This is a genomic window from Sulfurospirillum cavolei (genome assembly GCF_001548055.1).
Classification (GTDB): Bacteria; Campylobacterota; Campylobacteria; order Campylobacterales; family Sulfurospirillaceae; genus Sulfurospirillum.
In genome coordinates, this window is the sequence record NZ_AP014724.1 from 859,558 (window position 1) to 974,900 (window position 115,343).

115 protein-coding genes and 1 pseudogene (2 of these 116 only partly in view) are annotated in these 115,343 nt (G+C 44.7%); 73 read left to right on the forward strand and 43 right to left on the reverse strand.

What is annotated here, in order from left to right; translation table 11 throughout:
- Nucleotides 1-381 carry the 5' end (the start) of an agmatine deiminase family protein gene (locus UCH003_RS04395; protein WP_039673062.1) on the reverse strand. 615 nt of this gene lie to the left of the window's left edge, so only the first 381 of its 996 coding nucleotides appear in the window; the start codon lies at nt 379-381; the stop codon falls past the left edge of the window.
- Nucleotides 382-489: 108 nt separating this feature from the next.
- On the opposite strand from UCH003_RS04395, the gene UCH003_RS04400 reads away from it, so the two are divergent.
- From UCH003_RS04400 to UCH003_RS04425, 6 genes are all read left to right on the forward strand, one after another.
- The gene (locus UCH003_RS04400; protein ID WP_060825574.1) at nt 490-1,704 is read left to right on the forward strand and encodes a sensor histidine kinase; all 1,215 of its coding nucleotides are present in this window, start codon (nt 490-492) and stop codon (nt 1,702-1,704) included.
- A 2-nt stretch (nt 1,705-1,706) separates the two neighbouring features.
- Entirely contained in the window at nt 1,707-2,384 is a 678-nt protein-coding gene (locus UCH003_RS04405; protein ID WP_041963721.1) for a response regulator transcription factor, read from the forward strand.
- Nucleotides 2,385-2,515: 131 nt separating this feature from the next.
- Nucleotides 2,516-2,830 carry a DUF485 domain-containing protein gene (locus tag UCH003_RS04410; RefSeq protein ID WP_060825575.1) on the forward strand — a complete coding sequence of 105 codons (315 nt, stop codon included), beginning with the start codon at nt 2,516-2,518 and terminating at the stop codon, nt 2,828-2,830.
- Nucleotides 2,827-4,467: a cation acetate symporter gene (locus UCH003_RS04415; protein ID WP_060825576.1), complete on the forward strand. Its 1,641-nt coding sequence runs from the start codon at nt 2,827-2,829 to the stop codon at nt 4,465-4,467. Before UCH003_RS04410 ends, UCH003_RS04415 begins: the two co-directional genes overlap by 4 nt.
- Before the next feature lie 173 nt (nt 4,468-4,640).
- Nucleotides 4,641-6,590, forward strand: coding sequence for an acetate--CoA ligase (gene acs / locus UCH003_RS04420; RefSeq protein WP_039673053.1), 1,950 nt, complete (start codon nt 4,641-4,643; stop codon nt 6,588-6,590).
- Nucleotides 6,591-6,711: 121 nt separating this feature from the next.
- On the forward strand, nt 6,712-7,401 hold the full coding sequence (locus tag UCH003_RS04425) for a SapC family protein (protein WP_060825577.1): 690 nt from the start codon (nt 6,712-6,714) through the stop codon (nt 7,399-7,401).
- An 81-nt stretch (nt 7,402-7,482) separates the two neighbouring features.
- Here UCH003_RS04425 and UCH003_RS04430 read toward each other — a convergent pair whose 3' ends face one another.
- The 3 genes and pseudogenes from UCH003_RS04430 to rpoD form a co-directional block, all read right to left on the reverse strand.
- Entirely contained in the window at nt 7,483-7,962 is a 480-nt protein-coding gene (locus UCH003_RS04430) for a hypothetical protein (protein WP_060825578.1), read from the reverse strand.
- A 133-nt stretch (nt 7,963-8,095) separates the two neighbouring features.
- Complete coding sequence (locus tag UCH003_RS04435; RefSeq protein ID WP_060825579.1) at nt 8,096-8,779, reverse strand: hypothetical protein; 684 nt, start codon at nt 8,777-8,779, stop codon at nt 8,096-8,098.
- A 2-nt stretch (nt 8,780-8,781) separates the two neighbouring features.
- A pseudogene (gene rpoD / locus UCH003_RS04440) lies at nt 8,782-10,641 on the reverse strand (RNA polymerase sigma factor RpoD); the annotation flags it as partial.
- A 170-nt stretch (nt 10,642-10,811) separates the two neighbouring features.
- Between rpoD and UCH003_RS04445 the strand changes: the two are divergent.
- The 5 genes from UCH003_RS04445 to UCH003_RS04460 are packed head-to-tail and all read left to right on the forward strand — an operon-like array spanning nt 10,812 to nt 13,634.
- Nucleotides 10,812-11,615: a flagellar hook-basal body protein gene (locus UCH003_RS04445; protein WP_060825581.1), complete on the forward strand. Its 804-nt coding sequence runs from the start codon at nt 10,812-10,814 to the stop codon at nt 11,613-11,615.
- Nucleotides 11,616-11,631: 16 nt separating this feature from the next.
- Complete coding sequence (gene flgG / locus UCH003_RS04450; RefSeq protein WP_060825582.1) at nt 11,632-12,420, forward strand: flagellar basal-body rod protein FlgG; 789 nt, start codon at nt 11,632-11,634, stop codon at nt 12,418-12,420.
- 8 nt (nt 12,421-12,428) lie between these two features.
- A complete protein-coding gene (locus UCH003_RS13680) occupies nt 12,429-12,599 on the forward strand; it encodes a hypothetical protein (RefSeq protein ID WP_158509031.1) in 171 nt (56 codons plus the stop codon).
- A gap of 47 nt (nt 12,600-12,646) precedes the next feature.
- Nucleotides 12,647-13,321 carry an AzlC family ABC transporter permease gene (locus UCH003_RS04455; protein ID WP_060825583.1) on the forward strand — a complete coding sequence of 225 codons (675 nt, stop codon included), beginning with the start codon at nt 12,647-12,649 and terminating at the stop codon, nt 13,319-13,321.
- On the forward strand, nt 13,311-13,634 hold the full coding sequence (locus UCH003_RS04460; protein WP_039673037.1) for a branched-chain amino acid transporter permease: 324 nt from the start codon (nt 13,311-13,313) through the stop codon (nt 13,632-13,634). The genes UCH003_RS04455 and UCH003_RS04460 overlap by 11 nt, the downstream gene beginning before the upstream one ends.
- Nucleotides 13,635-13,689: 55 nt before the next feature.
- Here UCH003_RS04460 and UCH003_RS04465 read toward each other — a convergent pair whose 3' ends face one another.
- Both UCH003_RS04465 and UCH003_RS04470 read right to left on the reverse strand, forming a co-directional pair.
- Nucleotides 13,690-14,031 carry a zinc ribbon domain-containing protein YjdM gene (locus tag UCH003_RS04465; protein WP_060825584.1) on the reverse strand — a complete coding sequence of 114 codons (342 nt, stop codon included), beginning with the start codon at nt 14,029-14,031 and terminating at the stop codon, nt 13,690-13,692.
- 38 nt (nt 14,032-14,069) lie between these two features.
- Nucleotides 14,070-14,552 carry a hypothetical protein gene (locus UCH003_RS04470; RefSeq protein ID WP_060825585.1) on the reverse strand — a complete coding sequence of 161 codons (483 nt, stop codon included), beginning with the start codon at nt 14,550-14,552 and terminating at the stop codon, nt 14,070-14,072.
- Between the two features lie 96 nt (nt 14,553-14,648).
- Between UCH003_RS04470 and UCH003_RS04475 the strand changes: the two genes are divergently transcribed.
- From UCH003_RS04475 to UCH003_RS04500, 6 genes are read left to right on the forward strand one after another with little or no spacing between them, the layout of a single operon-like run.
- Nucleotides 14,649-15,065 carry a DUF1924 domain-containing protein gene (locus UCH003_RS04475; protein ID WP_060825586.1) on the forward strand — a complete coding sequence of 139 codons (417 nt, stop codon included), beginning with the start codon at nt 14,649-14,651 and terminating at the stop codon, nt 15,063-15,065.
- Nucleotides 15,066-15,074: 9 nt separating this feature from the next.
- Nucleotides 15,075-15,530, forward strand: coding sequence for a hypothetical protein (locus tag UCH003_RS04480; protein WP_060825587.1), 456 nt, complete (start codon nt 15,075-15,077; stop codon nt 15,528-15,530).
- A complete protein-coding gene (locus UCH003_RS04485; RefSeq protein WP_060825588.1) occupies nt 15,527-16,627 on the forward strand; it encodes a cytochrome b/b6 domain-containing protein in 1,101 nt (366 codons plus the stop codon). Before UCH003_RS04480 ends, UCH003_RS04485 begins: the two co-directional genes overlap by 4 nt.
- 4 nt (nt 16,628-16,631) lie before the next feature.
- A complete protein-coding gene (locus tag UCH003_RS04490) occupies nt 16,632-17,009 on the forward strand; it encodes a Spy/CpxP family protein refolding chaperone (RefSeq protein ID WP_060825589.1) in 378 nt (125 codons plus the stop codon).
- Nucleotides 17,006-17,680, forward strand: coding sequence for a response regulator transcription factor (locus tag UCH003_RS04495; protein WP_060825590.1), 675 nt, complete (start codon nt 17,006-17,008; stop codon nt 17,678-17,680). Before UCH003_RS04490 ends, UCH003_RS04495 begins: the two co-directional genes overlap by 4 nt.
- Complete coding sequence (locus tag UCH003_RS04500) at nt 17,680-18,900, forward strand: ArsS family sensor histidine kinase (RefSeq protein ID WP_060825591.1); 1,221 nt, start codon at nt 17,680-17,682, stop codon at nt 18,898-18,900. The genes UCH003_RS04495 and UCH003_RS04500 overlap by 1 nt, the downstream gene beginning before the upstream one ends.
- Here the strand turns inward: UCH003_RS04500 and UCH003_RS04505 are convergent.
- Entirely contained in the window at nt 18,887-20,821 is a 1,935-nt protein-coding gene (locus UCH003_RS04505) for a diguanylate cyclase domain-containing protein (RefSeq protein ID WP_060825592.1), read from the reverse strand. The genes UCH003_RS04500 and UCH003_RS04505 overlap by 14 nt on opposite strands.
- Nucleotides 20,821-21,651 (reverse strand): PhnD/SsuA/transferrin family substrate-binding protein, encoded by an 831-nt coding sequence (locus tag UCH003_RS04510; RefSeq protein WP_060825593.1) that lies wholly within the window; start codon nt 21,649-21,651, stop codon nt 20,821-20,823. The genes UCH003_RS04505 and UCH003_RS04510 overlap by 1 nt, the downstream gene beginning before the upstream one ends.
- A 179-nt stretch (nt 21,652-21,830) precedes the next feature.
- Between UCH003_RS04510 and UCH003_RS04515 the strand changes: the two genes are divergently transcribed.
- From UCH003_RS04515 to UCH003_RS04535, 5 genes are all read left to right on the forward strand, one after another.
- On the forward strand, nt 21,831-23,129 hold the full coding sequence (locus tag UCH003_RS04515; protein ID WP_060825594.1) for a DEAD/DEAH box helicase: 1,299 nt from the start codon (nt 21,831-21,833) through the stop codon (nt 23,127-23,129).
- Entirely contained in the window at nt 23,126-23,599 is a 474-nt protein-coding gene (locus tag UCH003_RS04520; protein WP_060825595.1) for a hypothetical protein, read from the forward strand. The genes UCH003_RS04515 and UCH003_RS04520 overlap by 4 nt, the downstream gene beginning before the upstream one ends.
- Complete coding sequence (locus UCH003_RS04525) at nt 23,596-24,099, forward strand: PaaI family thioesterase (protein WP_060825596.1); 504 nt, start codon at nt 23,596-23,598, stop codon at nt 24,097-24,099. The genes UCH003_RS04520 and UCH003_RS04525 overlap by 4 nt, the downstream gene beginning before the upstream one ends.
- Entirely contained in the window at nt 24,100-25,893 is a 1,794-nt protein-coding gene (gene recQ, locus UCH003_RS04530; RefSeq protein WP_060825597.1) for a DNA helicase RecQ, read from the forward strand. It begins immediately after the preceding gene.
- 133 nt (nt 25,894-26,026) lie between these two features.
- Nucleotides 26,027-26,224: a YwbE family protein gene (locus UCH003_RS04535; protein ID WP_060825598.1), complete on the forward strand. Its 198-nt coding sequence runs from the start codon at nt 26,027-26,029 to the stop codon at nt 26,222-26,224.
- Between the two features lie 17 nt (nt 26,225-26,241).
- Here the strand turns inward: UCH003_RS04535 and UCH003_RS04540 are convergent, their stop codons facing one another.
- The 7 genes from UCH003_RS04540 to UCH003_RS04570 form a co-directional block, all read right to left on the reverse strand.
- Nucleotides 26,242-27,057, reverse strand: coding sequence for a phosphate/phosphite/phosphonate ABC transporter substrate-binding protein (locus UCH003_RS04540; RefSeq protein ID WP_060825599.1), 816 nt, complete (start codon nt 27,055-27,057; stop codon nt 26,242-26,244).
- Entirely contained in the window at nt 27,047-28,519 is a 1,473-nt protein-coding gene (locus UCH003_RS04545; protein WP_060825600.1) for a diguanylate cyclase, read from the reverse strand. The genes UCH003_RS04540 and UCH003_RS04545 overlap by 11 nt, the downstream gene beginning before the upstream one ends.
- Nucleotides 28,503-29,363: a phosphate/phosphite/phosphonate ABC transporter substrate-binding protein gene (locus UCH003_RS04550; protein ID WP_060825601.1), complete on the reverse strand. Its 861-nt coding sequence runs from the start codon at nt 29,361-29,363 to the stop codon at nt 28,503-28,505. Before UCH003_RS04550 ends, UCH003_RS04545 begins: the two co-directional genes overlap by 17 nt.
- Nucleotides 29,364-29,578: 215 nt before the next feature.
- Nucleotides 29,579-30,793: an NrfD/PsrC family molybdoenzyme membrane anchor subunit gene (nrfD, locus tag UCH003_RS04555; protein ID WP_060825602.1), complete on the reverse strand. Its 1,215-nt coding sequence runs from the start codon at nt 30,791-30,793 to the stop codon at nt 29,579-29,581.
- A gap of 9 nt (nt 30,794-30,802) precedes the next feature.
- Nucleotides 30,803-31,366: a 4Fe-4S dicluster domain-containing protein gene (locus UCH003_RS04560; protein WP_039673008.1), complete on the reverse strand. Its 564-nt coding sequence runs from the start codon at nt 31,364-31,366 to the stop codon at nt 30,803-30,805.
- A 2-nt stretch (nt 31,367-31,368) separates the two neighbouring features.
- Nucleotides 31,369-33,762: a molybdopterin-dependent oxidoreductase gene (locus tag UCH003_RS04565; protein WP_060825603.1), complete on the reverse strand. Its 2,394-nt coding sequence runs from the start codon at nt 33,760-33,762 to the stop codon at nt 31,369-31,371.
- 591 nt (nt 33,763-34,353) lie between these two features.
- Nucleotides 34,354-35,540, reverse strand: a protein-coding gene (locus UCH003_RS04570; RefSeq protein ID WP_144440965.1) for an IS3 family transposase whose coding sequence is annotated in 2 segments (ribosomal slippage) — nt 34,354-35,249 and nt 35,249-35,540 — 1,188 coding nt in all. Because the reading frame shifts where the segments join, the coding sequence is not laid out codon by codon here.
- Nucleotides 35,541-35,722: 182 nt separating this feature from the next.
- Between UCH003_RS04570 and UCH003_RS04580 the strand changes: the two genes are divergently transcribed.
- Genes UCH003_RS04580 through UCH003_RS13905 form a run of 3 tightly spaced genes read left to right on the forward strand, consistent with a single transcriptional unit; the run spans nt 35,723 to nt 36,368 of the window.
- The gene (locus tag UCH003_RS04580) at nt 35,723-35,968 is read left to right on the forward strand and encodes a hypothetical protein (protein ID WP_039672992.1); all 246 of its coding nucleotides are present in this window, start codon (nt 35,723-35,725) and stop codon (nt 35,966-35,968) included.
- On the forward strand, nt 35,965-36,204 hold the full coding sequence (locus UCH003_RS04585; RefSeq protein ID WP_060825604.1) for a type II toxin-antitoxin system RelE family toxin: 240 nt from the start codon (nt 35,965-35,967) through the stop codon (nt 36,202-36,204). Before UCH003_RS04580 ends, UCH003_RS04585 begins: the two co-directional genes overlap by 4 nt.
- Nucleotides 36,205-36,239: 35 nt before the next feature.
- Entirely contained in the window at nt 36,240-36,368 is a 129-nt protein-coding gene (locus tag UCH003_RS13905; RefSeq protein ID WP_280937466.1) for a hypothetical protein, read from the forward strand.
- A gap of 46 nt (nt 36,369-36,414) precedes the next feature.
- On the opposite strand, the gene UCH003_RS04590 is transcribed toward UCH003_RS13905, so the two are convergent.
- A complete protein-coding gene (locus UCH003_RS04590; RefSeq protein ID WP_060825605.1) occupies nt 36,415-37,014 on the reverse strand; it encodes a LysE/ArgO family amino acid transporter in 600 nt (199 codons plus the stop codon).
- Between the two features lie 157 nt (nt 37,015-37,171).
- Between UCH003_RS04590 and UCH003_RS13910 the strand changes: the two genes are divergently transcribed.
- Nucleotides 37,172-38,785, forward strand: a complete 1,614-nt coding sequence (locus UCH003_RS13910) for a methyl-accepting chemotaxis protein (protein ID WP_060825606.1) — start codon at nt 37,172-37,174, stop codon at nt 38,783-38,785.
- Nucleotides 38,786-38,859: 74 nt separating this feature from the next.
- On the opposite strand, the gene UCH003_RS04600 is transcribed toward UCH003_RS13910, so the two are convergent.
- Nucleotides 38,860-39,198, reverse strand: a complete 339-nt coding sequence (locus tag UCH003_RS04600; protein WP_060826937.1) for a c-type cytochrome — start codon at nt 39,196-39,198, stop codon at nt 38,860-38,862.
- Between the two features lie 241 nt (nt 39,199-39,439).
- Between UCH003_RS04600 and UCH003_RS04605 the strand changes: the two genes are divergently transcribed.
- Nucleotides 39,440-41,449, forward strand: a complete 2,010-nt coding sequence (locus UCH003_RS04605) for a TonB-dependent receptor (RefSeq protein ID WP_060825607.1) — start codon at nt 39,440-39,442, stop codon at nt 41,447-41,449.
- A gap of 3 nt (nt 41,450-41,452) precedes the next feature.
- Here UCH003_RS04605 and UCH003_RS04610 read toward each other — a convergent pair whose 3' ends face one another.
- The 4 genes from UCH003_RS04610 to UCH003_RS04625 are packed head-to-tail and all read right to left on the reverse strand — an operon-like array spanning nt 41,453 to nt 45,089.
- Nucleotides 41,453-42,007: a ferric reductase-like transmembrane domain-containing protein gene (locus UCH003_RS04610; protein WP_060825608.1), complete on the reverse strand. Its 555-nt coding sequence runs from the start codon at nt 42,005-42,007 to the stop codon at nt 41,453-41,455.
- Entirely contained in the window at nt 42,004-42,930 is a 927-nt protein-coding gene (msrP, locus tag UCH003_RS04615) for a protein-methionine-sulfoxide reductase catalytic subunit MsrP (RefSeq protein WP_060825609.1), read from the reverse strand. Before msrP ends, UCH003_RS04610 begins: the two co-directional genes overlap by 4 nt.
- A gap of 21 nt (nt 42,931-42,951) precedes the next feature.
- Nucleotides 42,952-44,604, reverse strand: a complete 1,653-nt coding sequence (locus UCH003_RS04620) for a GMC family oxidoreductase (RefSeq protein ID WP_060825610.1) — start codon at nt 44,602-44,604, stop codon at nt 42,952-42,954.
- Nucleotides 44,601-45,089: a hypothetical protein gene (locus tag UCH003_RS04625; protein WP_158509032.1), complete on the reverse strand. Its 489-nt coding sequence runs from the start codon at nt 45,087-45,089 to the stop codon at nt 44,601-44,603. Before UCH003_RS04625 ends, UCH003_RS04620 begins: the two co-directional genes overlap by 4 nt.
- 111 nt (nt 45,090-45,200) lie before the next feature.
- On the opposite strand from UCH003_RS04625, the gene UCH003_RS04630 reads away from it, so the two are divergent.
- The 3 genes from UCH003_RS04630 (at nt 45,201) to UCH003_RS04640 (ending at nt 47,295) form a co-directional block, all read left to right on the forward strand.
- Nucleotides 45,201-45,416, forward strand: coding sequence for a hypothetical protein (locus UCH003_RS04630; protein WP_039672977.1), 216 nt, complete (start codon nt 45,201-45,203; stop codon nt 45,414-45,416).
- 69 nt (nt 45,417-45,485) lie between these two features.
- The gene (locus tag UCH003_RS04635) at nt 45,486-46,142 is read left to right on the forward strand and encodes a response regulator transcription factor (RefSeq protein WP_060825612.1); all 657 of its coding nucleotides are present in this window, start codon (nt 45,486-45,488) and stop codon (nt 46,140-46,142) included.
- Complete coding sequence (locus UCH003_RS04640) at nt 46,135-47,295, forward strand: sensor histidine kinase (protein WP_158509033.1); 1,161 nt, start codon at nt 46,135-46,137, stop codon at nt 47,293-47,295. The genes UCH003_RS04635 and UCH003_RS04640 overlap by 8 nt, the downstream gene beginning before the upstream one ends.
- 19 nt (nt 47,296-47,314) lie before the next feature.
- On the opposite strand, the gene nudC is transcribed toward UCH003_RS04640, so the two are convergent.
- From nudC to UCH003_RS04660, 4 genes are all read right to left on the reverse strand, one after another.
- On the reverse strand, nt 47,315-48,118 hold the full coding sequence (gene nudC, locus UCH003_RS04645) for an NAD(+) diphosphatase (protein WP_158509034.1): 804 nt from the start codon (nt 48,116-48,118) through the stop codon (nt 47,315-47,317).
- A gap of 397 nt (nt 48,119-48,515) precedes the next feature.
- The gene (locus tag UCH003_RS04650; protein ID WP_060825615.1) at nt 48,516-49,772 is read right to left on the reverse strand and encodes an arsenic transporter; all 1,257 of its coding nucleotides are present in this window, start codon (nt 49,770-49,772) and stop codon (nt 48,516-48,518) included.
- Nucleotides 49,769-50,083 carry an ArsR/SmtB family transcription factor gene (locus UCH003_RS04655; protein WP_060825616.1) on the reverse strand — a complete coding sequence of 105 codons (315 nt, stop codon included), beginning with the start codon at nt 50,081-50,083 and terminating at the stop codon, nt 49,769-49,771. The genes UCH003_RS04650 and UCH003_RS04655 overlap by 4 nt, the downstream gene beginning before the upstream one ends.
- Nucleotides 50,084-50,191: 108 nt before the next feature.
- Nucleotides 50,192-53,299, reverse strand: a complete 3,108-nt coding sequence (locus UCH003_RS04660; RefSeq protein ID WP_060825617.1) for an efflux RND transporter permease subunit — start codon at nt 53,297-53,299, stop codon at nt 50,192-50,194.
- A gap of 109 nt (nt 53,300-53,408) precedes the next feature.
- Here UCH003_RS04660 and UCH003_RS04665 point away from each other — a divergent pair, with 109 nt between their 5' ends.
- From UCH003_RS04665 to UCH003_RS04715, 11 genes are all read left to right on the forward strand, one after another.
- Nucleotides 53,409-54,200, forward strand: coding sequence for an ABC transporter ATP-binding protein (locus UCH003_RS04665; protein WP_060825618.1), 792 nt, complete (start codon nt 53,409-53,411; stop codon nt 54,198-54,200).
- A gap of 63 nt (nt 54,201-54,263) precedes the next feature.
- Complete coding sequence (locus UCH003_RS04670) at nt 54,264-54,752, forward strand: 3-isopropylmalate dehydratase small subunit (protein WP_060825619.1); 489 nt, start codon at nt 54,264-54,266, stop codon at nt 54,750-54,752.
- Nucleotides 54,749-55,822 (forward strand): 3-isopropylmalate dehydrogenase, encoded by a 1,074-nt coding sequence (gene leuB, locus UCH003_RS04675; protein WP_060825620.1) that lies wholly within the window; start codon nt 54,749-54,751, stop codon nt 55,820-55,822. Before UCH003_RS04670 ends, leuB begins: the two co-directional genes overlap by 4 nt.
- Nucleotides 55,819-56,067, forward strand: coding sequence for a tetratricopeptide repeat protein (locus tag UCH003_RS04680; protein ID WP_025345259.1), 249 nt, complete (start codon nt 55,819-55,821; stop codon nt 56,065-56,067). The genes leuB and UCH003_RS04680 overlap by 4 nt, the downstream gene beginning before the upstream one ends.
- Before the next feature lie 4 nt (nt 56,068-56,071).
- The gene (locus UCH003_RS04685; protein ID WP_060825621.1) at nt 56,072-56,446 is read left to right on the forward strand and encodes a CiaD-like domain-containing protein; all 375 of its coding nucleotides are present in this window, start codon (nt 56,072-56,074) and stop codon (nt 56,444-56,446) included.
- Nucleotides 56,443-57,567, forward strand: a complete 1,125-nt coding sequence (locus tag UCH003_RS04690; RefSeq protein WP_060825622.1) for a CCA tRNA nucleotidyltransferase — start codon at nt 56,443-56,445, stop codon at nt 57,565-57,567. The genes UCH003_RS04685 and UCH003_RS04690 overlap by 4 nt, the downstream gene beginning before the upstream one ends.
- Nucleotides 57,568-57,570: 3 nt before the next feature.
- Nucleotides 57,571-58,413, forward strand: coding sequence for a formyltetrahydrofolate deformylase (gene purU / locus UCH003_RS04695; protein ID WP_039672955.1), 843 nt, complete (start codon nt 57,571-57,573; stop codon nt 58,411-58,413).
- 117 nt (nt 58,414-58,530) lie between these two features.
- A complete protein-coding gene (locus UCH003_RS04700) occupies nt 58,531-59,010 on the forward strand; it encodes a tRNA (cytidine(34)-2'-O)-methyltransferase (protein WP_060825623.1) in 480 nt (159 codons plus the stop codon).
- An 11-nt stretch (nt 59,011-59,021) separates the two neighbouring features.
- Entirely contained in the window at nt 59,022-59,717 is a 696-nt protein-coding gene (locus UCH003_RS04705) for an SIMPL domain-containing protein (protein ID WP_060825624.1), read from the forward strand.
- Between the two features lie 21 nt (nt 59,718-59,738).
- Nucleotides 59,739-60,878, forward strand: coding sequence for an NAD(P)/FAD-dependent oxidoreductase (locus tag UCH003_RS04710; RefSeq protein WP_060825625.1), 1,140 nt, complete (start codon nt 59,739-59,741; stop codon nt 60,876-60,878).
- 28 nt (nt 60,879-60,906) lie between these two features.
- Nucleotides 60,907-63,525, forward strand: coding sequence for a bifunctional diguanylate cyclase/phosphodiesterase (locus tag UCH003_RS04715; protein ID WP_060825626.1), 2,619 nt, complete (start codon nt 60,907-60,909; stop codon nt 63,523-63,525).
- On the opposite strand, the gene UCH003_RS04720 is transcribed toward UCH003_RS04715, so the two are convergent.
- A complete protein-coding gene (locus UCH003_RS04720) occupies nt 63,485-63,796 on the reverse strand; it encodes a pyrimidine/purine nucleoside phosphorylase (RefSeq protein ID WP_060825627.1) in 312 nt (103 codons plus the stop codon). The two genes, UCH003_RS04715 and UCH003_RS04720, sit on opposite strands and share 41 nt — an antisense overlap.
- Nucleotides 63,797-64,021: 225 nt before the next feature.
- Here UCH003_RS04720 and UCH003_RS04725 point away from each other — a divergent pair, with 225 nt between their 5' ends.
- The 9 genes from UCH003_RS04725 (at nt 64,022) to UCH003_RS04765 (ending at nt 73,133) form a co-directional block, all read left to right on the forward strand.
- Nucleotides 64,022-64,666, forward strand: coding sequence for a carbonic anhydrase (locus UCH003_RS04725; RefSeq protein ID WP_039672945.1), 645 nt, complete (start codon nt 64,022-64,024; stop codon nt 64,664-64,666).
- Entirely contained in the window at nt 64,666-65,598 is a 933-nt protein-coding gene (locus UCH003_RS04730; RefSeq protein WP_060825628.1) for an endonuclease/exonuclease/phosphatase family protein, read from the forward strand. Before UCH003_RS04725 ends, UCH003_RS04730 begins: the two co-directional genes overlap by 1 nt.
- Before the next feature lie 74 nt (nt 65,599-65,672).
- Nucleotides 65,673-65,876 carry a phosphoribosylaminoimidazole synthetase gene (locus tag UCH003_RS04735; RefSeq protein WP_060825629.1) on the forward strand — a complete coding sequence of 68 codons (204 nt, stop codon included), beginning with the start codon at nt 65,673-65,675 and terminating at the stop codon, nt 65,874-65,876.
- An 88-nt stretch (nt 65,877-65,964) separates the two neighbouring features.
- Nucleotides 65,965-68,016: a glycine--tRNA ligase subunit beta gene (gene glyS, locus UCH003_RS04740; RefSeq protein ID WP_060825630.1), complete on the forward strand. Its 2,052-nt coding sequence runs from the start codon at nt 65,965-65,967 to the stop codon at nt 68,014-68,016.
- 129 nt (nt 68,017-68,145) lie between these two features.
- Nucleotides 68,146-69,834, forward strand: coding sequence for a bifunctional diguanylate cyclase/phosphohydrolase (locus UCH003_RS04745; protein WP_060825631.1), 1,689 nt, complete (start codon nt 68,146-68,148; stop codon nt 69,832-69,834).
- Between the two features lie 40 nt (nt 69,835-69,874).
- Nucleotides 69,875-71,623, forward strand: a complete 1,749-nt coding sequence (locus tag UCH003_RS04750; protein WP_060825632.1) for a molybdopterin-dependent oxidoreductase — start codon at nt 69,875-69,877, stop codon at nt 71,621-71,623.
- Complete coding sequence (locus UCH003_RS04755) at nt 71,575-72,345, forward strand: hypothetical protein (RefSeq protein ID WP_231964813.1); 771 nt, start codon at nt 71,575-71,577, stop codon at nt 72,343-72,345. Before UCH003_RS04750 ends, UCH003_RS04755 begins: the two co-directional genes overlap by 49 nt.
- Before the next feature lie 289 nt (nt 72,346-72,634).
- Nucleotides 72,635-72,919, forward strand: a complete 285-nt coding sequence (locus tag UCH003_RS04760; RefSeq protein ID WP_039672935.1) for a BrnT family toxin — start codon at nt 72,635-72,637, stop codon at nt 72,917-72,919.
- Nucleotides 72,906-73,133: a BrnA antitoxin family protein gene (locus UCH003_RS04765; protein WP_060825633.1), complete on the forward strand. Its 228-nt coding sequence runs from the start codon at nt 72,906-72,908 to the stop codon at nt 73,131-73,133. The genes UCH003_RS04760 and UCH003_RS04765 overlap by 14 nt, the downstream gene beginning before the upstream one ends.
- A gap of 75 nt (nt 73,134-73,208) precedes the next feature.
- Here UCH003_RS04765 and UCH003_RS04770 read toward each other — a convergent pair whose 3' ends face one another.
- Together UCH003_RS04770 and UCH003_RS04775 are read right to left on the reverse strand one after the other, a co-directional pair.
- On the reverse strand, nt 73,209-73,547 hold the full coding sequence (locus UCH003_RS04770; RefSeq protein ID WP_025345241.1) for a P-II family nitrogen regulator: 339 nt from the start codon (nt 73,545-73,547) through the stop codon (nt 73,209-73,211).
- A 12-nt stretch (nt 73,548-73,559) separates the two neighbouring features.
- Nucleotides 73,560-74,876 carry an ammonium transporter gene (locus tag UCH003_RS04775; protein WP_039672933.1) on the reverse strand — a complete coding sequence of 439 codons (1,317 nt, stop codon included), beginning with the start codon at nt 74,874-74,876 and terminating at the stop codon, nt 73,560-73,562.
- A 349-nt stretch (nt 74,877-75,225) separates the two neighbouring features.
- Here UCH003_RS04775 and UCH003_RS04780 point away from each other — a divergent pair, with 349 nt between their 5' ends.
- Nucleotides 75,226-77,160 (forward strand): sulfatase-like hydrolase/transferase, encoded by a 1,935-nt coding sequence (locus UCH003_RS04780; RefSeq protein WP_060825634.1) that lies wholly within the window; start codon nt 75,226-75,228, stop codon nt 77,158-77,160.
- Here UCH003_RS04780 and UCH003_RS04785 read toward each other — a convergent pair whose 3' ends face one another.
- Both UCH003_RS04785 and UCH003_RS04790 read right to left on the reverse strand, forming a co-directional pair.
- A complete protein-coding gene (locus UCH003_RS04785) occupies nt 77,161-78,042 on the reverse strand; it encodes an EamA family transporter (protein WP_060825635.1) in 882 nt (293 codons plus the stop codon). It lies immediately after the preceding gene.
- 11 nt (nt 78,043-78,053) lie between these two features.
- Entirely contained in the window at nt 78,054-78,674 is a 621-nt protein-coding gene (locus UCH003_RS04790; RefSeq protein WP_060825636.1) for a LysE family translocator, read from the reverse strand.
- A 165-nt stretch (nt 78,675-78,839) separates the two neighbouring features.
- Here UCH003_RS04790 and UCH003_RS04795 point away from each other — a divergent pair, with 165 nt between their 5' ends.
- A complete protein-coding gene (locus tag UCH003_RS04795) occupies nt 78,840-80,030 on the forward strand; it encodes a methyl-accepting chemotaxis protein (RefSeq protein WP_060825637.1) in 1,191 nt (396 codons plus the stop codon).
- Here the strand turns inward: UCH003_RS04795 and UCH003_RS04800 are convergent.
- Nucleotides 80,027-81,910 carry a methyl-accepting chemotaxis protein gene (locus UCH003_RS04800; RefSeq protein ID WP_060825638.1) on the reverse strand — a complete coding sequence of 628 codons (1,884 nt, stop codon included), beginning with the start codon at nt 81,908-81,910 and terminating at the stop codon, nt 80,027-80,029. The genes UCH003_RS04795 and UCH003_RS04800 overlap by 4 nt on opposite strands.
- A gap of 145 nt (nt 81,911-82,055) precedes the next feature.
- Here UCH003_RS04800 and metH point away from each other — a divergent pair, with 145 nt between their 5' ends.
- Complete coding sequence (gene metH / locus UCH003_RS04805; RefSeq protein WP_060825639.1) at nt 82,056-85,526, forward strand: methionine synthase; 3,471 nt, start codon at nt 82,056-82,058, stop codon at nt 85,524-85,526.
- 11 nt (nt 85,527-85,537) lie between these two features.
- Nucleotides 85,538-86,242 (forward strand): SIR2 family NAD-dependent protein deacylase, encoded by a 705-nt coding sequence (locus tag UCH003_RS04810; protein WP_060825640.1) that lies wholly within the window; start codon nt 85,538-85,540, stop codon nt 86,240-86,242.
- Between the two features lie 73 nt (nt 86,243-86,315).
- On the opposite strand, the gene UCH003_RS04815 is transcribed toward UCH003_RS04810, so the two are convergent.
- From UCH003_RS04815 to UCH003_RS04825, 3 genes are all read right to left on the reverse strand, one after another.
- Nucleotides 86,316-86,672 carry a hypothetical protein gene (locus UCH003_RS04815; RefSeq protein WP_060825641.1) on the reverse strand — a complete coding sequence of 119 codons (357 nt, stop codon included), beginning with the start codon at nt 86,670-86,672 and terminating at the stop codon, nt 86,316-86,318.
- 195 nt (nt 86,673-86,867) lie between these two features.
- On the reverse strand, nt 86,868-87,227 hold the full coding sequence (locus tag UCH003_RS04820) for a HepT-like ribonuclease domain-containing protein (RefSeq protein ID WP_060825642.1): 360 nt from the start codon (nt 87,225-87,227) through the stop codon (nt 86,868-86,870).
- Nucleotides 87,220-87,528, reverse strand: coding sequence for a nucleotidyltransferase family protein (locus tag UCH003_RS04825; RefSeq protein WP_060825643.1), 309 nt, complete (start codon nt 87,526-87,528; stop codon nt 87,220-87,222). The genes UCH003_RS04820 and UCH003_RS04825 overlap by 8 nt, the downstream gene beginning before the upstream one ends.
- A gap of 226 nt (nt 87,529-87,754) precedes the next feature.
- Here UCH003_RS04825 and UCH003_RS04830 point away from each other — a divergent pair, with 226 nt between their 5' ends.
- The 5 genes from UCH003_RS04830 (at nt 87,755) to UCH003_RS04850 (ending at nt 90,672) form a co-directional block, all read left to right on the forward strand.
- Entirely contained in the window at nt 87,755-88,042 is a 288-nt protein-coding gene (locus UCH003_RS04830; protein ID WP_039672910.1) for a nucleotidyltransferase family protein, read from the forward strand.
- Nucleotides 88,035-88,412 (forward strand): HepT-like ribonuclease domain-containing protein, encoded by a 378-nt coding sequence (locus UCH003_RS04835; RefSeq protein ID WP_060825644.1) that lies wholly within the window; start codon nt 88,035-88,037, stop codon nt 88,410-88,412. Before UCH003_RS04830 ends, UCH003_RS04835 begins: the two co-directional genes overlap by 8 nt.
- Before the next feature lie 126 nt (nt 88,413-88,538).
- A complete protein-coding gene (locus UCH003_RS04840) occupies nt 88,539-88,718 on the forward strand; it encodes a hypothetical protein (RefSeq protein ID WP_060825645.1) in 180 nt (59 codons plus the stop codon).
- 62 nt (nt 88,719-88,780) lie between these two features.
- The gene (locus UCH003_RS04845) at nt 88,781-89,053 is read left to right on the forward strand and encodes a hypothetical protein (protein WP_144440982.1); all 273 of its coding nucleotides are present in this window, start codon (nt 88,781-88,783) and stop codon (nt 89,051-89,053) included.
- A gap of 113 nt (nt 89,054-89,166) precedes the next feature.
- Nucleotides 89,167-90,672: a WG repeat-containing protein gene (locus UCH003_RS04850; RefSeq protein WP_060825647.1), complete on the forward strand. Its 1,506-nt coding sequence runs from the start codon at nt 89,167-89,169 to the stop codon at nt 90,670-90,672.
- Between the two features lie 130 nt (nt 90,673-90,802).
- Here the strand turns inward: UCH003_RS04850 and dmeF are convergent, their stop codons facing one another.
- Nucleotides 90,803-91,717: a CDF family Co(II)/Ni(II) efflux transporter DmeF gene (dmeF, locus tag UCH003_RS04855; RefSeq protein ID WP_060825648.1), complete on the reverse strand. Its 915-nt coding sequence runs from the start codon at nt 91,715-91,717 to the stop codon at nt 90,803-90,805.
- Between the two features lie 69 nt (nt 91,718-91,786).
- Here dmeF and UCH003_RS04860 point away from each other — a divergent pair, with 69 nt between their 5' ends.
- A complete protein-coding gene (locus tag UCH003_RS04860; protein ID WP_060825649.1) occupies nt 91,787-92,059 on the forward strand; it encodes a metal/formaldehyde-sensitive transcriptional repressor in 273 nt (90 codons plus the stop codon).
- A gap of 32 nt (nt 92,060-92,091) precedes the next feature.
- Here UCH003_RS04860 and UCH003_RS04865 read toward each other — a convergent pair whose 3' ends face one another.
- Nucleotides 92,092-92,760 carry a response regulator transcription factor gene (locus tag UCH003_RS04865; RefSeq protein ID WP_041963297.1) on the reverse strand — a complete coding sequence of 223 codons (669 nt, stop codon included), beginning with the start codon at nt 92,758-92,760 and terminating at the stop codon, nt 92,092-92,094.
- Nucleotides 92,757-94,643: an FIST N-terminal domain-containing protein gene (locus UCH003_RS04870; RefSeq protein ID WP_060825650.1), complete on the reverse strand. Its 1,887-nt coding sequence runs from the start codon at nt 94,641-94,643 to the stop codon at nt 92,757-92,759. The genes UCH003_RS04865 and UCH003_RS04870 overlap by 4 nt, the downstream gene beginning before the upstream one ends.
- Nucleotides 94,644-95,112: 469 nt before the next feature.
- Here UCH003_RS04870 and UCH003_RS04875 point away from each other — a divergent pair, with 469 nt between their 5' ends.
- From UCH003_RS04875 to UCH003_RS04920, 10 genes are all read left to right on the forward strand, one after another.
- Nucleotides 95,113-97,836 (forward strand): molybdopterin-dependent aldehyde oxidoreductase, encoded by a 2,724-nt coding sequence (locus tag UCH003_RS04875; RefSeq protein ID WP_060825651.1) that lies wholly within the window; start codon nt 95,113-95,115, stop codon nt 97,834-97,836.
- Nucleotides 97,837-97,917: 81 nt separating this feature from the next.
- Entirely contained in the window at nt 97,918-100,284 is a 2,367-nt protein-coding gene (locus tag UCH003_RS04880) for a pyridine nucleotide-disulfide oxidoreductase/dicluster-binding protein (RefSeq protein ID WP_060825652.1), read from the forward strand.
- Nucleotides 100,285-100,286: 2 nt separating this feature from the next.
- Nucleotides 100,287-100,493: a DVU_1557 family redox protein gene (locus UCH003_RS04885; protein ID WP_039672874.1), complete on the forward strand. Its 207-nt coding sequence runs from the start codon at nt 100,287-100,289 to the stop codon at nt 100,491-100,493.
- A complete protein-coding gene (gene trsM / locus UCH003_RS04890; protein WP_197653543.1) occupies nt 100,494-101,213 on the forward strand; it encodes a DVU_1556 family methyltransferase in 720 nt (239 codons plus the stop codon).
- A gap of 4 nt (nt 101,214-101,217) precedes the next feature.
- Nucleotides 101,218-101,673, forward strand: a complete 456-nt coding sequence (locus tag UCH003_RS04895; RefSeq protein ID WP_060825653.1) for a DVU_1555 family C-GCAxxG-C-C protein — start codon at nt 101,218-101,220, stop codon at nt 101,671-101,673.
- Nucleotides 101,670-103,013, forward strand: coding sequence for a radical SAM (seleno)protein TrsS (gene trsS, locus UCH003_RS04900; protein WP_060825654.1), 1,344 nt, complete (start codon nt 101,670-101,672; stop codon nt 103,011-103,013). The genes UCH003_RS04895 and trsS overlap by 4 nt, the downstream gene beginning before the upstream one ends.
- Nucleotides 103,010-104,311, forward strand: coding sequence for a DVU_1553 family AMP-dependent CoA ligase (locus UCH003_RS04905; protein ID WP_060825655.1), 1,302 nt, complete (start codon nt 103,010-103,012; stop codon nt 104,309-104,311). Before trsS ends, UCH003_RS04905 begins: the two co-directional genes overlap by 4 nt.
- Nucleotides 104,308-105,342 (forward strand): XdhC family aldehyde oxidoreductase maturation factor, encoded by a 1,035-nt coding sequence (locus tag UCH003_RS04910; RefSeq protein WP_060825656.1) that lies wholly within the window; start codon nt 104,308-104,310, stop codon nt 105,340-105,342. Before UCH003_RS04905 ends, UCH003_RS04910 begins: the two co-directional genes overlap by 4 nt.
- Before the next feature lie 2 nt (nt 105,343-105,344).
- Nucleotides 105,345-106,451 (forward strand): DVU_1551 family NTP transferase, encoded by a 1,107-nt coding sequence (locus tag UCH003_RS04915; protein ID WP_060825657.1) that lies wholly within the window; start codon nt 105,345-105,347, stop codon nt 106,449-106,451.
- Nucleotides 106,444-107,022 carry a histidine phosphatase family protein gene (locus UCH003_RS04920; RefSeq protein ID WP_060825658.1) on the forward strand — a complete coding sequence of 193 codons (579 nt, stop codon included), beginning with the start codon at nt 106,444-106,446 and terminating at the stop codon, nt 107,020-107,022. Before UCH003_RS04915 ends, UCH003_RS04920 begins: the two co-directional genes overlap by 8 nt.
- 13 nt (nt 107,023-107,035) lie before the next feature.
- On the opposite strand, the gene UCH003_RS04925 is transcribed toward UCH003_RS04920, so the two are convergent.
- From UCH003_RS04925 to UCH003_RS04950, 6 genes are all read right to left on the reverse strand, one after another.
- The gene (locus UCH003_RS04925) at nt 107,036-108,112 is read right to left on the reverse strand and encodes a CNNM domain-containing protein (RefSeq protein WP_041963307.1); all 1,077 of its coding nucleotides are present in this window, start codon (nt 108,110-108,112) and stop codon (nt 107,036-107,038) included.
- Between the two features lie 112 nt (nt 108,113-108,224).
- Nucleotides 108,225-108,590: a methionine-R-sulfoxide reductase gene (locus UCH003_RS04930; protein WP_060825659.1), complete on the reverse strand. Its 366-nt coding sequence runs from the start codon at nt 108,588-108,590 to the stop codon at nt 108,225-108,227.
- A gap of 89 nt (nt 108,591-108,679) precedes the next feature.
- Nucleotides 108,680-109,345: a potassium channel family protein gene (locus UCH003_RS04935; RefSeq protein WP_060825660.1), complete on the reverse strand. Its 666-nt coding sequence runs from the start codon at nt 109,343-109,345 to the stop codon at nt 108,680-108,682.
- Entirely contained in the window at nt 109,342-110,670 is a 1,329-nt protein-coding gene (locus tag UCH003_RS04940) for a TrkH family potassium uptake protein (RefSeq protein ID WP_060825661.1), read from the reverse strand. Before UCH003_RS04940 ends, UCH003_RS04935 begins: the two co-directional genes overlap by 4 nt.
- Nucleotides 110,667-111,368 (reverse strand): response regulator, encoded by a 702-nt coding sequence (locus tag UCH003_RS04945; protein WP_039672852.1) that lies wholly within the window; start codon nt 111,366-111,368, stop codon nt 110,667-110,669. The genes UCH003_RS04940 and UCH003_RS04945 overlap by 4 nt, the downstream gene beginning before the upstream one ends.
- Complete coding sequence (locus UCH003_RS04950; protein WP_039672850.1) at nt 111,368-112,387, reverse strand: sensor histidine kinase; 1,020 nt, start codon at nt 112,385-112,387, stop codon at nt 111,368-111,370. Before UCH003_RS04950 ends, UCH003_RS04945 begins: the two co-directional genes overlap by 1 nt.
- A gap of 300 nt (nt 112,388-112,687) precedes the next feature.
- On the opposite strand from UCH003_RS04950, the gene UCH003_RS04955 reads away from it, so the two are divergent.
- The 3 genes in view from UCH003_RS04955 to UCH003_RS04965 are tightly spaced (at most 59 nt apart) and all read left to right on the forward strand, a layout consistent with a single transcriptional unit that may run on beyond the window.
- Nucleotides 112,688-114,652, forward strand: a complete 1,965-nt coding sequence (locus tag UCH003_RS04955) for a TonB-dependent receptor domain-containing protein (RefSeq protein ID WP_060825662.1) — start codon at nt 112,688-112,690, stop codon at nt 114,650-114,652.
- Nucleotides 114,652-115,212, forward strand: a complete 561-nt coding sequence (locus UCH003_RS04960) for a hypothetical protein (protein ID WP_060825663.1) — start codon at nt 114,652-114,654, stop codon at nt 115,210-115,212. The genes UCH003_RS04955 and UCH003_RS04960 overlap by 1 nt, the downstream gene beginning before the upstream one ends.
- Before the next feature lie 59 nt (nt 115,213-115,271).
- On the forward strand, nt 115,272-115,343 hold the start of the coding sequence (locus tag UCH003_RS04965) for an AMP-dependent synthetase/ligase (RefSeq protein ID WP_060825664.1). It continues 1,821 nt past the right edge of the window; 72 of the gene's 1,893 nt are visible here — the first part of the coding sequence; it begins with the start codon at nt 115,272-115,274; its stop codon lies off the right edge, out of view.

Genomic DNA, 115,343 nt, shown 5'->3' on the forward strand with positions numbered 1-115,343 from the left:
AAAGCCCTCTTCAAAAAGGCGTTTGGTGATCGTGTTGTCGATACTTGCGTCAAATTTATTGCCCCATGCGTTGAAGATGAAGTCGTAAGTACGGCGTTGGTGGTTTTTGTAAACGTTGATGCCTCCAAAATCGCGTATCCACGTATCGTTCGTGAGCATTTCGACCAGCGTGATATTTTGAAGCGTGGGCAAAATGTTGGCAAGGTGTTGTTTATCTTCGCAAACGACGATGCACGGTTGAAAGCGTGCGACGGTCGAGATAAACGTGAGATACGTTTGATGAATTGCTTCGATGGAGTGCGCCCAGTCGCTCTTTTTGGGAGGGAAAACGACGATGAGAGCTTCTTGTTCTTCCCATTCGGCGGGTAATCTTAGTTTCATTTTGCGCTCCGTCTTTCGTGTATTTGGGCTAAATTATACCAAAATAGGTTTGAGCGAGGCTTTTATAAGGTAAAATAGGGACGAAATTGTTTTTCCAAAGGCTCTTACATGTTATGGCAAGATAAAACCAATAAAAGCATCCGCCAAATCAATTTTATGGCACTTTTGTTTGCGGGGTTGTTTGTTTTTATTTTTGCTTGTTTGATTATCGCGAACGAATATTTTGCTTACCAAAAAGAGATCGAACGCATCGAAGCATCGTACCCCTCGACATTGTTAACGCTTGGAAACAGCGTCGAAGCGGCACATTCGCTTGAGGTCGTTTTGGAGCATAAGCACAAAGAGTACAAAGATAAAATCATCGACTTTATGGTCAAAATTTATGCGTTGGCACTCGTGATGTATATGATCAGTACGATCGAGTACCGCTACGTCAATGAGTTGATGGCGCGCGAAGTGCGTTTGATCGTCGCGTCGTTTAAAGAAGCGGCGCAGAGTTACCGTTTTATCGATACGGAAAAGATGCGTTTTCGAGAATTTCGCGAGATTGCCAACCACGCCAACGCGATGATCGAGGAGATTCACGGTAAAAACGACGATCTAGCAAAGCTCAATACCAACTTGGAGGCGATCATCGAGCAAAAGACCGAAGAGCTCAAACGCTCGGTCGCCTATACGCAAGAGCTTTTGGAAACGCAAGACCGTTTTGTGAAAAATGCGATCCACGAGATCAATACGCCCCTTTCGATCATTTTAATGAACATCGATTTGTACAATCTCAAATTTGAAAAAAATCCTTACCTCGTCAAAATCGAAGCGGCGGTGAAGGTGCTTGACAATATTTACGAAGATTTGGCGTACGTGGCAAAAAAAGATCATGTTGTCTATGCCAAATCGATGGTCGATTTTTCATCGTTTTTACAAGAGAGGGTGCATTATTTTGAAGATGTTGCCGAAGGAAACAAGCTGACGCTTTGTACCGACATAAGCCCCGATCTTTTTATCGTTTTCAACGAGATCGAGTTGCAGCGTATTTGCGACAACAATATCTCCAATGCGATAAAATACAGTTACGAAAAACAAAACGTACATGTCAAGCTTTACGCGCAAGAGGCATTCGTTGTTTTTGAAGTACAAAACGTCGGCGATACGATTCAGTCTCTTGAAAATCTTTTCAGCCGATACTACCGTGAAAACGACGTTCGCGGCGGTTTTGGCTTGGGACTCAATATCGTCAAAGAGATTTGCGATCGTAACGACGTTGAGGTCAGCGTGGCTTCGGACACGTCGACGCGTTTTACGTACCGTTTTAGGAAAGGATAACGATGAAAATTTTGCTTTTGGAAGACGAATGGATGCTTCGCAGTTCGATTGAGGAGTATTTGGAAGCGTTAGGGCACAAAGTCGTGAGTTTCGGTAAAGGAGACGAAGCGTATGCCGCGATCCGCCAAGAGTCGTTCGATCTTTTAATTTTAGACATTAACATTCCGAAAATGACGGGTTTGGAACTCTTAAAATCGCTCAACGAGATCGAACAAAACTATCCGAGCATTTTTATTAGTGCCAACGTCGATATCGACGATATTACCCAAGCCTTTGAACTCGGAGCGTCGGATTACCTGAAAAAACCGTTTCATCTGAAAGAGTTGGGGCTTCGTATCGATAAAATTAAAAAAGAGTATGAGATCAAACGGATGCAACACATCATCTTAAGTCCCAAATACGTCTTCTCCAAACAAGAGCAAATGTTGTTTTACAATAATAATGTTCAAGTCTTGACCAAAAAACAGTTACAAATAGTGACACTATTGTGCGAGAACATCGGCATCGTGGTAGACTTCGAAAAATTTCGCAGTTACGCATGGAACGACGAACCGGTCGACAATGCCACAATTAGGGCTGAAATAAGCCGTTTTCGTAAGCTTCTTAAGGAAGATTTTATTGTCAATCTCAAAGGCGTCGGCTATAAAATTGAACGTTACTTACCGGAGCAAAAGCGTTAAAAGTTACAAAAATACACATTTATTTTAAATATCTTCACGGTTCTTCTGCTGTTTTGAAAATGCTACGATAATGCTATGTTACTTATTTACAATTTCTTCGTGATTCACACATTTACTATGAAGGAGCATTTATGAGCCAACATGTCTACGACAGAGTCAAGGCAAATCCAAAATTTGCCGAACTCGTACAAAAAAGAAGCCGCTTTGCATGGCAACTTTCGATTGTGATGCTTGTCGTGTATTACGCGTTTATTCTCGTAATTGCTTTTTCTCCCGCAACCTTTGCGCAAAAGATCGGAGAGGGCGTTACGACGGTCGGAATTCCGGTAGGATTGGCGGTCATCGTGATCGCGTTTGTGCTTACGGGTATCTACACTCAACGAGCCAACGGAGAATTTGACGATATGACGCATCAAATTAAAGAAGAAGTAAGGAGCGTCGAATGAAATGGGGCTTACTCCTTTTAAGCTTAAGCAGCTTTGTTTTTGCGGCAGACGCACAATTTAGCGGTAAACGCGACATCAACGTATCGGCGATCGTGATGTTTTTGATTTTCGTTTTAGCAACGCTGGGCATTACGTACTGGGCGGCTAAAAGAACCAAAACGGCGAAAGATTTTTACACTGCCGGCGGGGGAATTACGGGTTTTCAAAACGGTCTTGCGATCGCGGGAGATTATATGTCCGCGGCATCGTTTTTAGGCATTTCGGGCTTGGTTTACCTCAAAGGATTTGACGGATTGATCTACTCCATCGGATTTTTGGTCGGTTGGCCGATTATCTTATTTTTGGTGGCGGAGCAACTTCGAAATCTCGGAAAATATACGTTTAGCGACGTGGCATCGTACCGTTTACGACAAACACCGATCCGAACGTTGGCGGCTTTAGGCTCTTTAGCGACGGTGGCGTTGTATTTGATCGCGCAAATGGTCGGTGCGGGGCAATTGATTCAGATTTTGTTCGGGCTTGATTACGAATATGCGGTCGTGATGGTCGGTATTTTGATGATTCTTTACGTAACGTTCGGCGGTATGTTGGCGACGACGTGGGTGCAAATCATCAAAGCAGTTTTGTTACTTTCCGGCGCATCGTTTATGGCGATTATGATTATGTATCAAGTCGGATTTAGTTTTGAAACGCTCTTTTCGCAAGCGGTTGCAGCTAAGAAAAGTGCTGCGATCATGGCTCCGGGCGGGTTAGTCAGCGATCCAATTTCGGCGATTAGCTTAGGTATGGCGTTGATGTTCGGAACGGCGGGATTACCGCATATCTTGATGCGATTCTTTACCGTAAGCGATGCAAAAGAAGCGAGAAAGTCGGTCTTTTTTGCGACGGGATTTATCGGTTACTTTTATATTTTAACGTTTATTATCGGATTTGGTGCTATCGTTTTGTTAACCAATAATCCGGATTATCTCGATCCGATTAAAGGCGGCATTATCGGCGGGGGTAACATGTCGGCGATTCACACGGCCCATGCGATCGGCGGAAACCTTTTCTTAGGGTTTATCTCGGCGGTTGCGTTTGCGACGATCTTGGCGGTTGTTTCGGGATTGACGCTTGCGGGTGCAAGTGCGGTCAGCCACGATCTTTACGCGAACGTCTTTGCCAGAGGTCGCGTGGATGAGATGATGGAGATGAAGGTATCGAAATACTCGACGATCGCTTTAGGTATTGTTGCGATTTTCTTGGGAATTGCGTTTGAAAAACAAAACATCGCGTTCATGGTAGGACTTGCGTTTGCAATTGCGGCAAGTGCGAACTTCCCTATCTTGTTCTTATCGATGTTCTGGAAAAAGTTGACGACCAAAGGCGCCGTTTGGGGCGGATCGTTGGGACTTTTAACGGCGGTCGTGTTGGTCGTCTTGAGTAAAGCGGTTTGGGTGGACGTCTTAGGCAATAAAACCGCGATTTACGCCTACGGCAATCCGGCGATCTTCTCGATGGCGGTTGCCTTTATCGGAATTTGGCTCTTCTCTTTAATGGATCAAAGCGAAGATGCTAAAAAAGAGATCGAGGCCTACGAGCACCAATTTATCCGAAGTCAAACGGGTATCGGTGCGGAGGGCGCAAGCGCACATTAAGAGGCTTTGCCTTGACATGTAAAGAAATTCTGCTTCGTTAGAAGCAAGCTTTAGTAGGTGTTTGGGCTTTGCCTTGACATGTAAAGAAATTCTGCTTCGTTAGAAGCAAGCTTTAGTAGGTGTTTGGGCTTTGCCCAAACACCGTGTAAAAATGAACTTTAAGGATTAGAACAATGTCACACGTTTTTGAACCTAACAGAACACTCAGCAAAGAGGCAAGAATTAAAAATATGTGCGAATACAAAGAGCTTTGTATTCAAGCCGATGAAAATTTCGAGGGGTATTGGGATAAGCTTGCTCGCGAAAAAATCGAATGGTTTAAACCTTACGATCGCGTACTCAACGAAGATAACGCTCCGTTTTACAAATGGTTTGAAGGAGGAAAACTCAACGTTACGCATCAATGTTTAGGCAGGCATTTAAACAGTCGTAAAAATAAGGCGGCGATTATTTGGGAAGGTGAAGACGGCAAACGCCGCATCATTACCTACCTTCAACTTTTTTATCGCGTCAATCGTTTAGCGAATTTGATGCGCAATCGTTTCGGGATTAAAAAAGGCGACCGCGTCGTTTTGTACATGCCGATGATTCCCGAAGCGGCGTTTGCGATGTTGGCGTGCGCTAAAATCGGAGCGATCCATTCGGTCGTATTCGGCGGGTTTTCGGCAGATGCTTTAAGAGATCGTATTCAAGATGCACAGGCCAAACTCGTCATCACCGCCGACGGTGCGTTTCGACGCGGTAAACCTTACATGTTAAAACCCGTCGTCGATGAAGCACTGAAAGAAGGGTGTGAATGTTGCGACAAAGTGTTGATCGTTCAACGCAACTTTGAGGACATCGAGTACGTTCCGGGGCGCGATTACGTTTACAACGAAATTATCATGAACGAATCGCAATACTGCGAGGCTGAGTGGATGGATGCGGAAGATCCGCTTTTCTTACTTTATACCTCGGGAAGTACGGGTAAACCTAAAGGCGTTCAGCACAGTAGTGCCGGTTATATCCTTTGGGCGCAATACACGATGGAACACGTTTTCGACGTGAAAGAAAACGATACGTTTTGGTGTACGGCGGACGTGGGCTGGATAACGGGGCATACGTACATCGTTTACGGTCCGTTGGCAATGGGTGCAACGACCATTATGTACGAAGGCGTTCCGACGTTCCCCGATGTCGGTCGATGGTGGAGTATGATCGAAGAGCATCGCGTCAATCAGTTTTACACCGCACCGACGGCGATTCGATTGTTGCATAAAGAGGGAGCCGATGCACCCAAACGTTACGATTTGAGTTCGCTCAAAGTCTTAGGAACGGTCGGCGAACCGATCAATCCCGATGCGTGGATGTGGTACTATGAGGAGATCGGCGGCGGACGTTGTCCGATCGTGGATACGTGGTGGCAAACCGAAACGGGCGGTCATATGATTACGCCGCTTCCGGGTGCGACACCGATTAAACCTGGTTCGGCGACGTTTCCGCTTCCGGGCATTAAAGCAGAGATTTTAGATGAGCATGGACAACGCGTGAGCACGCCGCATGAAAAAGGCTTTTTATGCATTACGCGCCCGTGGCCGTCCATGATTCGCAATATCTGGGGTGATAGCGATCGCTTTGTGAAGTCGTATTTCGGCGATCATAAAAAAGACGGTGTTCCCGTGTACTTTTCGGGAGACGGTGCGATGTACGACGAAGACGGTTATATTATCATTACCGGACGTACGGATGATGTTATTAACGTTTCGGGTCACCGCATCGGAACGGCGGAAATCGAAGCCGTCCTCGGGCATCATGAGAACGTTGCCGAAGTGGCGGTCGTCGGACGTCCCGATCCGATCAAAGGAGAGGGTATTTTTGCGTATATCGTGATTAAAGGCGACGATACCATCGGCGAAGAAGTTTACATGATCCAAGAGCTCAACAAGCTGATCGTCAAAGAGATCGGCAATATCGCCAAACTCGATGCGATTCGTTTCGTTCCGGGACTTCCGAAAACCAGAAGCGGCAAGATCATGCGAAGAATTTTACGTTCGATCGCAAAGAAAGAGCCGATCACTCAAGATATCTCAACGTTGGAAGATCCAAGCATCGTTGAGAAGATCCAAAATCTCGTCCAGTTCTAATCTTTCCAAACGGCTACACCGTGACAGTGTAGCCGTCCTTTCTGATCGTTTCTACAGTGCAAATTGCACCTTAAAATGCTATGATATGTTTTATTTTACTATCCATAGAGGAACATTCATCATGGCATTACATGTAATCAACCAACCGCACGATCAAACCAAAGCCGTTAACGACGCAATGCGCTATCCCAATCTTGAAAAAATCATCAGCGTTCCTTTGGGGATCGGGGAGTTTTACGAAGCGTGTAAAGATTATCCGATTTTGTTTACGAAAAACCAAGAGGGCGATTGGCTGGCGATTGCATTACTCGGTTTTAACGACAAAAACGTCTCTTTGGACGAAAACGGACGTTTCAAACGAGGCAAATACGTTCCCGCATTTTTGAGACGCTACCCGTTTGCATTGGTTCAAAACGAGGCTCAAGAGGGATTTTCGTTGGCGATCGAAGAAGAGGGCTTGGAAGAGCTTAACGCGTCCAATCAAGCAAGAGCTTTGTTCAAAGAGGATAAAACGCCAAGCGATTTAACCAAAAATATTTTGGATTTTTTAGTGCGTTTTCAAGGCGAACTTCAATCGTGCAGTGCGTTCATCAAAGAGCTCTACAAAGGAGAGTTGTTGGTACAAAAAAGTGCGAACGTGATGGATGAAGAGGGTAAAACCCATACGATCAACGGCTTTTTTACGCTCGACGAAGAAAAATTCAACCGTTTGAACGATAAGAAAAAACTCGACATGTGCAAAAAAGGGGCAACCCCTTTAATCACGGCTCATTTGATCTCTCTTAGCAATATTCGACGTTTAGGTATGTAGGTTTTTTCACATTCTTCTTGTTCAAGGCGGTTACATGTAGCGTGTAACCGCTTGCTAGTTAGCATTGTAATGTAGTTTCTATTATTGAGAATTTATAACTTTATATGTTGCAATATCTGTCATGGTCAAAAGATTTTTATCATTTATAAATACAATAATCTGAGCGTTTTCGTTATCAGAATTTTTAATTGTCAGTGTTTCAATATTAGAATCTTTTTTTTTGATTTCTTTATATTTTTCAACCAACTTATGTTTCAATTTTTCATATTCATTTTTATTGGCACATATTAAACTAGCAGTTACAAATTTTGACTTTGTGTAACAATACCATGCTTCAACTTTTGTACCTTCCAATACAAATGATCTATTTTCTTCCCGTTTTGAAGTATAGCATTCAAGTTTATCGCCTATTTTAGAGTTAGTGTAAGAGTCGCTACCTTGTTTTCCTATCCATTTTGAATATGACGAGCCAAATTCGATTCCATTAATATCTTTAATCAGATTCTCTGATGCAAGGAGTATAGAAGATGTAAAAAACAATAATTTCAGTATATTATGCATTTATAATTCCTCAAAATAAAATTATCTTTTGCCTCAATGTCTTGAGTCAAAGGTATCCAGTAATTTCTTTTGCTGAAAAGAACGACACATAAATATCCATCGTTCTTTTTATAGTATGTACATGTAAAAAGTTTCACGAGACCAATGCGGCGTGAATGACGGTTTCGTCTTTCTCAAAATGAATCGTGCAGTTACTTTTTTGAGCAATCTCTTCGATGCTTTTTTCGTAACCTTTATCGCGATTTTCGCCTTTGATCGAGATGGAAAAAATTGGGTATTTTTTGGTATTGAAACGAATATACTCGCCCGTAATGAGGGCTAAACGCGTCGTAATCGTTGCCGAAGCGGCATGGGATTGATACACTTTCGTGAGCAGTTTCATAAAGTCCTCAACTTTCAGACGAACGTCGGGAAACGTCGGGTCGAACTCTTTGCGAAATTTAATGTTGGTATTGGTCGAAGAAGCGCTGATGCACAAATCTAAAAGCGCGTAAATATTGACACTCTCTCCGTATTCTTCAACATTGGCAAACTTTTTGGTGGCACTTTTATACAGCTTGATTCCGATGGACGTTTCATCGTCGTAGCCGACCGTAATCGCGTAAAATTTATACGATCCGAATGAAATATCGACGATCGTCGTTTTAAAGCCGTAGGTCATGCTAGCATACGTCCCGGCGATGTCGAAGATTTTTTTATGGTTGACCTCACCAAGAAGGTATTGCGCTTCTTGGTTAAGGGAGATAATTTTGCCGTTGGTATCGAATACGATAAAAGGATTGTAGTCGTGCTCAATCCACGCTTCAGCGAACGTCATTGTTAGCTCTCGATATAGTTTTTAAGTTTACGTCCCACTTTCGGGTGTTTGAGCTTTTTGATCGCCGAACTTTCGATCTGGCGAACGCGTTCACGTGTCACATTGAGCTCTTTCCCGATCTCTTCAAGCGTTCGATCGCTCTCGTCGTGCATCAAACCAAAACGCATACGAATGACCGCTTTTTCACGGTCGTTGAGTTGATCAAGGACTTCATCGATCTGATCTTTAAGATCGGATTTTAAGATATGATCGATCGGTGCGATGGAGTTTTTATCTTCCACGAAATCGCCGAATTTACCGTCGTCTTCATTACCGATAGGCGCTTCAAGCGAGATAGGCTCTTTGGTGATTTTAATGACGTTTTTGACTTTATCGGCACTCAAACCAACCTCTTGTGCGATCGTCTCGATGTCAGGCTCTTTTCCCTCTTCTTGAAGGTGCTTACGAATAATCTTGTTGATACGGTTGATCGTCTCGATCATGTGGATCGGAATACGAATCGTACGCGCTTGATCGGCGATGGCACGAGAGATCGCTTGTCTGATCCACCATGTCGCATAGGTTGAAAATTTGTAGCCTTTTTTGTACTCAAATTTATCAACCGCTTTCATCAAACCGATGTTTCCCTCTTGAATCAAATCCAAGAACGGTAAACCGCGGTTGGTGTAACGTTTGGCGATGGAAACAACCAGACGAAGGTTACTTTTTGCCATACGCGTTTTAGACTCGTCGGCGATGCGTTTACCGCGTTTGATTTGCTCTAAAATCTCTTTGAGGGTTTCCGGTTCCAAATCAAAACCTTGTTTGCTGGCTTCTTTGGTTTGGAACAGCTTCTTAATTTCCATATACGTCGAAACCATCGTCGCTTCGGGAACCATCGTCGTGATGTCTTCTTTGTTCAAATCGACGATGTTTTTAAGAAGCTTCATATGGTTTTCTTTGAGTGCGTCGTTAAAAAGCGGCAAACGGTACTCAAGGCGTTTGAGTTCTTTATCGAATTCAAAATCGCTTTTAAGCGCAGTTTCCATCGATTTTACCAGCTCGTTAATCAGCTTACTGGTCGGTCCTAAGTCCATCAACGCTTCTTTGAGCAATTTTTTCTTATACGCAAGCCCTAAATCGTAGTTCATACGCTCTTCGGCATCCAACTCTTCTTCGGGCGGCTTAGAGAAACTTTTCAACCAATCTTTTTTGGCTTTTTCCAAGGCTTTAAAGCTTTCGATTACTTTTTCGGTACGCGTGTTGTCTTTTTTAGAAAACGTACGTTTTTCTTCGCCGTCCTCGTCGTATTCTTCGCCTTCATCATCGCTATCGTCGTCGCTATCGTCGTCGTCTTCAAATGTTTTAAAAAGCTCTTTAACGCGTCGTTCGCGGTTGATAAGGGCTTCTTTATAGTCCAAAATAAAGTCGATGAGGTACGGAACGGAACAAAATGCGTCGATGATAATATCTTCGCCGAATTCGATTTTTTTGCTGATCTCAATCTCTTCGTCTTTGGTCAAAAGTGAAATTTGTCCCATTTCGCGAAGGTACATTCGAACGGGGCTATCGCTTCTTGACCATTCCAAAAGCTCTTTTTCGCTGGCAAGATCAAACTCTTCTTCAAGGGCTTCGTCTTGGAGTTTTTGACGCTCTTCTTCACGTTTTTTGGCTTCTTCTTTGTTTCGAAGTTTGGCAATTTCCGCGGATGAAATAAGCGAAACTTTGTACTTTTCGAGCAATGCCATTAATTTTTTTACGTTTGCCGGAGTCGGGGGTTTGGTAAAAAGTTCCATGACGTTTTCATACGTTACGTATGATTTTTCATGTTCGACAAAAAGTTCTTCCAACTCGGTGTAAAGTTCTTTTGAAGCCATAGGGTAACTCTCCTTAAGAGTGTGGGTGTAGGAGTTTGATTTTTCTTTAAAATTCTCATAAAAAGATGTGGATTATACCGAGTTTTTTTTTAAACGGCGTTAAAAAATAATTGGGACAAAGATGGAACGGGAGTTGCTTTAGTGTCTCAACGAATGAAAAAAGCGAGACATAAAGTATGCAAAACGGCTATTACAGCGTTACCGGAGCGATGGTTACCCAGTTTAACAAACTCGACGTCATCTCCAATAATCTTGCCAATCTGAATACGCCCGCATTTAAAAGAGACGATGTCGTTATCGGTGATTTTAAACGTATTTTTCAAGAATTTCAAGAAGAGATGCCCTTAAAAGACAATACGAAAGAGGCGAGTAAATTTATGAACGCAACGATCGATCGCGTGCCTCAAATTGTTGAAGGATACGTCAAGTACGAGCAAGGCGGCATCAAAAATACCGGCAATTCGCTTGATCTTGCGCTAAAACGCAATGACATTTTTTTCATGGTCGAAACGCCGCAGGGCATTCGCTTAACGCAAAACGGTGCATTTACGCTAAATAACGAAGGAACCTTGGTCACGAAAGAAGGCTTTCCCGTACTTCCGTCAACCTATTTTCAAAATCGTCAATACGTTACGCTTCCCGACGACGGTGAACTTCGCGTCGATAAAAGCGGCAATTTGTACAACCGAGAAGATGAGATCGGACGTCTTTATATCGTCCAAAGCGATGATGTTAAATCGCTTTTAAAAGAGGGTGCAAACCTTTTCAAGTTTAAAAGTACCGACGAATTGACCGAACTGGATACGGGCGAGCTTGTGGCGCAAGGTTTTTTGGAAACGAGCAATATTAACCCCGTATACGAGATGACGAATTTGATCGAAGCCAATCGTATGGTCGAGATGTATCAAAAAGTGATGAAATCGCATATGAACGACCTCAATTCCGAAGCCATTAGTAAATTGGCTTCGACTAAAGCTTAATTTTAAAGGATAGCCTATGATGCGCTCTTTGTATACCGCAGCAACCGGTATGATCGCACAACAAACACAAATCGACACGACGTCTAACAATATTTCAAACGTCAATACGATCGGATATAAAAAACAACGTGCCGAGTTTGCGGATTTGATGTATCAAACCATGACGTATGCGGGTACGTCCACCAGCGGAACGTCTGTTTCTCCTACCGGTATCGAAGTGGGTTTGGGAACGCGTCCGACGGCGATTGCGAAACAGTTTACGCAGGGCAATTTTAAGGAGACCGGCGGTTCTTTGGACTTAGCAATTACGGGTAACGGCTTTTTTCAAATTCAATTACCCGACGGCACGACGGCATATACGCGTAACGGCTCGTTTAAACTCGACGCAGACGGTAACGTTATCAATAGCGACGGTTATAAACTTTTGCCCGAATTGGTGATTCCAGAAGATGCAACCCAAATTACGATCGGTGTAGACGGTATGGTTTCCGTACTTCAGGCGGGACAAACGGCAACGACGCAAATCGGGCAATTGGAATTGGCAAACTTCATTAATCCCGCAGGTCTTCACTCCTTAGGCGATAATAACTACGTCAATACCACCGCTTCGGGCGATCCGATCGTGAGCACGCCCGGCCTCAACGGTCTTGGGCAGACACGACAGCAATTTGTCGAGATGAGTAACGTGCAGTTGGTTGACGAGATGACCGATTTGATTACGGGGCAACGTGCGTATGAGGCAAACTCCAAAGCGATTACAACGAGCGATCAAATGCTCAAAATCGTCAACGACCTTAAGGCATAAACGCTAATATGATTTTTTTGCTTCCGATTGTCATGATTATCGCTTTGATCGTCACGGTGGATTATCTTTATTTCAGCGACGTCAAACCTCACAACGTACCTCCTTCCAAAGAGGTACGTCAAACGTTGCACGATTCCAACGTCTCCAAAAACTATTTGGATCGATACATTCAAAAATAGCGTTTTACATAACGCCGATACTAATCTTTACATGTCAAAGGATTTGAGTGTCTTTTTTTACTATCGTTAAGTTGACGATTCCCGTAATGATGGGCTATATTCCGCTGGGTATGGCGTTTGGGCTTTTACTCGCGAAATTGTTGATTCCGTGGTATTACGCTTTTTTTATGAGCGTGTTTATTTTCGCGGGTTCGGGGCAATTTTTGGCCTTAACTTTGTTTGCTTCGCAAGCGACGATTTTGGAAATCGGCATCGCCACGTTTTTACTTAATCTGCGCCATACTTTTTACGGACTTTCGATGATCTCGGCGTTTAAAGATTTTTCATGGAAAAAACACTACTTGATATTCGGGTTAACCGACGAAACGTTTGCCCTTTTAAAAACGAGCGAAGTTGACAAAGACGAACGCGAGCGGGTCTATTTGTGGATTACGTTTTTAAATCAATGCTATTGGATTATCGGAAGCGTTGCGGGTGCGGTGCTCGGCAATATCGTACCGTTTAATTACCAAGGCATCGAGTTTTCGCTGACGGCTCTTTTTGTCGTGCTTTCCATCGAGCTGTATAAGAAAAACAGGCTTCATAAACCGTTTTTTGTGGCACTGATTATCGGGCTTTTCGGCATGGTTTTCTTTCCGCCGCAAAAAATGTTGATTTTGTCGCTCTGTTTAGCGGCGTTTGTTTTGATCGTTTTTAAGAGGAGTATGGAAAGTGGAAAGTAGCTATCTTATCGGAAGTATCGTTGTCGCGACGCTTGCGACGTATGCGACGCGCATCATTCCGTTTTTGGTGTTTCGCAACCGCGAACCTTCGCCGCTGATTAAGTATATCGAACTTACGATGCCCGTAATGATTATGGTCATTTTGGTTTTTTATGCCCTTAAAGACGTGAAGTGGGAAAGCTATCCTTACGGGTTGGCGGAGATCATCGGCGTAGGCATTGCGATTTTCTTACATGTCAGGTTTAAAAATGCGCTTCTAAGCATTTTTGTCGCAACGCTTGCGTATATGATTTTAATTCAAAACGTTTTTTAAACACGTCGAATTTGCGACATTGCGTATGACGCTCTCTCGCAAATTCTCTTTAGATTTAGGCTTTTTTTACAAACTCCGACTTTAATCCCATCGCTCCGATACCCTCGATTTTACAATCGATATTGTGATCGCTCTCAAAATTCAGTCGAATATTTTTGACTTTCGTACCGCCTTTAATGACTGCCGAAGAGCCTTTAAGTTTGAGGTCTTTGATGACCGTGACGGTATCGCCGTCGTGTAAGATCGTTCCGTGAGCATCTTTGACGACTTTGCTCGATGCTTCGTCGGAAGCGGCATTGTTAGACCACTCGTAGGCACATTCGGGACAAATGATCGTATCGGCGTCTTCGTACGTGTATTCACAGTTGCATTTTGGACACGGAGGCAGTTGACTCATTTCAAGACCTTTTTCTTTTTAGTATGGCATAGCTTCGCTTAGAGATCTTTAAGCGGCGGAACTCTGCGGTCTCGGTCGTAACGTTTCATCTTCTCTTCGTAGGCATTGATGGCATCGACCATATCGTGTGCGAATTTCGTATCGATGATAAACTCTTTTTGATTGATATGCAAGGGTTGCATACCTTTTTGTTCCGCGGCGTACATCAACGCATCTTTGATCGTTTCGGCATGATTATCCGTGAGGCGTCTTAAGTCGTGTCCCAATCCCGTCACCCACAAATCCATAAATAAAACGCGAAACGGCAACAATTTTCCCGAACTGTTTTCGATCAATTTTCCGTTTTCTTGCGTATACGTGTAAAACAAAATGGCATCTTTTTTCGTATCGTAAACGCTGATTTCACCCGCTTGCAACAGGTTCACGGAAGTGTTGAAGGACGCGGGATTGACTTCTTTGGAAGCACAGCCGCTTAAAAGAAACGCCAACGTAGTGACGCATAAAAGCAAAAGACGACGCATAGAAACTCCTTACATGTAAAGAAAGTGTCAAGAAAAAGTCAATACGAAATTGACACCGTTATTTTAACATTTCAATATAAAAACCGAGGAGTTGTAATGAAAAAAATATTTTTGATGCTATCGTGCAGTGCGGTTATACTGCTTGCGCAGGATTTTAATGCGCCGATGAAAGCTTATATGAATGAGCTTGAAAAAGAGGCCAAAGCCCAAGATGCTTCTTTTGAGAGGTTTGACGCCAAACGAGGCGAGAGCATTTTTACGAGTCAACATATCGGAAAAAAAGCTCAAGAGATGAGTTGTACGACGTGTCACAAGAGTGATTTGAAAGCGACGGGACTCAATGTCAATACCAATAAAACCATCGCTCCTTTAGCTCCTTCAGCCAATGCGCAAAGGCTCACCGACGTTGAAGAAGTGCAAAAATGGTTGCGTCGCAATTTTAACGACGTTTACAATCGTGAGGGAAGCGCGCTTGAAAAAGGCGACGTTTTAACCTATTTGATCAACCAATAAGGAAAAACGATGAAACGAATTATTTTAAGTTGTTTGGTTTTAGCCTCAATGTCGTGGGCAAAAAACGTTCCTGCGGCAACCGATGCGTTGTACCAAAAAGAGTGTGCGAGTTGTCATTTCGGGTATCAACCCGCACTTTTAAACGCGAGCGGTTGGCAAAAGGTGATGGGAAGTTTGAAAGACCACTTTGGAACCGATGCGTCGCTCTCCCAAAAAGAGCACGATGCTATTGTAACGTACGTGACACAAAACGCGGGAAATAGTAAACTAACGCAAGGCAATACGACGATGCGCATTTCGCAATCGCCGTATTTTATCAAAGAACACCGACGCATTCCAGAACGTCTTATCGACCAACCGGAAGTCAAATCGCTCAGTCAATGCGCGGCGTGTCATACCAAGGCCGAACAGGGCGATTATAGCGAGCGTACTATCGTGATACCCAATTACGGGAGATGGGAATGAAAAAAATACTTGTTTGGAGCCTCTACACAAGGGTGTTTCATCTTTTGGCAATGGTGTTGATGTTGGGCGTATACCTCAGTAGCGACGAAGATCGGCGGCTTTCCATTCATGCCTCTTTAGGCTATGCGATCGGCGTGCTTTTTTTGGGTCGTATCGTGTGGGGATTTTTGGATATTCCCTACTCGAAATTTAAAGATTTTAGTTTCAAAATCGCCGATTTAAAAACGTACATGTTAAGCGTTTTCGGCGCGAAAAAAAGCTATATCGGCCACAATCCGGCATCCAGTTATGCAATTGTCGGGATGATGGTGCTTCTATTTTTGAGTATTGTTACCGGTGCTTTGGCGTACGGCGCGCAAGAGGGGATGGGCATCGCCTCCTTTTTGAATCACACGTGGTTTGCGAAGATGAAACTCTTTAAAGAAGTGCATGAATTTTTTGCCAACGCGTTGATGTTTCTTATTTTCGCACACATTGCCGGAGCCTTATTGGATAGATTGCTTCATTCCAAACTGATTTTACGCTCTATGGTGGACGGCTATAAAGAGGGAGAGGGGCAAAGCGTTCAGCTCAGTCTCTTTCAAAAAGCGTTCGGAGTGTTGTGGTTGGGGGCGACTGTCGTTGCGCTGATTTATCTTTTAGCCTCGCCCAATGCTTTGCTTTTAGCCGATAACAACCCGAAGGTGGATTATGCCAAAGTCCACCCCGCTTTTGCGAAAGAGTGCGGCAGCTGTCATATGCTTTATCCGCCGTTTTTATTGCCTAAAACCTCGTGGGACGAGATGATGGCCTCTTTGGACAATCATTTCGGCGATGATGCCTCGCTAGAGACCGCAACGATGCAGTCAATTAAAGCCTTTTTAGACGATAACAGTGCCGAACACGCTACCAAAGAAGCCGCCGTGTATATGCTCTCGCGTCTCAAAAATGATACAATGCCCAAGAGCATTACGCAAACGTCGTTTTGGAAAAAACGCCACCACGGAATCGAAAAAGTAGCGTCAAGCGACCCTAAAATCGGTAAAATTTCCAACTGTAAGGCGTGTCATCCGATGATAGAACAAGGCTCGATTAACGACAGGGATATTAAAGGCTAAAACGATGAAACGAATCGTAGCGTTTTTACTGATTATGGTCACTTTAGGTGTTGCCGACGGGCATGAAAAACACCATTTGAGTAAAGATCTGTCTTCTTTGGAACTGAGTCTTGAACAACAAAACGACGTTAAAGAGATTGTTAAAGCGTATCGACACGAGCTTAAAGCCTTTCGCGACGAAAAAGAGAGCGTCGAAAAACACAAAGAGAGATTGTTTCGTGAAAAGCAACTTGACGAGCGCGCTTTAGTTGCTTTGCAAACCTCTTTATCCCAAAAAGCATCGCAAATCGAAACGCGTTTTTTACTGCAAATGCACGCTATCCTAACGCCCTCACAGCGTGAAAAATTCGCCCGTAATTTAGACGAGTGGGAGGTCGAATGAGCGAGAAAATTTTACTCATCGAAGACGATTTGGAGATGCAATCTCTTATCAAAGAATATTTAACAAACTACGACTTCGAGGTTGTCGCGATCGATAAGCCTAAAGAAGCACTTGCGTACGTCAAAGCACATTCTCAAGAGATTCAACTGATCGTACTGGATTTGATGCTTCCTCAAATGGACGGTTTTGACGTGTGCAAAGCGTTACGGGCGTTGAATGAAGAGGTGTACATCATCATCTCTTCCGCGCGCAATGAACTGAGCGATAAAATACTCGGATACGGACTCGGTGCGGATGATTATCTCGCCAAGCCGTATGAGCCTAGAGAGTTGGTGTTAAAAATCAATTCCGCCCTTCGAAGAACGCTCAAAAGTAAAAAGAAAATCGGCGATTTCGAGATTGATGAGGAAAAAATGCAAATCGCCTTAGAGGGTTACGCTTTGGATTTGACCAAAATCGAGTTTGATCTGTTGCACCTGCTTTTGTCTCACCCCGGAAAAGTTTTTTCGCGCGAAACGCTTTTCAACGCCATTAACGGCATCGGATATAGTTCCAAAGACCGAACGGTCGATATGCACGTGAGCAATCTTCGCGCAAAACTCGGCGATGATTCTAAAAATCCCAAGTACATCAAATCGGTGTGGGGCGTGGGTTACCAGTTGGTGCATTGATGTCGATTTTTACGAAACTTTTACTGCTTTTTCTAGCCAGCCTCGCGGTTATGTTTTTTGTCGGTAAAGAGACGCATTCTTTAGCCAAAACCAATATCGAAGCATTACTCAGGGAAAAATACCTTCAAGCGAGCAACGAACTCTTTAAAGATTTGGCAAACAACGATATGGTCGCTTTTCAAAAAAAGCTCGATGCTTGGGGTTTTGAAAGCGTTGCGTACGATATTTACGAACAAAAAGCACGTCGAATATACGAAGAACAAAGTAGTTTTGGCGAAATGAAAATCTATGAGGATGCCCAAGGTTACTATACGCTTTTGTTGCGCTATTTGGACGAACCTTTGCTCGTACGCGTTAAAAATCAAGAAGAGTATTTTGACCAACAAGCGCGCCTTGGCTATCTCATCGATGCGGACGTAGCACTGCTCGTCGTCATTTTCCTTCTGATCGCGAAGCTTTTACTGCCGTTAAAAACGATGACGCAAACCTTGAAGCGTTTTGGAGAAGGGGACTTACATGTCAGAATGTCGCAGCAAGGCTCCAACGAGCTTGGGCGGCTTGTGGAGAGTTTTAACGCAATGGCGTCCAATATCGAAAATCTGCTCAGTTCACGGGAACGCTTGCTCCGCGACATCGGGCACGAGCTACGAACACCCTTAGCCAAATCAAAATTGGCATTGGAAATGATGCCCTCAAATCCGCATCAAAAAATTCTCCAAAAAGCGATTTTTCAAATCGATCGACTTACGAACGAACTTTTGCAAATCGAGCGTTTGGGTGCAAATATGGCGGAATTTAAAACGGAGCGTTTTGAAGTCGAGACGCTTCTTTCCGAGGCACTGACCAAACTGATGATCGAGGATGAATCGCTTTTGGAAATTCGTATCGCAGACTCTTTTACGATCGAGGGCGATTTGAATTATCTCGCAATTGCGTTAAAAAACCTTATCGACAACGCGCTCAAATATGCCGTGCATCTGCCTGTCGTGATCGATGTGGAAAACCGTACGATTGCCGTCAAAAACCAAGGCGAGGCTTTGAGTCGTCCTTTAGCGTATTATTGCGAGCCGTTTGTGAGAGGCAATGATGCGCGAGACGGTACGGGATTTGGGCTTGGGCTTAGCATCGTTCAGAAAATTCTCCAAAAACACGGCTTTTCATTACGGCAGGATTACCGTGAAGGGTACTACACGTACGCAATCGTGTTTAAGCAATATTAATTTTGTTTTTACCGCTTCTTTTGACCGCATACATCGCAATATCCGCATCTTTGAGAATGTCGTTGATCGTTTTGGAATTATCCCAAAAGAGCGTTCCTCCGATACTGGCGGAACATTCGTAGTCGCAATCGATTAAAGAAAAAGGTTTAGAAAATTCTTTGAGAACTTTGTGCGCGATACGGCGTAGTTGTTCTTTGGATGGATGTTCGTTCAATCCGAGTTGCGTAATCAAAACGACAAATTCGTCGCCGCCGAAACGTGCGACCGTATCGCAATGACGCAGTGTTTTTTGAAGACGTTTGGCGACTTTTTGGAGCAAAACGTCGCCGTATTCGTGGCCTAAAGTATCGTTGAGGTTTTTAAAATTATCCAAATCGATAAACAATAAGCCGCAGTATTCATGCGAGCGTGCACACATCGCCACGGTATAATTCAAGCGATCCAACAAAAGCTTACGGTTGGGAAGTTCGGTTAGGGAGTCGTAATAGGCTAAATGCTCGATCGTCTCTTTGGCTTTTTTCTCTTCGGTAATATTTCGAAAAATCATCACCGAACCGACACTTCGGTTTTCCTGAATAAACGGCGTCAAATTGACATGTACGAAAATATGCTCTCCTTGCGCCGTTCGAAAGAGCTCTTCGCCGACATAGGAACGCTGATGCGCGATGCTCTCGATGATAGGGCAGGGTACTTGATCTAACGATTGGGGATGCACATGAATCAAACGGTGCGCGTTTTTCCCCAACATGTCGATTTCACGATACCCTAAGATCGTGAGTGTTGCGGCATTCACGAAGCGAATAGCTCCGTCGTTCGTGAGAAGAATAACGCCGTTGACGGTAGAGGTCACGATCGTTTCAAATTGAATTTTTTCAAGGACGATTCGTTTGCGCTGTACTAAAAGAAGATAAAGTCCAAACGTTAAAATCGTAAGCGTGATAAAGCCCAAAAGATAGATCGTAAGGTACTTGTTTTCAATGTCGACGAGTTCGGGTGCACAATCGTAAGTCGTGACGTATCCGCCGAGACGATTGTCGATCGCAAAAATAGGATAAAAATTGATGCTGTATCCTTGGTGCTCTAGCACTAGAGGAATCGAAAACGATTGATTGTGAGCAAGCAACTTTTGTACGCGCGGATTGTCGCGAAGCAGCGTATTGATGTGTATCAGTAAGGGCGATTTTAAGGCTTGATCGCTTAAAGACGAAATGGAAGGATTTTCGATCATAAAACGCTCGGAAATCATCGACGGTACAAAATGGTCTCGGTGCTTTTCAAATACGACGTCCGTCGTCGTCTCCTTATTGAGTAGCAAAAGATAGTGTTGTGCGTTGAGAAGTTTCGAAAGTTCGGCAACGATGCGCTCGTAGGAAAGCGAAAGTTCTACGGTTCCTAAAAACGTCCCTTGATCGACGATCGGATAGACGTAACGAAATCCGGGATAAATACGTCCGCCTTCAAAGCCGGAAACGAAGGTGCGCTCTTCATTGGCTTTTTTGATCGTCGCCCGAACGTCGATCAAGAGGTCGCCGTTTTCATTGGGTTGGTGAAACCGTAAAAAACTTTCGCCTTTTTCGGTGTGAAAGTGCAGTTGGCGAATACCGTGAGTGACGAGTTCTTGCTGATAAAGCGGGTACAAATAACGGTACAAATTTCCGCGTAAGAGTGCTTTTTCCTCTTCAGATGCATGTAAAGATCGGCGTAAAATTTCGATGACGCGCGGTTGCATAATGACGTATTTAAAATAATTTTCAATCGAGATGCGATACATCTGCGTGACCGCTTTATACGAAGACTCCAAACTTTGATTTTTACCGTCTAGAATAATCTGAATTTCCCGCTCTTTCACGGCGTAACTATTAAGAAAAAAGAGAAGATACAACGTGCATAAAAGAGCAAGGGCGGGTACTATCTGCTTCATCAAAAATTCCCTTCTTGAGGGATGCTTTCCATGTCGAAAAACAATTGCATATGACGGTACGTATCGGGGTGCACGGCTTGAACACCCCAAGAGATCTCTTTTCCCCACGAAGCATACTCTTTGGCGGGAGCATTTAAAAGGCGCGTGCGAATCGCTTCGATCTGTTCGGACGAGAGCGTTTTGGTATTTAAAATCAGCGCAAAGCTCGGAACGATAGGCGAATAAGCAATGATCTCCAAGCCAAGCGATCGGTACGACTCGGCGATACTCTCTTTCATCCCGCCCAAATGAAACTCGCCGCGAAGAACGGCAAGAGCGACTTCATCGTGCTTATGAATATAGCGATAGTGCATCGTAGAAAGCGGTGCGTTCGCGTATGTTTGCACCAACGGAGCGGTTGAAAAATAGCCGCAGGTTGAAAGCGGCTCGGTGAGGGCAACTTTAAGCGTTTGGGGGTGTTCAAGTTCTAACATGTCAGGCGTAAATTTGACTAAAACGCAACGATAGCCGTTTTTGCCCTTAGCGTCGTTAAAGGTTACGACGGGGAGGGCGGAAGCATCTTGTTTCATCAAAGCAAGCGTAGGCAAAGGTCCCATATACGCTATATCGATCTTATCGTCGATAAAATCCGCAATCAATTTTTGGTAAGAGGGTTCAAACCGAAACTCTACGGATCGATTGAGGTCGCGTTCGAGATAGCGAAACATCGGGGCAAAATCTTCTACGATACCGGTGTTGTTTTTATAGGGCAAAGAGGCAAAAATAAGTGATCTCGCTTCCAAAGGAAGAGCGCATATCGATATCAAACCGATGTAATAAATCCATCGCATGGATTCATCTTTTTCTAAAATCTCGACATACATCATACATAAGGAACAATAAAGAAAGTCTTAATAATTAGTAAAAAATCCAACTAATGATAGCTCTTAGGTACGATCAAAACGTAAAAGTAACTTTCAATAAAACTTAGGTACAATTAAAGATTATCTTAATTGTACAAAGGAAACAGATGGTCTTTGAAAAACTCGGTTTACTTTCCGTGATTCAAAAAGCGATCGACGAACTAGGCTATCTTAAACCGACCCCCGTTCAAGAAAAAGCCATTCCGATCGTTCTTGATGGAAAAGACGTTATGGTAACCGCCCAAACGGGTACGGGAAAAACGGCGGCGTATGCCCTGCCTCTTTTAGAAATTCTTACGAAAAAAAGCCAAAAAGCGACGCTTCCGAAGAGTACGCGTTCGTTGATTTTAGTTCCGACACGCGAATTGGCGTCGCAAGTCGGGCAAAACATTCAAGCGTACGGTAAATACACGTCGTTGCAGATTTGTACGGTGTACGGCGGCGTCAAGTTTACGCCTCAAACGAAAAAATTGGAAAAAGGTACGGATATTTTAATCGCGACGCCGGGACGATTGCTCGAACATGTCAAGCTCGGCAATATCGATCTTGCGCGCGTGGAAGTGCTTATTTTTGATGAAGCCGATCGTATTTTGGATATGGGTTTTTGGGATGAGGTCGAACTGCTTTTATCGTTGATAAGCAAAAAACGTCAAACGCTTTTATTTTCGGTCGGTATGACCAAATCGCTGAAACGTTTGAGCGAGATCAGTTTGAAAAAACCTCAAAAGATCGCTATCAACAATCAAGGCAATTTTGCCAAAAAAGTCGAGCAGACCGTCTATTTGGTCGATCAAGAGCGAAAAAGCGAACTGCTTGCGTATATGATCGGCTCAAAAAACTGGCAACAAGTCTTAGTCTTTACCAAAACGAAACAACGTGCGGACGAAGTGGGACGCTATTTGGAAGAGAGCGGTTTGAAAACCTTGGTGCTCCACGGCGATAAAGCCCATGCAAAGCGTTCGCAAGCGATTAAGGCGTTTAAGGAAAATGCGATTCGCGTTTTAGTCGCTACCGATATTGCTTCCCGCGGACTCGATATTGAAGATTTGGAGCATGTTATTAACTACGAATTGCCCGGCGACGCGGAAGATTACGTGCATCGCGCGGGACGTACGGGACGTGCCGGAAAAGAGGGATGTGCTATCTCTTTGGTTTCTCAAGAAGAAAAGCAAAAGCTCAAAGAGATCGAAAAGATTTTAAAATATGCCATTAACATCGAATTTTATGCCGGTTTCGAAACCAAAAAACAGTTGGAAAAAGAGGCGAAAAAAGGGACGGTTAAGGCAAAAATAGAGTATGAAAAAGCCAATAAACGCTCTGTCTCCATTCAGAAAAAACGTGAAGCGTACCACAAAACCAAAACGAAAAAGCAAGCGCAAGGCAAGGATAAAGGAAGTAAGAGATGACGGTTGAAATGCAAAAATTGCACTATTTTAAAGAGTTTATCGAGCAAGAAGAAAATCCCCTTGGGAAAAACCTCTATGTGATGGTTTTGGCGGTCGAAGCGTACTATGAGTTTGTCGCCGAAGTGTTGATCCCTGGAACGTCTCGCAGTATGACACAGTTTAAATTGCTAGAGGAGCTACGAGCGTTAAAGACGATTAGCGAGCAAGAGTTTGTCATCATGAACGAGACGCGAAAGCTGAAAAACGAACTAACGCACCGTTTGGATTATCAGATTGATCTGACCTATCTTTACGATTTTTGCAACAACTGTGGCGTGAAAGACAAGATCGTTCCTGAGAACAAAGACGATCAAAACGAACTCGACGCCGCATTGCTCGATGGCTTGCTCAAAAGTTATAAAATCGTTGATCTAAAACTCTACTCCAAAGTGCGCAAAGAACTTGAAAAGGTGCATGGAGCGGGGAAATGAAGTTTAAAGTAACGAACCAACAGCACATCTCAAAAAACTGTTTGGTCTGTGGAATTGAAAACCCTTTTGGTTTGAAAACGAAGTTTTACGAGCTGGAGAACAAAGAGGTTGTGGCGTATTTTACGCCGCATACCTACCTTCAAAGCTACCCCGGCATATTGCATGGCGGTATCTCGGCGACCATTTTGGACGAAACGATCGGTAGGGCGATTATGGCGCACTACGGACAAGATAAATTCGGTATGACGATCGAATTAAACGTCAAATACAAAAAACCCGTTCCTTTGGATGTCGAACTCAAAGTCGTCGGGCGCATTACGCTTGATAAAGGGCGCATTTTTGAAGGTACGGGAGAGTTGATCTTACCGGACGGTGAAGTTGCGGTCAGTGCAACGGGGCGCTACATGAAACGTAGTGTCACACAGATCGTTGAGAACGATTTTATCGAAGATGAATGGTTTGAAAGCGATGGAAAAGATCGAGACGAGATAGACGTTTAGGTGGAGAAAAAATACCGAATACTTCAAAGCGTCTTTGGACACCGTAGTTTTCGCACCAACCAAGAAGCGACGGTCGATGCGATCTTAGCGGGGCACGATGTGATGATGATCGTTCCCACGGGTGCTGGAAAATCGCTCTGTTATCAGCTTCCCTCTTTGGTGATGGACGGTCTTAGTGTAGTGATTTCACCGCTTTTAGCCTTGATGCACGACCAGATCACCGCACTCTCCGCCTTTGGCATTAAAGCGGCAATGATCTCGTCGATGCAATCAGCCGATGAAATCCATGAAAGCATGCAGGCGTGTCGTAAGGGTGAACTGAAACTCTTGTATGTGGCACCTGAGCGTTTAAAAGGCGAGTCATTTTTGCACTTTTTGCAAACGCTTTCCATCAACTTTTTTGTCATCGACGAAGCGCACTGCGTGAGCGAGTGGGGGCATGAGTTTAGGGAAGATTATAGGCAGCTCTTTCGCCTGAAACACTACTTCCCAAACACACCCATTGCCGCATTTACCGCGACGGCAACGAAGCTTGTCGAGCAGGACATCGTGCATCAGTTGAGACTATCAAATCCTCTGATCGTTCGTGCCAAAGTTGAGCGGGACAATCTGCACATCAGCGCTGCGTATCGAAACGGCAACGGGCGAGAGCAACTGCTTGATTTTTTAAAAGCATTTGCACATGAGAGCGGCATCGTCTATACGCTAAGCCGCAAAGAGACCGAGAGTCTTGCTTCGTTTCTAAACACCCGTGGCATTTCTGCCAAGCCGTACCATGCGGGACTTTCAAGTGAAGAAAAAAATGCGACCTATCAAGCGTTTTTAAACGATGAGATCGACGTGGTGGTGGCAACCGTGGCGTTTGGCATGGGGATCGATAAGAGTAATATCCGCTTTGTCGCGCACATGTCTTTGCCAAAAACCATCGAAAATTACTACCAAGAGATCGGGCGAGCGGGGCGTGACGGGCTTGCTTCTTCGACCCTGCTTCTCTTCTCGGCATCCGACATCGTAGAACACAAGCGTCGCATCGGCGAACAGCCCGCTTCCGCGTACCAAAAAGTAGCGTACGAAAAGTTAGACGCCATCGCCAAATTTGCGACCTCGCAAGTGTGTCGCCATCAACAGATCGCGCGTTATTTTGACGATGCGATTCTTACATGTAAAACGCGGTGTGATAACTGTGTCGAGGGCGAACGCCAAAGTGTGGACATCTCGCAAGAGGCGCTCAAGTTTTTATCGGCGGTGTACCGTACAGGTCAGCGTTTTGGGCTTGCGTATGTGGTCGATGTTTTACAGGGTTCCTCTAGTGAGAAAATCGCACACAATGGGCATGAGAGCTTGTCGGTTTTTGGTATCGGCAAGGAGCGAAGCAGGGCGCAGTGGTTGAGCATCGCTGAGCGGTTGCTGGAGCTTGAAGCGCTCAATGTAGGCGAATACCGCGTGGTGAGCCTCAGCGAATACGGTGCAAAAATCCTCAAAGAGCGTTTACATGTAAGCATTCATGCCAAACGGTTGGAAGAGAAAAAGAGGGCGTCTAAAAAAGTGGAAAAAAGACTCAGCGGTGCGTTTGAAGCTTCTGTGTTTGAACAGTTGCGCGCGTTACGTTTGGAGATCGCCAAAGAGAACAGCTTGCCGCCTTACGTCATCTTTAGCGACAAGACGCTTAAAGAGATGGCGGAGAAATTGCCTTTGGATAAAGAGGCGATGCTTCAGATCAGCGGTGTGGGCGAAGTGAAGTTTGAGCGCTACGGTGAGGCTTTTTTAGAGCGTTGTGCGACGCTGATTTCATAGATGTTTTGCATAATCCGCAAGAGAGACTTTGTTCCGATGGGTCAAAGCTTTAGCTTTGGGGTACCCATCGTGAACAACCGTCTCGAAATAGGGTTATGCAAAACATCTATTGCTTACATGTAAAGGATAAACGATGAATGAAGGGCAACAACGAAGTAACATCAAAAAAGGCGTGCGCGTACAGATCGTGCTCAAAGAAGATCAACGAAGCGGCAAGTTAACCGAAGGCGTGGTCAAAGACATCCTCACCAACTCTGCCAACCATCCGCATGGCATCAAAGTGCGGCTTGAAAGCGGCGAAGTCGGGCGGGTGAAAGAGATCATCCTCTAATTACATGTCAAAGCGTTTTACTCCAAATGCAGTAAACGGTCGTATAAAAACAGCGGCTTTTCTTCAAATCCCGCGATACTGCTTTGCGTGTTGGTGGAAGAGTGAAACGCTAAAAGAAGTGTTTTGATCTTCGCTACAAGGGCTGGGTCTAGATGCCCTGAGGCGATCATCGCATCGTAGGGGATCTCTTCGGACGTGCTTAAAATACGAATCTTACGTTGCGTCTCTTCGGGCAGCGCACGGTAAATACCATCATACACTGCTCCCGCGTCAATCGACTTTTCCAAAAGGGCATCGATGATCTTGGAGTGTTTTTTCAACATGTAGATTTTCCCTAACTCTTTACTCGGGTCAATGCCGTTTTGGCGCATCGTAAAACACGGGTAAAGATAGCCCGAAGTGGAGTCAACGTCGGTAAAGCCGAAGCTTTTTCCCTTAAGATCGGCAAGTGTTTTAACGCTACTCTCTTTTGGCGTGAGGATCAAGCTACGGTAGGTGCTGCGTTTGAGCGTTTGGGTGTCTGCAAACTGAATCGTTCCTAGATAATCGGCATTGACCTCTTTTTGACGCAACATCGCAAACAGTTTGGGTGAAATAGACGCCATGTCCACACTGCCTTGCTCAATCAGCGTGATAAGCTGGTTATAATCTTTGGAAACAACAAAAACGATCTCTTTATCGAGAGCTTTTTCAAGGTACGCGATCAATTCAGCGTGAATGGCTTGAAGTTCAGGCGTCGTTTTGTAAGGGTTAACGCCTAAGACGAGTTGGTCTTTAGCGCACAAACAGGTACAGCATAACAGCACGATGCTAATGAGGTTTTTAATCTTCATGTTCAACCCTATCCCTTCCGTTATTTTTAGCGCGGTACAGCGCAGTATCTGCACGTTTTAAGATCGCATTGGGTGTGTCGCCTGCGTGGTAGGTTGCAACCCCTAAACTCATGGAAACCGTACGGTCGTAGCGCTCAAAGACGTGCTCTTTGACGTTGGTACGCATTTGCTCAGCAATCACGCAAGCGCCCACAAGATCGGTTTGTGGCAGAATCAGTAAAAACTCTTCGCCACCCCAACGCCCTAGCATATCGCTGGTACGAACGCTTTGGCGCATCAGTTGCGCTGTGACTTCTAGGACATGATCGCCCACCTCGTGCCCGCACGTATCGTTGATCGTTTTAAAACGGTCTATGTCGATCATCAGCACAGAGAAAAAGCTTCCTCGCTCACTCTCTTTAATCTTCTGCTCCAGACACTCTTCGAGTTTGCGTCGGTTCCAAAGAGAAGTAAGCTGGTCGGTGGAGCTTAGATGTTCCAGCGCATCTTGTGTTTCGGCGACTTTTTGGCTCATATTGAAAAGTGCTTCAGCGATTTTTTTCACTTCAGGCGTCGAGCGCTCTTTGGTAGTATGTTTGATCGTCGTGCCGACTTCTTTGATGTCCAAGCGGTCTTCGTAAAAATCGATCAGCACTTGAGAGAGTGATTTGTACTCTTTGAGGTGTTTTAAGAGGGTAAAATGCAGCGCCAATACAAATAAAATCAACGCTATGCCAATGCTCACGAAAAAATTGGTACGCGCTTCTTTCAGGGCTTGAAGTTCATCTTCGGATGCCAGCCCAATGGTAAAGCTTGCCTCTTTGATACTGCCTGCTTGAAGCATGACATGTAAGGACGATGCATTGCTCAGCGTTTCATGTTTGATCGCAGAGAGCGTTTGGTTTTCGGAGTGGTAGGCGATGTTCATCGTTGTGCCTTGCACCAAGGAAGAGAGCAAATCATCATCGATGATGAGCGCAACGCTGATCAGACCAATGGGTCTTTCCCCATACTGTTTAATGCGTTTGGCGAAGATGAGGCACTCTTTGTCGTCGACTTTATCGATGCCTAAAAAGGTGTCATTTTGAAGTGCTTGTTGTACGTAAAAGCGTTTGGACGCATCGTCTCCAAATCGAAACTCGGACTCACCACGGCTGATGATCGTTCCATCCAGATCAATGAAATGGATTTTATGTGCCGAAGATGAGAGGAAGAGTTTGCTCCAGTTGTAGAGCATGTCGGTGTCGTTACTGATGATGCCTGTGATGACCTCTTGCGAGTTGATGAGAATTTGTGCCGTTTTTTGAAGCTGATCCAACTTTTCTTCAAAACGTTTTTGAATCATCTCCGATTGGATCAGGTTTTTTTGGTCAAACGCCGCTTTTTGCGTCACGTAAAGAGACTGGATTTGATAAATTCCGAAACTAAAGATAGCTCCCAACTGAACAAGGGTGAGAAAGAGGATTTTATTGTACAGTTTCATAGATGCGTGCTTTTAAAATGCGCTTAAACGGTTCGTAAAAGCGTTCATCTTTGCGGACAAATCCCGCGCTTTCCCAGCCTAAAAACTCTTCAAAGGCTTTGTTGATTGCAGAGTCGATGGGAATTTGCTCCAGTAAGATTGCGATGCGTTTGCTCTCATCTTGCGAGACATGGGCTGATGCGACGATGGCATCCAGTGGGATCGGCTCTGAGGCGGCTAGAATGGTGAATTGATCGCCGTACTTTTCTAGCGCATTGTAGTACGTTCCATCGGACATCGCTCCCACGTCGATGGAGTGGTTGACGAGCGCTTCGACCACTTTGTCATGTTTTTTGAGAAAAAAGACTTTTTGAAAAAAGGTGTAGGGGTTGATGTGGCGCTCTTCTAACATCAGCATCGGGTAGGCATACCCTGAGGTCGAATCTTTGTCGGTAAAAGCAAAATGCTTGCCTTTTGCCTCTTCGAGTGCGTTTACATGTAAGCTTTTCAGCGTGACGATAAAGGACTGATAATACGGCGTAATCTGCCCATTTTTGGAGTGTTCCAAATAGGTTACGAGGTAGCGCACCGAGGGATTTTTCTCTTTTAAAAGCACGAAGCTTTTGGTATTGACCCACGCAAAATCGACACTTTTTTCTTCGATGCGTGAAAAGAGCTCATCGTAATCTTTGGTCACGACGATTTTAAACGTGTCATGGGTGTTTGCGCTCAAATACTCCATCAACGGAGCAAAAGCGCGCATGATTTTTTCGGGGTTGTTAGAGGGATAGGTCGCAAAAGTATACTCTTTGGCTTGCAAAGAAGAGAAAAAAAGAAGACCGATAAAAATGCATTTAAAAAGCATAGGTTCCTGCTGCGTGATGAAAAAGTTTACTAAGTAGGTATTATTTTAGCATAATAGACTAGAAGAAAAATAAAACCCAAATGGATTTGTAACCTTTCTGAAATATACCTAAAAATGAAGTTTTAAAAGAAAGCGTTTAAGGCAAAACGACCTTAAACGCTTTACATGTCAAACGCTAAACGCACGCGATTTTACGATTGCGATCTCACGCGTGATTAAGCCTCTTCTTGATAGTTTTGAAAATACGCGTCGTCTTCATTCGGGTCTAGAAAGAAGAAATTCTCGCCGACGTAATACAACGCTAAACAGATGCCGATCCCTCCAAACGCAATCGCCCATTCCGTCATCGTCGGCATATACTCTACCCATGAAGGTGCGAGTTGATACTCTTTGAGCTTCATCGTTTGCATCGGATAGACAAGCGTGTCGTGTACAAGATCGTAGCGCATAAAAAAGATGCCTATCATGCCCGAAACAGATGCGTAGATCATCGCTTTAAGTGCTTTGGCTTTGCTGTATAAAATGATAACGAAAGGAATCGCCATACCCAAAAGCACTTCGCCGACCCAGAAGTTAAACGAGCCTAAGATGTGCAACGCCGTTTCGGCACGCTCGGGAAAGTTACCGTAAATCGCCGTTAAAAAACGCCAAAATTCAAAAAAGACGAGAATCGCGATGAGCAATCCCAAAAGCCGCCCTAAGTGCATTAAAAACTTTTGCATCTCGTCGTTAAAAACCATTTTATATTTGTAGCCGTACATGAGAAACAAAAGATAACACCCCGTAATCATCGCCGATAAAATAAAATAAACGGGATAAAAAACGCCGTTTGCCATAGGTCTTCCGATCAAAAAGCCAAAGACGGCCCCCAAGTTGGAGTGTGCCGCAATGCCGACCAACAAGCCCCCAAGACCGAAAATACGCGACCATTTGTGATCGTCGCGCGAAAGAAAGATAAACTCTAAAATAATCAAAAAGAGATACACGGAGTACAAGACGCCCATACCCCAAATCGCGGAAGAAAAACCGGGCGAGAGGGTATTGTAGATGACCATACGCACGGGATGACCGATCTCTAAGCCGATCACCGCAAAGCCCGAAACAATCGTAATGATCGCACCGAAAATGGCGCGTTTACCGATAAATTCAAAGCTTTTGATATGAAAAACATGCCCTAACGAGGAGATGATGCAAAGTCCCGTCGATGAAACGACGAAAAAGATATACATCGCGATCAGCAATCCCCAAGGATGCTCTCTCGTAACGCCGTAAGCGTGGTGTCCGTGCATCAAATAGTGCACGAATCCTCCCGCAAACGCCGCCAAAAGAAGCAGGGTCGTCAGTGCCATAACGAGATTAAACGGGGTTCTCTCAAAATCGAAAACGGATCGTAACGTAATGCTTTTATGCGGAATCAAATGATCTAACATGCGTGTTCCTTATTTGATGTAAAAGAGTCTCGGTTCCGTACCGATACCGGCTTTAAGCGTAAAGTGCTCTTTGGTGCGAAGAATGTGCGAAACTTCGCTGTTGGGATCTTCCATATCGCCGAAGATGCGTACTTTGGTCGGGCAAGTCGCTTGGCATGCCGTGGTTTTGAGCCCTCGCGCCAGACGCGTATCGCTGCAAAAATTGCACTTATCGACGCTCATCGTGCGCGTATCGACGTAGCGTGCGTCATACGGACATGCGACCATACAGTAACTACACAAAATACACTTTTGCGCGTCGATTTGAACGACGCCGTTTTTGTCGTAGTAGGTTGCATGCGTCGGGCAAACCTCTTCACACGGCGCATTGGCGCAATGTTGGCATTGGCTTGGGTAAAACGTGCTGGATGGAATGCTCAAAAACGGGTATTTTCCTTCGATCTCATACGTACCGACCCAAATGCGATGCGCTTTAGCTCCCAGTTCGATTCCGTTTTCTTCCTTACAGGCGACTTCGCACGCTTTACAGTTAATGCAGTTTTTATAGTTTAAGATCATTGCGTACTTTGCCATGATTACACCTTTTTAATTTCGACGTTGGTTTCGTGCATGATCGAAGAGCCGTATACCGGTTCGATAATATCTTCGATGAGGGCGTTATCGTTGGCACCTTGTCGGTAAGCAAGCGTTAAAGCTGAGCTTTCGCTTCCGAATCCGTGCACGAAAAAGACGACTTCGTGTCCGATTTTTTCCGTCGGATACGCTTTAAGGCGCGTTTTGCCGACTTTACCGGAGACTTCGACCGTATCGCCGAAACGAATTTTCATCTTTTTGGCGACGCTTGCATTGATCCAAAGATAGTTTTCGTCCATCAAGTCCCGCAACATGGCGTTATTGGCGGTTCCGCTTTGCGTAAATTGTGCGTGCCGTCCCGTAATCAGTCTAAATTTTCCCTCAGGTACGCTAAAGGCAAACGCTTCGTGCCATGTCGGCATTGCGTCTACGCCTTGTTCCGCCATCGTTGAGAGTTTGCATTCGATTTTTCCCGAAGCGGTTTTCGGTTTGCCGTTTTGAACGCTATAGGCTTTTTCGTTTTCGGGGTAGTATTGAAATTCATTGGCGTTGATGGCTTTAAAGCGACGTTCCATCTCGGGATAAAAAACCCCTTTCGTGCACAAGGTTTCATAGGCACCCGCGTATTTCGCGACCGCCGCTTGATTGGCTTCTTCTTGCGAATGTTCAAACGCTTTAGAGATGTCAAAATCCGCATAAACTTCTTCTTCCGAGCTCTCTTCGATAGCGGCTTGGACGTCTTCGTCGTATTTTTTCGTCACGTCAAACAGCGGCTTGCTTATCATGTGACTCAGATCGTTTAAAATTTCGCGGACCGGTTTGCTTTCAAACATCGGATCGACGACTTTGTTTCTTTGAGCGATCGAAGGTTCCGCTCCCGCGAAAGAGACCACGGGGTCGGTACGCTCCAAATAGGTACATTCGGGCAAAATCACGTCGGCATACATCGCCGTATCGCTCGGCATGGTATCAATGACGACGACCAAGTCCATTTTTTTAAGCATTTCGATGCTTTTAGCACTATTGGGCATATTTAAAACGGGATTGTGTTTGTAGACGAAGGCACCTCTAACGGGATAGGGCATTTTTCCTTCCAAAAAGCGGTTTCGCCACCCGATCCACGATCCGCCTCCGGAGATAATCGCGCAATCTTCATAACCGCTTTCGCCTTTTTTGACGTTCTTTTTACGCGCGATCGCACGCGATTTTGCTTGGGCGTAAATCGGGCTTGAGACTTCGTGTTCGGCTAAAGGAAGATTTTTTCCGAAAATCAGCCCGCCTTTCGTATCGATGCCGCCGCTTAAAGCCTGAAACAGAGCCATCGCACGTCTGAGCTGAAAATCGCTTTGCGAAAACGTACTGCGCCTTCCGGGATAATAGATCGCTTTGGGCGCATAGAGCATAAATTCGCGTGCGATTTCCCGAATCTGTTTGGCACTGATTCCCGTAATGTTTTCCGCCCATTCGGGGGTGTACTCATGGCTTAAAATATGCTCTTCATACGCTTCAAAGTCCGAAAAATAGGTTTCGACGTATGCAAGGTTGTACATTTTTTCCTGAATGACGACGTAGGTTAACGCCAAAACGAAAGCCAAGTCGGTTCCGGGTTTGATCGGTAGCCACATGTCGGCTTTGGCGGCGGTATTGGTAAAACGAGGGTCGATATAGACCAATTTAGCACCTCGGCCTTGCGTTTTTTTGAAAAGCTCCGTCGAGTCGGGCGTCACGATCGCCTCCGCACGATTGGCACCCGCCATAATCACGTACTGGGCGTTTTGCAAATCGGCAAACGGATAAGCACCTAAAGTAACACCGTAAGCCGAAACAACGGTTTGAAGGCATAAAGAAGCGTGGTTGAGCCAGTTGGAAGAGCCGAAAAGCTGGTAAAACGTTTTGAAGGTATGTTCCGCCATACCCTCTCCGGCACAAAATAAAAAGGAAGAGCGGTTATCTTTTTCTTCGTCTAAAATCGTGACGATCTTTTCTTGAAGATAGGTATTGACTTCAGCCCATGACGCACGTCTAAATTTGCCTGAGCCTTTTTCTCCGCTGCGAATCAAAGGATATTTGAGCCTGTCCGGATCGTACAGGGCTTGAATGCCGGCATTACCGCGCGGGCAGAGCATATTTTTCGACTTTGGAAACAAAGGGTTTGGGTCGAGTTTGGTCACAACGCCTTTTTCAACTCGTGCGAGGAGGGCACATTTGTTGACGCATACTTCGCATAAAGTCGGTATTTCGATACCGCCGGTGGAGGTTTTGGTAATGCCGTAAGCGTTAGCGGGCATGTGCGTATTGTCCTGCGGCTTTGTACCGCCAAAAGTGCTACTTGTCGCAACAATGCTCAAAGCAACGCTTCCTTGTAAAAACCGTCTACGAGATATTTCTACTTCCAATGGGACTCCTTCAAAGATTTATGTTACGATTTGAATCGATTGTAAGGCCATAGTTATTATTTTATAAAATAATTTTCATTAATTTATAAAATGATGCACCATAGTAACAGTTTGACTCAAAAAAATCCTTAACATAAGTCAATTAAAATTAAATTATTATAATAAGTAATTTTTTAGAGAGCGTATTTCAAGAGAAATGAAGCTATAAAAAAGAGAGGCTTACATGTTGTTTTGCTCAGAAAAAGTCTTATAAATAATAATATTGTAAGATTAGTGTGATAAAATTTCGTTATTATTTTTGCCTTCCTTCTTTTGCTTCCTCCAAAAATAGATAAAATCGTTGCTTTACAAAAGCGCGTTCATCGCTTTTAAGGAATAAAATGCTTTCTTTATTGAAAAGTAAATCTCTTACATGTAAACCTATGTTAAAGTTAAAAGTTAAAAGTTTAGCCCTGACCCCTTAATTCTGACCCCTTAATTTCAAATAGAGAAATCTAGGGGTCAGGTCTAAACTTTTAACTTTTATAATATTCGCCCGTACAGAAAACTATTGATCTGTCAACAGTTTATGATACACAGAAAAGAAAATGTCTAAGCACTGATGTTGTTTTGTAACAAGTATCTATTTTCAAAATCTACCGGAGATAAATAGCCATTACTTGAGTGTAACCTCTGTCTATTGTAAAACACTTCAATATATTCAAATATTGCTTGATTGGCTTGGCTCCTTGTTTCAAATTTCATGTGATGTGTCAGTTCGGTTTTTAGCGAGTGAAAAAAACTCTCAGCAACAGCATTATCGTAACAGTTTCCCTTAGCACTCATACTCTGAACGATGCCATATTCCTTAAGTAAGGCTTTGTGAGCATCAGAAGCATATTGACTGCCGCGATCGGTATGCCAGATAACACCATGAGGAGGATTACGCTTTTTAAGTGCCATAAATAAAGCATCATTGACAAGCATGGAACTCATATGTGTATCCATAGACCACCCGATGACTCTTCTCGAATATAAATCAATTACAACCGCTAAATACAGCCACCCTTCTTGTGTCGGAATATAGGTGATATCGCCCACATACATTTGATCGGGCGTTGATGTATAAAAGTCTTGTTGTATTCGATTAGGGGCAATGGCATACGTATGATTGGAATTGGTGGTAAGCACTCTAAAACGACGTTTATTGCGACAACTGAGTCCTAATTTTTTCATAATCCTTGCAATTCGTCTACGAGAAACGATCAAGCCATAGAGTTGCTCAAGTCTTTTTTTTAGACGACGCGTGCCATAGGTTTGATAGGTTCCAAGAAAAATATCCTTGATCATCGTATTTAAAAAAGTATCTTCTTGTTTTTCAATACGAAGCCATCGATAATAACAGTTCCTTGATACCTCTAATATATGACACATTGATGCAACATTGAATTCGTTGCAATGCTCTTTGATCCAGGCGTACTTCAATGAGCTTCGTTTGCGAAGAACGCCGCTGCCTTTTTTAAGATATCTCTTTCCATCTTTAAACGGGCATTCTCTTTACGCAAGCGCTTGTTCTCTTCTTCCACGCTCTCTTTGGCATGATGGTTGATTGAAGAACGTACAATCATTGGAGATTCCAAATGATGCTTCTGACGATATTGACGTAACCATGCATATAAAGTCTTCTCACTCATCCCCAACTCTTTGGCAATTACCATCGCAGATTTCTCACTGTTTAATGCCAACTGTATCGCTGAATCTTTAAATTCTTGGGTATATCTTTGTACTCTCCCTGACATACGTTTATCCTCTTTATGATTTACAGAAATTCTATCATCTCTGTGTATCATTTAGTGTAGCCAGATCAAACCAAGAAAGGATAAAGGGGACAGTTTCCACCTTTCACCATATGACTAATCATTAATTTATTATGTGTTATAATGATGTTTATACATCACTACATCATGAAAGGAGTATTAGGATGCATAGAATCAGTTTAACCATAGATAAAGAGCTTTACGAACAAGCAAGGGCATTTGGTTTTATAGAAAAAAAATCTATTTCTCAAATTTTACGTGAAAGCTTGGAAGTTTATTTTAAAACATCAAATTCCAAAGATAAAGCAGCTCTGATTTTAGATGCCAAAGACAAAGAAGATGTTTTGCACATCTTGAATTCAGATACGTTTACAGATCAAAATGATTTTGCTAAAAAGTATAATGTGTGAAAATATCATTCTCCAAGACATTTGAAAAAAGCTTTTCAAAATATGACCATACTTTACAAAAGCGCATTTATGATGCGATTGTAAAATTACCAGAAGGTGATGTCAAACGATTGGCGGGTGATGACATACCACCCATTTTTAGATTGAGGGTTTCTAAATATCGCATTCTCTTTTACATGGACGACATTGAAATCAAAATTTTAAAAGTCGATAGTCGAGGGGATATTTACAAATAAGATTTTCCACCTCCGATACCGATAGAATCGTCTCTATGGTAACCAATATTAACGCTCTAACGAGTGAAAATGCCAGAAGCGTCGAAGAGATCGCAAGCGCGGCAGATCACCTCTCAAAATTGGCGGAAAGCCTCAACGCTAAGTTAAATCAATTGAAATCTTAATCCTCTTTTGCACGGATATAACGTTTTCAGACGTTATATCCTTCGTTTACAATCCCAAAAGCATCCATGCTAAAGAAAGCATGATGATTCCGATGAGCACTTCTAAAATCTTCCATGAAAGCGGCTTTTGAAAAAGAGGGGTTAAAATCCTCGCTCCGTATCCTAACGAAAAGAAGAAAACAAACGACGCACTCATCGCCCCCAAGCCAAACATCGGAGCAAGCGAGCCAAATTTAGTCGAAACGGAGCCTAGTAAAATAACCGTATCAAGATACACATGCGGGTTGAGCCACGTAAAGGCAAGCACAATTAAGACGGTTTTCAAAAGCGATGCCGTCGGTTGGTCGAGAGGGTTTAGCTCATGCGTCATGCTCCATGCCGTGTAAAAACTCTTCAACCCATAGGTCACTAAAAACACAAAACCGCCGTACTTCGCGACCGTTTGCAGTGCGGGAAACTGCTCTACCAAATACCCAAAACCAAAAACGCCCGCAAAAATTAAAACAGCGTCGGAAAGCGCGCAAATCAAGCAAATGACAAACACATGCTCTTTTTTGATGCCTTGTTTGAGCACAAAAGCATTTTGCGCTCCGATGGCTAAGATCAGAGAAAAACCGAGACTAAAACCGGAAATAAATGCGTTCATAAAGGGCTCTTTTGGGAAAAATTGATGGATTATAACCAAACCTCTCTAAAAATTTTGACTCTTTAGTTTTAAGGTATTTCCTCATTTTCCTTTTATATTTACGTATAATTTACGCAGTTTTGCTATTGTACTTTTTGAATACAATTGAAAGGGTATTATGTTTTTAGCGACGATTAACCACAAGCTCGTCTTTTTACTGGCGATCATTTTTTTAGGATTTAGTGCCATCGGATATGAGATTATCAAGGAGGCGAACGATGCCAAAATGGCGGCGATTCGCTTAACGACGATTGCCGAGATCGAAAATGCAACATTGGAATTGCGCATTCAGCAACGCGATTATCAGATCTATTTTAAGCCGGTAAATCTCGAAAATTACGAAAAAACGTACCAAAAGCTCTTGGCTGATTTGGATGAGCTTAAGACGATTTTGATGAGTTCTTCTAACCATAAACGTATTGAAACGCTCAAAAGCCTGCTCGTCGAGTGGCATGAGATCAACGTGCCGCGTATGAAACTTTTCGGTACTTACGGCGTGAAAATTTATGACGAAGCGTTTGCGCAAACCTTCCCCGAAGATGCTAAAAAGCTCGATGAATACTACCAAAAAAGCAGCAAAATGTTTCACGTACTGGTCGAAAAACTAGACGATTTAGCTTCTTCGGTTAAAACCAACAACTTTGAGCGTTTAGATACCAACAAATTTGCCTCGCAGCTCTCTTTGGGGATTATTTCTCTTTTTGTAGTCGGTATCTTTTTTCTTGTCACCCGCTCTATCAAACGGTCCGTTTATCATGCCAAAAACGCCTGTGAGCAGATGCGAACGAGTAAAGATTTAAGTGTACGGATTAATACGGGAAGCAAAGACGAGATCAACGATATTATGAACGCCATTAACATGTTAATCGCCGACGTCGCTACCGCACTGAATCTTGCCAAAAGCAACGCTCTTGAAAACGCTTCCGTTGCGGAAGAACTCTCAAGCACGAGCTTGCAAATCGGTAAGCGTGCCGAAGAAGAAGCCAAAGTCGTTTTTGAAACCACCAACGACGCCCAAGAAGTTGCCAAAGCCATCGGTGATGCCAGCGAGCGGTCGCATAGCGTTCAAGAAATTACGTTTGGGGCACACAAAAGCTTGCTGAGTGCGCAAGCGTTGCTCGATGAAACGCTGACGCAACTGAGTCAAACGGCGGAAGCGGAAGCGACGATCAACGATCGACTGAACCATCTTGCCGGCGAAGCCGAACAAGTGAGGTCGGTCTTAGACGTTATCGGAGACATTGCCGATCAGACCAATCTTTTAGCCCTTAACGCCGCCATAGAAGCGGCACGTGCGGGAGATCACGGGCGTGGATTTGCCGTGGTTGCCGATGAGGTACGCAAACTTGCCGAACGCACGCAAAAAAGCCTTGTGGAGACCAACGCCACGGTCAATGTTATCGTCCAGTCTATCGGCGACATTAGCGGCGAAATGAACCAAAACGCTAAACGTATTCATGAGCTTAGCGAATTTTCAAACCAAGTCACGATCCAAACCAACGATGCGGTGGGAATGTTGGAGCAAAGTACGCAAGCAACGCAAGAGGTCGTACGCAATGCCAATGCCAACGTCACGCTCATTAAATCTGCCGTAATCGAAAAAATCGGTGAGATCAATACGCTCTCAAGCTCCAATGCCAGAAGCGTCGAAGAGATCGCAGGTGCGGCAGAACACCTCTCCAAACTCTCATCCAACCTCAGCGATACCCTCGCACAATTTAAAACCGCTTAAACTTTATCCCTTTTCGTTAACGCCGAAGCAACCGTGAGGGCGTTAACGATGGCGTTTGCGCTTTAAGAAACGCTTTAAAAAGAGCCGTCGTACAGAAATTCGGCGATCGCTTCAAGGCTCTCTTGGTCGACGCCTATGGTCGGCATAAGCTCAAATTTTTTGACCGCATCTTGTAAAATCGCACGCTTCGCATCAGGGGCGTTTAACCATCGTACCGTAAACGACACGAAAGCTTCTTTTGTGTGAAACACGTTTTTGTAACGTGCTTGTATCTCTTTTATCGCAGGTGCGGAGAGGGTTTTCGTATAGTCGTGACATGTCACGCAGTTGCCTTGAAACAATGTTTCGCCGCTAGGGGCGGCATACAAAGAGACGCTTAACAAAGAGATCAATCCCCAAGAAATGACATGCATCGCTGCTCCTTTTTGTCGGATTGTAGCCAAAAAAGGGCTTTTTTGTCGTTGCGTTACGTCAAGGAAAAGCGAAGAAAAACCTGACATGTAATGCCTTGGGAAGACTTAAGGTTTCAGTCATCATGACATGTAGGTTTTTAGCTGACGATAAAACATGTCAATATTTCTTGAAATAGGTTTCATTTAACACACTTTTAACACTAGGACTTTAAGATTAATGCACCATTTTAAGGGAGGATATATGAAAAGAATTATCGGAGTGTCTTTGGCGGTCTCGACGCTTTTAATTGCGGAGACAATCGATCTTGGAGCGATTAGCGTTGAGGGTGAGCGTTTTTCGACGGAAATCAAAAATATTAGCGGCGAAGAGCTCAAATCGGCGGATTTAGCCGATGCACTCTCTCGTAATAGCGCGTCCATTACGATGCTACGAGGAAGCGGCATTGCCAACGACATTATTTTACGCGGGCAAAAGAGGGATAACATCAACGTTTTGATCGACGATGCTAAACTTTACGGTGGATGCCCCAATCGTATGGACCCTGCCGTCACGCATATCAATGCCGATAATATCGAAAGCGTTAAGATCGTCGAAGGTCCTTACGACGTCGAAAATTTTGGAACGCTGAGCGGTTTGGTCGTAGCGGAAACCAAAACTCCGACCAAAGAGCCAAACGGCGACGTTAATTTGGGTATCGGCAGTTACGGTTATCGTAAAGCATCGGCGAGTGCGGGCGGCGGAAACGAGTATATTCGAGCTTTGCTCAGTGCGTCAACCGAACGAAGCGATCAGTACAAAGACGGTAACGGCGATACGTTTTACGATCAACTCAACAATGCCGTCGCTCAAGGAATGGGTATGAACGCCAATCGCTACAGTACGAGCGATTTACGCTCTTACGAAAAGAAAACGTTTATGGGCAAAGTCTTTATCAACCCCGCTGACAATCAAGAAATCCGTTTAGGCTATACGCTCAATCGTAGCGATAACGTGCTTTACCCTTCGCGTATGATGGATGCAGATCGCGACGATAGCGATATTTACACCTTCGGTTATAGCCTATACGATTTGGGCACGTTTTCCAAAGAGCTGGCGTTGGAGACGTATTATTCCAAAGTCGAACATCCTATGTCGAACAAATTTCGCATACGTCCTTCCTCTGCCACGTACAACACGGCCGATATGGATTCTTCGGTTGAGGGCGCTAAGGTAAAAAATAGTATGGACTTAGGCGGCGGAGAGCTCGTTTACGGTATCGATATGAGCAAACGTAATTGGGACGGAAAAAGTTACGTAACGAACGTAGCGACGGGAGTAATCTCAAGCGTTACCGATTTATCGACGATTCCCGACGTCGATACGACCAATAAGGCACTGTTTGCACACTACGAGAAAACGATCGATCGCGTGAACGTTCAAGTAGGTGCTCGTTACGATGATACGGACATAAAAGCCCATCGCAAAGGACAAACGTACGTCCAACGTTACGACAACGATTACGAAGCACTTTCGGCGAATGCGATTGTCACCTATAAAGCAACCGATAACGTGGACTATTTTATCGGTTTCGGAAAAGCATCGCGCGTACCGGATGCAAGAGAGTTGTACCACGCGGCTCGCTCGACGGGTATTTTGGATCAAGTGACCAATTACGAAACCGATCTTGGTTTTAAAGCTCACTACGACAATGCCGGCGTTAAAGGAAAAATTTTCTATTCGGATTTAAAAGATTATATCTATTATAACGCCGATGCGACGAAATACGTCAATGTCGATGCAACGATTTACGGTGCTGCCTTGGATGCGTATTACGATTTTTCCAAAGCATGGACGATCAATTACGGTATGAGCTATCTTAAAGGCGAAAAAGATAAACCGCTTGCGGGACAAAGCGATAAAGATTTAGCCGATATCGTACCGCTTCGCGCCGTAACGTCGCTGACCTATCATGAAGCGGCGCATACCTTGAAAACGGAAGTCGTTGCGGCAAAACGTTGGGATAACGTCGATAGCGATAACGGAGAGCAAATCCTCGGAGGATACGCCGTTTTAAACGTCAAATACAACTATAAAATCAGTAAAAACTTTGACGTCACGGTCGGTATCGACAATCTCTTCGACAAAACGTACGCCGTCTCCAATACGTATAAAGATTTAACGCTTATCAACTATTCCGGAAGCGACGATACCGTTATGCTCATTAACGAGCCGGGTCGTTACGGTTATATCAACTTGCACTATTCGTTCTAAATCTTAGTGCCGCTTTGACATGTTAAAGCGGCACTCCTTCCACACCCTTTCTCCGAGTAACACGATGCCGATCGCCATCATGCCGTACTCAAACGCTCCGGCGACCTTTTGCGCCCAAAAATCGTGAAGCAAAATCAGCACCAGTGCACCGTAAACGGCTTTATGATAGCGCGAAAAACGCGCAAAAAGTTTTTTGGTAGACGTCAACGCCATCAATAAAAGAATCAAAAAGGCGATAACACCGACGTAGATAAAGGGTTTTTTGAGGCTTTTTGCAAAGAGCGTCACGAAATCCAATTCGCTGTCTAAAACGATAAAAACGCTTACATGTAAAAGAGCGTAGACAAACGCCAAGAGTCCGAGCGTTTTGCGAAAACGAAGCAGATTGAGGGCGCAAAATCTTTGACATGTAGAAGGTGCTAAGGAAAGTAACAGAAGCAACAAGGCTCCCACGCCTGTCGTAGTGTAGAGCATTTTGATGGGGTCGATGGCACTTTCAAGCGCGTAGTACGTATAGCCTAGCGGTAAAAGGGCTAAAACAACGATGAGTGTTTTCAATACTGCTTCCTCAAATCCATACCGGCGTATAAATGCGAAACCTCTTTTTCGTAGCCGTTAAACATCAGCGTCTCTTGCTTGGTGAGTTTACCTAAAAGCCTTTCTTTGGCTTGGCTCCACCTTGGATGATCGACGTGAGGGTTGACATTGGCGTAAAAGCCGTACTCTTCCGGTGCCATCGCCTGCCATGTGTTGAGGGGTTGTTCTTCCACGCATTCGATGAGATCAAGCGATTTGATGGATTTAAAGCCGTATTTCCACGGAACGACAAGACGAATGGGCGCGCCGTTTTGTTTGGGCAAAGGCTTGCCGTACATACCGACCGCTAAAAAGGTAAGCGGATGCCTTGCTTCGTCCATACGAAGTCCTTCCACGTAGGGGTGTTTGATGGAGGCAAAAAGACCTTTGGCTTGGTCTGGGAAGATGTCCGGTTCGTGACGCGTGGTAAATTTGACGTATTTGGCTTTGGAGTTTGGTTGTAAATAATCAAGCAGCTTATAAAGCGGAAATCCGATCCACGGTACGACCATCGACCAACCTTCGACGCAACGAAAACGGTAAATCCGCTCTTCCAGCCCGAATTTCGCGATAAGATCGTCTACTTCGACCATCTCTTCGCGTGCAATTTCGCCGAAAAATCCTAAACTCCACGGTTTCAGTTTTATTACTTGCGCCATTTTCACGGGGGCGGTTTTATCGGTGGAAAACTCGTAGAAATTGACGTAGTTGCTGACTTGCTCGAACGTATTGGGTGTCAGTTTTAACGGGTTGGGGTCTTTCGTGAAAGAGAGTTGTATCTCTTCTGGCATAGAAGCTAAAAGTTGCGAGAGCGCGGTGGAGCTTACCAGTGCGCCCGCTCCGAGTTTGAGAAAATGACGGCGTGCCTCAAAGAGGATTTCCGGCGTGATAGAAGGTGTCGGCATGTTTATTCCTTTGTCCTGCGCTTATACGAGGAGATCAAAATGGTTTTTAATATAATCGGCGATACGAAAGGCGTTTGCATAAATCGTCCATGTGTAAGGAACACTGCCTCCTGTGGGCATAAAACTCCCGTCTGTTACGAAAAGATTGGGAATATCGTGGCTTTGGCAATAGCGATTGAGCACGTGTTTTTTAGGATCGTCACCAAAACGGCAGCCTCCCGCTTGGAGATTTTGAGACGGTAAAGGAGAAATTTCGTACGCTATATTTTTTGCTCCCATGTGTTGGAGTAATTGAGTCGCTTTGGTGGCTAAAAATTCTCCTACCCTTACATCTTCGGGATGCGCCCCTATGCGAATGTTTGCAACAGGAATGCCGTATTTATCTTTGTATTTTTCATCAACGGAGACGAAACAGTTATCATTGGGCATCCAATCGTTAAAGATTTCAAAATTAAGCACTCTGATTGTTGTAAATGTTTGAAAGATTTTATCTTGAAGCTTTTGCCCAAAGATGAGTTTGTCGTCTTCTCGTTTCAAAGCGTTGGCACGTCGAATCGGATTGGCATGCTCAAATAAAAAGTCAATCAATCCACCTTTAAACTTTGGTGTAAAATACCAATCTTTCAAGGCACGATTTACAAAAAGCCCCGGTTGCAAAAGAACTTCTTGACTAAAATGGCTTACATCAAACTCACCTGAACCCATACCCCCACCTGAAAAGAGAAGATTTTTTCCAACGGCTCCTGAAGAATTGGCTAACCCGTTCGGAAATGCCTCATTTTTGGAATTTAACAATAAACGTGAACTCTCAACTGCTTGCGCTGCAAGGATAAAAAGTTTCGCTTTTACCTGTTTTTGAGTGCCTTCTTTTGTAAGATAGCGTGCTTTTTGAACCTTGTGCGTACCATCGGTTTCCAATTTGACTACAAAAGCGTTTGCTATGATATGTAAATTACCGGTTGCTAAAGCAGGTTGAATTAAAGCAGCTCTTGAGCTTCCTTTTGCTCCGCTTGAACATGCGTAAGAACCGCAATAATGAGAATAGTAACACGGGTTTCGGTTCCCTTTAGGTTCGGAAAGAATGGCTCTTGGTGTCATGAAAGAGGTGAAGTTTAACTCTTTACATGCCGCATCAAATTTTTCAACAATGGGGTGTTCTGCTAAAGGGGGATACGGGTATGCGTTAGTGCTTCTTGGTTCTTGATGCGCATGTTCGCTAACACGTCCTGAAACACCAACGATTTTTTCAACCATATCATAGTAAGGCTCAAGCTCTTCATAGCGTATAGGCCAATCTTCAATATTGGCTCCCTCATACGCGCCGTAAACAGATTTTAGCTTAAAATCATTTGGTTTAAGGCGATGAAAAAAGCCGCTCATGAAATTGGAAGAGCCTCCCAGAAGACTTCCGTTCCAAAAATTCCAATGATTTTCATAGGTAGGCGTTTTGATCCATTTTCCCTCTTCCAAGGTTTCAATCGTATGGTACTCATCGCTTAGTTTAGGCGTAAAAACAGGGCGTTTGGTATAAGCGATTTCATCTTTGGAAAAATCTTGTTCACTGTAAATATCGCCTTTTTCGAGGATAACGACCTTTTTCCCAGCATGTGAAAGCTCATAAGCAAGCGGTCCTGCTCCCGCACCGCTACCGATAATGCAAACATCGTACTTCATGCTTTTCTTCCGTATTTTTGCATAGGGCGAGGATTTCCATTGACATGTAAGGTTGCGTTCCACCCTCGTTCATGGGTATTTCCACCGTAAATAGGATCGCTAAACATAGCTTCAAGCGTATAATAGATAAGTCTTGAAAGCCATTTTTCTAAGTCATCATCTTTTGTTGCAATCTCTAAGATTTTGTTTTTGGATACAGTATCTTGCTCCCAAAAATCCGGAAATTTTTGATGAAAAACAAAAGCTCCTTTGATAAGCAACTCTAAATCATTTGCATCAAAATATTCGGATGAACTGTTCGATACCAAATAAAAAAGTGCATTTACCTCCTGTGCTGATGGCATGTGTTGGGTTTTGGGAAATAAAACGTCTTGCACACTTGCTATGGTTTCCCATACGTCTTTAGGAATTTCTCGAGCGTGCGTATCCATTCTCAAAAACAAAGGTGATGTAGCACCGAGTGCTATAAAGGTTCGTCTCTTCATGGTAGCTATTTTAGCACACCGCATGTAAAGGATTTGTGTAATAAAACTACATAATGACTACACGTAAAATCATTATACTGCCACTATCCAAACCCCAAAAAAGGAGATTTTATGCAAGTTAAAGTTAAACCTCTTGTAGCGTTAGGTATGGCTGCAATGTTCGTAAGCGGTGCAATGGCGGCCGAGGGTAAATGCGGCGGAGAGATGAACGCTACCAAAGATACCAAAGAGATGAAAAAGCCTGCCGATGCAAAATGCGGCGGCGATAAAATGTCTCAGGATACCAAAAAACCCGCCGATGCAAAGTGCGGAGCGGAAAAGAAATAAGTAAGGCTCACAGTCATACCGTAGCCTTCGCAAAGGCTATGGTATAATGGATGAAAAAGGGAACGCTCGATGAAGATTTTAGTGTTGGAGGACGATCCTATTTTGTCCGACATTTTACTCTGTCATCTCAACGGACATAGGCATCAAACCGTGCATTTTTGCGATGGACAATCAGCTTTTGATGCACTGAACGATCAAAAATTTGACCTTTTAATTCTTGACATCAATGTCCCCAAATTAAGCGGTATCGACCTTCTTAAAGAAATTCGTACGTATCAAAACAATACTCCTACCATTATTATAACCGCCTTTCAAGATACGGCTCATTTAAAAAAAGGCTTTGAGAACGGCTGTGACGATTACATTAAAAAACCTTTTGATCTGGAAGAGCTGGATTTAAGAATTAAAAATATTCAAAAACGCTTTCACATCGTCAATGAAGAAGCCTTAAAATTAGACGACGATGTTTCGTTAATCGTTTCAAAAAATCGTTTGCTTGTCAATGGAATATCCTACACGCTTACTCGCAAAGAGTGTAAAATTTTACTGTATCTGTGCAATCAAAAAGGGAAAGTCGTTTCTTCGGAAGAGCTTATTCAAAATTTATGGGATTATCATGAAATGCCCAGTGAAGCGACGATTAGAGTTTATATTAAAAATTTACGCACTATTTTAGGAAAAGATAAAATTCAAACCGTTAGAGGAAATGGATACCTTTTTGAATAAAGAAGAACTTAAAACATTATGGGGATTTTTAATCGTCTATGTTGCCTCCGCTTTGATCCTTATGGTGATCATTGCTATTTTGTATTACCGCAACGAGACATATAAAATTAACGAAAAACGCTTAATGGAAATTAAAACCGTCATCATGGGTTATGAAAAAGAGCTGATGAGGGCGGAAATGGATAAAGTACCTTATGCGTTTCATCCACCGAAAGAGTTTTTTAGCGTGGCATTGTTAAACAGGGAAAAACAACCTCTTTTTTCGAACTTCAAAAATCAGATTGTTGATGTGAATGCAACACGTTACGCCGTTCGCGAATTAGCAACGCCTATCAATGAAGTCGCCTATATTGTTGTCGATGAAGCCAAGAGCGAACAAGAGATATTCACGTTAAAATTCATTATTTTCTTGAGTATTTTTATATCCGCTATTTTTGTCGGTATTGAAGGTTATTTTTTAAGTCGGTTTTTACTCAAGCCCGTTCATTCGCGCATTGAAAAACTCAATAAATTTATTAAAGACAGTTCGCATGAACTCAATACGCCCGTAGCGGCTTTGATGATGAGCGTTTCAAGCCTGAAACAAAGCTCTTTTAGCGATAGACGCATTATTAACCATATCTCTATTAGTACCAAACTCATTTCACAGATTTACAATAGCTTAAGCTACATCGCTTTTAACGATATCGATGAAGTCTTTGAAGAGACCTTTGATCTTGCTCTTTTAATCCAAGAGAGTGTTAGCTATTTCAATGAAATCGCCGCGACGAAAGAAAATACGATTACCGCGCAACTTCAAACAACCTTTATTCATATGGATAAGTCCCGTATTCAAAAAGTGATTCACAATCTTTTATCCAATGCCATCAAATACAGTTATCCCAAAACAACGATTTCCGTGAAACTTTCCGAGTACCTTTTGACGGTTACCGACAAGGGTATCGGTATTAGCGAAGAAAATAAAAAAACTATTTTTAAGCGATTTGAACGTAGAAGCACCACAGTCGGTGGTTTTGGCATAGGACTGGATATTGTGAATTCTGTTTGCAAAATGTACCGTATTAAAGTTTGGGTTGAGTCCGTAGCCATGAAGGAAACCACGTTTTACTTACAATTTCCTCCGCTTCGAAATGTTACAACCCTATCGGTTTGAAAAAGAGTTCAAACGCGATTTAGTGTTTTTGTAGCCACGTTTGGATCATTTGATAAGCGATACTTGTGGAATAGGGCAGGTCGGGAAGCGTCTCTTTGGTAAACCATTTGGCGTCTTCGAGCTCCTCTTCTTGAATGATGATTTCTCCGCTTTTGTATCGGGCGAAAAAGCCGATCATAAACGAATGGGGAAACGGCCACGGTTGCGTACCGAAATACTCCAAGCCTTCGATTTCGAGTCCGACTTCTTCTTTGACTTCCCGAACCACACACGCTTCGGCACTCTCTCCGGCTTCGACGAATCCGGCGATCAGGCTGTACATGCTATTGGCATAATGGTACGAACGCGCTAAGAGTATCTCATCGCCGCGCGTAATCAGGACGATGCATGCGGGGGAGAGTTTTGGAAACGAAAGTTGTCCGCAAGCGGTACATTTGAGCGATGACATGGTTGCAAAGTAGCTAAAAGGCGCACCGCATCTGCCGCAAAAACGGTTGTCTTGAAGCCAGTGGACGAGTTGTTTTGCGCGAATTAAAGGCTCCAAAAGATCATCGCCGACCAAAGGAAGGATGCTTCGAAGTTGTCTTTTTTCAAAAGGTGCATTCACTTCCAAAGCCGCGTCCCAAAGGTAGAGACTAAAGGTTTGTCGATCGTTTTTGGCGATGTCGAATCGGTGTGTCGGTTCTTGAAAGAGGGCTAAATCTTCTTCCGAGGGAAAGGTAAGATCGGGAAGCAGTAAGACTAAATCATCCGAAAATGCTAAAATAAATCGGTTTGGTTCGTGTTGCGTCGGTTTAAAAAACGGAACAATAGGGTTCGCCATCGCAAAATCCTCTTTTTTTGATCGAAGTATCATAGCACAAACCCCCTAAAGAGCCTTAAAAATGCATTTTTGAGGCAAAAAATAAAAAAATAAAAAAAAATCGTTATGTTTTTAAATATATTACGCTATACTATGCTTCTGATTTGAGAGTCAAGGCTTCATGCGCTTCCCCATGTTTGAAGCCTTGGTTTTATTACCTTGAAAGGAAGTGACGATGGAATCGTTAAACACAATCTTTTTTTCGTTATGTGAAATCAGTTGCATTTTGACGCTTTTTTGCTTAATGCTCATTGGTATTTACGGATTAACCTTCAAATGTTTTACCCTGTTTTTAAGGTTTGATAAAACCGTTTCTTCCCAAAACAAAAACCATCCGCCGTTTCAATCCTAAGCTTCTCTAAACGGCAATACTGAGCAATACGACCGCCAAAATCGGCGGTGTGACGAGAAGTCCAAATTTAGAGTAATCCCAAAAGCTGATTTTCACCCCTTTTTTTGCCATAGTGTGCAACCATAAAAGGGTGGCAAGCGAGCCAAAAGGGGTCATTTTAGGTCCTAGATTACAGCCGATGATATTGGCATACGCCAAAGCGGAGTTAGGAATGTCCTGCAAAGCGATGTCCATGATCATGACACTGGGCATATTGTTCATGAGTGCGCTCAAAATGGCGGCGATAAAACCCGTGCCGACAATCGCAATCGTATTGCCCTGTGCATTGAGTTCATTTAAAATATGTGTCAGATACGTTGTGAGTCCCGCATTTTTCAGTCCGTAAACAACGATGTACAGCCCGATGCTAAACCACACAACCTGCCACGGAGCGGTTTTGATGGTGAGCCACGGTTTGGCGGCTTTAAAGTAGGTGGCGATGGCAAGAAACACAAGTGCGCCGCCAAGAGCTATAAAGCTGATCGGCACGTGGTAAAGCTCGCCCACAAAATAGCTCCCCAAGAGCGCTGCGATAAAAAACCAACTGAGGTAAAAAAGTGGCTTACTTTTTAAAACGTCATCGGGATTTTTTAAGAGTTCCACATTTACATGTAAAGGGATGTCCTTGCGCAAAAAGAGCCACAAAACAGCGATGGAGACGAGAGTGCTTACGATGTAAGGCGTGAACATGACACTTAAGTATTTGGCAAAGCCGATGTGAAAATAGTTCGCTGTGACGATGTTGGTGAGGTTGGAGAAGATAAAAGGAAGCGACGCGGAGTCTGAGATAAAACCACCAGCGAGCAAAAACGCGACAATCGTTTTAGCTTCCAGTTTTAAAATGCGCATTTTTGCGAGTAAAATCGGCGTTAAGATCAGCACGGCGCCGTCATTCGCAAATAACGCGGAGATGATGGAGCCAAGAAGCAGCGAGTAGACGAACATCCAATGCCCATTGCCTTTGGAAAACTTCGTCATCTTGATCGCGCACCATTCAAAAAAGCCGATCTCATCGAGAACCAATGAGAGAATGATAATGCCGATAAACGCCAACGTCGCGTCCCAAACGATGTTCGTTACGACCAAAACATCGGCAAAACTGACCACGCCTAAAAGGAGGGCAAAAAGAGCGCCGATGATGGCAGACGTGCCGATCTGAAGCCCGCGCGGTTGAAGAATGACCAAAAGCAAGGTTGCAAGAAAAATGACAAAAGCTAAGATCATTTATCAGCCTTACATGTAACACTGCATGAAGGAACGGTAAGCTCCAAATAGCCGATCTCTTCTAAACACGCCAACCTAAAACGATCCAGAGGAGAGCGAATGGCATAATACGCCCATTTCCCACGTCGATCCACACGCAAAAAGCCCGCGTCTTTGAGGATTTTGAGATGACGTGAGACACGCGACTGGATCATACTGAACGCCGATTCGATCTCACAGACACAGACTTCGCCGTTTTGGTGAATGAAGTTTAAGATGTGTAAGCGCGTTTCGTCATTGAGCGCGCCAACGGTTTTTAAAAAAATGTCCATCGTTTTCTCTTTGGTTTGATTTGGCGTAGTATAGCACAAAAAAGTTTCACATCAAGATATATTGATATGAATTAAACGTAGCGACCTAAAGCGGTAAGGAGCAAACCTTTATCGCTTTAAAAAACGTTCTTTGATTTTCATCATTCCGTAAAAAAACAGCGGCGTAAAGAAAACGCCGATCAACGTTAACGTCAACATTCCACCCACCACGGTCGTTCCGATAATATGGCGACTGTTAGCACCCGCACCCGAACTTAACGCCAAAGGTATCGTTCCGGCGATAAATGCCAAAGAGGTCATAATAATGGGACGAAAGCGGATTTTTGCACCCTCGATCGTTGCGTCGATGAGGCTTAGGCCTTCCTCCATCTTTTGCAACGCAAACTCGACCATTAAGATCGCGTTTTTCGCCGAAAGACCGACGAGGGTAATCAATCCGATTTGAAAATAGATGTCGTTTTGGAGTCCGCGAAGCCAAACACCCGCATAAGCACCCAAAAGTGCGAACGGAACGGCAAGGACGATCGCCCAAGGGATCAGCCAACTCTCATACAATGCCACGAGAATTAAAAAGATAAACAAGACCGCGAAGACGAACGAGAGATTGCCTTTGCCTAAGAGCATTTTCTCTTGGAGTGACGCTCCGCCCCATGCAATTGCATAGTTTTCGGGCAGGACTTCTTGGGCGATCTCTTCCATGATACGCAAGGCGTCGCCTGAGGAGTATCCCATCGCCGTTTCGCCTAAAATTTGCGCCGAGGGGAACATGTTAAAACGTTTGGTAATGCTAGGATTGAGCGTGCGTTGAAGCGTCATCAGTTCGTTTAGCGCAATAAACGCCCCGCTTGAGGATTTGACGTAAACGTCGCCGTAATTTTGAATCGTTTCGCGAAATTCGTCTTTGGCTTGGACGTTGACTTTGTAGTTGCGCCCGAAAAGATTGACGTCGTTGACGTAAACGCTTCCGAACATCGCCTGAATCGTCGTGTACACGTCGGCGATGTTGACGCCGTAGGCTTTGACTTTAGCTTCGTCGACGTCGATGCGGTATTGGGGCGTACCGGCACTGAGCGTGGAGCGAACCGCTTGCAATTCTTCGCGTTTTGAAGCTCTTTGGACGATCTCTTTGGCATAGGTTTCCAATGCGGCGTAATTACCGCCCGTTTTATCTTGAATATACATTTCAAAACCGCCCGAAACGCCGAGTCCGATGATGGAAGAGGGCGCAACGGCGATAATACGCGCCTCTTTGTTTTTCGAAAACTCTTTAAGCATGGCTTTGGAAACGGCTTCTACGCTTTGGTTGGCATCCGTGCGTCGATCCCAGTCGTTTAGCCTGACGTAGCTATAACCCGCATCGGTCGTGTAGGCCTTGGAGCTAAAGTCCGATCCCGAAAACCCGCCGACTTTGGCTACGTCTGAAAAACGCATCGCCACCTCGCCTACGAAACGATTGACCTCATGGGTACGGCTCAGCGATGCACCCGAGGGAAGCGTGCTAACCGCGAAAAAGACGCCTTTGTCCTCTTTGGGAATCAAACCGGTGGGAATATGATGCGACAGTTGGTAAATCCCGAAAATCATTACGCCGAAGAGAAGCAGGTTAAAAGCTCCGTAGCGAATCGTTTTTGTGACGATTTGCCCGAAACGTTGCGTTAAAAGATCAAACAAGGCGTTAAATTTTCGAATCAACCATAAAGGCTCTTCTTCCTCTTGTTTCAAAATCAATGCACACAATGCAGGCGTAAGCGTTAAGGCAACCAATCCCGAGATCGTGACCGAAATGACGATCGTAACGGCAAACTGGCGTGACATCGTACCGCTTAATCCGCCCATAAACGCCGCAGGGATAAACACCGCACTGAGAACCAAAACGATGGCTAAAACGGGTGCCGTGATCTCTTGCATCGCTTTGATCGTCGCTTCTTTGACGCTTAACGCCTCTTTGCGCAAAATACGCTCGATATTTTCAATAACGATGATCGCGTCGTCAACGACCAACCCGATGGCAAGGGTCAATCCAAATAGCGTTAACAGGTTGATCGAAAAGCCGCTGGCGTAAAATCCCGCGAACGTTCCGACGATCGAAACGGGAATCGCCAAAACGGGAATCAGCGTTGCGCGAAGATTGCCCAAGAAGAGATACACGACGCCGATAACCAACACGATCGCTTCTAAAAGCGTGACGATCACTTCATGAATGGAAGCTCGCACAAACGTCGTCGGATCGTAGGTTGCGTCGATGCGAAGACCTTCGGGAAAATGGCGTGAAAGTTCTTCTATTTTTTGATCTAACAAGTCCGAAACTTCCAAGGCATTTGCCGAAGAGGTCAAATAAACGCGAATCGCCGCCATAGGTTGGTTGTTAAAAAGCCCTTTGAAAAAATACTTTTCCGCTCCAAGCTCCACCGAAGCGACGTTTTTCAGGAAAAGGGAAGAGCCGTCGTTTTGCGTTTTAATCAAAATATCGCCGAAAGCTTCGGGCGTTTTCAAACGTCCTTTAGAAGTGACGGTATAGGTATAAGCCAGCGGTTTTTCCATCGGCTCTTGCCCGAGTTGACCGACGGGAAACTGTTCGTTTTGCGCTTGAATCGCACCGATGACTTCGGAGGGCGTCACTTCGTAAAAGGCGAGTTTTTGCGGGTCGAGCCAAACGCGAATCGAATACTCTTGATTGCCCACGACGCTCGCTTCGGAGACGCCGGGGATACGTTTGAACTCTTCTAAGATATTGTTGATCGCGTAGTTTGCCATATAGGTTGTGTCGTAGCGGTTGTCTTTGGACGTTAACGCCAAAACGCGTAAAACGTCCGCGGATTTGTCGGCGACTTCCACGCCTTGGCGTTTGACCGCGTCGGGCAGTTTGCTCTCGGCAATACGAATCCGGTTGTTGACGTCGAGCTTGGCTTGCGCGATGTCGGTATCGACTTCAAAGTAGAGGTTCATCGTCAGCAAGCCGCTAGGAGACGTCGTCGACATCATATAGAGCATATGTTCCACGCCGTTGAGTTGTTGTTCCAACACCGAAGCGACGCTCTCTTCCAAGGTTTTGGCATCTGCACCCGAATAGGTCGTCGAAACGACGATTTGCGGCGGCACGACGTCGGGATACTCTTGAACGGGAAGCGTACGAATCGCGACGATACCCGCAATAACGATGAGCAGCGAAACGACGATGGCAAAATTAGGGCGGTTGATAAAAAATTTGGAAAACATCGAGACGACGACCTTTGGCATGGATTCGGAATGTCACATTTTAACTAAATTTTCTTAATAAGGAAATGCGCTATAATCGCCCTATTGTTTCGTATTGAGGGGTTTAGGGATGAAAATGATCGATTTTGAACATGTCAGCGTTGCGTATGATGGAGAAAACGTTCTTCACGACATCGCTTTAGGGATCGAAAAAGGGCAACATACGGCGATTTTGGGCGCGAACGGTTCGGGCAAATCGACGCTTTTGAAACTCTTTTCCAACGACATTTATCCGCGTTTTAATCCGAAAATGCGCAAAGAGATTTTCGGCAAGAGCATTTGGGATATTTGGGAGCTTAAAAAACATCTGGGCATCATCACGAACGATCTGCACTACCAATTTAGCGAACGCGCTCCCGATTTGAACGGCTTTGAAGTGACGCTTTCGGGATTTTACAGTAGCTTTCACATCTACGAGCATCAAGAGTTTTCACCCTTACATGTACAAAAAGTGAAAGAAGTTTTAGAGTTTTTGGAGATTGCGCATTTGCGCGACAAACGCATTTCCCAAATGTCCACGGGAGAGCTTCGTAAATGTATTATCGCAAGAGCATTGGTGCATGAACCCCAAGCGATGATTTTGGACGAGCCGACCGTGGGGCTTGACATCAAAGCGCAGATCAATTTCATTCAATTGGTGCGAAAAATCGCGCGCGAACGAACGATTATTTTGGTAACGCATCATCTCGAAGAGGTTTTCGAAGAGATCGCTCAGGTGGTGCTGATTCGCCAAGGGCGCATCTACGCGCAAGGCGATAAAACGGAGCTTTTAACCGACGCGCATTTGAAAAACGTCTTCGATCTGCCTTTACATGTCGGATGTGAAAACGGACGTTATTTTGTGCAAAGCGTCGGGGATTAAACTTTTTCACAAGCCTCTTTAGCTAAAATTTTATCATATCAAGAGACTACGAAGGACAATGTCATGAGTACCATTAGCGGAAAAGTGTGGTGTTTTGGCGATAATATCGACACCGATTTGATTATCGCGGCACGCTATCTCAATACTTCCGACCCTAAAGAATTGGCAAAACACGTGATGGAAGACGCCGATCCCGAGTTTGTTAAAAAAATGCAAGCGGGCGATATTATCGTTGCGGGCGAGAATTTTGGATGCGGCAGTAGTCGCGAGCATGCGCCTATCGCTTTAAAAGCGGCGGGTATTCGAGCCGTAGTGGCGAAGAGTTTTGCGCGTATTTTTTACCGCAACGCATTCAATACGGGACTGCCTATTTTCGAGCTTTCCAATACCGAAGCGATTCAAGAAGGCGATACTATCGCTATTTCGATGGAAAGCGGCGAGATTAAGCACGGCGCACAAACGTACCGATTTACGCCGATTCCTCCGTTTATGCAAGAGCTTTTGGCGTGCGGCGGTTTGATGAATTACGCAAAAAAAGAGATAACGAAATGAAAAAAATTTACAATATAGCAGTCATTCGAGGCGACGGTATCGGTCCTGAAATCGTCGATGAGGCGATTAAAGTTTTAGACAGCGTGTGTGCGAAAGAAAATTTCGAGTTGCGTTACGAAGACTATTTGATGGGCGGCGTGGCGTACGATTTTAAAGGAACGCCGCTTCCGGAGGAGACGATCGAGGGATGTTTAAAAAGCGACGCCGTCCTTTTCGGTGCGATCGGCGGCGAAAAGTGGGACACTTTAGCGCGTGAATTTCGCCCCGAGACGGGACTTTTAAAACTTCGCAAAGCGTTGGGGCTTTTTGCTAACCTCCGACCGACCAGCGTTTACGACGAATTGTTGGAAGCCAGTACCCTCAAACCCGAAGTGCTTCAGGGCGTAGACCTTTTGGTTGTGCGCGAACTTACCGGCGGTATCTATTTCGGCGAGCCCAGAGCCAACGACGGTTTTAAAGGCTACAACACGATGGTGTATACCAAACCCGAGATCGAACGTATCGCACGCGTCGCGTTTGAATCGGCGATGAAACGTCGTAAAATCGTCTGTTCGGTCGATAAAGCCAACGTTTTGGAAGTCTCTCAGCTTTGGCGCGACACGGTCATCGAAATTTCCAAAGAGTACCCCGAAGTAACACTTTCTCACATGTACGTCGATAATGCGGCGATGCAGTTGGTTCGAAATCCCAAACAATTCGACGTCATTTTAACGGGCAATATTTTCGGCGATATTTTAAGCGACGAAGCGAGTATGATCAGCGGTTCTATCGGCTTATTGCCCTCAGCTTCCATCGGCGGAACGGTCGGACTTTTCGAGCCGATTCACGGTTCGGCTCCGGACATCGCGGGACAAGGCATCGCCAATCCCTTAGCGACGATTTTGAGTGCGTCGATGATGCTTCGTTTCGCTTTGGGCGAAGTATCAGCCGCCGATCGCATCGAAACGGCAATCAAAAACGTCTTAAAAGAGGGCTATCGTACGAAAGACTTGGCGAATTACGGTGCGAAAGAGGTCTGTTCTACGACGCAAATCGGCTCGATTATCGCGGATTACGTTGCGAAACTATGAAAACTTTAACGCTGGCTTCGATTTACGAACTCCAAGGTCTCAAAAACGAGGCTTTGGAGATTTACAAAGAGCTTTTGCGTGAAAATCCCGACAATAAAGAGGCGAAAATCGCCATTAAACGGCTTTCGGGCATTCGTAAAAAATACTTGGGCGTCGATGAAGAGATGAAAAAGTTTTTTTTAACGATGAATTCGGAAGTGGAGTTTTTAGAGTTTGAGCGTTGGCTAGTAAAACTATGGAAGTGAGAGCATGGAACTAAAAGAGATGATTTTATCCACCCTCAAGGAGCTTGAACAAAGCGTTCCTCAAGAGGAAAAACAATCCCTACAGCCTCCAAGACGCCCTGAAGTACAAGACGTCGAATTTCAACCCGAACCGCTTTTAGAGTTTGCCGAAGAGCCGAATATGCTTAAAGTCTACGACGACGAGCTGATGCACGAAGACGACAAGCACAAGCAGTTTTATCTGAATTTGCGCGAGCGTATTTTGGTTCTCTTCGAGGGCTTTCAGTCGCCGAACAATAAAAACATCGAAGCCAAGATCGATTTGACGCTAAATTTTTTAGAGTATCTTTTAGCGACGATCGACGAGCAATTGGAGAAGATGGAACCTCGCGTCTCATGAAGCCGCTTTGTTCGATTCCACGGCACTTTTATACCCAAGTGTCGCGCGCGGTTGAACTGCTGAGCCCGTACACGAAACGTGCGTATCTGGTCGGCGGAAGCGTGCGCGATTTGCTGACAAACACGCCTTTGCACGATCTTGACATCGAAGTTTACGACATGACGCCCGAAACGTTTGAGAGCGTCATGCTCCAAGCCGGAGCGGTGGGTGTGGGAAAAAGTTTTTTCGTGTATAAACTGGGCGACATCGATTTTGCACTGCCGCGCGTCGAGCGTAAAAGCGGTGTCGGACATAGCGCATTTGAGATCGAAGTGTGCCAAGACGAACGCGAAGCGTCCAAGCGTCGCGATTTTAGTATGAACGCGATGATGCTCAATATTTTCGATGAAACGTTGCTTGATTTTTGGGGCGGACAAGCCGCCATTGCACGCAAAACGCTAGCGATGATCGATGAAGCACGTTTTAGGGAAGACAGTTTACGGGTGTTGCGCGCGGTGCAATTTAGCGCACGGTTGGGCTTTAAGATCGAGCCTCGAAGTTTGGACGTGATGCGAAGCATCGACCTTAGCGATCTAAGTCGTCCGCGCATTTTGTGGGAGTTTGAAAAGCTTTTTCGCGCCCCGTTTTTGCATTACGGGCTTTTTTACATGTACGCGCTTGGGTTGTTTGAAAAATGCTTTACATGTAACGTCGAAAACCGCTTTTTTGAGATCGCGCACGAATTGCTACGATGCAAGCAAAATTTTGAAGAAGCGTTGCTTCCTTACTATTTTGTTTACATCGTCGCCAATCGTTTAGGCGAAGACCCGCTTCGCTGGCTCAACGTGTTGGAAGCTCCCAAGCACTACCTTCACGCTTTGAGGCGGCAGCCGTTTTTTGAAGGAAAGATCGGCGATGAGGCACTCTTACATGTCAGTCTTGAAAGACCCCTTTCGCAATGGCTCGGCAATTACCGTCGCGGCGTTAAAGAACGCGCGATCGCTTTGGGGATTTGGGATCAGATCTTTACCGGCGGTGTGGACGTTCAAGAGGTAATATCAGACGGGTTTGAAAAAGAGGCGATCGGCATAGAATTGAAACGAAGACGAATCGAAAAAATACAACAACAGTGTGAGGCATAAGGTATGCAAGAGAATAGAAACTATATTTTAAAGATCGATTGTACCGACGAAAAAGGGTTGATTTACCGTATTTCGGACGTGGTGTTTAAGTACCAACTCAACATCATCAAAAACGATGAATACGTCGATCGGGAAAACGGCAAGTTTTTTATGCGTGCGGAAGTGAGCGGCGAAGTCGATATGAACGCGTTTAAAGGAACGCTTGAGGCGATGTTGCCCTCAGGTGCCGAGATTTACGTCGCCGAAGCGCGCAAAAAAGATATTATTTTAATGGGAACGAAAGAGACGCACTGCTTGGGCGATATTTTACTGAAGCACGACAGCGGCGATTTAAACGCAAACATCTTGGCACTGGTTTCCAACTACGACGATTTGAGGGATTTGAGCGAAAAATTTCACATTCCCTACCATTGCGTGAGCCATGAGGGACTCAACCGTGCGGAACACGAAGCCAAAGTTTTGGAAGTTTTGGCGGGCTATACGATCGACTATATCGTTTTAGCCAAGTACATGCGTATTTTATCGAGCGAGTTCGTGAGCCATTACGAAGAGCGAATGATCAATATTCACCACTCCTTTTTACCGGCGTTTATCGGCGCAAATCCGTATAAACAAGCCTATGAGCGAGGCGTAAAGATTATCGGCGCGACCGCGCATTTCGTGAACAATCATTTGGACGAAGGTCCCATCATTGCACAAGACGTGGTGAGAGTCAATCATGAAATGAGCTGGAAAGATATGCAACGAGCCGGTCGCAATGTCGAAAAAGTGGTGCTTTCCAATGCCCTTGATTTGGTCTTTGAAGAGCGCATTTTTGTGCACGATAACAAGACGATTATCTTTTAAGACCATTTTGACACGCTTTATGGGCGAAGCGCATAAAGTTACGTTGCACTAGGCACTAAAGCTTGCCACTGTGTGGCAGAAAAAAGCCAACCGTTTTTCTTCTGAGGAGATAAGTTTATGTTTAATATCGTTTTAGTTCACCCGCAAATTCCGCAAAATACAGGCAGTATTGGGCGCATGTGCGTTAATGCCGATTGTAAATTGCACATCATCAAACCTACGATGTTTGAGATCAGCGATAAGACCGTAAAGCGAGCAGGGTTGGATTATTGGCATCTTTTAGACGTCACGGTGTGGGAGAATCTGGACGCTTTTTTAGAGGCGCATCAAGACAAACTGGATCGTTTCTTTTTTGCGACCACAAAAACCACAAAAACGTATTTTGAAGCCTCGTTTCAGCCGGGGGATTTTCTCTTTTTCGGTGGCGAATCCACGGGACTTCCGATGGAACTCATGCAGATGAAATGGGATAATGCGATCACGATTCCGATGGGCAAACAAGGACGAAGCCTCAACCAAGCCACATCGGCAGGCATCATTCTCTACGATGCGATTCGTCAAAACTTTGACGCGTTTAAAGCGACATCACTCGCGTAAAAGGGGCATTTATGAAAAAATGGATTTTTATAGTCAGCCTTTTTCCGCTTCTAGCATGGGCAGACATGTCAATTTCAACAACCGAGCGCGTCTCACAGGTGCTAACGCCGGATATTTTGCGCGCACAGATCGGTTTTGAAGAGCAGGGCAAGAGTGCCGATGGCATCAAAGAGCATCTTAACGCACTGGTTGCTTCCATCAAGCAGTTTGACTCCAAAGGTGAAGTGTGCCATGGTGGTGGGTATTACCTCTCGCCTCGCTACAGTTATAAAGAGCAAAAACAGACATTTTTAGGCTACAGTGGCTCGCTCTCTTTGGGGTGCGAGTTTACAAGCATCGATCAGTACAATACGCTTCTTACCCAGCTAAATGCGATCAAAGCACCCAGCGTGCAAGTCAATCAAAGCGCACTTTCGTGGGATGTGAGCGTCAAAGCACGGGAAAAAGCGCGTCTTTTGATGCGAACATCACTGTTAAAGACGGCAACGGAGCAAGCGCTTTTTTTCTCCAAAGAGACGAAAATGCGCTGTACTGTAAGCTCCGTTTCGTTTGATGGAACACAGCCCTCTGAGCCTGTGATGATGAAAAGCATGCTTCGCGCCAGCGCACCGCTCAAAGAAGAATCTGTTTCCACGGAAGCGCCTATTTTACGTGATGAAACGCTCTTTTTAGATGCGAACGTTCATTATACTTGTATGAATGAATAGCCTTTTGATGAAGCGTTGCGTTTGAAAATCCACGATATTCTCTTCATCGGTGCGGGGGCGAGTGCGCTGATGGCGGCTTCGCAGTTGCAAGGACGCGACGTGGCGCTTGTGGACTCTAACCCCAAAATAGGTATGAAACTGCTGATCTCGGGTGGTGGAAAATGCAATCTCACGAATCGTTTTGCCACGGCTGAGAACTATCTGGGCGATGCAGGGTTTATCGCGCCTATTTTAAAAGCGTTTGATGCGAACTCGACGCTTTTGTTTGCCAAAGAGCATCGCCTTGCGTTAGAAGAGCGTGCGCACGGACAGATGTTTTGTGCGAACAGTGCGAAAGATCTGGTCTCCATTTTTGGGCGATTGACCGCGTTTTGCACCTTTTATTTGCAGACAAACGTTTTACATGTAAAGAAAGAGAAGCACTTTGTGGTGCAGACAAACAAGGGTGAAATTTACGCTCAAAAGCTTGTGGTCGCAAGCGGTGGGCTAAGCTATGCCAGCATCGGTGCGAGCGATATTGGCTACAAGGTCGCCGAACATTTTGGGCACACGCTCATCACACCTTCTCCTGCCCTTGTGGGTTTGACGCTTCAAAAAGAGCAATTTTGGATGAAAGAGCTCAGCGGTATTGCCATCCCCGTGGTGTTCCATGTCGAGGGAAAACGCTTTCGCGAGAACCTGCTGTTTGCCCACAAAGGTATCAGTGGACCTGCTGTTTTAAGCGGTTCGTTGTACTGGAAAAAAGGGGCGGTTTGCATCGACTTTTTACCCGATGTCAAAAGCATGGAATCTTTGTTTAAAGCACACCGTCAAAAGCAAATCAGCACGGCACTTCCTCTTCCCAAACGTTTTACCAAGGCTTTTTTAGAAGCACTGGGTCTGGAAGATAAAACCATCGCAAAACTAACCCCCAGTGAGCGTGAGAGCATTGCTTCCCTAAAAGCCTACACATTCGCACCTGCGGGCAATTTTGGCTACACCAAAGCTGAAGTCACCCGAGGTGGTGTTTCGACTTTCGAAATTGACGATTTAACGATGCAAAGTCGTTTGTGCGAGGGGCTTTATTTTTTAGGCGAGGTTGTTGACGTGACCGGAGAACTCGGCGGATTTAATTTCCAATGGGCATTTGCTTCCGCAATGCAGTTTGTAAAAAATTTTTGATACAATAGCGCAAATGCGAGGGGTAACCGTGATACATACGATCGTTCAACGACTCAATCAACCTAAAATCGTTTTGGTATCGGTTTTTATAAGTACGTTTGTTTTACTTTCTTTGGTCGTGTACCGCTTGCATACCTTTGAACTCGATACCGAACGAAAACAAGTTGAAGCCATTGCAACAAACTACGGATATGATATTCGGTCGATGTTGGAAAGAGCACTTTCATCGACGTATATGCTTCAAGCCCTGCTTAATGAAAACAACCATACCCGTATTGAAAATTTTGAGAGTGTCGCCAACGATATTTTGCCTTTTTATCCCGGCGTTATCGAGCTAGCGATCGCCCCTAAAGGTATCATTCAACAAGTCGCGCCCTTGAGGGGTAACGAAAAAGCGTTAGGGCTTAACCTCTTTGAAACGGCTTCACAGCAAACCGAAGCGCTCTTGGCCAAAGAGACGGGAAGTTTAACGCTGGCAGGTCCCTTTAATCTGGTTCAAGGCGGCGTCGGACTTGCCGGACGGTTGCCGATTTTTGAAACTCAAGACCAAAAAGAGACGTTTTGGGGGTTTGCCGTGGTGATTATTCGTATCTCGGAGATTTTCGAGACGGTTAAAGCGGCCTCGTTAGGCGGAGAAACGATGGCGTACGAAGTCTGGCGGATTGAGCCGCAAAGCCGCGAAAAACAAGTCATCTATGCTTCCGACGCTTCGAGCTTGACGCATCCGATCGAACACGGTTTCGACGTTCCTAACGGTCGATGGATGATTCACATGTCGCCGCATCGAGGCTGGGGCGACGCTTCGGCGTTGATGCTGCGTGAGTTGATCGTGTTGGCATTTTCACTTTTATCGGCGTATATGGCAAAGTTTTTCGTCGATTTGCGTATCGCCAAAAAAGCTTTGGAAACGAGAATTATTCAAACCCACAACGAAAAAGAGATTCTTGAACAGCGTTTATCGACGCTTTTAGATGCCGTTCCCGATTTGGTTTTTTTAAAAAATCCCGAGGGCGTTTACCTGTTTTGCAATCGAGCTTTCGAAAAATTGTACGGCGTTAAAGAAGCCGATATGATGGGAAAAACGGATTATGATTTTGTCGATAAACAAGCGGCGGATTTTTTTAGAACCAACGATTTGATCGCGATCGATGCTCAAACATCGGTGACTAACGAAGAAGAACTTTGCTTTAAAGAAGACGGCTACAACGGGTTGTTCGAGACGATCAAAACGCCGATGTACGATACCAAAGGCGAGCTTATCGGCGTTTTGGGAATCGCTCGGGACATTACGGCGCGTAGGGAAAACGAAGTCAAATTGGAGCGTTTAGAATACTTTGATCCTTTAACGTCCCTTCCCAATAAAGTGCAATTGCATTTACGCCTCGAACACGATCTTTTGATGATGGAAAAGAAACACGAGCAATTGGCGGTTTTATTTATCGACTTCGATCATTTTAAAAACATTAACGATACGTTAGGACATGCATTCGGCGACGAATTGCTCATCAAGGTCTCCAAGCGGCTTAAAAGCCTCATTCGTCCCGTCGATACGCTTTCAAGACAAGGCGGGGACGAGTTTGTGATGGTCTTGCCCAGCGTGCGCGTCGACGATGCGGTGCATACGGCAAAACGCGTGTTGCAGACGATTGAGCAGCCGATCGTTTTGCAAGAACACGAACTCGTGATTACCGCTTCGATCGGTATCGCGTTGTATCCTAACGACGGAAAAGACGTTGAGAGCTTGTTTAAAAGTGCCGATGCCGCGATGTATTTAGCAAAAAAAGACGGCAGGAACAATTACCGCTTTTTTACCTCCGAAATTCAAAGCCGTTCGGCACGCCTTTTAAGCCTTGAAAATGCCTTGCGTTACGCGCACACGCGAGGGGAATTAAGCCTTCATTATCAGCCGCAAATTTCGTTGCAAGAGGGGACGATCGTCGGCGTTGAAGCTCTGTTGCGATGGACGCATCCTGAACTTGGGACGATTTCTCCCGCCGAATTTATTCCGATTGCCGAAGAGAGCGGGCAAATTTTGTTGATCGGCGAGTGGGTGATGCGAAGTGCGGCAATGCGGATGAAACAGTGGATCGAGGCGGGATTTTCTCCGATTAGCGTGGCGGTAAACCTCTCGGCGGTACAGTTTCACCATACGCACCTGTCGCATTTGGTCGGAACGATTTTGGACGAGGTAAAGCTTCCGGCGGAGTATTTGGAGTTGGAACTGACCGAAAGCGTCGCGGCGCAAAACCCCGAACATGCCATTGCAACGATGAATGCGCTTGTCGCGCAAGGCATACGGCTTTCGATCGACGATTTCGGTACGGGATATTCGTCGTTAAGTTATTTGAAGCGTTTTAAAGTCTATAAACTCAAAATCGATCAATCGTTTATTCGCGATATTCACAGCGATCCTGAAGATAAAGAGATTGTTAAGACGATTATCGCCTTAGGAAAAAGCTTGGGGTTGAAGGTTATTGCCGAGGGCGTTGAAACGCAAGAGCAGCTTGATTTTCTCAAAGAACACGGGTGCGACGAAGCTCAAGGGTACTACTTTAGTAAACCCTTAAGCGTAGAAGATCTCGAAGCGTTACGCTTGCATCCCGAAATTATAGAACGTAAGAACAACAATAATCCGCAAACGTCGTGACATGTAACGTAAAAGAGGAATTGGCCGGAACGCGAAACGTCGCTTCTCCGCAAATACTAAGAGGCTCTTGACGATCGGGTAACTCGACGCTTAATTCACCGCTTAAGATTTCCATCACTTCGGCGACGCCGGTACGAAAGGTATAATCGCCTTTTTGCATAAAACCGAGCGTTTTGGTCGTTCCGTCTTCAAACTTAACGGTGCGGCTGACCACGTTTCCGTCGTAATAGACGTTGGCTTTTTTGACGACCGTAACATTGCTAAATTCCATCGTTTTCCTTTAAAGAGAGTTTTGGTATGTGAGCCTTTGAAACAAAGCTTCCAAACGAAGTTTGCGTAAAAAGCGACGCTAGGGTTAAAGGTACTTGCGCACCTGAATACTTTTTTTCTTACAAAACGTGTTTTGAAGAGCTCTATTATAATCGTTTCGAGCTTGTAATTTCTTTTTCATGCTCTTTGTATATAATGACGTCGTTGAAACTACCGAGGAGCGACGATGAAAATAGCGGATTTGATAAGCGGTTACGAGAAGTTTAAAGACACGAAGTTTAAAAAATACGAAAATAAGTTTATAGACTTGGTAAAAAACGGACAAAAGCCTAAAGTTCTTTTTATTGCGTGCAGCGATTCGCGCGTTGACCCGACTTTGATTACCGATGCGGCTCCGGGAGAGTTGTTTGTTTTACGCAATATCGGCAATTTCGTGCCGCCGTTTGCGCCGGACGATGATTATCACGCGACGGCGGCGGGAATCGAATATGCCGTTTCGGTTTTGGGCGTGAGCGATATTATCGTGTGCGGTCACTCGCATTGCGGGGCGATCGAGACGATGTATACGAAAATTACCGACATTAATTTAGTACATGTCAAAAAGTGGTTGCAATTAGGGCTCGATGCTAAAAACTACGTGGAGGCCAAGCTGGGTCAAAACATCGACCATGCCAAACGTTTGGAATTGACGGAAAAAATCTCGCTTTTATTTCAGTCCAAAAATTTGCTAACGTATCCGGACGTCGAACGACGCGTGAATGAAGGAGAGCTTTTTATTCGTTCGTGGTATTACCATTTGGAAACGGGCGAATTGGAGTATTTCAATACCGAAACGGGCGAGTTTGAGCCCATGCTCGGATGCGAGGGTTGATGCGTTTTTTGTGGCTTCTTTGTCCTTTAGTGCTAGGAGCACTCGAGTTTAAAGTCGCCAATTATAACGTCGAAAATTTGTTCGACGCCAGCGTTCAAGGCGGCGAATACCAAGAGTATATCCCCAATGCCAAACACGGTTGGAACGAAGCGATGCTTCGCATCAAAATCGCCAATCTTGCACGCGTCATACGCGATATCGACGCGGACGTGATCGCCTTGGAAGAGGTTGAAAACCAAGCGGTTTTGGAGCGTTTAAACGCCGCGCTCGGCGATAAAGCGTATGCGTTCGTGTTTTATCCCAAGAAAAAAGAGCGCGTAAGCGTCGAAACGGCACTGCTTTCGCGTTTTGCGATCGAAAAGACGCAAACGTTTTGGTTACCCGACCAAGCCCGAGGCATTCACAAACTTTCCCTACGCGTCGGTGCGTATCCGCTCACGCTTTACGTGAGCCACTGGCCGGCGTATAAAGAAAAAGAGGATGAACGGCTTGTCTATGCGAAAACCTTGCACAACCTCTTAGAACAGGACAAAAACGCCGAAGTCATCGTGATGGGCGATTTAAATTCGCCGTATCAGGAGCGCAAAGGGCATTGGGGCATGGGGCTCTCAACGTTTTTAAAAGCCGGCGATAAAAACGCTCCGTTGTATAACTTGTGGTACGATCTGCCTCAAAATGCGCGTTATTCGCATAGTTACGGCAAAGAAAAAGAGACTTTAGATCATATTATCGTCTCTAAAACGCTTTTCGACCGCCAAAAAATCGAGTACGTTCCGTTTTCGATGCGGGTCTTTATTGCGCCTTACATGTTAGACGAAAAAGGAAATCCCAATCGCTGGCAAATCAGCGACCGAGGACGAGGACAACACCTCGGTATCGGTTATTCCGATCACTTTCCGATAACTGCGATTTTCCATACGCCAAAAGAGTAATTTTAAAAAATAACACGTTTCTAAGTGCCTTCTTTTTATAGTTATACCTTATAAATGAGATAAAAGGATACGATATGAGATGTGCGGAAAAACTTCAACGTTTGATGATGGCAGCGGTACTTTTTATCGCATGTTGCTTGATGAGTGCCGGCTCGATTTACGGTACGATCCTCTTAGGCTTCGTGATCGCAATGATCGTCGTTTGGGCGATTACCGATTTTTGCCCTTCGATTTGGCTTTTAAGCAAGTGGGTCGGGCATTGTAAATCCAAAGCCTAAGGCGTTTGCGACCTTGACATGTAAAAGGACGATTTAACCAACTCTTGGTTACAATAAACCTAAATTATTTACATGTAAAGGTCGATCGATGATCAAACCCCTTTTAATTGAAATAGGCGTCGAAGAGCTTCCCGCCGTTCCCTTCTTAAAAGAACTTCCCAACATTGAAAAACTCTGGCTCGATATTTTAGAAAAAAACGCTTTGGCGTGCGAATTTCAATTTTACTATACGCCGCGTCGTCTCGTCTTGTGGCATCAAGCGTTTCCTACCGAACAAGAAGCGCGTGAAGAAGAGTTTTTCGGCGCACCTTTAAACGTTGCGTTTAAAGACGGCGAACCGACTCCTGCGGCACTCAGTTTTGCTAAAAAGTGCGGCGTCGATTTTAGTGAAATCGCCCAAGGCGAAAAAGACGGTAAAACGGTTCTTTACTACAAAAAAACCGTTGAAGGACAAGCGAGTCAACACTTGCTCAAGGGGATGATCGAGACGTTTCTCAAAGGGCTCAATTTCGGTAAATCGATGCGTTGGGGCTTTTTAGAGGAGCATTTTATTCGTCCGATTCGTTGGATCGGATGTATGCTCGGAGACGAACATGTGAGCTTTTCGCTCTTCGGTGTCGAGTCGACGCCGTTTTCGTATCCGCATCGAACGGTTTCGTACGAACCTTTTGCTTACATGTTTGCGGGTGATTATTTCGAGCGATTGGAAAAGCGCGGCGTCGTATTGTATCCGCACAAACGCGAAGCGATTATTTTGGATGACTTTAAAGCGATCGAAGCCAAAGAAGGCGTTCATATCGAAATTGATGCGGATCTTTTGGCGGAAGTCGTTGCGATCACGGAGTATCCCAAAGCATTGATCGGTTCGTTTGAAGAGCGTTTTTTACAATTGCCTCCCGAAGTCATTATTACGTCGATGAAAGAGAATCAACGCTATTTCCCCGTCTTTAAAGAGGGCAAACTGAGCAATCGTTTTATCGTCGTTTCCAACGCGATCAGCGACGATTACGATTTGATCGTTAAGGGCAACGAAAAAGTGCTTCGTGCTCGCCTTTCCGACGCGCTTTTCTTTTGGGAAAACGACCTCAAAAACGGTCTTCGTTACGAAGGATTGAGCGATATTACCTACCTTGAAGGCTTAGGATCGCTTTTGGATAAAGAGCTTCGCGAAAAAACGATTGCCGATTATTTGACGCACCGATACGCATCGACGCTTTTAGCCCAACATGCGCCGATCGACGAGGCGACTTTAAACGCTTTGATGCACAAAGCCGTGATGTACTCTAAAAGCGATTTGCTCTCGGAGATGGTGTACGAGTTTACGGAGCTTCAAGGTTTGATGGGCTACTACTATGCGACGGCGGCGGGCGAAGAGCCTCTTGTGGCGTTGGCGTTGAGGGAACAATACCTTCCCAATTCCGAAGAGAGTGCTCTTCCGAGCACGCTTTTTAGTGCTATTGTCGCGTTGGCGTATAAATTGGATTCGTTGATTGCGCTCTTTAGCATTCAAAAAATTCCGACGGGCAATAAAGACCCTTATGCGCTTCGACGTGCGGTCAACGGCATTATTAAAATCGTCTTGGATCAACGCATCGCGTTTGATATTAAAAACGATTTGCAGGCTTTGGCGCAAGGGTATCGTCCGTTTGATTTTGCCGTGTTGGAAAACTTCTTTTTGGAGCGTTTATACCAGTTCTTCGACGTCAATCCTTCGATTATCACGGCGGTTATCGATAGCGGAGAACGGGACGTCGTTCGTCTTGCCGACAAGATCAAAGCTTTATCTTCGATCGCGACGAGCGAAGGATTTAAAGAGATGTTCTCGACTTTCAAAAGGGTCGCGAACATCATCAAAAATATGCACCTAACGAACGAGCTTCGTATCGACGAAGCGTTATTTGACGACGCGCACGAAACAGCGCTTTTTCAGGCGTTTCAAGCCCTCAATGCACAACATTACGCTTCGTACGAAGAGCACCTCGACGCGCTTTTTGGACTCAAACCCGCTATCGACGCCTTTTTCGATAACGTCATGGTCAACACGGACGATCTTGCGCGAAGAACCAATCGTCAAAACCTGATCGCTTCTATTTATCTTGCGTTTAAATCTATCGCGGATATTAAAGAAATTAGCATTTAACCCTTGACGAGGAGATACGCTCTCCTCGTTTTTTCTTCCTCTTTTTCCTCTTAAATCGTTGCTTAAGCTTTGTTGGGGCATAATTGGTAAAATTATTTTTACTAAATTAAAAAAAGATGACAAAAAAAGATGTCCTTAAGCAAGAAAATTAAATATTTTAAACAAATCGCTATTTTGCTGACGATTTGCTGGACGTTTTTAACCTCTCTTTTTGTCGTATACCAATTTATCAACGAAGAGAAGCATATCGAGCAAAGCTCTCTGGAAAAAATAAAAGGCGTTGCCGAGCAGTCGATCGCTTTTGTGTATTGGGCGTATGAACAAAAAGCCAAAGCGTTAAGCGACGAGCAAAAGTACAGCATTCGCAATAATTTTTCCCTACGCGACCTTCTGGCCGTTTTGGCACGCCATAGCGATATGGATCTTTCCATTAACTCGATTTACAAAGATATTCATGCGATGAACGTTCCTGCTAGCGTTAAACAATCGCTTTTAAGCGTCAAAGAGACGAAACAAGATACGTACAATATTTTTTACAAAAACGAACGCAAATACCTTTTTTACGCCGTACCGATGTTGGCAAACCACTCGTGCATCTCCTGCCACGTTCACGACGACGAGAAGATCGGTGCGTTGTTGGGTTTTACGACGATTTCGATGCAAGTTCCCACGTTTCGGGAAGCTAATGCGCAAAGTTACTATTTTTTAATCGGTATGTATTTGGGAACGTGGTGCTTAGGACTCTTTGCGATTTGGTGGATTCACGCCAAAGGACGCAATTATTTGAACGAAAAAACGAAACTCTACGAAGAGAGCATGTACGCGCTTATCGATATGGTCGAGAAACGCGACAGTTATACCGCCGGTCACAGCCAAAGGGTTGCCGAGTATGCCAAGCTTCTCACGCTTGAGCTCGGCTACTCCCACGATGAAGCCGATTTTATCTATAAAGCGGGCATGTTGCACGACATCGGAAAGATCGAGATTCCAGACTCGATCCTCCTCAAACCCGATACGCTCTCTTCGATGGAATATTCACTGATTCAACGCCATTCGACCGCCAGCTACGAGTTGTTGTTGCGTGAACCTTTTAGCGCATTGGCAACCATCGTTTTGCACCATCACGAACGTTACGACGGACGAGGGTATCCGAGCGGATTGAAAGGGGAGCAAATTCCGATTTTCTCGCAAATCATTACCGTGGCGGATGCCTTTGACGCAATGACGACGAATCGAGCGTATCGTAAATGCTTACGTCGCGAAGAGGCACTTTTTCTTTTGGAAGAAGAGAGCGGCAAACAATTCAACCCTTCCATCGTTGCCGCTGCCAAAAAAGTGTTTAAAAACGTAAAATTGCCTGAAAATACGACGCAAATGCCTAAAGATTTATTGGAAGAGATGCGCTTTTCATACTACTTCCGCGATCAACTGACCGGTTTTTACAATATCAATTACCTCAAATTTCTCTTCGCGCACGCAGGGGACTGTTCCATGAAATTGTTATGCATCGACCATCTCAACTGTACGCATTTTGCCGAGTACAATAAACGTTACGGTTGGAAAAAAGGCGATCTTTTTTTAAGGCGTATCGCGCAGTGTATCCATGAAATTTATCCCGAAGCGATGATCGTTCGAGCCTACAGCGACAATTTTTTGGTAATCCATACGCAAGAGCATACGCATATGCGCTACGAAGCGTTAGACGCCATGTTGGAAGAGTACGCTTTAAGCATGGAATACCAACATCTGGATATTGACGTGAATGAGCCTTTAAGCTTGGAAATCTTGGAAGATAAACTTTTGCGTTTGGAGAATTAGGGTATAATTAACGCCATTTTTCATCGTTAAAGGGGATCAAATGCGTCTTACGACTTGTCCTTTGGATTGCTTCGACGGGTGTAGCATCGTCGTTAACGAGAACCGCGTGCTTAAGGGCAATAAAGCCCACCCGATTACGCAAGGCTATCTTTGCCACCATCTCAACCATTACCATCAATTCGACCGCATCGAAGAGGCTCGCTACTTGGGGCAGACCGTCTCATTAGAGCGGGCATGCGAAATTTTGGAAACACAGCTTCGAACGTATCTGCCTTCACGCACGCTTTATTTTAAAGGAAGCGGCAATTTAGGCGTGATGCAAAGCGTCTCGAAAATGTTTTTTGCCCGACACGGAGCCGTATTTGCCTCCGGTTCGTTGTGCGAAGAAGCGGGAGCGAGCGGAATCGTACAAGGAAGAGGGGCGGATCTTTCGCTTTCTCCCTTACATGTTAAAAAGTCCGAAGTTGTCATCGTATGGGGACGAAACCCGAGCGTGACCAATTCTCACATGTTACCCGCCTTAAAAGGGAAAACCCTTATCGTCATCAATCCCGTTAAAATAGATCTTGCCGAACGCGCGGATATGTTTATTCCGATTCGTCCGAAAAGCGATCTGTATTTGGCACTGCTTCTATGCCGTTTAATCGCAACGAAAGGCATGGAAGATCGCTCCTTTTTAGAGTCGCGTTGTTTACATTACACGGCTTTTTCAGCTCTGATCGAAAAATTCTCACTACCGTATCTTGTAGAAAAATCGGGAGTAAGTCTTGAAGAAGCAAGCGCGTTGCTCTCCTTGATTGCCGGGAAAAAAACTTCCGTTTTGGTCGGCATCGGCGTGCAAAAATACCGTTTCGGACACAGCGTTTTGCGCTCAATCGACGCTTTCGCGGCGATGTTGGGGCTTTTTGGAAAAGAAGGGTGCGGCGTAGGGTACATTAGCGACAGCGGTTTTGGGTTTAGCTCGCCTTTTAAAATTGATGCTACGAAAGTAACGCTACCGACCGTCAATTTCGGCGATTACGATTTGGTGTTTATTCAAGGCGGCAATCCGTTGAGCCAAATGCCCTGTTCTTCCAAAGTTCAAGAAGGACTCTCCAAGGCAAAGTGCGTCGTTTATTTCGGGCTTCACGAAAACGAGACGTCTGCGAAAGCGCATTTAGTGATTCCCGCCCAATCGTTTTTGGAAAAAAACGACCTCAAACTCAGCTACGGACACCCGTTTATCGGACGGATGCCCAAACTTGAAGACGCAACCTTTGCGATCAGCGAATATGCATTGACGCAACGGCTCTTAGAAACGTTTAAACACGCGCCTTTGGAAGAAGATACGGTCATATTAGAGCGTATGATCGCAACGAACAGTGTTGAAAAAGAGGGCTTTTTGATGTCGAAAACGTATGAAACGCTACCCTACGAAGAGCGTTTTTACACGCCTACCGGTCGTTTTGAATTTATGGACTCTTTTGATGAGGGAGAGGTATTGGAAGAGGGGGGATTTTTTCTGATCGCCGCGAAGCAAAACCGATCGCTCAATTCGCAATTTGTGACCGACGATTATTTGTACGTACCGCAAAGTTTGGGGCTTAAGCAAGAAGAACGCGTGAGGCTTTCGAGTCGTTACGGCTCTTGTATGTACTCCGTGATGCCCAGTTCCAAGCTTCGAGACGATTGTTTGTTGCTCTACAGCGGTGCGAAAAACGTGAACATGTTAACGCCTTACGCAACGAGTCAAGAGGGACAATGTGCGGTTTTTCAGGATATGAAAGTGCATTTGGAGCGACTCTCGTGAGCGATACGGACGTTTTGTTGGACGATGCTTTATTGCTTGTCGAGCAAAATTTTTATTTTTTACATATGGGCGAATTTCTCGGCAAATTGACCAAAACGGAAGATTTAAGCGATCGAAGTCTATTTGTCGTCAAAAAATACGACAACGATCAAGCGTACTATTTTAACGCCGAATTGATTCACGAACTTTTAGTCAATGCAAGAGAGACGCAAAACGAAGCGATTTCGTTGTTTGAATATTTTGTCGAGTTCAATGCGTTTCGAGGTATTTGTATGGCGATGGTCGAGAGTTTGCGGTTTGAAAGTCCGTTTAAAGTCTTTATGCAACGCCTGTGCGGCGAGCAATACGAGAATTTTGTCGATATTCTCTCTTTCGTGCGCAACGTACTTTCGCACAATATCCATTCGGAGATTCGCCTCAGCGAAAAAGATTACGACGGGACGCTAAAACGCATTCGACGTATGGGGCGCAATCCAAATATCGCCTTTGCGTTTCAATACGCTTTGCGCCTTCCCGAACTCGGTGCTCCCAACGACGCTTATACCTTTACATGTCAGATCGATTTTGAAAGCCTTGAAGAAGGAATGCCTTTTTTAGAGATTCTCTCTATGTGGGAACTTCTGATGCTCAGCGAATTGTGTTTTAACCTCGTGATGACCTACCGTAAAAAAGAAGAAAAAGAGTTACAAGAAGAAGCGATGGGAGACGACTCTCTACGATAATATCACGATTTGCTTGCGTAAAAATGTTTACATGTAAGGCAAATTCATCTAATGACCTGATGATTTACAAGGAGCCGTAATGCAGATAGTCCTTGAGTTAAAGAGGGCTATGCTACGTAATTCTTGAGCATTATGCAAGATAAAGAGTACCTTCAAATCTAGCTCAATTTCTACTACAATATATAAAGTATAGGGGTAAACTTTTAACTTCTTAGAGAAAAATTTTAAGTTTATTGACAATGTACATACAAAAGCGTTATACTTTTTACACTATTCATAAAGGAAACATGTGAAATTTGAATGGAGTCAAGAAAAAAGTGCTTCAAATCTTCAAAAGCACGGCGTGAGCTTTGAAGAAGCGAGAGAAGTGTTTGATGACCCGTTTCATATCTCAAAGTGTGACGCAAGGTTTGATTATTGTGAAGAGCGTTGGATAACCCTTGGTGCAACGACAAAAGAGAAAATTTTAGTCGTTGCCAATATGTTTTTTGATGAATTTGGCGAAGAGATAGTGCGCATCATTAGTGCAAGACATGCCAATAAAACCGAAAAGGAATTTTATGAAAACCATTAAAGAAAGAGAACACTACGATAGCTATGAGCTTGAAGAGTCGTATGATTTTGAAGGCGGTGTACGAGGGCGATTTTATGAGCCTAAAAAAATCCCAACGACACTCAGACTTGATAATGACATCATTTTATACTTTAAGAAAAAAGCGAGTGAGCAAAAGGTTTCGTATCAGTCATTGATTAATGCGTTTTTACGGAAAGAGATAGGCTCTTTATAGGTTTTGCTATAAACTTTTTGCATGGATCGGGGAGATATTCAGAAAAGAAGGTGGGGAAGCCCCACCTCATTAAGATTATACCGCTTCGTTATCGAGTTCGCCGGTTCTAATGCGAACGCTTTTTTCGACGTTGGAAACAAAAATCTTTCCGTCGCCGATTTTACCCGTACGGGCACTTTTTACGATGACGTCGATGACTTTATCGACCAGCTCGTCTACGACGACGACTTCAATCTTGATTTTCGGTAAAAAATCGACGACGTACTCGGCACCTCTGTAGAGTTCCGAGTGACCTTGTTGGCGTCCATAACCTTTGACTTCACTGACCGTCATACCCGTAATATCAAGTTCTGCTAGCGCATCTTTGACGTCTTCGAGTTTGAAAGGTTTAATAATAGATTCTATTTTTTTCATCTTCAGTCCTTCTTATCTTAAGTTAAAAGCTTTTTCGCCGTGTTCGACTTCATCTAAACCTTGAGATTCGGCTTCGGCACTGACTCTTGCACCGCCCGTGAGGATCGAAGCGATTTTAAAGACTACCGCCGTTACGATCGCCGTATAGATGATAGTGACGACAACGCCTTCGACTTGTACGAGCACTTGACCTGCATTACCGTAAAGTAAACCTGTTCCTAGTTCGTTGACTTCAGGGTTTGCAAAAATACCGGTCGCAATCGCACCCCAGATACCCGCAACACCGTGGATACCGAACGCATCGAGCGAATCGTCGTATTTAAGAGCTTTTTTAAGTCCGTTAACACCGTAAAACGCTACGATACCCGCAACAACGCCGATCACTAATGCACCCGCCGTATCGACAAAACCTGCTGCCGGCGTAATGGCGACAAGACCTGCTACGATACCCGAAGCGATACCCAAAAGTGTGAATTTTTTATACGTAACGTATTCAACAAGCATCCATGAAAATGCCGCAACCGCCGCCGCCGTGTTGGTGACCAAGAAAGCACTTGCCGCGATACCGTCTGCTCCAAGTTCGCTACCGGCGTTAAACCCGAACCAACCAAACCATAGCATACTTGCACCCAAAACCGTTAGCGTTACGGATGAAGGGAACATCGCTTTACCGTAGTCGCTTCGTTTGCCGAGCATTAAAGCCATGACAAGACCCGCAACACCGGCATTGATATGAACAACCGTACCGCCGGCAAAGTCTAAAACACCGTCAGCCGACAAGAAACCGCCGCCCCATACCCAGTGTGCAATCGGTGCGTAGCATGCGATGATCCAAAGTGCCGCAAAAACAATCCACGTCGAAAACTTAAGTCGCTCGATGACCGCACCGCTGGCAAGTGCTACGGTAATGCCTGCAAACGTCATTTGGAAGGCCGCAAAAAGAAGTACGGGGATATTTCCGGTTGCCCAAAGGTCCGTCACCTTAATACCGCTTAAAAAGAAGCTATCGAAACCGATAACGCCGCTGATGTCCGTACCGAAAGCTAAGGTATAACCGCAAACGACCCAAACGATAGAGGCGACGATATAGCCCATAACGCTCATTGCAATCGTGTTAAGCAAGTTTTTAGAGCGAGCCATACCGCCGTAAAAAAGTGCTAAACCCGCAGGGGTCATAAACATAACGAGCGCCGTCGCCGTTAAAACCCATGCCGTATTACCGACGTCTAAAGTCGGTGCCGCTTCAGCCGCTTCGGCTGCCGCTTCTTCTGCCGCCCACAATGTTGATAACGGCAACATAGTTGCAAGAGCAAGTAGTTTACTTCTCATTGATTCCTCCTAGTAGTGTTGAACTGATGAAATTGTATCACTTAGCGGTTTTTAATCTATGCATTAAAATGATTAAATTTTAACCAGTTAGCTAAAACGAGGCTGAGGTTTCGGTTCGCCATGATGCTATACGTTGCTAGACCTCTTAAAAAACGCAAACCATCCTCCGTCGCGAAAGAGTCTTCTTGTGAAAAAAACCCCGAGCATAGCTTTCCGCTTTGGCGACTGATCAATTTTCGCCGAAGTTTGTTGTTATTGTAACGCGAATACGAAGGTTTTGAAGTACGCTATTAAAACAAAACGGAAAAAGATATAATGCGCTTTTAAAAAAAGGGGCACATGTAACCGAATGAATACGCTATTGGGGCTATCGATCGTACTTTTTTTTCTTTCGTTGTTGACGGCAAGGCATAAGGTTTACAAACCGCTACATGCTTTTTTCTCGACGCTGATGATCTTTGTTTATTTAGTGTTGAGCACCTTTTATATCGTATCCAATTATTTTACGGGCGAGGGTATCAACGACGCCGTTTTATTTCATCTTCGCTACGGGCTAGACGGTTCAGGATATGCTGATTATTATTTAATCATGGGTGTCGGCGTCGTCTTGTTTATGAGCAGTTTGGTGTTGTGCATCGTTTATTACAAAGCGTTGCAAAAAGAGTCTTCGCAACGTTACGTCCGTTTCAAACGCATCGTATCGGCTTTCGCACTTTTCTTGGCATTTGCAATTCATCCGAGCAGTCGCTTCTTAGCCGAAACGTTTTTGAAAAGCGTCGGCGTGGAAAATCCTTTAAGTATGGTTTACCGTTTTAGCGATTATTATCGGGAGCCGAGTCTGATAGCTTCGAGCGAAGAGCATCTGAATTTGGTTTACATTTTTGCGGAGAGTTTCGAGGAGACCTATTTTGACGAAACGATTTTTCCCAATTTGGTCACGAAGCTTCGCTTGTTGCGCGAAAAAGGTTTAGTTTTCACTCAAATCGAGCAAGCGCACGGAACAAGTTGGACGATCGCCGGAATGACGTCCGTGCTGTGCGGTCTTCCTTTGGTCACGCCGAGCACGAATCTCTATTCGCCTCAGGGTAATTCCATGTCGAAAATGAGTTCGTTTTACTCGGGTGCGACGTGTTTAAGCGATATGTTGCATAAAGAAGGGTACAAACTGATCTATCGAAGCGGATCGCCCTTAGAATTTGCGGGCGTCGACAAACTGTATCGTACGCATCGTTTTGAAGACGTAAAAGGCGATAAAGAGCTCAAACCGCTCCTAAAAACGCCAAGTTACCAAACGCCTTGGGGTTTGTTTGACGATACGCTGTTGGACATTGCGTTTAACGATTTTAAAAAGTTTTCCAAATCCAAGCAAAAATTTGCGATGTTCCTTTCGACGATGGATACCCACCATCCCTACGGACACGTATCGAAAAGTTGTGAGGCGCAACGCTATAAAGACGGGAGCAATTCGATGCTCAATGCGGTGACGTGTTCGGATGAATTGCTGGCACGGTTTATTACGCGCATTCAAGAATCGCCGTACGGGAAAAATACGCTGATCGTCATCGGTTCGGATCATTTGGCGATGCACAATATGGCAATCGACGACTTGATGAAAGGGACGCGTCGCGATCAATTCGTTATTTTAGATCCTCGTATTACGGAGCCTAGAACCGTCGATAAAGTCGGATCGACGCTCGACATCGGTGCGACGATTTTACCGTTTTTGGGCTATGACGCGCAGTTGGGACTTTCGCGAAACCTTTTAAGCGACGAGCCCTCTTTGGAAGCTTCTTTCGAGAGTTTCGATGCCGTTTTAAGCGCATGGTCGCATGAGATCAGCCGCTTTTGGGAGTTTCCTAAAATTGAAGAAGACCTTGCACTCGGAAGTACGACGCGAGCCGTTAAGATCGGAAAAAGTACCTACAAATATCCCGTCTTGCTTCGTTTGAACGAAACCCTTGAAGTGAGCCCGTTCTTTGAAGTCAAAATCAAATTTTTCGAAACGATGAAGCTCTTTAAGTATCTGCAAGAGTTTCAAGACAACGATCTTTTTTTATGGATCGATCAATGCTCGCGTATCGGGGTTTTGAGCGATGCTAATCAAAGCGTCAAAGGTAAGTATTGTTACGCTCTTGGAAAACTCGGCGGCGAAATGCTCGTTGATGCGCTCAAAAACGATACGACGATACCTTTAGATACCTTACAAAAGATGCTCGAAACCCCATCCGGCGAACCCTTGGCAAAGCCTAGACGGGAACGATTGGAGCAAATTAAAGAGAAGTAATCAAACGCGCTTACGAGAAAAGAACCATCGATCCGCGTAAAGATTGACGACGAGCCCCGTAACGATTAAAGCGGCGGCAAAAAGTTTCCATAAGGGAAGGGCTTCTTGGAGTAAAAGTGCCGAAGAGGTAAATCCGACGACGGGAACCAAAAGCGTAAACGGCGCGACGGTCGTAGCGGGATAGCGACTCAGTAACCAACTCCAAATTCCAAAGCCGAAAAACGTAACCGGATAGGCAAGATAGGCAAGGGCGGCGATACTTTTAAACGAGAGGTGCGTAAACATCTCGGTATGCCACAGATGCGATTCGAAACAATAGGCTAGCACTCCTAAAAACGGAAGCGAGATAAAACTTCCCCAAACGACGAGTCCCAACATATCGACGTGACCGATGCGCTTGGAAACGAGATTGCCGATCGCCCACGAAAGTGCGGCGCATTCGACGAAGAAAAGCCCTAAAAGATTGACGTCGCCTCCGGTATGAAAGCCGACGAATACGATACCGAAAAAGGCAATAGCCGCTCCTAGCACTTTTGCGGGCGTCATTTTTTCTTTAAAGACAATAACCGCCAAAGCCGCAGTAAAAAAGACTTGTGTTTGTAAGGCCAGCGAGGCGATTCCCGAACTGACCCCGACATACATTCCTGAAAATAAAAAAGCAAAATCAAGCACAAACATACTTAATGCATATGCTAAAAGCAGTTTCCACGAAGTATTTTGAGGCTTTTTAAAGAAAAATATCCACGGAAAAGCGACGCACGAAAAGCGTAAAAAGGTCAGCAATAAAGGAGGAATTTCGCGAAGGGCGACTTGAATAACCACAAAATTCACACCCCAAATGACGACCACGCTTAGCGCTAAAAGGCTCTCTTTAATCGGCATCAATCAAACGCTTAACGGTTATTGACGGCAAGTTTGACGCCAAAGGCAATGAGCGCAAAACCGGCAAGTTTGGTCGCCAACGTTCGCGCAAAAGGAAAGGCTTTCAACCGAAGAGCCAACGCGTTACCCAAAAGTACCAAGAGCGTTTGATAGATCAAACTCATCATACTGACGTGAACCATCATCGCGATCAGCGTGACATGTGAAGCGTCTGCTTTGAGAAAAAGCGGGAAAAACGCAACGAAAAAGAGCATGACTTTTGGGTTGGTGATGCTGACGAAAAAGGCTTGCTTCAAATAGACCCAAGCAGATTTTTTCGGCTCTTGATGTGCTTTTTCCGGCGTTATTTTCGCACGAATCAGCCCCAAGCCGAGCCAACACAAATACAAAGCACCGAAGTATTGAAGGCATTCGAATAAGAACGGATTTTGTTGCATCACTGCCGCAAGTCCGGCTAAAGCGGCTACCATAAAAACAAAATCGCCGAGTAAGGTTCCAAAAACAGCACCGAGTCCAGCTGAAATGCCGTTGCGTGCCGTTGCGTTTAAGATAGCGATCGTTCCGGCTCCCGGAATCAATTGAAAGACGATGATAGCACCGATAAAACCGACGTAGTTTTGAATCTCGAACATACTCTAGCCTTTTCTTGGGATGATGGGTACGATTATACACTGATTTTCATCGATCGTTTGATGAATTTTCGTCCTATTTATATCCCATTGATTGATTTATAATCAAACGTTCTTGTATTTTTAGGGTAGGCGATACGGTAAATACTTTGTGTTAAAAGGACGGATATGAGCGTTAATCTTCTCTTAATCGGGGCAAATGAAGCAACGACGCAAGAGCTAGTGTCTTTGGTCGATGCCACCTTATCGACGACGGCGGTGTATCAAAAAGCTACATTAAGTAACTATCAAAATTTCGACGTTCAACAATTTGATTTGGTGGTCTGCTTTACCAATCGTTACGACGAAATGGTTAAAAAATACGGCAAAGAGATCGTCGTGGCGGTCGAATTTGTTCCTCCGACCGATTTTTTCGTTGCGGTGAGCCGTATCCAAGCGGGCGAAGAGGTCGTGATTTTCAATAACAGCACTTCCGGAGCGAACGTATTATTAAAATTTTTAAAATTCTACAAACTCGACCACGTCACGTATCGAATCGTTGCGTTTGAAGAGTGCACGGAGAGCGAAACGAAAGAGGCGTTAAGTCGGGCACGCTACATTATCGGAACGGACGGTTACGTCTCAAGCGGAAAAGCACTTTACAGTAAATACCAACACTACCTTCTTCCTGACGTCGTCGTGATTCCGAGTCCTCCGCGTTCGGCGACGGCGGAGAGCGTCAGTGCTTTAGCGCAAGTCGTTACGGCGATCAATAACGATAAAGCGCTTAAAGAGGCTCGGGATATTTCGCACAAATTGGCGGAGCAGACCAAGGAGATTTCGGGCATTATCCAAAGTGCGTCCCAATCAATCGAAGATACCGCCAATACGATCGTCGTCGTCAACGATAAATTGGCGGCCGAAGTCAAAAACGTGCAAGTCACGAACGGCATGGCAAAAGATTTGAGTTCGGCGGTCGAGCAAATCGGTACGATTACCACCGCAATCAAATACATCGCGAGCGAAACCAACCTTTTAGCCCTCAATGCCACCATCGAAGCCGCACGCGCGGGAGATCACGGACGCGGTTTTGCGGTGGTTGCGAGCGAAGTACGCAAGCTTTCCGATCAGAGCAACAAATCGACCGATAATATTCGCGTTTTTATTATGGACGTGCAAAAAGTGGTCGATCAGATCGTTCCGGCGTTGCAAAAAACCGTGGACGAGATTATTAAGACGCAAGCCGAAGTCGAGCGCATCAGCATCGCCGCGCAAGAAGAGAGCAAAGCGATGAATGAGATTATTCAAAAACTTCAAGTTATCGTCAACGTTTCGCAAGAGCTCAATACCGCGGAAAATAAAAGTTTTTCGAGAGCTTAACTTTGAAATTTCCCCAGTTCGTTTTTAAGGCTTTCGGTCATCCCGTGAAGGTGTTCGGAAGCCTGAGAGACGTTTTTGATACTTTGTACGTTTTCGTGTGAAAGCGTGTTGATCTTATCGATTTCTTCAACCATCTTCTTGACTTTTTGAGCATTGTCGATAAAGCGTCCGACCGATTCTTTAGTATGGTCGATCGTTTCAGCGATGATAGTATCGATATAGCCCATACCTCCTTGAAGCTTTTGGGAAACTTCGGCTAAACGGTGAACTTCTTGCGTGTTGGACGCGATATCGCCGTTGGCGTCCAAGATCGACTGAACGACGACGTTAATCGTCGCGTCGATTTCGACAAGGCTTTTTTGCGTACGCTCGGCTAGCTTTCGCACTTCATCGGCAACGACGGCAAAACCGCGTCCGTGCTCTCCCGCACGTGCGGCTTCGATGGCGGCATTGAGGGCTAAAAGATTGGTTTGATCGGCTATATCTTTGATGATAATCAGCACGTCTTTGATCTCATGGGTATTTTTACTGACGGCTTCAAGCTTTTGTGCCAAATAGTACTCTTTCTCAACGGTCGTTTTCATCGTCTCTTCGAGTTGTTCGACATGAAGCTTAACGTCTTGAATGTCGTGTTGCGTTTGCGTCAGCTTCTTTTTCGACTCTTGCGCTAAATCGACGGAATTTTCCAACGTTTTTGAAATGATTTCGCCGTCGTGTTTCGTTTGCGCGATAATCGACGATTCGGTGGCGACGTTGTGTAAGACGGCTTGTGCGGTGCGTGAGAGTTCCTGCGAAATCGAAGCATTTTCATGGCTGATGGATTTGGACGTCGTTACGATGTCGTGTAGCTTTTCGATAAACGTATTGATGTGTATCGTTACCTCCGCAAACTCGTCTTTTCCTTTCACTTCCAGTCGTTGGCGTAAATCCGCATCGTTGCTTGAAAGCGCGGACGCAATCGTTCCCAACCTGCTTAACGGGCGTAAAAGTGCTTGCGTCGTTATCACGATGATGACGAGGGAAACGCACAGCATAAGCGTTGCGATGATCAGAAGCTTTTGAACTTGCGCGTTTAAAAAGGTATAGGAGTTGGCTTTGTCGTAAGCGATGCCGATACGCCAGCCGCTTTTTTCAGACGTTGCGTAAGCGTACAATTTTTCTTTTCCTTCAAAAGAATAATCGGCGATACCCTCTTTTTGCTCTCCCAATTGTGCGCTTAACGAAGGTGCGATACTCTCAAGTGCGACGCCTAAATGCTTGGGATTCGGATGTGCCGCGATAATGCCTTTGGTATCTTGCAAAATGCCGTAACCGCCCTCAAAATCGATATGCGAAAGGGCATGCGTGAGGTTCTCGAGTAAAATATCCGTACCGATGACGCCGACGAATTTTTTCGTATCGTCAAAAATCGGGCTCATCACGGTGACCATCAAGCGCGTATCGGTTGCACCGCGGTAAACGTCGCTGATAGCGGTTTTTTGCGTCTGTTTGACGTGGAGATACCACGGGCGTTTTCGAGGGTCGTACCCTTGCGGACGTTGTTTTTCGCTTCCCCAAACCATATCGCCGTTCTCAAAGCCGACGTAGGTGTCAAGCGCACCGATGGTTTTAGTCGTTTCTTGAAGTTTTTGCACCATTTGATGGTAGCTAATGAGATCAATGTCGTGAAAAAAACGTGCGGCACTTTCGACGTCGTTTTGCTTCGTGGCGATCAGAAGATCGATATAGTCGGTAAACGAGCGAGCCGTAGAGTGCAGACTCGACGTGATCTGGCGAATACTGTTTTTTTTGGTGTCTTGGTAGCTAAAAAGCCCGAAAGAAAAGAGACATACGGCTATGAGTAGTGAGACGACAAGCATAATTTTCGTTTTAAATCGCACGGACAACCTATCCTTTGGAAAGCAAAATCGACGTTCATTGTAACTTCAAACGACTACGATTTTATTACATGTAACAATCTTTTTAGGCGGACGTTAGAGGAGATTTGCTATGATAGATTGATATTTACCACGAGGAAACAGAAGCGTGTTAGGACTCCAAGAACGCATAAAAGAAAAAATTTTAGTCATCGATGGTGCGATGGGCACACAGATACAAGCTTTACAGATTGCGCCTGAACTTTGGGAGGGCAAAGAGGGATGTAATGAGCTTTTGAACGTTACATGTAAAGATGCCATTTCAAAAATTCATCGCGGTTATTTGCTTGCAGGCGCGGACATCATCAAGACCAACACCTTTGGTGCATTGCCGTGGGTTTTGGAGGATTACGGCATCGGTGAGAGAGCCTATGAACTTGTCCGCGCGGGCGTTGCTATCGTTAAAGAGGCGTGTGCGGATTTTGAAACGCCCCAAAAACCCCGCTTTACCGCCGCGGCGTTTGGTCCGGGAACCAAGCTTCCCTCTTTAGGGCATATCGGTTACGATGAGATGTATCAGGGCTACAAAGAGGCGGCACGCGGAGCCGTGGACGGCGGGGCAGATCTTTTTCTTATCGAAACGGCACAAGATCCGCTTCAAATCAAAGCCGCCCTTCACGCCATTTTTGATGCTCAAAAATCTTTACATGTAAAGCTTCCCGTGATGGTTTCGGTCACTATTGAACTTAGCGGAACGATGCTTATTGGCACCGACGCAACCACGATAGCGGCGATCTTAGAACCCTTTGACATCTTAAGTCTGGGTTTTAACTGCGGTACAGGACCTGAGCAGGTTGAAAAGCATGTCAAAACGCTGAGTTCCGTTTGGAGCAAACCCATCAGTGTGCATGCCAACGCGGGACTTCCGCAAAACCGCGGAGGGTACACGTTTTATCCGATGGGACCTCGCGAATTTGCCGAGCTTCAAGAAAAGTTTACCGACATCGCGGGTGTGGCGATCTTGGGAGGGTGTTGCGGTACGACGCCACAACACATTTTAGAGCTCTCCAAACGCGTGGAGGGCAAAAAACCGCTTCCTCCTACAGGAAGCATGCCTCGCTCCATCGCATCGCTTTTTGAAACCAGAGCACTCAAACAAGACCCCGCACCCTTTTTGATCGGTGAGCGAAGCAATGCTACAGGGTCTAAAGCGTTTCGTGAGCTTTTATTGGCGGAAGATTACGATGGAACACTGAGTGTCGCGCAACAACAAGTACGCAGTGGCGCACATGGCATCGACGTCAGTGTCGGCTTTGCAGGACGTGACGAGATCAAAGATACGAAAGAGGTGATGGGGCGTTACGTGCAAAAGATTCTTTTGCCCCTCATGCCCGATACCACGCAACTCCCCTCACTGGAATGTGCGCTTAAGCTCATTGGTGGAAAGCCCATCATCAACTCAGTCAATCTTGAAGACGGCATCGAAAAGTTTGACAAAGTCTGCTCTCTAGCCAAACGTTTTGGTGCGGCGCTCGTGTGCCTGAGCATCGACGAGCAAGGTATGGCGAAAAGTAAAGCACAAAAGGTGGCGATCGCCGAGCGTATTTACGAGCTTGCGACCACACGATACGGCATTCACCCTGAAGACTTGGTATTTGACCTTCTTACCTTTACCGTGGGCAGTGGCGACGCGGAGTACCACACCGCGGCGATTGAGACCATCGAGGCGATTCGCGAGTTTCACGCGATGCATCCCGAAGTGGGCTTCGTACTCGGCGTTTCAAACATTTCGTTTGGTTTAGCCAAACACGCCCGTGAATACCTAAACTCCGTCTTTTTACACCACTGTGTCGAAGCCGGTCTTAGCATGGCGATCGTGAACGTTAAAAACACACTTCCGATGCACAAGATCAGCGACGTGGATAAAAAAGTGTGCGAAGACCTGCTCTTCAACTACCGTGAAGAGGGCGACCCACTTTTTAAATTTATCGCGCATTTTGAGGGCGTGGTGGAGAACAAAGACGAGAGTGACACGGCGTACCTTGCGATGAGCACGCACGAGAAGATTTCGACGCTTTTGATCGATGGCGATAAAGAGCGCATGTTAGCTCTTTTACCCACGGCTAAAGAGGAACTGCCAGCTGAGCTTATCGTCAATGAGATTTTGATCGATGCGATGAAAGTGGTCGGCGAGCTTTTTGGAAGCGGGAAAATGCAACTGCCTTTTGTTTTGCAATCGGCGGAAGTGATGAAGGCTTCGGTCGATTATCTGCAACCTTTTTTACCCAAAACTGAAAAAAACACAACCACAACGCTCATCATCGGAACGGTCAAAGGCGATGTGCATGACGTGGGTAAAAACTTGGTCGACATCATCTTAAGCAACAACGGTTTTAAAGTCGTCAACATCGGCATCAAAGCCGAGCTTGAACAGTTTTTGCAAGCGCTAAAAGAGCATAATGCCGATGCGATCGGTATGAGCGGGCTTTTGGTAAAGTCCACGAATGTCATGAAAGAAAACCTTGAAGCGATGCAAAAAATGGGCATCAAAATTCCCGTGATCTTAGGCGGCGCGGCACTGACGGACAATTTTGTGGAAGAGTTTTGCCGCCCGATTTACGATGGACCGATTTATTACTGTAAAGACGCATTTGAGGGCATAACGGCGATGAGCCGCATCGAAGCGAAAAACTACGACACCTCGTTTAGCCGTGTTGTCTTGGAAAACAGCGTCAATCGCGCCACCAAAGAAGCCAAACCTATGCCTCCGTTTCATGAGCTTAAAATGCCAAGTCGTGACATCAAAATCCCGACACCACCATTTTGGGGCAGACGGGTTTTAAAGACCGATGTCAAAGAGTTAGCCTATTCGTGGATCAACCATAAAATCCTTTTCGCACAGCGTTGGGGCTACAGCGGAAAAGGGCAAAGTAAAGAAGCGAAGCAAAAGCAGCTTGATGAGGTACTTTACCCGACTTATGAGCGTGTTAAAGCGGACATCGAGCGGCTTGGGCTGTTTGAGCCGACACTCATCTACGGCTATTTTCCTGCACGTTCACTGGAGAACAAGCTTTACTTGTTTAATGAGAGCGAGGGCTATTTTAGCGAGGAACAAGTGTGTCGTGAGAGCATCGAAGTAGCGAGCAAGCGTGCCATCAAAGTCTTTGACTTTCCGCGCCAAAATCGCACTCCGTACCGTGCTTTAAGCGACTTTATTTCTCCTTCTCGTCACGATGTTTTGGCGTTGACGTGCGTGAGTGCGGGAGCGAAATTTTCAGCGTATGAAAAAGAGCTTTACGATGCGGGCAATTTTACCGAATACTTTTTCGTACACGGGCTGGGCGTGGAACTCGCCGAAGCGTTGGCGGAGATCGTGCATAAACAGATACGACTTGATCTTGGCATCGCCGAGCATGAGGGGCATAGCTTGCGTGATGTGCAGATGAAACGCTACCACGGATGTCGCTACTCATTTGGCTACCCCGCGTGCCCTGCCTTGGAAGATACCAGAGTCATTTTCGATCTTTTAAAGCCTGAGGAATTTGGCATTGAATTAAGCGAGACGTACCAAATCCACCCCGAACAAAGTACGACGGCGATCGTGATGCACCATAAAGAAGCACTTTACTTCAACGTGTAAGAGGAGTTTTCATGGCAAAAGTGGTGATATTTTCAGGAGCAGGTATCAGCGCGGAGAGTGGACTCTCCACCTTTCGCGACGCGGATGGGCTGTGGGAAAAGTACCGCATCGAGGAGATCTGTACGGCCGGCTGTTTGAGCTGGAACCGTGAAAACACTCTGGCATTTTACGATGCAAGGCGCGAACAATTAAGCGCGGTTGAACCCAATGCCGCGCACCATGCCATCGCCAAACTACAAGAAAAATTCCCCAAAGACATCGCCATCATCACCCAAAATGTGGACGATCTGTTCGAGAGAGCAGGGTGCAAAGACGTTTTGCACTTGCACGGTTTTTTGCCCAGACTTCGCTGTGAAGCATGTGGAGCAACCCAGATTATCGGCTACACCAAGCAAGATCGAACTTTTACATGTAAAAACTGTGGAGGCTCCTTTCGCCCCGACATCGTCTTCTTCGGCGAAGCCGCTCCGATGTATGAACACCTTTATGATGCGATGCAAGATTGTGAGTTTTTAGCCATCATCGGCTCAAGCGGAAACGTCGTCGCGATGGATCATTTCGCTTTACATGTAAAGGTTTCCATTTTGAATAATCTTGAGCGAAGTGATGCGATCAATGAGCGGGTTTATAGCAAAGTGTTGTATAAAAAAGCGACTGAAGCGGTGGATGAGATTGTGGCGGATGTGGAGAGGTTTTTAAGGTATGATCAAAACTAAAGTTTTATGTGTAAAAGCATAACCGTAAAAAAGAAAAGGTATCGGATATTTGCGATACCTTGTTGTGAATTTATCATGAATTTTTTGAATGATAAAAGTATAAATAGCCTAATCCCAAAGGTGCAATAAAGATAGCCAGTGTCCAACAAATCATCATGGAAATAATTTTGAGCGTTAATAATAAAATCATGTTAACAAAGAAGACATTGTTGCCGAATATATAACCGACGACGCTTTCATAGACAAAACGGGCATAAGGGTATAAAAAGGTATTTAATACGGCAGAAAAAATAAATCCGAAAGAAAAATGTTTAAAACCGTTTGATAATGCAGAAACGAAAACAATTGCGATGACGATACCGAATATAAAATGCCTTACGTAATATGCCGTATTCAAGCCTTTAAATGTTTTGTTGATAAAATCTTGCATCCTTTTCTTCCTTGTGATAGTATTGGTAACGACAGTGTAATAAAAAATACCCAATAATAATCTTACATGTAACTCAAGAGAAAATGGAGTATGTACTCAACTTTTACTTTTTTACCAATATTTCCTAAAACTCATACACCTCTTCGAGGATAACAAAGGTGTCAGGCTACTTTAAATCATTATCTAGCTAAAGTTTTATAGTTTTGCCTCAATAATTTTCATACACTGCTCTTTAAACTTCGGCAAAATATGCCTGATAATCCACTCAATAATAGCAAGATTCACACCTTCGTAATCATGTGCGATGTAATTTCTCACATCGTAAATGCCTTTGAGATCATCGGTTTCAAAATATTCAAGAAAGGTATTGTTAGAAGATTTTTTGATTTTGTCGAATTGTTCGGCGATGGACGTAAGGTGCATCAAAATAGCGGGGCGATAAGTCGTTAAGTCGTGTAAAGCGTTGGTAATAGAACCAGTATTTGTGACAATTTCTTCAATGTATTCTATTTTTTCAAGAATGAGATAGATTTTGCTAATGCTCTCTTTAGACATAAATCGTTCTATCAATAATAAATTTTTGAGCAGTTTTTCCCATGCCTGTTTTATCAGCCAAATCAACGGAAACGCCAAAAATAGAACTCATCTCTTTTTTGATTTCTTCGATGCGCTCAATTGACTTGATACCGTAACGCTCGACAAAGGAAGGTTTGGCTTCGATGAGAATGTCGATGTCACTTGTCTCATCTGCTTCATCACGAGCGTATGAGCCAAATAAGCCCTCTATAACGAAGCCCTCAGGTAGATAATGGTTTTTCATGCTTTTAAGCTGTTGAAGAATGGTTTCTTTTTTCATAAAAAAATTATAGCGAAGATTGAGCGCTTTGTGAATTGTATATTAAGAAGTACGTGGGTATAGCTTGTTTTGGGATTAACTCTTCTAAAACGCATACACCTCTTCGAGTAGAGACATATACCAAAAGAGAGTGCTTCTTTTGAATCTAAGAGATTTTACATGTAAAAAGAAAATCATAAATAATTTGACTCTATGTTATAATCACATCAAAACCAAAGGAGGATGTATGACAAAGCAACACATACTTGATTATCTTTCCATGCATAAACCTGAGTTTCAAAAAAAATACGGTGTGGAAGAGATCGGTTTGTTTGGCTCGTATGCACGCGATGAAGCCAAAGACGATAGTGATGTCGATATTTTTGTGAGTATGCAAGCAAAATTTGACAACGTGATGGGTTTAAAATATGACCTTGAAACCTCCTTGCAAAAAAAAGTCGATTTGATGACGAAACATAAATACATGAAACCTTTTTTGCTTCAGATGATTACGAAAGATGTGATATATGTCTGATCGAACCTTAATGGTATTATCAACGCTTGAAGATATCGACATGTCTATCGATATGGTCATCGAGCGATTTAAAGCCATTAAAACGGTAGATGATTTTCTTTCCAGCGCCGAGAACATCGAAAAATTAGACAGTATCGCCATGCGTTTATTGGCGATTGGTGAAGGTTTAAAAAACATTGACAAATTGACCGATGGGCAACTACTACCACGTTATCCAAGCATTGAATGGAAAAATATCAAAGGACTTAGAGATGTGTTATCGCATCATTATTTTGATATTAACGCTGAAATATTGTTCGATGTATGCTCTTCCAAACTCGGTGAATTATCGAGAGTTATCAAACTAATGAGCAAAGATTTAAAGGTTTGAACTCTTTTAAAACACTCAATATCTTAAAATGCCTTGCCTCGTAAAAAGGGTCAAAGTTAAAAGTTTAACTCTATAAATGCTAGGAATAAATTTTGCTTTTTTTTACTAAAAAGCAGGAATCATAGCATGATTCGTTCTTCGACCAACGCCGTTACTGCTTCATATGCTACACCGTCTAAAAGTGTTAAGGTGACTGACCCTCAAACAGGCGTTGAGCATATTGCGTATTATGGATATGCTATCAAGCGAATCATTGAAACCGACATCAACGTATGGGTTTATGCAGGCATTAGCGCAAACGTATGATCCTAGCTCTATGAGTGAAGACGATTTATCAGCAATGGCGGACGCTAACTCAGGAAGGTTTTTTGCAAACTTCTGATGCTGAAAAAATGAAACTAAGCTACAACGATTTGTCTCAATCGCTTCATTTAACAGATACAAAAATAGAGAGTAATCAAACCGTTGATTTGTTGTCACTTTACAAAGATATGCAGTCAAAACTTAGTGACAATCAAACGACGCAAGCCAATATTTTGGCGACGAAGATTGACGCATTGCAAACATTGGAAAATATACAAGCGAATCGTCCAACTGATATTCATGCCGAAAAAGTCTCTTTAACTTCACTGTGGAGCTAAAAGAGCGTTTGTGCTTTTACATGTAAGGCAAAATCATCAATAATCTTATTTTACGTTATAATCGTGTGAAATAAAAAAGCAATTTTAAGTGCGTTACATGTAAAGGATAGAGAATGAAATTTCGAAAAATCATAGTAGCTTTTTTGGCAACACTGAGTGTCGTTTTTGCGTCGGAGGGTTGGAATCTGGACGATTTACACCCCAAAACAAATGAAACCGATCGAGCTTTTCGTAGTCGTCTTTTTCTTTTAGATAGAGCAATCATCGGCAGAGCCGTTGTTGAGAGTTATAATGAGGCGGAAGGTGTTTTAAATGTCAAAATCGACATTGAAAAGAATCTAGCACAAAACGTATTGGACAGTGATTCGATTGTGAAGAACGTATGGCATATCGAAACCTCAAAAGAAGAAGCCAATCGCTTATTAGCCGAAGCAAAGTCTTATGATATTACGGGAAGAGTGCAAGCGGATTCAAGCGGCAATGCGTTGATCTACAATATGATGTTACAACACTATCTTATTTACAGACTTTTTCCTTTTGAAAACGACATCAAGAACAGGTTTATTTTTGAAGACGGTATAACCTTAACGAAAAAAAATAAAGAAATAAAATACGTTAACAAAAACGGCGATCTTATAACGGAGTCTCAATTTGAAGACGGGCATGCTTTTTATAAGGGAACGGCTTTGGTCAAACAAAACGGCAAATGGGGATTGATCGATAAAAGCGGACATTTTGTTATTCCTGCAAAGTATGAGCAAGCGTATCGTTCGTTTCATGAAGATATAGTTGCTGTTAAGGAAGAGGGCAAGTGGGGTTTTATTGACCGATCGGCACGGTGGGTGATAGAGCCTAAATTTGAAAACGGCGGTTTTTTTGAATACGGTAGGGCGTTCATTGAAGAGAATAAAAAAGTCGGTATAATTGATAAACAAGGCAATTGGGTGGTAGAGCCTAAATTCGAGAGAGTTGCTTTTTTTATGGATTCGCCCATTACCAGCGCACGTGAAAATGGAAAAACCGGACTGATCAATACGGAGGGGCAATGGGTACTTGAGCCTCGTTTTGATGATCTTACGGCAGTTTGTTATGTGAATCATACTATTTCGCCGGCAAAAAAAGATGGAAAATACGGGCTGATCGATAAACAAGGCAATTGGGTAATGGAGCCTAAATTTCAATGGATAGGTTGTTTTAAAAGAGGTTTAGCCTTGGTAAGAGACAATTTAAAAGAGGGTATTATCGATGAAAGCGGTGCATACATTCTCAAACCTATTTTTGATAAGATCGATTTTATAACGGACACGACTCCTGAAATTATCGGTGTTGAGAAAGATAAAAAACATGGCTTCATCGATCGAAACGGTCAATGGATCATCGAGCCTAAATTTAAACGCTTACACTTTTTAACACCCGACGGAATAGCCGTCGCTTCGGAAGACGGAAAACGCTATGGGCTTATTAACCGCAATGCTGAGTGGGTAGTTGAGCCTAAATTTGATGAAATTAATCCATTTTCAGACGGTATCGCCGAAGCAAAAGTCGATGATAAATGGGGCTATATCGATACAAAAGGACATTGGGTCATTACGCCTAAAAAACTCTATATCATTAAATAAAAACCTTTACATGTAAGCGTTACATCGGAGTTTTGAAGTGATTTTTTGACATGTTCTTCTAACGTTTAAGGCAATGATCGCCAAGAGTACGATGAAGTGCCGATAGGTTGTTTCGGCACTTTTCGAAATTTTATGATGCGAGTTCGATCGATACGTGTACCAACTCTTCATGAATGGAAAGTCCGTGTTTGACCTGCTCGATGCTCAGGGGTGTTTGAGCGCACAGTGTGAGAATGCAGCCGTATTTGCCTTTGCCGACTTGCCATACATGTAAATCTTTAATCGAGATTTTTTCTTCTAAAGCATTGATAACGTCGATGATTTCTTGAACGATCGGTTCGTCCATCGTTGCGTCTAAGAGTATTTTCCCCGATTGTTTGATGAGCCCTACCGCCCATATGAAAACCAAGACCGAACCGACGATTCCCATCACCGGATCAAGCCAATTTGCACCCCATAGCATACCGCCTAAAAGTGCGACAATCGCCAAAACCGACGTCAAGGCATCGGCGAGAACGTGAAGGTAGGCGGCTTTAAGGTTCATATCGTGACGGTGATGATGTTCATGGTGATCGTGTCCGTGGTGATGATCGTCTTTGAGCAGCCATGCGCATATAAGATTGACGATCAGCCCGAAAACGGCTATAACGATTGCTTCTTGGTAAGCGATTTGTACCGGATTGAAAAGACGTTCGATCGAATGGTACGCCATAAAAAAAGCGACGACTAGCAGTAAAATTGCACTGGTATAACCGCCTAGCACTTCTATTTTATACGTTCCGAAATTGAAGCGAAAATCGTGTGCGTATTTGGTTGCCATAACATATGCCGTAAATGCCATACCGAGTGCTAAGGCATGCGAACTCATATGCCATCCGTCCGCTAAAAGTGCCATCGAGTTAAAATAAAGGCCGCCGACGATTTCAAAGACCATCATCGTAAACGTCAATAGCGTGGCATAAAGCGTGTTCTTCTGGGCAATCGGATTTGACGCATCGAAATTGTGTGAATGTGCAAGACTTTTGAGTGATTCTAGCGTGTTCATTTTAGACCTTTTTAAAATTCTTTCAGATACTATACCCCAGTATATCTAATAAAATTCTAAAGGTCAAAAATGTCTCATACGATTGCCGATAAAGAGAAACTGCTTTTGCGGGTTAAAAAAATTAAAGGTCAATTGAGCAGTCTTGAAAAAGCTTTGGAAGACGAAAAAGAGTGTTTTAAAATACTACAACAAATCAGCGCGGCACGCGGTGCAATACACTCGTTAATGAGCGAGGTACTGGACGGGCATATCAAAGAACATCTGGGAAATCACGTCAGCGAAGCCGATAGAGAAAAAGAGATACAAAACCTTGCTTCGCTTTTAAAAACGTATTTAAAATAAGATTAGGATTGCGTTAAAAGCGTTGATTGCCGTTACATCGAAGGCACTTTGACCATATAGCCGATGCCTCGAATATTGACGATAAAATCTTCTTTTAAGTTGTTTTTGAGGCGGTTGATTTCCGCCCTGATCGTTGCGTCGTCGACGATCGTATCGGAATCTTCCCACACGTTTTCCCTGAACATATCGTAGCTACAGACAAATCCTCGATTGTGGGTTAAAAATTTGATGATTTGCAGTTGTCGTTTGGAGAGCACTTGGGGCTCTTCGTGAAAGTAGAGCGTCATCGCGTCGCAGTCGAAACTGTAAGAGGCGGAGAGTCTTTTATGATGCATCTCTTTTTTGGCGGTTTTGGAGATGCGATCGATTCGAAGATTGAGTTCTTTGAGGTGAAACGGTTTTTTGAGGTAATCAAAACAGCCCAACTCAAACGCTTTGGAAATATCTTCGATATCGATGAGCGTCGAGATAAAAATGACGGGTGTGACGTTTTTTTGCGCATGCAATATCTCTAAAATCGTTAATCCGTCAATATTGGGTACGTTAATATCGAAAATGAGCAAGTCGAACTTCTCTTTCTCCAAAATACCCAAACAAACGTTGCCGTCTCGAACGGCTTTGATCGCGTGTCCGGATGTCGTGAGGTATTGCGTGATCGATTCATTTAGGATAATATCGTCTTCTAACAGTAAAATTTTCATGCGTTCTCGATTTTAAATTGGTATGAAAAAGAGGTCACGTTCTCGTCTGAGAGCAACGTGATTTTCACATTTTCTTCCTTACAGATTCTTTTAACGAGATTGAGTCCGAGCCCAAAACCGTCTTGCGCCTGCTCTTCGCGGTAGTACTCTTCAAAGACTTTTTCGGGTTTTTGGATTTTGCGCGAATGCGATGCGATGCTGAAAAGATAACCGTCTTCTTTGACATGTACACCGACCGTGATTTTTTCGTTTTCAAACGTATATTTGATAGCATTGGTCAAATTATTGTCGATAATACGTTGTAATTTCGTATCGTTAAATAAGATGAGTGCTTGCGCGCAATCGGTTTCAAAACAAAAAACGGATTTGGCTTTATCGGCGACTTGGGCGAAAAAATCGATGCGGCAACGAACGTAATCGACTAAATCGATCGGACGTTTGGCGTAGTGAATTTGGTCTTGTTTGATGAGGTAACTGAGATCGTCGTACATTGAAAAGATGCTTTTGACCGCAACTTCGATATTTTCCAAATAAACGCTTTTGCCAAACTCCATTTCGTGTAGCTCGATACTGCTCATGATGATGCTTAGGGGCGTATTCATCTCGTGAACGGTGTAACGCAAAAATTGTCGGTGCGACGCGAGAAGGTTTTTGGAGTAATTCATCTGTTTTTCAAGCCGCTTGGATTGTTTATCGTAATCGCGCGCGCTTTGTTCGATCAAATGGGTCAGCGACTCAATCGTTTTGGAATAAGGAGCACTTTTTTTGGTCTCTTCTTGATCGGGGATAGGGATAAAAGCGGGCTCTAAAGATTCGCTCAGCGCCACGACGGTAAGCGTTTGATTGAGCAGTTTGTTGTGACCGTTGTGGTGAAAAAATTCCGAATAAGTAAAAAACCCCGATGTGGGAGCCGTTTTGGAAAACGATCCAATCCCCATTTTAATTAAAAACGGCATAAATCGTCTGCGTGCCATACAGGAAAAGACGTAAAACGTTTCGACGTTAATCGTATGTAAATTTTTTAAAACTTCTATGGGGTCTTTCATCAGCGATTCCGCGTCCCCAAAGCCGATTCGCACTTGATCGCCTTCTTCTAAATTGCCGCTAAAGCTGAGGCTTTCGTCTTCATGTTTCGCAATCACGGCGCGTGCCATGATAATGCCGTTTTTTTCCATAATAAGGGGAAATTCGATTCGGGAAAATTTACCTCCGAGGTATTTGTCGTAAAAAAAAGCGGCTTTCATATCGTCTATCTTATAGACGCGGTTGTTGTGAGCCTTTGTAATAGTATGCTTGAGTCCGACGGGTTTCCAGTCGAATTTATAATCGGTCGCGACATGTAAGCGGTCGGAATTCAACGAAACGCCGACGACGCCTTTGCTTAAAACGGTCGTTTGCGAGGAGATAAACGTTTGTTCAAACTTACCGTTATCGCCTGCCATACCGCCGCAAATCGGTATTGTCGCATCGTATGCTTCGACGCCTTTTAGAAACTCTTCGGCGTTCATATGCGTGCCGTCGGAGAAAAGAATCAATAATTTCGTGTTCGGCGTAATTAAATCGGAAGCCAACTTATAACCGCATTGAAACGAGTCGTCATCGAGCGAATACGCCGTTTTCAGCAACGTCTGCTCAAAAACGCTGATCGAGATAACGCTTTGTTGCGTCGTAATACGCTCTCCGTAAATTTCGCCATCAGTCGTCGTTCCGATACAGATCGCCTGCGGCAAAGCAGAGGCAAAGAGATCGACCATCTTTTGCAGGACTTCTTGCCCTTGCCCGCAAAAGAGCTGTACGAGAATATTCTGTTCGTGACGTAAAGGCGTAAAATCGATAATAGTATCGAGCGAACCCGATTCATAGCAAAAATTGTATGTTTTCAATCCGTGTCTCCTTATCGTTACCTCATTACCTTAAAATGACCCGATGGCTTTTGGAAGATAAACGCGCTCATTATAAAGTGAAAAAGATAAGGTTTTGCTTGTCACAATATCACACATCGGTCATTTTTTTATCCGGAAGAGGGTGAAATAGCCCTTTTTGCTATATTCATGCTACAGTCATAGTATATGATCTTTAGTAACAAAACTTAATAAACAAGATTAAGAAAAAACATAGCTTACGGGAGGTTAAAAAGTCATCTACATCACATGTACATTGTAAAATGTATATGCATATGGCGGGTTTAACGCGGGTGAGTTTTTTAATTATCTATCCTATTTAATATGCAAAAAGAGCATGTTAACGTATCGATCGGATTTTTAGAAAACTTATGGATACAAATATGTGATTTTTGCATAATTCTTCACATGTAAGGAAAATGCAAAGACTCTATTGACAAGGGGAAACAACATGTTAAAGAAAACATTGATTATTAACGGGGTGAAAACGACGTTGGTTGCGGATATGGAAGAAAAACTATCCGACGTCTTACGAAAACAACTGAAACTTACCGGTACAAAAGTAGGTTGTAACAGCGGCGAATGCGGTACGTGTAGTGTTATTCATAACGGTAAGGTCGTCAGATCGTGTCTTTTAAAAATGAAAAAATTGGAAGAGTACGATGAAGTCATTACGATCGAAGGCGTAGGTACGAAAGACAAACTTCACCCGCTTCAAGTTTCGTGGATGGTTCACGGCGCGGCACAATGCGGTTATTGTACTCCCGGATTTATCGTTTCGGCTAAAGCACTTCTCGATCAAAACGTCAATCCTACCCGTGAAGAAGTTCGTGATTGGTTCCAAAAAAATAAAAACCTCTGCCGTTGTACGGGATACATTCCTTTGGTCGATGCGGTTATGGATGCAGCAAAATTAATGCGCGGCGAAATTCAAGTCAAAGATATTTGGAAACAACTCCCAGACGGTGCTTCTTTAGTCGGTTCTGAATTTATCCGTCCTTCCGCACTTGCCAAAGTTATGGGTACGTGGGATTTCGGTGCGGATTTAGGACTTAAACTTCCTGAAAATACCTTACATGCTAAAATCGTTCAAGCCGAAGTTTCTCATGCTAATATTCTCTCCATCGATACCGAAGAAGCGAAAAAAGTTCCGGGCGTCGTTGCCGTTTTGACCTATAAAGACGTCAAAGGAACAAACCGCATTAACGGTTTGGCGTTCCCTACCAACAAAGGCGACGGTATGGACAGACCGATCTTGAACGATACCAAAATCTTCCAATACGGCGATGCGATTGCAATCGTTTTAGCAGAAAACGAGAAAGCAGCACATGCGGGTGTCGATAAAGTCAAAGTTGAATTAGAGGTTTTACCGGCTTATATGAATGCTCCTGACGCGATGGCGGACGATGCGATTGAAATTCACCCCGGTACTCCAAACGTCTATTTTACTAACCATATCAGCAAAGGTTCCGAGACGGCTCCGATCATGGAAAAAGCTCCGTATGTCGTTGAAGACAGTTTCTATACACAACGCCAACCGCACTTACCGCTTGAGCCGGATGTCGGCTTTGCGTACGTTGACGATGAGGGTAAACTTATCATCCATTCAAAAAGTATTGCGCTTCACTTCCACGCTTTGATGATTGCCGAGGGTGTGGGTATGAAAGCCGAGAACGTTTATATTGTTCAAAACAACACGGGTGCGACGTTCGGTTATAAATTTAGTCCGACGATGGAAGGCTTGCTCGGCGTTGCGACGATGGCGACGGGAAGACCGGTTTATCTTGAATTCAATATGAAACAACAAATCACTTATACGGGTAAACGTTCACCTTTCTGGACGACGATGAAAATGGCGGCCGATAAAGAGGGTAAAATCTTGGCGTTAGAGTCTGATTGGAGCGTCGATCACGGTCCATACTCAGAATTCGGCGACTTGTTAACGCAACGCGGTTTCCAATTCGGCGGTGCGGGTTATATGATCCCGAACATTCGCGGTAACGGACGTACCGTTTGTACCAACCACGGTTGGGGTTCAGCATTCCGTGGATACGGCGCACCTGAAATTATGTTCCCTTCTGAAGTGTTGATTGATGAATTAGCGGAAAAAGTCGGTATGGATCCGTTTGAATTTAGATACAAAAATATCTACAGACCGGGCGATACGACACCGACGGGATGCCAACCGGACGTTTATTGTTTGGAAGAGCTCTTTGAAAAATCCAAACCGGTTTATGAGTTAGCTAAAAAAACGGCTAAAGAGAAAAATGCGAACGCCGCTCCTAATAAAAAATACGGCGTGGGCGTTTCCGTGAATATCTACGGATGCGGTTTGGACGGTCCGGACTCTTCTGAAGCATGGGCTGAAATTACGAAAACGGGTGTAGCGGTAGGTAACTCATGGGAAGATCACGGTCAAGGTGCGGATATCGGAACATTGACGTATGCACATGAAACGCTCAAACCGTTGAACCTTAGACCGGAACAAATCGATCTTGTGCTTAACGATATGACCAAAACACCTAATAGCGGACCAGCCGGCGGTAGTCGTTCTAACCTTGTCACCGGTAATGCCACGGTTGTTGCATGCCGCAACTTACTTGAAGCGTTGAAAAAACCGGACGGTACGTATCGAACGTATGATGAAATGGTTGCCGAAGGAAGAGAACTTAAATATATGGGTAAATGGACGGCTCCATGTACGGATACGCCTCCGACCGACGGACAAGGAAATCCGTTTGCGGGTTACATGTACGGCGTGTGCGTTGCCGAAGTCGAAGTCGATACGTCAACGGGTAAAACGAACGTTGAGAAAATGATGTTAGCTTCCGACGTCGGAACGATCATCAACAAACTCGTCGTCGACGGACAAATGTACGGCGGATTGGTACAAGGTATCGGTTTGGCGTTAACGGAAGATTTCGACGATTTGAAAAAACATACGACCTTGACCGGATGCGGTATTCCTAAAATCAAAGACGTTCCGGACAATATTGAGTTAATGTACACCGAGTATCAACGACCGAACAACTTCTTAGGTGCTTCGGGTGCGGGTGAAATGCCTCTTGCGGCTCCTCACGCGGCGATTATCAACGCCATTTACAATGCGTGCGGCGCACGGGTAACACACTTACCGGCACGTCCTGAGAAAGTTCTAGCGGCTTTGAAAAAATAGTCTATCGCCGCTAAATTCCTCAACAAGGCACACCGTGCCTTGTTGAGCTTTGTGTTTAACGCGATAAAGAGGAGATCAAGAATGGATTTAGATCAATTATTAGAAATTAGCAATCAATGTATTCATTCAGAGCCTCCCGTATGCGTTGCATCATGTCCAGTTCATATGGACGTGATCGCATTTGTATCTGAAGTTGAAAAAGGTAATTTTTCCGGTGCCTATAAAATGATGGAAAGTAAAATTCCTCTTAGTCGGCTTATCGGAAAGATTTGCGATCATCCCTGTGAAAAAGCATGCGTTAGAAGTCATGCGGGCGGAAGTATCCGCATCGGTGAACTTGAAAAAAGCGTGGTTACTTTTGGCTATAGCGCACCTAAAAAACCGTTACTTTTGCCTAAGAACAAAGGCAATATCGCCGTTATCGGCGGCGGATTAAGCGGATGCGTCGCGGCAATCGAGTTGGATAAAAAGGGCTATAAAGTCGCTCTTTTTGAAAAGTCGAACCGTTTAGGCGGAAGGTTATGGGAGTATGTTTCCAAGGGTTTGGAAGCGCGCGAAATTGAAGAAGAGCTCGGCATGATCGAGCAAAAAGGCATTGCGGTGCATTATGGCGTCGAAGTGCTTGAAGAAGATTTACCTCGTTATTTGGAAACGTACGATGCGATCTATTTAGGTGCACGCACGTGGAGCAAATCCTATACCGTCGATCCGCACTCGTTTCAATCGGAAATTTCAGCTCTCTTTATCGGCGGAGGCATTCAAAATCCAAACGCTTTAATGATCGAATCGGCAAGTTCCGGGAAGCGCGCCGCCGTATCGATCGATCGTTATATAACCCAATCTTCGATGCTGGCTTCAAGGGAGCGCGAAGGCGTTTTCGAGACGAAATTGCACTATGCGACGGATCAGGTCGCACCGCTTGCAAGCGTGCCTTTAAGCGCGTCGATCTATTCTCAAGACGAAGCGGCGGCAGAGGCGAGTCGTTGTCTTAAATGCCAATGCGACGCTTGTATTAAAGCGTGCGTTCATATGCAACGATTTTCCATCACTCCCGATAGTTATATCCGCAGTATTTGCCATAACGAACGCATCGTTTTAGGCACGCGTCGAGCAAATTTGATGATCAATTCTTGTACCGAGTGCGGCTTGTGTAAAGCCGTCTGTCCCGTGGGCATCGGTATGGCGGATATTATCCATGCGACGCGCGAAAGTATGGTCAAACGCAACAAAATGCCGCTTTCGGCGCATGATTTTGCACTCAAAGACATGGCATTTAGCCAAAGCGACTATTTTTCGTTGGTTCGTAAACAGCCGAGCAAAGAGGCGTCAAAAGACCTTTTTTACTACCCGATGATTGCATTTTCGGCGTACGCGAGAGGTTTGTACAAAGGTTCGGGAAAAACGGGCTATCTTTTTTATCCCGGATGTCAACTCAGCTCGACGCACACCGATTATATCGGCTCGATTTACAAACATCTCGTCGGAGTGATTAAAGAAAAAGATGCTATGAGCGACGTCGGGCTCTTTTTAGGATGTTGCGGCGCACCTGCCGATTGGGCGGGAAGAGGGGATTTGATGCACGACAACGTCGAAAAGATACGCCAAACATGGGAAGCAGAGGGTCGTCCGACGTTTATTTTGGCGTGTTCGAGTTGTGCTTCTACGTTTGCCAAGTATTTGCCGATGATTCAAACCGTTTCGTTATGGGAAATTTTCGATACGTACGGTTTGCCCGAAGTGGATATTAAAAAAGGCAAGCGCGAGCTTTGCATTCACGATGCGTGCGCAATAAGAGATAATCCCAAAATTCACGAAAGTATCCGCAATATCGTCAAGACTTTAGGGTACAGCGTTCAAGAACTCGAATACTCCAAGGAGAAGACGAAGTGTTGCGGTTACGGCGGTTTGGTTGCTTGCGCCAATCCCGAACAAGCCGAGGAGTTTGCGGCGGATCGAATCTGTGAGAGTGATCCGGACGTGTTGGTTTATTGCGCGATGTGTAAAGATATGTTGGTCAAGGGCAACAAGAGGGCCTATCATATTTTAGACATTATCTACGCCAACGAAATCAACCAAGAGACGCCTCAAAAAATGCCTACGCTTTCGGATCGTCAAAACAACCGCAAACGTTTGAAACGACAACTCTTAAAAGAGATATGGAATGAAGAAGAGGAGGGTGCGATGGATCCGACGTATGATTTTGCACTGCATATTTCAGATGAGATCACGGCATTGATGGAGAAACGATTTATCTTGCTCGGCGACGTGGAAAAAGTGGTGGCAAACTCTCTTTCGCATCAAGAGCGATTTTTCAATCCGAAGAGTTCGGATTATCTTGCGCGTCTTAGGATTCAAAACGTTACTTATTGGGTTCGTTATGAAGAATCGGGACGCGATATTACGGTTAAAGACGCGTACATGCACCGCATGGAAGTCGTGGAAGGCTGAACATGAACGAGCACATCGATACAACAACCGAGTGGGTATGCGACAAATGCCGCCAAGCGTTGGTGTCGCAAAAAGTCAAAGTACGTTATCTTGACGGTAATTTTGAAGTCGATCTTCTCAAATGCCCTACATGTCAAATGGTTTTTATTAGCGACGAGTTGGCAATGGGGAAAATGCTTGAAGTCGAAAAAGGTTTGGAGGATAAGTAGGTGAACGTCTACGAAAGCCCTTACATGCAAGAAGCCACGGGCGATACGTTACGTCCCGGAGGCTTCACGCTTACCGAAGAAGCGGTTCGCTTTTGCGCTTTGAGCAAACGCGATCGTATTTTGGACGTAGGATGCGGTATGGGCGCGACCGTTTCGTATTTGTATCATGCTTACGGTATCAAGGCGGTCGGCATCGATCCTTCCAAAAAACTGCTCGAAAAAGCTCGCCGAAATAATCCTTTCGCTTCGTTCGTTCAAGGGTTTGGGCATGATCTACCCTTTGCCGACGAAACGTTCACGTGCGTTTTTGCCGAGTGTACCTTGTCGTTAATGCATGATTTGCAAGGCAGCTTAGACGAAATCTATCGCGTTTTGGCGCACGGAGGATGGTTCGTGCTAAACGACGTGTATGCAAAAAATCCCGAAGCCCTCAAGGCGATGGATAACTTTTCCGTTACCTCGTGTATGCGGGGAATGCACGATTTAGCATCGTTGCAACAGGCGTTGCAACGTGCCGGTTTTGATGTGATGTTGGTTGAAGATTGCAGTGGGTTATTGAAAGAGTTGATGGTAAAAATCATCTTTTCGCATGGCTCGATGAGTGCGTTTTGGAGCAAAACGATGGAAGACAAGACGGCACAAACGTCTTGTTCGTTTGACCAACGTATTACGCAATGCAAACCGGGCTATTTTAGAATGATCGTGAAAAAAGGAGACTAAAGCAATGGATGATTTATCGCTACGATTATTTCGCCTTTCCTCGGCATGGTTTTGCTGTGCGCAAATCATGTATAAGCTTGCGCTTGAAGACGAGGGCATCGAAAACGACGATTTGATACGCGCCGCACAAGGGTTGTGCCGAGGAATCGCCGATACGCAACAAACATGCGGCGTTTTAAGCGGCGGTATCGGCGTTTTGGGATTGTACGGCGCTAAGGGCAAAGAAGAAGAGAGCACCCAAGAGAATTTCAAAGCAATGTTAGACGAATTTCATACGTGGTTTACGACGGAATTTGGCTCAAGCCAATGTGCGGTGCTTATCGGAGAGAGGGATTTTCACGGTCTCGATCAAAGCTACAAGCCCATTTGCGCGGGAATGATCCAAAAAGCGTACGTCAAAGTATACGAAATTTTACAAGAGCACGGTTACGAATACGGCAATAGGGAGTCGATGCCATGACGTTAAGCCCTTTGGTGCATACGCAAAGTTTATGTCCTATCTGCTTACGCTCGGTGGAGGCTTTTATCGTTCAAGAAGACGATAAAGCGTTCATGCTCAAAACTTGTTTGGAGCACGGAGCGTTTGAGACGATCGTGTGGCGCGGTAAAACACCGATGCACGAGTGGGTACGTACCAAAGAGCGAGCTTTTATCAACCATCCGATCACGCCGATCGAAAAAGGATGCCCGTTTGATTGCGGGCTGTGCAGTGCACACCGACAACATACATGTACGGCACTGATCGAAGTGACGAAACGCTGCAATTTAAAGTGCCGTTTTTGCTTTGCCGATGCCTTGGACGCGCCTAACGAAGATCCGAGCTTAGAGCAGTTGCGCTTTCAGTTTGAGAGTATTTTCAAAGTTTCCGGTGCGTGCAATATCCAACTCTCGGGAGGCGAGCCTAGCGTACGGAACGATTTGGACGTGATTGTTCGCATGGGGCGGGAAGCGGGTTTTTCGTTTATTCAACTCAATACCAACGGTATCCGCTTGGCGCAAGACGAGGCTTACGTCAAAGCTCTTAAAGAGGCGGGGCTAAGCTCCGTCTTTTTACAATTTGACGGCGTCGACGATGCGATTTACCGACATTTGCGAGGACGTGCGCTTTTTGAGGTGAAATGCCAAGCCATCGAAAATTGCAAAAAATACGGTATCGGCGTCGTGTTGGTTCCGACGATCGTACCGAAAATCAATGATCACCATATCGGTGAAATTGTTCGTTTTGCGATAGGTCGTTCTCCGGCCGTCAGAGGCGTGCATTTTCAGCCCGTGAGTTATTTCGGACGGATTCCTAATCCTCCCAAAGACGAAGATCGTATCACTCTACCCGAAGTGATGGATGCCCTTTGCGAACAAACCGACGGTATGATCTCTTTGGCGAGCCTACAGCCTCCCGGATGTGAAAATGCGCTTTGTTCGTTTAACGGCAATTTTCTGATCGAAGAGGGAGTGTTAAAACCCGTAACGAAACGCGCGGCATGTTGTTCGCCAGAGAGCGAAAAAGCCGAAGTCGGAGCCGCGAAAGCTAAAGCGTTCGTGGCACGAAATTGGTCGTATCAAAAACAGACGCCAAGCGAAACGTTCTCCGATTGGGACAAAATTCTTAGTGCCATTCAAAACAACTCTTTTAGCCTTTCGGGTATGGCGTTTCAAGACGTGTGGAACGTCAATTTAGAGCGTATTCGGGATTGTTGCATTCACGTCTCCACCGCGGAGGGAAAGTTGATTCCTTTTTGCATGTACAATCTGACCAATACCCGAGGCGAATCTTTATATCGCGACGTAAAGAGGCTTTCATGAACGTTACGCCGCTTGAATCTTGGATCCAAGAACGCATGCATCTTGCACGGCCGAGTCAAGAAGCCCTTCGTGCGTACCAGCTCGAAAAAGTGCAAACAACGCTTCGGTACGCCCAAAGTAAGAGCCGTTTTTATCGCGAACGTTTGGGCGAAATCGATTTAGATGCGATCGATTCTTTCAAAGCGTTCGAAACGATCGCTTTTACGACGCCTGATGATATTCGGCGCAACGCTTACGATTTTTTGTGCGTTCCTACGCATGAGATCGAACGCATCGTGACCTTAAATACGTCGGGTACGACCGGCGATGAAAAGCGTCTTTTTTTTACGCACGAAGATTTGGAAACGACGATCAATTTTTTTCATTACGGCATGCGTTGTTTGGTCGACGAGCGCGATAAAGTGATGGTTTTGCTTCCAGGCCCTTCGTTTGCAAGTATCGGCGATTTGTTGAAAAAAGCACTTCAACGAAGCGGTATCGAGTGCATCGTTCACGGCGTTTTAGACGATGTCGAAGCCGCTGCGGCATGCATTTTTCAAAACGGCATTACCGCAATCGTGGGAATTCCGATGCAAGTATCGTATCTTGCGCGCATGAAAAAAGAACTGTTTGACACGCACATCAAAAAAGTGCTTTTAAGTACGGATTACGTTGCCGACGCGCTTGTAAAAAGCCTTTCTCGTAACGGTACATGTCAGGTTTTTAACCATTACGGTATGACGGAGATGGGGTATGGCGGAGGCGTCGAGTGCGCTTGTTTGAGCGGTTATCATTTACGGGAAAACGATCTTTATTTTGAAATCGTCGATCCGATGACGGGCAAAGTCGTTGAAGACGGCACGTACGGGGAAGTCGTTTTTACAACCTTAAACCGCCAAGCAATGCCGCTTATTCGCTACAAAACGGGCGATAGGGCGCGTTTTTTGGTTGAGCCTTGTGCGTGCGGTACGTTTTTGCGTCGAATGGAAAAAGTGCGCGGACGTATCGAAAATACCTTAAGCGTTGAAGGGCACGAGATAACGCTCAGAGATTTGGACGAAATCTTTTTGGCATACAAATCGCTCATGGATTATCGCGTCGAATGTTATGATCCTAACCGCTTACATGTGCGTTTGGTTTTGGATAAAAACACGGATGCAAAGGCCTTTCAAAATGCCCTCAAACAAGAGTTACATGTACGTTTTCAATCGAAGTTCGATTTTGAGATCGAAATCGAAGAAGACGATAGATCTTCTAAAATAACCCGAAGTATGATTAAACGAAAAATACACGATTGCAGACAAGGAGCGAAGCGATGAAAACGATTGTCGAACATATAATAGAGAGCTTAAACGAACAACACGAAATCGTTACGGCAACCATTTTACACAAAAGCGGATCGGCCCCTAGAGAAGCGGGCACGAAGATGGTTATTCGCAAAGATTCCTCGATTGAAGGGACGATAGGCGGAGGAACGCTCGAAGCGATGGCGATACGATTGGCTCCGGAAATTTTTCAAAGTAAGCGCAGTGCGATCGAAGACATCGAATTGACCGATGAAGACGCAAAAGCCGCCGGCATGGTGTGCGGAGGAGAGGTTAGCGTGCTTTTGGAACATATCGACGCTTTGGATATTCCGCAGTTCAATATTTACCATAAAGCCCAAGAGCTTAAGGCTTCGGGCATTGATTTTATCATGATCACGAATATTACGCAAAGCAGTAAACGCATCGGCGGAAAGCACAAATGGATATGCACGCAAAACGAGCTTTTCGGTGCGGACGATAACGAAGTTCAAAGCATCGCAAAAGAACTTCGCGAACACTTTTACCGGATTAAATTTCACCTTTACGTCGGTAAAAGCCGTTATATGATCGAACCTTTTTACGCGATGGATCGGCTCTACATTATCGGTGCGGGGCACGTTTCCCAACAAATCGCGTTGCTTTCCAAAAGTTTGGGTTTTTACACCGTCGTGCTGGACGATCGAGAAGCATTTGCCAATAAAGAGCGCTTTGCGAGTGCCGACGAAATTCACGTCGTCTCCTCTAGCTATGAAGATTTAGCGCAAACAGTGGGCATTCCGCCGAACAGTTACATCGTTATCGTAACGCGCGGCGTCGATAAAGTCGTGTTGGAGCAAGCGTTACGCATGAATGCGAAGTACATCGGTATGATCGGTAGCAAGACCAAACGCAATTACGTGTACGATTTGCTCTTGCACGAAGGCTTTTCGCAACAAGAACTCGATGCGGTACATTGTCCGATCGGCGTGAGCATCAATGCACAAACGCCCGAAGAGATCGCCATTAGTATCGTTGCCGAATTAACGCTAGTCAAAAGGGCGTAACCATGGCAAAAGATACCGTTGCCGCTTTAATTATCGCGGCGGGATACTCTTCGAGAATGCACGATTTTAAACCCTTACTCTCTTTTGAAAAAACCAATGCGATCAAGCGTCTCGTTCAAACCTATGAAACGTTTGGGATCGAGCATATTTACGTGGTAGTAGGATATTTAAAAGAAGAAATTATCGCAACGCTTAGGGGCTATAACGTTCATATCGTCTACAATGAGGCGTTCGATCAAGGGATGTTTAGCTCGATTCAAAAGGGCATAAAAGCGATGGACGAAACCGTAGAAGCGTTTTACATGAATCCCGTGGATATTCCGCTCATTAAAACGCAAACGCTGGAGCGTTTATACGAGGCGTACGTTCGTGAAAAAAAAGGGGTTGTCTATCCGGTCTTTTTAGGGCGTAAAGGTCATCCGCCTTTGATCGATCGAAAGTATCAAAATGCGATTCTTTCAAGCAAAGGCGAGGGCGGTTTGAAAAACGTTTTGGAAACGTTGGAGCACGATGCTTTACATGTCGACGTATGCGACCAATCGATTTTGATGGATATGGACGAAAAAGAGGATTATTTTGCTCTTTTACGTTACGATGCGATGAACGTTCCTACCAAAGAGGAGTGCTTGGCGATCATGCGTTTAAACGACGTTCCCGAACCTATTATCAAACATTGCGAAGCGGTCGGTAAAACGGTATTGGCACTGTTGAACGAAATTTCACTATGCCATCTCGTGTTTGACAAAAACGCACTTTTAGCGGCGGCGTATTTGCACGACATCGCACGGCAAGAAAAAGATCATGCCAAGGTCGGTGCGGAAAAGCTGTGTGCCATGGGCTATGAAACGATCGGCGATATGATCGCGACACATATGGACATTACGGTGGATCGCAAAGCACCGTTAAGCGCGAACGAGTTATTGTTTTTAGCCGATAAACTGGTGTGCGAAACAGAAGTGTGCGGGTATGAAAAACGTTTTGAAAAGGCACTGAAAAAATGCGAAGGAAATCTCGAAGCACAACGCCATATCGCCCAACGTTTGGAAGCCGTTAAAATGATTATCGCTAAGATCGAACAATGTACATGTAAGGTTTTTGCTTATGGTTGACACGGTGTATCTCTTGCGTCACGGGCATATCGATAACGGAGACGAAAAGCGGTATTTGGGGCAAACCGACCTTGGACTCGATGCTTTAGGTATCGAGCAAGCGTACGCTTTACGCGAGGCGTTTCAATCGATTCGTATCGACGCCGTCTATACCAGCCCTCTTAAACGTTGCGTCAAAACGGCGCACATTATTTCGCAAGAGTATCGTATCGTCGAAGCGTTTCGCGAGATCGATATGGGAGCGTGGGAAAATAAGACGATGGCGGAGATTCGATCACACGATCCGGAATCGTATGCGAAAAGAGGGGAAGATTTGGAATATTTTACGCCGCCTTGCGGCGAAAATTTTCACGCCGTGGCTCTGAGGGCAAAAGAAGCTTTCGACGCAATTACCTACGAAGCGATTCATTCGAGCGTGATTATCGTTGCGCATGCGGGGGTCAATCGCGTGCTGCTTTCAACGCTCTTAAACCTTCCGATTCAAGAGATGATGCGCATCGATCAACCCTATGCCTGCGTCAATCGTTTAACGAGGCATCAGGGAACGTGGCGGTACGCAAGAGGTTTTTAAAAAACCTCTCGGTTTAGCCGACTTTGGCTTTTTCGAGCTTTTTTCGCTCAACTTTCATGCGGTCTTGGAACTTTTTACTGCGATCTTTGGCAAAAAGCTGCATATCTTCAACCTCGTCCATCTCGTCCACGATTTCAACACCCAAAAGTGTCTCGATCGCATCTTCAAGCGTAACGACGCCCGCGGTTTGACCGTAGCTGTCGAATACCACGAAAAGGTGGGTTTTACGTTTGACGAATTGGTCGATCAGGTTGGGAACGGGTAAATTCTCGGAAACCATATGCACTTCATACGAGATTTGCTCCAAGGTCGTCGAGTCGTGGTCTTCCACGCTCTCTTCTAAAATACGTTGATTAAAGACGATACCCACGACATCGTCAAGCGTTTCGCCGAAGATGGGAATACGCGAGTGAATGTACATGCGATCGTCTTCGATCGCATCTTCGATGGTGGTGGTCGCAGGCAGTGCAAACACGACGCTTCTTGGCGTCATAATGTCTTTGGCTTTAATGTTTTTCAGTTTTAAAAGATTTTCGATCAAATCGCTCTCTTTACTTAAGATCGATCCCTCTTTTTCGCCCATGGCGACAACCGCCATAATCTCGTCGCGCGAATAATTGCTTTGATGTTTTTTATTGCGGGAAATATAGTTCGTCAAAAGCGAAGAAACCCATGTAAAAGGCGTCGTAATCGTGATCAAAAACGAGATCATATACGCAGAAGGAATGAGTAATTTTTTCCAGTATAAAGCACCGAAGGTTTTAGGGATAATTTCGGAAACGTATAAAATCAGTAACGTTACGGCAAAAGCAACCGCCGTTTGCCACTCCTCTCCGAATAAAATTTGTGCTTGCGCTCCTACGCCCGCCGCACCCATCGTATGGGCAAAGGTATTGAACGTTAAAATCGAAGAGATAGGCTTATCGATGTTGTTTTTAAGCTCTTTGAGCAACACAATAGCGTTTTCGTTGGTCTCTTTAGGAAGCGTCTCGATATAAGAGTTGGTGCTTGAGAGCAGAACCGCTTCAAGGACGGAGCAAAGAAAGGAGATGAAAAGAGCAAGGGAGAGATACACAATCAGTAGCGTCATAGGATTGCTCCTAGAACAAAAAACGTTAAGCTACACGAGTCCGGGTCGCTTGGGGTCATACGAAATTCCTTTATGAAATAATTGATGGAAGTATTATAGCATAAACTGGATGCTACTTCTTTTGGGCTTGGAAGACGAGCGCGATCGAATTGACGCAATGGCGCGTGTTTTTGGGCGTAAAACCTTCGTCTTCGAAAACATGTCCCAAGTGCGCCTTACAGGCGTTGCAGAGGATTTCCGTGCGCCTGCCGTCGCGGTCTTTTTCACGTTGGATCGCTTGAGGGATTTCATCGTCGAAACTCGGCCAACCGCAACCGGAACGGAACTTGTCTTGTGAGCGAAAAAGCGGCGTAAGGCAACGTTTGCACAGGTAAACGCCTTCGTCGTAAAAGTCGTTGTATGCTCCCGAATAGGGCATTTCCGTGCCTTTATGAACGATGACGCGTTCTTCTTCGGGTGTGAGAGGCATAAGGTTCATCGTCACTCCTTTCTATGATGAAAAATTGGGCAATGCGTTTTTTACCGTACGTCGTTTATAGCGTAGATCGGATAAAAAAACCGTTAGAATTAGGCGCTTTCATGTTTGGCTAAGCTTCTTAGCTTTTCGATGAACGCTTTTTTCCCGATAAACGACAACATGTCGCCTTCGCGAATTTTATAACTTTTTTCGAGGGAAAATTGCCAATTATCGCGTGTTTTGCAGGCGATGAGGTGAATTTCGTTTTCAAACTCCGTTTCGATTTCGCCGATCGTTTTGCCGATGAGCGAACGGGTTGCGATCAGTTTGGCGATTTTAATCGTACTGCTAAAATCGATTTGGTCGATGACGACGTTTCCCACAAGGTTTTCGACGAGTTTTTTGGCGGATTCGCGCTCGGGATAGATGACTTTAAAGGCTCCGAGCCTTGCTAAAATCTCCCCGTGCGTCAACGTAATCGCTTTGGCGATAATCGTTTTGTTTTCAAGCTCTTTAAGTGCCATCAGGGTCAAAATACTCGCTTCGATATTTTCGCCGATGCTGATAATGACCGTATCGAGTCCGACGACGCCGGCTTCTTTTAAAGCACGAATATCGGTACTGTCTAAAACGACGGCATCTTCGATAAATTCGCTGATATCTTGGATTTTATGCGCATCGTTGTCGATGGCGATAATGTCCATACCTTGCTCCGCCAAACCTTTGGCGATGTGAAAACCGAATTTTCCTAGTCCGATGACGGCATACGTTTTCATAAAATAATCCTTCCTTCAGGGTACTGTACATGTTTGATTTTTTCTTTTCCGACGATCAAAAAGCCGACGGCAAAAATACCCATACGTCCGATGAGCATCAGTGCGATGACAAGCGATTTTCCTACAAGATCAAACGTTTGCGAAAGACTCAATACGTCGCCGTTTCCGACCGATACGCCCACGGTACAAAATGCGGAGACGACTTCAAAAAGCGTCGGCAAAAAAGTGCTGTGTTGCGTTTGCACCAAGACAACGGTCGCAAGGATGACGATAAACGAAGCAACGAAAATAATCGCGGAAGAGCGATGAATCACTTCGGCGGAAATCGTGCGTTTAAACGCATGCGGAGGTTGGTTGCTGATTTTGATCGTGTGCAATGTTGCGATAATCAAAACGGCGACGGTGGTGATTTTGATACCGCCCGCCGTACTTCCGGCACCGCCTCCGATCATCATAAAAATCGTCGAACAAAAAAGCGACGTATCGCTGAGTTGCGATAAATCCAGACTGTTAAAACCCGAAGTTCGAAAATTGACCGAGAGAAAAAAGCTGTTTAAAAAGCGATGCTCGAGCGAAAGATGACCGAAAAAGCTCGGATTGTTCCATTCGATCGCCCCTAAAAGAAGCATTCCTAAAAGCAGCAAAAGCACCGTACCGACCAACGTGATTTTGGTGTGAGCAGAGAGCATAAAACGTTGGTGCATAAGTTTTGCGTGAAGCTCAACCAAGACCAAGTAGCCAAGTCCTCCTAAAATAATTAATGCACCGATCGTCAAGAGAATCGTCGCGTCGGTTTGGTAGCCCATCAAATTGTCTCTAAAAAGCGAAAAACCGGCATTGTTAAACGCTGCGACGCTGTGAAAAAATCCTTGCCATAAAGCTTTAGGAATCGACATGTGCGTTGAAAAGCGTAAGGCCAAAATGAGTGTGCCCGCAAGTTCGATAATGAAGGTAAAGAGAAAGACCTTACGTAAAAAAATAGGAATATCGTGGTTGGCGTAGTTGAGCGACTCTTTGGCAAGATTTTTTTCGTGGATATTGAGGCTTTTTCGCATAAAAAGGTAAAAAAGCGAAACGATACTCATGTAACCCACGCCTCCGATTTGCATTAAAAGCACCAAGATCGCTTGTCCGAAGATGCTAAAACTTTCCGGCGTTATTTTCACGATCAGTCCCGTCACGCACGTTGCGGACGTCGCCGTAAAAAGGGCGTCGATAAAAGCGAGCTTGCCGTGATGCGCAAAGGGAAGCATCAATGCGATCGCGCCGGCCAAAACGACCAAGAGGTAGCTTAAAAAGATGATCTTAAGCGTCTTTTGATTCATTCGGACTCCTTTGTACCGTGGCTTGAAAAACGGTACCCGATACTCGATTCGGTAGAAATATATTCGGGATAGGTCGAATTTTTTTCGATTTTTTTGCGCAACGAGTTGATATAGGTGCGAAGGTATTGCATCTCGTTTTGATAACCCACGCCCCAGACTTCTTTTAAAATTTGGCGATGCGGTAGCACTTTGTCGGCGTTTTTCATCATATAGGAAAGCAGGGCGTATTCGGTCGGCGTCAGTTTCAGCAATGCGCCTTGAAGCGTGACTTGTTTTTGATTGAAATCGATCGTTAATTCCTTACATGTAAGAATGGCATGCGGCGGTTCGGGATGGATTCGACGCAAGGTCGAGCGAATACGCGCCAAAAGTTCGCTGGTGGAAAAAGGCTTCGTCACGTAGTCGTCCGCGCCCAAATCCAACGCCGCGATAATCTCTTTTTCGTCGTTACGCGCCGAAAGCACGATGATGGGTATTTTACTTTGTTTACGTATCTTGGCGATGAGGTGTTTTCCGTCGCCGTCGGGTAGTCCTAAATCCAAAATGACCAAAAGCGGATTGAGGCTTAAAACGTCGCGTTTGGCAGACGCAAGATCGTGGGCGTGTTTGCTTTTAAAACCGTATTCTTGGAGTGAAATCGTCAAAAGTTTTGCGATGGCTTCGTCGTCTTCGACGATGAGGATGCATTCGTTTGCCATTATTCCGCCTCGTTATGCAATTGGGTAGGGTATTTGAGAATCGGCAAGGTGATTTCAAAGCAGATACCGTTGTCTTTGTTGTACGCTCGAATCTCTCCGCGATGGGCTTGGACGATACTTTGGCAAATAAATAAGCCGATGCCGCTGCCTGAAATTTCTTGATTGTCCTCGGCACGGTAAAATTTATCGAAAATCGTCTCAAGCGTACGCTCGTTGAGAGGATTGCTCTCGTTGAAAAAGAGGATGCGAATGCGATCGTCTTCTTGTTTGAGTTTGATGTAAATTTGTTTGTTTTGGTTGGAATATTTAAAAGCGTTATCCAATAAGTTGGCAAAAAGCCTTCCCAAAAGGTTGTAATCGCCCCAGTAAAGTGGTAGCGTCGGATCGATGAAAATGTGCAACGAGCGTTTGATATGCGCATCGTCAAAGTCTTTAAGCGCGACGCCGAGCAAATCTTCAAGATCGCACCACTCCATTTTAAGTTCGAGTTTTTTATCTTTCAGTCTGGCATTGTCTAAAAGGTTGTTGATGAGGCGATTCATCTTGTCGGAGCTGTTTTTGATGTCGTTGAGCAACGTTTTTTGGGTTTCGGGACTTAATTTCTGATCTTCCAAGAGGAGGGTAATCGAGCCTAAGATCGAAGATAGAGGCGTTTTAAGATCGTGTGAAATCGTATTGAGCAAGATCTCTTTCATCTCGTTGCGTTTAATTTTTTTGGCTTGCCACGTAATGACGTATCCGAAAAAGAGGAAAATCGCAAAGGTCCATACGTGAATAATGTCATACACGTTAAACGTAAAAACGGGAGGGACGTAAAGGTAGTTAAAGAGCAAAACGCTGATCGAAGCGATAAGCGTGGTACGTGCATAATTTCCCTCTAACGCAATGACGATAATCGGAATAAAATGAATCAACGCAATGTTGATCAGTTCCAAAGAATCGTAAAAAAGCAGACAAATGCTCGTCACGAAAGCCAGAGCCGCGAGTGTCGGAAGCGTGTAACGCGAGTCAAAAAACATACCGGCTCCTTTTTTATCTTTGTCACGCCTTTGAAGCAAAGCTCCAAAGACTACGCTAACGCTGAGTTTTGCTCGGCGCAACGCCCGCGCACCTTCGGTGCTTTGTGCCTTTGTCACGCCTTTAGAGCAAAGCTCTAAAGACTACGCTAACGCTGAGTTTTGCAAGACGCAACGCCTGCGCATTTTTACCTTACATGTAAAAGATTGTAAAGCATTTATTATAAAGCACAATTCATCAAAAAAGTATCAAAATAACGCCATTTAAGATAAAATAAGCTTCTCAATTTTTAAGGAGAATAGATGAAAAAACTCAAAGGTTTCCGCGGGAAGTATTTTAGCCTAGCGGCGATACTGGCTTTAAACGCGACGATTGCGCTTGCCCAAGAAGGACAAAGCGTCGTCGATAACGAAAAGCAACTCAGTACGTCTAAAGCCGAAGCTTCCTCCGAGACGACGGAACTGCTTGAAGAGACAAGCGCACCCGTTTTGGTCGTCTCAAAAAAGATCAAAGCTCAAAAGTCTGAAGTCTACACCGCTTCTAAATCCTTGGTCAGTGCGACCAACGTCACCGATAATGTCAGCATTATCACCTCCGAAGAACTCTCTTTAAAAGGCATTTCTACTGTTGTTGAAGCGCTCAATACCATTCCGGGCATCAGCTTTACCGCAAACGGGGGGCAAGGCAAGTCTTCAAGCCTCTTTATACAAGGCATGGGCAATAAATACACACTTCTTATGGTAGACGGCGTACGTTACAATGATCCAAGCAATACTTCCGGTGCCGATTTTAGCCATCTTCTCATTCAAGATATTGAGCGTATCGAAGTGATTAAGGGAGCGCAAAGCGGTATTTGGGGAGCAGATGCGGCGGCGGGCGTCGTCAATATTATTACGAAAAAAGCGCAAAGCGGAACGCATGCGAGTGCAGGCGTTGAAATCGGAAGCTACGGGTATCAAAACGTTCATACTTCCGTGTCTCATAAAACCGATAAATTTGATGTCATGCTTACGGTTCAACGGGTGCTTGAAGACGGTTTTAGCGCATATGCGCCTCACGGAGAAGACATCGATCGTTTTGAAGACGATCCTTACCGCAATACGACGATTAACCTAAAAGCGGGTTATTGGATTGATGAGCGTAACCGCATTGAAGCTGGGTATCACGACATTAACGCATTTAATCACTATGACGGTTCAGATCCTTTGACGTATGCGATGGATCCAAATTCGATAGAGCGAAGCGATTTTCGCCAACGCTCAGGTTATGTTAGCTATCACTATTTGATTGCCGATCATACGATCGAGACAACGCTTTCCCAAAGCAATTTTACAAAGAAAAATTTAGATGCGACGTGGGGATTGAACGACTATGAGGGCAAAGTTCCTTCCATAGAGATCAAGGATACGTGGAAATACGCCGATAACGCCAATATGGTTTTAGGAACGTCGTACGAAAAACGAGAACTCAATTATACTTCTATCGGCGATAGCGAAAAAGAACGCGACGAGCATTCTAAAGCCTTATTTTGTAATAATACCAATCGATTTGGAAATATTGTACTTAACGAAGCGTTACGTTACGATAGTTTTAGCGCGTTTGACGATAAAGCAACCGGAAAAATCGGCGCAAAATACCTTGTGAACGATCAATGCGACGTTTATGCCAATTATGCGACAGCCTATAAAACGCCTTCGATGCTGGATATGATTAATCCGTGGGGAACGGCGAATTTTACCCTAAAGCCGGAGACGATTCAAAGTTTTAATGCCGGAATTCGCTATGCCGGTTTTAATATGAATTTTTTTAGAAATGAAATTGAAGATTTGATCAGTTGGGTCGGATACGGAAACGTCAATATCGACGGTACGTCAGTGTTTAAAGGTGTCGAGCTTTCTTATGAACACCAGCTTTTTCAAACCTTGCTGGCGGGAGCGAATTATACGTACGTAGATGCAAAAGATAAAAACGATGCACGGCTCCCTAACGTTCCACGATACCAAACAACGTTTTATACCACGTATATGCCTGTTAAACAGGTGGCTTGGACGTTGAACGGAACTTACGTCGGATCGCGTCAAGACGGTTTTACGACACATGAAACCGGCAATTATTTTGTCGCTAATACCAAAATGACGTACCATATCGATAAAACATGGGACGTGTACGTAAAAGTCAACAACCTCTTCGATCGTTACTATCAAACGGTATACGGATACGCATCGGCGGAACGAAGTTATTATGCCGGTGTTGAGGCGAAATTCTAATGAAACTAAACCTACGACCTTACTTATGGTATAAACTGCTCAATTCCCTCTTTTTCGGCGTAACGGTCGGGAGTGTTTTTGTGTTGTATACGCCGCTTGAGCCTTCGGTGTTTTCTTTGGGCGGTATCGCTTTGGCGATCGGGTTGTTGGTTGTGGCAAAATTTTACGAGAAGATGATGAATCTTCTCGTATTTTACCGCGTTTCGCTGCTCGTCGAAGTCGTAACGCTGTGGAGTGTTTTGGCGTTTTTAGCGTTTAAGATGAGTTATCTCAACGCTTTATTTATCTACCTTTCGTACCAAACGATTTTCGTCTTCGGCGGCTATCTCATCCGTATCGAAACCTTGGCGTTAAAGCGTACCTCATTGCTCTCTCTTGCCGACGTTATGAAACAAAAAGGCTACCTGATCGGTATGATCGTTGCCTATCTTTTTTACAAAGCCCTCGAATGGTGCGGTACGACGCAGAAAATAGAACAAGTTTACGCATTGCATGTTTTGCTTTTAGTGCTCCAAATCGCTATTATCGTATCGGTTTTGAAATCCTTTCGCCAAAGATAAGCTTCCCTTTTACAAAGATAGATTACAATCAAAGTAATTTTTTCATTTAAGGATTATGCTTGCATCGCGCGGACAATACGCTTTTTCACCTTTTCCTGAGCGTCTGTGAACGCTATAAAGATCACAAAGCC

Bases quoted from the DNA above. Each gene is read 5' to 3' on its own strand.
- UCH003_RS04725 (WP_039672945.1), top strand. From the start codon at position 64,022: ATGAAAATAGCGGATTTGATAAGCGGTTACGAGAAGTTTAAAGACACG.
- UCH003_RS04825 (WP_060825643.1), bottom strand. From the start codon at position 87,528: ATGAAAAAAGAAACCATTCTTCAACAGCTTAAAAGCATGAAAAACCAT.
- UCH003_RS04425 (WP_060825577.1), top strand. From the start codon at position 6,712: ATGGCATTACATGTAATCAACCAACCGCACGATCAAACCAAAGCCGTT.
- UCH003_RS04690 (WP_060825622.1), top strand. From the start codon at position 56,443: ATGAAGCCGCTTTGTTCGATTCCACGGCACTTTTATACCCAAGTGTCG.
- UCH003_RS04915 (WP_060825657.1), top strand. From the start codon at position 105,345: ATGGCAAAAGATACCGTTGCCGCTTTAATTATCGCGGCGGGATACTCT.
- UCH003_RS04540 (WP_060825599.1), bottom strand. From the start codon at position 27,057: ATGAAGATTAAAAACCTCATTAGCATCGTGCTGTTATGCTGTACCTGT.
- UCH003_RS13680 (WP_158509031.1), top strand. From the start codon at position 12,429: ATGATTTTTTTGCTTCCGATTGTCATGATTATCGCTTTGATCGTCACG.
- UCH003_RS04745 (WP_060825631.1), top strand. From the start codon at position 68,146: ATGTCCTTAAGCAAGAAAATTAAATATTTTAAACAAATCGCTATTTTG.
- UCH003_RS04525 (WP_060825596.1), top strand. From the start codon at position 23,596: ATGAAGTTTAAAGTAACGAACCAACAGCACATCTCAAAAAACTGTTTG.
- UCH003_RS04545 (WP_060825600.1), bottom strand. From the start codon at position 28,519: ATGAAACTGTACAATAAAATCCTCTTTCTCACCCTTGTTCAGTTGGGA.
- UCH003_RS04810 (WP_060825640.1), top strand. From the start codon at position 85,538: ATGGCAAAAGTGGTGATATTTTCAGGAGCAGGTATCAGCGCGGAGAGT.
- UCH003_RS04815 (WP_060825641.1), bottom strand. From the start codon at position 86,672: ATGCAAGATTTTATCAACAAAACATTTAAAGGCTTGAATACGGCATAT.
- UCH003_RS04780 (WP_060825634.1), top strand. From the start codon at position 75,226: ATGAATACGCTATTGGGGCTATCGATCGTACTTTTTTTTCTTTCGTTG.
- UCH003_RS04400 (WP_060825574.1), top strand. From the start codon at position 490: ATGTTATGGCAAGATAAAACCAATAAAAGCATCCGCCAAATCAATTTT.
- UCH003_RS04735 (WP_060825629.1), top strand. From the start codon at position 65,673: ATGAGATGTGCGGAAAAACTTCAACGTTTGATGATGGCAGCGGTACTT.
- UCH003_RS04730 (WP_060825628.1), top strand. From the start codon at position 64,666: ATGCGTTTTTTGTGGCTTCTTTGTCCTTTAGTGCTAGGAGCACTCGAG.
- UCH003_RS04410 (WP_060825575.1), top strand. From the start codon at position 2,516: ATGAGCCAACATGTCTACGACAGAGTCAAGGCAAATCCAAAATTTGCC.
- UCH003_RS04960 (WP_060825663.1), top strand. From the start codon at position 114,652: ATGAAACTAAACCTACGACCTTACTTATGGTATAAACTGCTCAATTCC.
- UCH003_RS04475 (WP_060825586.1), top strand. From the start codon at position 14,649: ATGAAAAAAATATTTTTGATGCTATCGTGCAGTGCGGTTATACTGCTT.
- UCH003_RS04520 (WP_060825595.1), top strand. From the start codon at position 23,126: ATGACGGTTGAAATGCAAAAATTGCACTATTTTAAAGAGTTTATCGAG.
- UCH003_RS04860 (WP_060825649.1), top strand. From the start codon at position 91,787: ATGTCTCATACGATTGCCGATAAAGAGAAACTGCTTTTGCGGGTTAAA.
- UCH003_RS04590 (WP_060825605.1), bottom strand. From the start codon at position 37,014: ATGAACGCATTTATTTCCGGTTTTAGTCTCGGTTTTTCTCTGATCTTA.
- UCH003_RS04940 (WP_060825661.1), bottom strand. From the start codon at position 110,670: ATGAATCAAAAGACGCTTAAGATCATCTTTTTAAGCTACCTCTTGGTC.
- UCH003_RS04485 (WP_060825588.1), top strand. From the start codon at position 15,527: ATGAAAAAAATACTTGTTTGGAGCCTCTACACAAGGGTGTTTCATCTT.
- UCH003_RS04480 (WP_060825587.1), top strand. From the start codon at position 15,075: ATGAAACGAATTATTTTAAGTTGTTTGGTTTTAGCCTCAATGTCGTGG.
- UCH003_RS04865 (WP_041963297.1), bottom strand. From the start codon at position 92,760: ATGAAAATTTTACTGTTAGAAGACGATATTATCCTAAATGAATCGATC.
- UCH003_RS04650 (WP_060825615.1), bottom strand. From the start codon at position 49,772: ATGATCTTAGCTTTTGTCATTTTTCTTGCAACCTTGCTTTTGGTCATT.
- UCH003_RS04835 (WP_060825644.1), top strand. From the start codon at position 88,035: ATGTCTGATCGAACCTTAATGGTATTATCAACGCTTGAAGATATCGAC.
- UCH003_RS04680 (WP_025345259.1), top strand. From the start codon at position 55,819: ATGAAAACTTTAACGCTGGCTTCGATTTACGAACTCCAAGGTCTCAAA.
- UCH003_RS04600 (WP_060826937.1), bottom strand. From the start codon at position 39,198: ATGCATGTCATTTCTTGGGGATTGATCTCTTTGTTAAGCGTCTCTTTG.
- UCH003_RS04435 (WP_060825579.1), bottom strand. From the start codon at position 8,779: ATGACGTTCGCTGAAGCGTGGATTGAGCACGACTACAATCCTTTTATC.
- UCH003_RS04580 (WP_039672992.1), top strand. From the start codon at position 35,723: ATGCATAGAATCAGTTTAACCATAGATAAAGAGCTTTACGAACAAGCA.
- UCH003_RS04950 (WP_039672850.1), bottom strand. From the start codon at position 112,387: ATGTTTTTTGACTCGCGTTACACGCTTCCGACACTCGCGGCTCTGGCT.
- UCH003_RS04490 (WP_060825589.1), top strand. From the start codon at position 16,632: ATGAAACGAATCGTAGCGTTTTTACTGATTATGGTCACTTTAGGTGTT.
- UCH003_RS04660 (WP_060825617.1), bottom strand. From the start codon at position 53,299: ATGTTTTCCAAATTTTTTATCAACCGCCCTAATTTTGCCATCGTCGTT.
- UCH003_RS04905 (WP_060825655.1), top strand. From the start codon at position 103,010: ATGAACGTTACGCCGCTTGAATCTTGGATCCAAGAACGCATGCATCTT.
- flgG (WP_060825582.1), top strand. From the start codon at position 11,632: ATGATGCGCTCTTTGTATACCGCAGCAACCGGTATGATCGCACAACAA.
- UCH003_RS04415 (WP_060825576.1), top strand. From the start codon at position 2,827: ATGAAATGGGGCTTACTCCTTTTAAGCTTAAGCAGCTTTGTTTTTGCG.
- UCH003_RS04775 (WP_039672933.1), bottom strand. From the start codon at position 74,876: ATGAGAAGTAAACTACTTGCTCTTGCAACTATGTTGCCGTTATCAACA.
- dmeF (WP_060825648.1), bottom strand. From the start codon at position 91,717: ATGAACACGCTAGAATCACTCAAAAGTCTTGCACATTCACACAATTTC.
- UCH003_RS04445 (WP_060825581.1), top strand. From the start codon at position 10,812: ATGCAAAACGGCTATTACAGCGTTACCGGAGCGATGGTTACCCAGTTT.
- UCH003_RS04430 (WP_060825578.1), bottom strand. From the start codon at position 7,962: ATGCATAATATACTGAAATTATTGTTTTTTACATCTTCTATACTCCTT.
- UCH003_RS13905 (WP_280937466.1), top strand. From the start codon at position 36,240: ATGGTAACCAATATTAACGCTCTAACGAGTGAAAATGCCAGAAGCGTC.
- UCH003_RS04550 (WP_060825601.1), bottom strand. From the start codon at position 29,363: ATGCTTTTTAAATGCATTTTTATCGGTCTTCTTTTTTTCTCTTCTTTG.
- UCH003_RS04830 (WP_039672910.1), top strand. From the start codon at position 87,755: ATGACAAAGCAACACATACTTGATTATCTTTCCATGCATAAACCTGAG.
- UCH003_RS04750 (WP_060825632.1), top strand. From the start codon at position 69,875: ATGCGTCTTACGACTTGTCCTTTGGATTGCTTCGACGGGTGTAGCATC.
- UCH003_RS04700 (WP_060825623.1), top strand. From the start codon at position 58,531: ATGTTTAATATCGTTTTAGTTCACCCGCAAATTCCGCAAAATACAGGC.
- UCH003_RS04510 (WP_060825593.1), bottom strand. From the start codon at position 21,651: ATGCGATGGATTTATTACATCGGTTTGATATCGATATGCGCTCTTCCT.
- nrfD (WP_060825602.1), bottom strand. From the start codon at position 30,793: ATGTTAGATCATTTGATTCCGCATAAAAGCATTACGTTACGATCCGTT.
- UCH003_RS04465 (WP_060825584.1), bottom strand. From the start codon at position 14,031: ATGAGTCAACTGCCTCCGTGTCCAAAATGCAACTGTGAATACACGTAC.
- UCH003_RS04505 (WP_060825592.1), bottom strand. From the start codon at position 20,821: ATGAAGCAGATAGTACCCGCCCTTGCTCTTTTATGCACGTTGTATCTT.
- acs (WP_039673053.1), top strand. From the start codon at position 4,641: ATGTCACACGTTTTTGAACCTAACAGAACACTCAGCAAAGAGGCAAGA.
- UCH003_RS04820 (WP_060825642.1), bottom strand. From the start codon at position 87,227: ATGTCTAAAGAGAGCATTAGCAAAATCTATCTCATTCTTGAAAAAATA.
- leuB (WP_060825620.1), top strand. From the start codon at position 54,749: ATGAAAAAAATTTACAATATAGCAGTCATTCGAGGCGACGGTATCGGT.
- UCH003_RS04925 (WP_041963307.1), bottom strand. From the start codon at position 108,112: ATGACGCTACTGATTGTGTATCTCTCCCTTGCTCTTTTCATCTCCTTT.
- UCH003_RS04620 (WP_060825610.1), bottom strand. From the start codon at position 44,604: ATGAAGTACGATGTTTGCATTATCGGTAGCGGTGCGGGAGCAGGACCG.
- UCH003_RS04685 (WP_060825621.1), top strand. From the start codon at position 56,072: ATGGAACTAAAAGAGATGATTTTATCCACCCTCAAGGAGCTTGAACAA.
- UCH003_RS04630 (WP_039672977.1), top strand. From the start codon at position 45,201: ATGCAAGTTAAAGTTAAACCTCTTGTAGCGTTAGGTATGGCTGCAATG.
- nudC (WP_158509034.1), bottom strand. From the start codon at position 48,118: ATGGCGAACCCTATTGTTCCGTTTTTTAAACCGACGCAACACGAACCA.
- UCH003_RS04670 (WP_060825619.1), top strand. From the start codon at position 54,264: ATGAGTACCATTAGCGGAAAAGTGTGGTGTTTTGGCGATAATATCGAC.
- UCH003_RS04635 (WP_060825612.1), top strand. From the start codon at position 45,486: ATGAAGATTTTAGTGTTGGAGGACGATCCTATTTTGTCCGACATTTTA.
- UCH003_RS04895 (WP_060825653.1), top strand. From the start codon at position 101,218: ATGGATGATTTATCGCTACGATTATTTCGCCTTTCCTCGGCATGGTTT.
- UCH003_RS04515 (WP_060825594.1), top strand. From the start codon at position 21,831: ATGGTCTTTGAAAAACTCGGTTTACTTTCCGTGATTCAAAAAGCGATC.
- UCH003_RS04930 (WP_060825659.1), bottom strand. From the start codon at position 108,590: ATGAACCTTATGCCTCTCACACCCGAAGAAGAACGCGTCATCGTTCAT.
- UCH003_RS04625 (WP_158509032.1), bottom strand. From the start codon at position 45,089: ATGAAGAGACGAACCTTTATAGCACTCGGTGCTACATCACCTTTGTTT.
- UCH003_RS04500 (WP_060825591.1), top strand. From the start codon at position 17,680: ATGTCGATTTTTACGAAACTTTTACTGCTTTTTCTAGCCAGCCTCGCG.
- UCH003_RS04945 (WP_039672852.1), bottom strand. From the start codon at position 111,368: ATGGCAAACGAATGCATCCTCATCGTCGAAGACGACGAAGCCATCGCA.
- UCH003_RS04495 (WP_060825590.1), top strand. From the start codon at position 17,006: ATGAGCGAGAAAATTTTACTCATCGAAGACGATTTGGAGATGCAATCT.
- msrP (WP_060825609.1), bottom strand. From the start codon at position 42,930: ATGCCGACACCTTCTATCACGCCGGAAATCCTCTTTGAGGCACGCCGT.
- UCH003_RS04910 (WP_060825656.1), top strand. From the start codon at position 104,308: ATGAAAACGATTGTCGAACATATAATAGAGAGCTTAAACGAACAACAC.
- UCH003_RS04875 (WP_060825651.1), top strand. From the start codon at position 95,113: ATGTTAAAGAAAACATTGATTATTAACGGGGTGAAAACGACGTTGGTT.
- UCH003_RS04705 (WP_060825624.1), top strand. From the start codon at position 59,022: ATGAAAAAATGGATTTTTATAGTCAGCCTTTTTCCGCTTCTAGCATGG.
- purU (WP_039672955.1), top strand. From the start codon at position 57,571: ATGCAAGAGAATAGAAACTATATTTTAAAGATCGATTGTACCGACGAA.
- UCH003_RS04755 (WP_231964813.1), top strand. From the start codon at position 71,575: ATGTGCGGTTTTTCAGGATATGAAAGTGCATTTGGAGCGACTCTCGTG.
- UCH003_RS04535 (WP_060825598.1), top strand. From the start codon at position 26,027: ATGAATGAAGGGCAACAACGAAGTAACATCAAAAAAGGCGTGCGCGTA.
- UCH003_RS04880 (WP_060825652.1), top strand. From the start codon at position 97,918: ATGGATTTAGATCAATTATTAGAAATTAGCAATCAATGTATTCATTCA.
- UCH003_RS04770 (WP_025345241.1), bottom strand. From the start codon at position 73,547: ATGAAAAAAATAGAATCTATTATTAAACCTTTCAAACTCGAAGACGTC.
- UCH003_RS04840 (WP_060825645.1), top strand. From the start codon at position 88,539: ATGATTCGTTCTTCGACCAACGCCGTTACTGCTTCATATGCTACACCG.
- UCH003_RS04655 (WP_060825616.1), bottom strand. From the start codon at position 50,083: ATGGACATTTTTTTAAAAACCGTTGGCGCGCTCAATGACGAAACGCGC.
- UCH003_RS13910 (WP_060825606.1), top strand. From the start codon at position 37,172: ATGTTTTTAGCGACGATTAACCACAAGCTCGTCTTTTTACTGGCGATC.
- UCH003_RS04795 (WP_060825637.1), top strand. From the start codon at position 78,840: ATGAGCGTTAATCTTCTCTTAATCGGGGCAAATGAAGCAACGACGCAA.
- UCH003_RS04405 (WP_041963721.1), top strand. From the start codon at position 1,707: ATGAAAATTTTGCTTTTGGAAGACGAATGGATGCTTCGCAGTTCGATT.
- UCH003_RS04785 (WP_060825635.1), bottom strand. From the start codon at position 78,042: ATGCCGATTAAAGAGAGCCTTTTAGCGCTAAGCGTGGTCGTCATTTGG.
- UCH003_RS04665 (WP_060825618.1), top strand. From the start codon at position 53,409: ATGAAAATGATCGATTTTGAACATGTCAGCGTTGCGTATGATGGAGAA.
- UCH003_RS04605 (WP_060825607.1), top strand. From the start codon at position 39,440: ATGAAAAGAATTATCGGAGTGTCTTTGGCGGTCTCGACGCTTTTAATT.
- UCH003_RS04920 (WP_060825658.1), top strand. From the start codon at position 106,444: ATGGTTGACACGGTGTATCTCTTGCGTCACGGGCATATCGATAACGGA.
- trsS (WP_060825654.1), top strand. From the start codon at position 101,670: ATGACGTTAAGCCCTTTGGTGCATACGCAAAGTTTATGTCCTATCTGC.
- UCH003_RS04850 (WP_060825647.1), top strand. From the start codon at position 89,167: ATGAAATTTCGAAAAATCATAGTAGCTTTTTTGGCAACACTGAGTGTC.
- UCH003_RS04935 (WP_060825660.1), bottom strand. From the start codon at position 109,345: ATGAAAACGTATGCCGTCATCGGACTAGGAAAATTCGGTTTTCACATC.
- UCH003_RS04790 (WP_060825636.1), bottom strand. From the start codon at position 78,674: ATGTTCGAGATTCAAAACTACGTCGGTTTTATCGGTGCTATCATCGTC.
- glyS (WP_060825630.1), top strand. From the start codon at position 65,965: ATGATCAAACCCCTTTTAATTGAAATAGGCGTCGAAGAGCTTCCCGCC.
- UCH003_RS04560 (WP_039673008.1), bottom strand. From the start codon at position 31,366: ATGGCAAAGTACGCAATGATCTTAAACTATAAAAACTGCATTAACTGT.
- UCH003_RS04720 (WP_060825627.1), bottom strand. From the start codon at position 63,796: ATGGAATTTAGCAATGTTACGGTCGTCAAAAAAGCCAACGTCTATTAC.
- UCH003_RS04765 (WP_060825633.1), top strand. From the start codon at position 72,906: ATGAAAACCATTAAAGAAAGAGAACACTACGATAGCTATGAGCTTGAA.
- UCH003_RS04955 (WP_060825662.1), top strand. From the start codon at position 112,688: ATGAAAAAACTCAAAGGTTTCCGCGGGAAGTATTTTAGCCTAGCGGCG.
- UCH003_RS04885 (WP_039672874.1), top strand. From the start codon at position 100,287: ATGAACGAGCACATCGATACAACAACCGAGTGGGTATGCGACAAATGC.
- UCH003_RS04470 (WP_060825585.1), bottom strand. From the start codon at position 14,552: ATGCGTCGTCTTTTGCTTTTATGCGTCACTACGTTGGCGTTTCTTTTA.